The organism is Caballeronia sp. AZ7_KS35, from assembly GCF_023631045.1.
Taxonomy (GTDB): Bacteria; Pseudomonadota; Gammaproteobacteria; order Burkholderiales; family Burkholderiaceae; genus Caballeronia; species Caballeronia zhejiangensis.
The window spans coordinates 114758-228202 of record NZ_JALQDV010000001.1 but is presented as its reverse complement, the minus strand read 5'-3'; the positions used below and the strand labels follow the sequence as shown (position 1 = coordinate 228202).

The 113445-nt window shown below is 62.3% G+C and carries 108 protein-coding genes and 1 tRNA gene (2 of these 109 only partly in view); 57 read left to right on the top strand and 52 right to left on the bottom strand.

The window, feature by feature from the left end; translation table 11 throughout:
* From NCT05_RS01085 to NCT05_RS01065, 5 genes are all read right to left on the bottom strand, one after another.
* Positions 1-446: the 5' portion of a hypothetical protein gene (locus NCT05_RS01085; RefSeq protein ID WP_250501611.1), read on the bottom strand. The gene continues 292 nt to the left of window position 1, outside the view; only the first 446 of its 738 coding nucleotides appear in the window; the start codon lies at positions 444-446; the stop codon falls past the left edge of the window.
* A gap of 20 nt (positions 447-466) precedes the next feature.
* A complete protein-coding gene (locus tag NCT05_RS36935) occupies positions 467-1114 on the bottom strand; it encodes an HNH endonuclease (protein WP_250501610.1) in 648 nt (215 codons plus the stop codon).
* A 13-nt stretch (positions 1115-1127) separates the two neighbouring features.
* Entirely contained in the window at positions 1128-2123 is a 996-nt protein-coding gene (locus tag NCT05_RS01075; RefSeq protein WP_250501609.1) for a restriction endonuclease, read from the bottom strand.
* A 630-nt stretch (positions 2124-2753) separates the two neighbouring features.
* Positions 2754-3836: an ADP-ribosylglycohydrolase family protein gene (locus tag NCT05_RS01070; RefSeq protein ID WP_250501608.1), complete on the bottom strand. Its 1083-nt coding sequence runs from the start codon at positions 3834-3836 to the stop codon at positions 2754-2756.
* Between the two features lie 364 nt (positions 3837-4200).
* Entirely contained in the window at positions 4201-4803 is a 603-nt protein-coding gene (locus NCT05_RS01065; protein WP_250501607.1) for a recombinase family protein, read from the bottom strand.
* A 530-nt stretch (positions 4804-5333) separates the two neighbouring features.
* Between NCT05_RS01065 and NCT05_RS01060 the strand changes: the two genes are divergently transcribed.
* The 4 genes from NCT05_RS01060 (at position 5334) to NCT05_RS01045 (ending at position 8896) form a co-directional block, all read left to right on the top strand.
* Positions 5334-6230, top strand: a complete 897-nt coding sequence (locus NCT05_RS01060) for an endonuclease/exonuclease/phosphatase family protein (RefSeq protein WP_250501606.1) — start codon at positions 5334-5336, stop codon at positions 6228-6230.
* Position 6231: 1 nt separating this feature from the next.
* Complete coding sequence (locus NCT05_RS01055; RefSeq protein WP_250501605.1) at positions 6232-6684, top strand: hypothetical protein; 453 nt, start codon at positions 6232-6234, stop codon at positions 6682-6684.
* A gap of 6 nt (positions 6685-6690) precedes the next feature.
* Positions 6691-6882, top strand: coding sequence for a hypothetical protein (locus tag NCT05_RS01050; RefSeq protein WP_250501604.1), 192 nt, complete (start codon positions 6691-6693; stop codon positions 6880-6882).
* Between the two features lie 1639 nt (positions 6883-8521).
* Complete coding sequence (locus NCT05_RS01045; protein WP_250501603.1) at positions 8522-8896, top strand: hypothetical protein; 375 nt, start codon at positions 8522-8524, stop codon at positions 8894-8896.
* A 305-nt stretch (positions 8897-9201) separates the two neighbouring features.
* Here NCT05_RS01045 and NCT05_RS01040 read toward each other — a convergent pair whose 3' ends face one another.
* Positions 9202-9945, bottom strand: coding sequence for an HNH endonuclease (locus tag NCT05_RS01040; RefSeq protein ID WP_250501602.1), 744 nt, complete (start codon positions 9943-9945; stop codon positions 9202-9204).
* Between the two features lie 326 nt (positions 9946-10271).
* Here NCT05_RS01040 and NCT05_RS01035 point away from each other — a divergent pair, with 326 nt between their 5' ends.
* Both NCT05_RS01035 and NCT05_RS01030 read left to right on the top strand, forming a co-directional pair.
* Positions 10272-11972, top strand: a complete 1701-nt coding sequence (locus NCT05_RS01035; protein ID WP_250501601.1) for an N-6 DNA methylase — start codon at positions 10272-10274, stop codon at positions 11970-11972.
* A gap of 178 nt (positions 11973-12150) precedes the next feature.
* Positions 12151-13617, top strand: a complete 1467-nt coding sequence (locus NCT05_RS01030; RefSeq protein WP_250501600.1) for a restriction endonuclease subunit S domain-containing protein — start codon at positions 12151-12153, stop codon at positions 13615-13617.
* Positions 13618-14429: 812 nt separating this feature from the next.
* On the opposite strand, the gene NCT05_RS01025 is transcribed toward NCT05_RS01030, so the two are convergent.
* The 5 genes from NCT05_RS01025 to NCT05_RS01005 form a co-directional block, all read right to left on the bottom strand.
* Positions 14430-14505, bottom strand: a tRNA-Ala gene (locus NCT05_RS01025).
* Positions 14506-14572: 67 nt separating this feature from the next.
* Complete coding sequence (locus NCT05_RS01020; RefSeq protein ID WP_175979692.1) at positions 14573-14917, bottom strand: c-type cytochrome; 345 nt, start codon at positions 14915-14917, stop codon at positions 14573-14575.
* Positions 14914-15714 (bottom strand): BON domain-containing protein, encoded by an 801-nt coding sequence (locus NCT05_RS01015; protein WP_008352287.1) that lies wholly within the window; start codon positions 15712-15714, stop codon positions 14914-14916. Before NCT05_RS01015 ends, NCT05_RS01020 begins: the two co-directional genes overlap by 4 nt.
* Before the next feature lie 23 nt (positions 15715-15737).
* Positions 15738-16325, bottom strand: coding sequence for a phosphoheptose isomerase (locus NCT05_RS01010; protein ID WP_175979691.1), 588 nt, complete (start codon positions 16323-16325; stop codon positions 15738-15740).
* A gap of 102 nt (positions 16326-16427) precedes the next feature.
* A complete protein-coding gene (locus NCT05_RS01005; RefSeq protein ID WP_250501599.1) occupies positions 16428-16862 on the bottom strand; it encodes a YraN family protein in 435 nt (144 codons plus the stop codon).
* On the opposite strand from NCT05_RS01005, the gene rsmI reads away from it, so the two are divergent.
* Positions 16861-17742, top strand: coding sequence for a 16S rRNA (cytidine(1402)-2'-O)-methyltransferase (rsmI, locus tag NCT05_RS01000; RefSeq protein WP_175979689.1), 882 nt, complete (start codon positions 16861-16863; stop codon positions 17740-17742). The two genes, NCT05_RS01005 and rsmI, sit on opposite strands and share 2 nt — an antisense overlap.
* A gap of 53 nt (positions 17743-17795) precedes the next feature.
* On the opposite strand, the gene NCT05_RS00995 is transcribed toward rsmI, so the two are convergent.
* On the bottom strand, positions 17796-18404 hold the full coding sequence (locus NCT05_RS00995) for a septal ring lytic transglycosylase RlpA family protein (RefSeq protein WP_250501598.1): 609 nt from the start codon (positions 18402-18404) through the stop codon (positions 17796-17798).
* On the opposite strand from NCT05_RS00995, the gene NCT05_RS00990 reads away from it, so the two are divergent.
* From NCT05_RS00990 to NCT05_RS00975, 4 genes are all read left to right on the top strand, one after another.
* Entirely contained in the window at positions 18381-18650 is a 270-nt protein-coding gene (locus tag NCT05_RS00990) for a hypothetical protein (RefSeq protein WP_250478973.1), read from the top strand. The genes NCT05_RS00995 and NCT05_RS00990 overlap by 24 nt on opposite strands.
* A gap of 419 nt (positions 18651-19069) precedes the next feature.
* The gene (locus NCT05_RS00985) at positions 19070-19726 is read left to right on the top strand and encodes an MBL fold metallo-hydrolase (protein ID WP_008352295.1); all 657 of its coding nucleotides are present in this window, start codon (positions 19070-19072) and stop codon (positions 19724-19726) included.
* A complete protein-coding gene (locus NCT05_RS00980) occupies positions 19723-20349 on the top strand; it encodes a 3'-5' exonuclease family protein (protein WP_175979687.1) in 627 nt (208 codons plus the stop codon). Before NCT05_RS00985 ends, NCT05_RS00980 begins: the two co-directional genes overlap by 4 nt.
* Positions 20350-20454: 105 nt before the next feature.
* The gene (locus tag NCT05_RS00975; RefSeq protein WP_008352298.1) at positions 20455-20913 is read left to right on the top strand and encodes an Lrp/AsnC family transcriptional regulator; all 459 of its coding nucleotides are present in this window, start codon (positions 20455-20457) and stop codon (positions 20911-20913) included.
* A 503-nt stretch (positions 20914-21416) separates the two neighbouring features.
* Here the strand turns inward: NCT05_RS00975 and NCT05_RS00970 are convergent.
* Both NCT05_RS00970 and NCT05_RS00965 read right to left on the bottom strand, forming a co-directional pair.
* Positions 21417-21719, bottom strand: coding sequence for an H-NS histone family protein (locus tag NCT05_RS00970; RefSeq protein WP_008352299.1), 303 nt, complete (start codon positions 21717-21719; stop codon positions 21417-21419).
* A gap of 369 nt (positions 21720-22088) precedes the next feature.
* Positions 22089-22760 (bottom strand): HugZ family pyridoxamine 5'-phosphate oxidase, encoded by a 672-nt coding sequence (locus NCT05_RS00965; protein WP_250501597.1) that lies wholly within the window; start codon positions 22758-22760, stop codon positions 22089-22091.
* Positions 22761-22916: 156 nt separating this feature from the next.
* On the opposite strand from NCT05_RS00965, the gene NCT05_RS00960 reads away from it, so the two are divergent.
* Positions 22917-24140, top strand: a complete 1224-nt coding sequence (locus NCT05_RS00960) for an MFS transporter (RefSeq protein WP_250435383.1) — start codon at positions 22917-22919, stop codon at positions 24138-24140.
* 61 nt (positions 24141-24201) lie between these two features.
* On the opposite strand, the gene NCT05_RS00955 is transcribed toward NCT05_RS00960, so the two are convergent.
* Positions 24202-25347, bottom strand: a complete 1146-nt coding sequence (locus tag NCT05_RS00955) for a branched-chain amino acid ABC transporter substrate-binding protein (protein WP_008352302.1) — start codon at positions 25345-25347, stop codon at positions 24202-24204.
* A gap of 539 nt (positions 25348-25886) precedes the next feature.
* Here NCT05_RS00955 and NCT05_RS00950 point away from each other — a divergent pair.
* Positions 25887-26591 carry a dienelactone hydrolase family protein gene (locus NCT05_RS00950; protein WP_250501596.1) on the top strand — a complete coding sequence of 235 codons (705 nt, stop codon included), beginning with the start codon at positions 25887-25889 and terminating at the stop codon, positions 26589-26591.
* Between the two features lie 41 nt (positions 26592-26632).
* Here the strand turns inward: NCT05_RS00950 and NCT05_RS00945 are convergent, their stop codons facing one another.
* Positions 26633-26818: a hypothetical protein gene (locus NCT05_RS00945; RefSeq protein WP_008352305.1), complete on the bottom strand. Its 186-nt coding sequence runs from the start codon at positions 26816-26818 to the stop codon at positions 26633-26635.
* A 226-nt stretch (positions 26819-27044) separates the two neighbouring features.
* A complete protein-coding gene (locus NCT05_RS00940; RefSeq protein WP_250457070.1) occupies positions 27045-28271 on the bottom strand; it encodes an MFS transporter in 1227 nt (408 codons plus the stop codon).
* 324 nt (positions 28272-28595) lie between these two features.
* Between NCT05_RS00940 and NCT05_RS00935 the strand changes: the two genes are divergently transcribed.
* The 3 genes from NCT05_RS00935 (at position 28596) to NCT05_RS00925 (ending at position 30780) form a co-directional block, all read left to right on the top strand.
* Entirely contained in the window at positions 28596-28808 is a 213-nt protein-coding gene (locus NCT05_RS00935) for a hypothetical protein (RefSeq protein WP_008352308.1), read from the top strand.
* A gap of 34 nt (positions 28809-28842) precedes the next feature.
* A complete protein-coding gene (locus NCT05_RS00930; RefSeq protein WP_250501595.1) occupies positions 28843-29874 on the top strand; it encodes a serine/threonine protein kinase in 1032 nt (343 codons plus the stop codon).
* A gap of 177 nt (positions 29875-30051) precedes the next feature.
* Positions 30052-30780 (top strand): PepSY-associated TM helix domain-containing protein, encoded by a 729-nt coding sequence (locus NCT05_RS00925; protein ID WP_250501594.1) that lies wholly within the window; start codon positions 30052-30054, stop codon positions 30778-30780.
* Between the two features lie 17 nt (positions 30781-30797).
* Here NCT05_RS00925 and NCT05_RS00920 read toward each other — a convergent pair whose 3' ends face one another.
* The 13 genes from NCT05_RS00920 to mgrA form a co-directional block, all read right to left on the bottom strand.
* Positions 30798-32018 (bottom strand): PepSY-associated TM helix domain-containing protein, encoded by a 1221-nt coding sequence (locus NCT05_RS00920; protein WP_250501593.1) that lies wholly within the window; start codon positions 32016-32018, stop codon positions 30798-30800.
* 126 nt (positions 32019-32144) lie between these two features.
* On the bottom strand, positions 32145-33164 hold the full coding sequence (locus NCT05_RS00915) for an XdhC family protein (RefSeq protein ID WP_250501592.1): 1020 nt from the start codon (positions 33162-33164) through the stop codon (positions 32145-32147).
* On the bottom strand, positions 33137-33682 hold the full coding sequence (locus NCT05_RS00910; protein ID WP_008352328.1) for an SRPBCC family protein: 546 nt from the start codon (positions 33680-33682) through the stop codon (positions 33137-33139). Before NCT05_RS00910 ends, NCT05_RS00915 begins: the two co-directional genes overlap by 28 nt.
* Positions 33673-34866, bottom strand: a complete 1194-nt coding sequence (locus tag NCT05_RS00905) for a vWA domain-containing protein (protein WP_241814029.1) — start codon at positions 34864-34866, stop codon at positions 33673-33675. Before NCT05_RS00905 ends, NCT05_RS00910 begins: the two co-directional genes overlap by 10 nt.
* Positions 34863-35759: an AAA family ATPase gene (locus tag NCT05_RS00900; protein WP_008352332.1), complete on the bottom strand. Its 897-nt coding sequence runs from the start codon at positions 35757-35759 to the stop codon at positions 34863-34865. Before NCT05_RS00900 ends, NCT05_RS00905 begins: the two co-directional genes overlap by 4 nt.
* Before the next feature lie 6 nt (positions 35760-35765).
* Positions 35766-36566 carry an FAD binding domain-containing protein gene (locus NCT05_RS00895; protein ID WP_250501591.1) on the bottom strand — a complete coding sequence of 267 codons (801 nt, stop codon included), beginning with the start codon at positions 36564-36566 and terminating at the stop codon, positions 35766-35768.
* 12 nt (positions 36567-36578) lie between these two features.
* Positions 36579-38960, bottom strand: coding sequence for a xanthine dehydrogenase family protein molybdopterin-binding subunit (locus NCT05_RS00890; protein ID WP_250501590.1), 2382 nt, complete (start codon positions 38958-38960; stop codon positions 36579-36581).
* A 57-nt stretch (positions 38961-39017) separates the two neighbouring features.
* The gene (locus NCT05_RS00885; RefSeq protein WP_008352336.1) at positions 39018-39494 is read right to left on the bottom strand and encodes a (2Fe-2S)-binding protein; all 477 of its coding nucleotides are present in this window, start codon (positions 39492-39494) and stop codon (positions 39018-39020) included.
* Positions 39495-39720: 226 nt separating this feature from the next.
* Positions 39721-41142 carry a branched-chain amino acid transporter BcaP gene (gene bcaP, locus NCT05_RS00880; protein WP_008352338.1) on the bottom strand — a complete coding sequence of 474 codons (1422 nt, stop codon included), beginning with the start codon at positions 41140-41142 and terminating at the stop codon, positions 39721-39723.
* A 157-nt stretch (positions 41143-41299) separates the two neighbouring features.
* A complete protein-coding gene (rqpR, locus tag NCT05_RS00875) occupies positions 41300-41953 on the bottom strand; it encodes a response regulator transcription factor RqpR (RefSeq protein WP_008352341.1) in 654 nt (217 codons plus the stop codon).
* 10 nt (positions 41954-41963) lie between these two features.
* Entirely contained in the window at positions 41964-42827 is an 864-nt protein-coding gene (locus tag NCT05_RS00870) for a sensor histidine kinase (protein ID WP_008352343.1), read from the bottom strand.
* Positions 42828-43170: 343 nt separating this feature from the next.
* Positions 43171-43941 carry a ferredoxin--NADP reductase gene (locus tag NCT05_RS00865; protein WP_008352345.1) on the bottom strand — a complete coding sequence of 257 codons (771 nt, stop codon included), beginning with the start codon at positions 43939-43941 and terminating at the stop codon, positions 43171-43173.
* Between the two features lie 498 nt (positions 43942-44439).
* Entirely contained in the window at positions 44440-45483 is a 1044-nt protein-coding gene (gene mgrA, locus NCT05_RS00860) for an L-glyceraldehyde 3-phosphate reductase (protein ID WP_008352347.1), read from the bottom strand.
* A gap of 288 nt (positions 45484-45771) precedes the next feature.
* Between mgrA and NCT05_RS00855 the strand changes: the two genes are divergently transcribed.
* Positions 45772-46515 (top strand): mechanosensitive ion channel family protein, encoded by a 744-nt coding sequence (locus NCT05_RS00855; protein WP_250438587.1) that lies wholly within the window; start codon positions 45772-45774, stop codon positions 46513-46515.
* A gap of 60 nt (positions 46516-46575) precedes the next feature.
* On the top strand, positions 46576-46779 hold the full coding sequence (locus NCT05_RS00850) for a DUF3185 family protein (RefSeq protein WP_008352349.1): 204 nt from the start codon (positions 46576-46578) through the stop codon (positions 46777-46779).
* A gap of 28 nt (positions 46780-46807) precedes the next feature.
* Here NCT05_RS00850 and NCT05_RS00845 read toward each other — a convergent pair whose 3' ends face one another.
* Positions 46808-47584 (bottom strand): phytanoyl-CoA dioxygenase family protein, encoded by a 777-nt coding sequence (locus NCT05_RS00845; protein ID WP_250497129.1) that lies wholly within the window; start codon positions 47582-47584, stop codon positions 46808-46810.
* Between the two features lie 317 nt (positions 47585-47901).
* Here NCT05_RS00845 and NCT05_RS00840 point away from each other — a divergent pair, with 317 nt between their 5' ends.
* A complete protein-coding gene (locus NCT05_RS00840; protein WP_250501589.1) occupies positions 47902-48255 on the top strand; it encodes a hypothetical protein in 354 nt (117 codons plus the stop codon).
* A 21-nt stretch (positions 48256-48276) separates the two neighbouring features.
* On the opposite strand, the gene NCT05_RS00835 is transcribed toward NCT05_RS00840, so the two are convergent.
* Entirely contained in the window at positions 48277-49392 is a 1116-nt protein-coding gene (locus tag NCT05_RS00835; protein WP_250501588.1) for an alkene reductase, read from the bottom strand.
* A gap of 124 nt (positions 49393-49516) precedes the next feature.
* A complete protein-coding gene (gene metK, locus NCT05_RS00830; protein WP_008352353.1) occupies positions 49517-50704 on the bottom strand; it encodes a methionine adenosyltransferase in 1188 nt (395 codons plus the stop codon).
* A 254-nt stretch (positions 50705-50958) separates the two neighbouring features.
* Between metK and NCT05_RS00825 the strand changes: the two genes are divergently transcribed.
* The 12 genes from NCT05_RS00825 to NCT05_RS00770 all read left to right on the top strand — a co-directional run bounded on the left by NCT05_RS00825 (position 50959) and on the right by NCT05_RS00770 (position 64063).
* A complete protein-coding gene (locus tag NCT05_RS00825; RefSeq protein WP_250501587.1) occupies positions 50959-51843 on the top strand; it encodes a lipid A biosynthesis lauroyl acyltransferase in 885 nt (294 codons plus the stop codon).
* A 50-nt stretch (positions 51844-51893) separates the two neighbouring features.
* On the top strand, positions 51894-52775 hold the full coding sequence (dapF, locus tag NCT05_RS00820; protein WP_008352356.1) for a diaminopimelate epimerase: 882 nt from the start codon (positions 51894-51896) through the stop codon (positions 52773-52775).
* Between the two features lie 15 nt (positions 52776-52790).
* Complete coding sequence (locus NCT05_RS00815; protein ID WP_008352358.1) at positions 52791-53510, top strand: DUF484 family protein; 720 nt, start codon at positions 52791-52793, stop codon at positions 53508-53510.
* Positions 53511-53512: 2 nt separating this feature from the next.
* A complete protein-coding gene (gene xerC / locus NCT05_RS00810) occupies positions 53513-54439 on the top strand; it encodes a tyrosine recombinase XerC (RefSeq protein ID WP_239294365.1) in 927 nt (308 codons plus the stop codon).
* A 35-nt stretch (positions 54440-54474) separates the two neighbouring features.
* The gene (locus NCT05_RS00805; RefSeq protein ID WP_239294366.1) at positions 54475-55674 is read left to right on the top strand and encodes a class I SAM-dependent rRNA methyltransferase; all 1200 of its coding nucleotides are present in this window, start codon (positions 54475-54477) and stop codon (positions 55672-55674) included.
* Positions 55675-55784: 110 nt separating this feature from the next.
* Positions 55785-56858: a CobW family GTP-binding protein gene (locus NCT05_RS00800; protein WP_008352364.1), complete on the top strand. Its 1074-nt coding sequence runs from the start codon at positions 55785-55787 to the stop codon at positions 56856-56858.
* A gap of 568 nt (positions 56859-57426) precedes the next feature.
* A complete protein-coding gene (gene dksA / locus NCT05_RS00795) occupies positions 57427-57843 on the top strand; it encodes an RNA polymerase-binding protein DksA (RefSeq protein WP_008352366.1) in 417 nt (138 codons plus the stop codon).
* 357 nt (positions 57844-58200) lie between these two features.
* Positions 58201-58737 (top strand): ATP-dependent protease subunit HslV, encoded by a 537-nt coding sequence (hslV, locus tag NCT05_RS00790; protein ID WP_008352368.1) that lies wholly within the window; start codon positions 58201-58203, stop codon positions 58735-58737.
* Between the two features lie 12 nt (positions 58738-58749).
* Positions 58750-60102, top strand: a complete 1353-nt coding sequence (hslU, locus tag NCT05_RS00785; RefSeq protein WP_008352370.1) for an ATP-dependent protease ATPase subunit HslU — start codon at positions 58750-58752, stop codon at positions 60100-60102.
* Between the two features lie 334 nt (positions 60103-60436).
* Positions 60437-61519 (top strand): bifunctional DNA-binding transcriptional regulator/O6-methylguanine-DNA methyltransferase Ada, encoded by a 1083-nt coding sequence (gene ada, locus NCT05_RS00780; protein ID WP_008352371.1) that lies wholly within the window; start codon positions 60437-60439, stop codon positions 61517-61519.
* A 239-nt stretch (positions 61520-61758) separates the two neighbouring features.
* Positions 61759-63378: a glutamate--cysteine ligase gene (gene gshA, locus NCT05_RS00775; protein WP_250501586.1), complete on the top strand. Its 1620-nt coding sequence runs from the start codon at positions 61759-61761 to the stop codon at positions 63376-63378.
* Between the two features lie 133 nt (positions 63379-63511).
* Positions 63512-64063: a hypothetical protein gene (locus NCT05_RS00770; protein WP_008352375.1), complete on the top strand. Its 552-nt coding sequence runs from the start codon at positions 63512-63514 to the stop codon at positions 64061-64063.
* Position 64064: 1 nt separating this feature from the next.
* On the opposite strand, the gene NCT05_RS00765 is transcribed toward NCT05_RS00770, so the two are convergent.
* Both NCT05_RS00765 and NCT05_RS00760 read right to left on the bottom strand, forming a co-directional pair.
* Positions 64065-65627: a DHA2 family efflux MFS transporter permease subunit gene (locus tag NCT05_RS00765; protein ID WP_033536461.1), complete on the bottom strand. Its 1563-nt coding sequence runs from the start codon at positions 65625-65627 to the stop codon at positions 64065-64067.
* Positions 65628-65746: 119 nt separating this feature from the next.
* Positions 65747-66241 carry a MarR family winged helix-turn-helix transcriptional regulator gene (locus tag NCT05_RS00760; RefSeq protein WP_008352379.1) on the bottom strand — a complete coding sequence of 165 codons (495 nt, stop codon included), beginning with the start codon at positions 66239-66241 and terminating at the stop codon, positions 65747-65749.
* A gap of 206 nt (positions 66242-66447) precedes the next feature.
* Between NCT05_RS00760 and NCT05_RS00755 the strand changes: the two genes are divergently transcribed.
* Both NCT05_RS00755 and NCT05_RS00750 read left to right on the top strand, forming a co-directional pair.
* Positions 66448-66723, top strand: coding sequence for a hypothetical protein (locus NCT05_RS00755; protein WP_008352380.1), 276 nt, complete (start codon positions 66448-66450; stop codon positions 66721-66723).
* Positions 66724-66909: 186 nt separating this feature from the next.
* A complete protein-coding gene (locus NCT05_RS00750; RefSeq protein ID WP_034472334.1) occupies positions 66910-68442 on the top strand; it encodes an efflux transporter outer membrane subunit in 1533 nt (510 codons plus the stop codon).
* On the opposite strand, the gene NCT05_RS00745 is transcribed toward NCT05_RS00750, so the two are convergent.
* The 12 genes from NCT05_RS00745 to gspD all read right to left on the bottom strand — a co-directional run bounded on the left by NCT05_RS00745 (position 68443) and on the right by gspD (position 79877).
* The gene (locus NCT05_RS00745) at positions 68443-69222 is read right to left on the bottom strand and encodes a type II secretion system protein N (protein WP_008352383.1); all 780 of its coding nucleotides are present in this window, start codon (positions 69220-69222) and stop codon (positions 68443-68445) included.
* Positions 69219-69722 (bottom strand): type II secretion system protein M, encoded by a 504-nt coding sequence (locus tag NCT05_RS00740; RefSeq protein WP_008352384.1) that lies wholly within the window; start codon positions 69720-69722, stop codon positions 69219-69221. Before NCT05_RS00740 ends, NCT05_RS00745 begins: the two co-directional genes overlap by 4 nt.
* Positions 69719-71065: a type II secretion system protein GspL gene (gene gspL, locus NCT05_RS00735; protein ID WP_008352385.1), complete on the bottom strand. Its 1347-nt coding sequence runs from the start codon at positions 71063-71065 to the stop codon at positions 69719-69721. The genes NCT05_RS00740 and gspL overlap by 4 nt, the downstream gene beginning before the upstream one ends.
* 36 nt (positions 71066-71101) lie before the next feature.
* Positions 71102-72223 (bottom strand): type II secretion system minor pseudopilin GspK, encoded by a 1122-nt coding sequence (gspK, locus tag NCT05_RS00730; RefSeq protein WP_250435367.1) that lies wholly within the window; start codon positions 72221-72223, stop codon positions 71102-71104.
* On the bottom strand, positions 72220-72894 hold the full coding sequence (locus NCT05_RS00725) for a PulJ/GspJ family protein (RefSeq protein WP_239294371.1): 675 nt from the start codon (positions 72892-72894) through the stop codon (positions 72220-72222). The genes gspK and NCT05_RS00725 overlap by 4 nt, the downstream gene beginning before the upstream one ends.
* On the bottom strand, positions 72872-73258 hold the full coding sequence (gene gspI / locus NCT05_RS00720; RefSeq protein WP_008352388.1) for a type II secretion system minor pseudopilin GspI: 387 nt from the start codon (positions 73256-73258) through the stop codon (positions 72872-72874). The genes NCT05_RS00725 and gspI overlap by 23 nt, the downstream gene beginning before the upstream one ends.
* Positions 73258-73731 carry a GspH/FimT family pseudopilin gene (locus tag NCT05_RS00715; RefSeq protein WP_008352389.1) on the bottom strand — a complete coding sequence of 158 codons (474 nt, stop codon included), beginning with the start codon at positions 73729-73731 and terminating at the stop codon, positions 73258-73260. Before NCT05_RS00715 ends, gspI begins: the two co-directional genes overlap by 1 nt.
* 16 nt (positions 73732-73747) lie before the next feature.
* Positions 73748-74218, bottom strand: a complete 471-nt coding sequence (gene gspG / locus NCT05_RS00710; protein ID WP_061132519.1) for a type II secretion system major pseudopilin GspG — start codon at positions 74216-74218, stop codon at positions 73748-73750.
* A 152-nt stretch (positions 74219-74370) separates the two neighbouring features.
* Positions 74371-74784, bottom strand: a complete 414-nt coding sequence (locus NCT05_RS00705; RefSeq protein ID WP_175979674.1) for a general secretion pathway protein GspC — start codon at positions 74782-74784, stop codon at positions 74371-74373.
* Positions 74784-76001, bottom strand: a complete 1218-nt coding sequence (gene gspF, locus NCT05_RS00700; RefSeq protein ID WP_008352392.1) for a type II secretion system inner membrane protein GspF — start codon at positions 75999-76001, stop codon at positions 74784-74786. The genes NCT05_RS00705 and gspF overlap by 1 nt, the downstream gene beginning before the upstream one ends.
* 4 nt (positions 76002-76005) lie before the next feature.
* Entirely contained in the window at positions 76006-77493 is a 1488-nt protein-coding gene (gene gspE, locus NCT05_RS00695; RefSeq protein ID WP_008352395.1) for a type II secretion system ATPase GspE, read from the bottom strand.
* A complete protein-coding gene (gene gspD / locus NCT05_RS00690) occupies positions 77490-79877 on the bottom strand; it encodes a type II secretion system secretin GspD (protein WP_008352397.1) in 2388 nt (795 codons plus the stop codon). The genes gspE and gspD overlap by 4 nt, the downstream gene beginning before the upstream one ends.
* 603 nt (positions 79878-80480) lie before the next feature.
* Here gspD and NCT05_RS00685 point away from each other — a divergent pair.
* Together NCT05_RS00685 and NCT05_RS00680 are read left to right on the top strand one after the other, a co-directional pair.
* Complete coding sequence (locus tag NCT05_RS00685) at positions 80481-80924, top strand: lytic transglycosylase domain-containing protein (RefSeq protein WP_033536472.1); 444 nt, start codon at positions 80481-80483, stop codon at positions 80922-80924.
* Positions 80925-81063: 139 nt separating this feature from the next.
* Positions 81064-82320 (top strand): GTP-binding protein, encoded by a 1257-nt coding sequence (locus NCT05_RS00680; RefSeq protein ID WP_250501585.1) that lies wholly within the window; start codon positions 81064-81066, stop codon positions 82318-82320.
* An 80-nt stretch (positions 82321-82400) separates the two neighbouring features.
* On the opposite strand, the gene NCT05_RS00675 is transcribed toward NCT05_RS00680, so the two are convergent.
* Positions 82401-82679: an HU family DNA-binding protein gene (locus tag NCT05_RS00675; RefSeq protein ID WP_008352404.1), complete on the bottom strand. Its 279-nt coding sequence runs from the start codon at positions 82677-82679 to the stop codon at positions 82401-82403.
* A 298-nt stretch (positions 82680-82977) separates the two neighbouring features.
* On the opposite strand from NCT05_RS00675, the gene NCT05_RS00670 reads away from it, so the two are divergent.
* From NCT05_RS00670 to NCT05_RS00635, 8 genes are all read left to right on the top strand, one after another.
* Entirely contained in the window at positions 82978-84012 is a 1035-nt protein-coding gene (locus NCT05_RS00670; RefSeq protein WP_250501584.1) for a VTT domain-containing protein, read from the top strand.
* Positions 84013-84030: 18 nt separating this feature from the next.
* Positions 84031-85842: a bifunctional tRNA (5-methylaminomethyl-2-thiouridine)(34)-methyltransferase MnmC2/FAD-dependent 5-carboxymethylaminomethyl-2-thiouridine(34) oxidoreductase MnmC1 gene (gene mnmC / locus NCT05_RS00665; RefSeq protein ID WP_250501583.1), complete on the top strand. Its 1812-nt coding sequence runs from the start codon at positions 84031-84033 to the stop codon at positions 85840-85842.
* Between the two features lie 803 nt (positions 85843-86645).
* On the top strand, positions 86646-87848 hold the full coding sequence (locus NCT05_RS00660; RefSeq protein WP_008352411.1) for a cation:proton antiporter: 1203 nt from the start codon (positions 86646-86648) through the stop codon (positions 87846-87848).
* 40 nt (positions 87849-87888) lie between these two features.
* Positions 87889-89001 carry a YbdK family carboxylate-amine ligase gene (locus NCT05_RS00655; protein WP_008352412.1) on the top strand — a complete coding sequence of 371 codons (1113 nt, stop codon included), beginning with the start codon at positions 87889-87891 and terminating at the stop codon, positions 88999-89001.
* 734 nt (positions 89002-89735) lie between these two features.
* The gene (locus NCT05_RS00650; RefSeq protein WP_008352413.1) at positions 89736-90380 is read left to right on the top strand and encodes a MarR family winged helix-turn-helix transcriptional regulator; all 645 of its coding nucleotides are present in this window, start codon (positions 89736-89738) and stop codon (positions 90378-90380) included.
* Positions 90381-90533: 153 nt separating this feature from the next.
* Entirely contained in the window at positions 90534-91256 is a 723-nt protein-coding gene (locus NCT05_RS00645; RefSeq protein WP_239294375.1) for a glutamine amidotransferase, read from the top strand.
* Positions 91257-91347: 91 nt separating this feature from the next.
* Positions 91348-92460: an NADH:flavin oxidoreductase/NADH oxidase gene (locus NCT05_RS00640; RefSeq protein WP_008352415.1), complete on the top strand. Its 1113-nt coding sequence runs from the start codon at positions 91348-91350 to the stop codon at positions 92458-92460.
* Between the two features lie 128 nt (positions 92461-92588).
* Positions 92589-93110 carry an SET domain-containing protein gene (locus NCT05_RS00635; RefSeq protein WP_075583516.1) on the top strand — a complete coding sequence of 174 codons (522 nt, stop codon included), beginning with the start codon at positions 92589-92591 and terminating at the stop codon, positions 93108-93110.
* A gap of 50 nt (positions 93111-93160) precedes the next feature.
* Here the strand turns inward: NCT05_RS00635 and NCT05_RS00630 are convergent, their stop codons facing one another.
* Entirely contained in the window at positions 93161-94615 is a 1455-nt protein-coding gene (locus NCT05_RS00630; protein ID WP_175979872.1) for a sensor histidine kinase, read from the bottom strand.
* Positions 94616-94695: 80 nt separating this feature from the next.
* A complete protein-coding gene (locus tag NCT05_RS00625; RefSeq protein WP_008352418.1) occupies positions 94696-95382 on the bottom strand; it encodes a response regulator transcription factor in 687 nt (228 codons plus the stop codon).
* A 178-nt stretch (positions 95383-95560) separates the two neighbouring features.
* On the opposite strand from NCT05_RS00625, the gene NCT05_RS00620 reads away from it, so the two are divergent.
* Complete coding sequence (locus NCT05_RS00620; protein WP_008352420.1) at positions 95561-95791, top strand: DUF3717 domain-containing protein; 231 nt, start codon at positions 95561-95563, stop codon at positions 95789-95791.
* A 249-nt stretch (positions 95792-96040) separates the two neighbouring features.
* Complete coding sequence (locus NCT05_RS00615) at positions 96041-96547, top strand: Lrp/AsnC family transcriptional regulator (RefSeq protein WP_008352422.1); 507 nt, start codon at positions 96041-96043, stop codon at positions 96545-96547.
* On the opposite strand, the gene NCT05_RS00610 is transcribed toward NCT05_RS00615, so the two are convergent.
* Entirely contained in the window at positions 96502-97035 is a 534-nt protein-coding gene (locus tag NCT05_RS00610; protein WP_008352423.1) for a class IV adenylate cyclase, read from the bottom strand. The genes NCT05_RS00615 and NCT05_RS00610 overlap by 46 nt on opposite strands.
* 106 nt (positions 97036-97141) lie before the next feature.
* Entirely contained in the window at positions 97142-98044 is a 903-nt protein-coding gene (locus tag NCT05_RS00605; RefSeq protein WP_008352425.1) for a LysR family transcriptional regulator, read from the bottom strand.
* A 131-nt stretch (positions 98045-98175) separates the two neighbouring features.
* Here NCT05_RS00605 and NCT05_RS00600 point away from each other — a divergent pair, with 131 nt between their 5' ends.
* The 12 genes from NCT05_RS00600 to mnmG form a co-directional block, all read left to right on the top strand.
* Positions 98176-99852, top strand: a complete 1677-nt coding sequence (locus tag NCT05_RS00600; RefSeq protein WP_250435356.1) for a GMC family oxidoreductase — start codon at positions 98176-98178, stop codon at positions 99850-99852.
* Between the two features lie 348 nt (positions 99853-100200).
* Entirely contained in the window at positions 100201-100980 is a 780-nt protein-coding gene (locus tag NCT05_RS00595) for an ABC transporter ATP-binding protein (protein ID WP_250501582.1), read from the top strand.
* Positions 100977-101738, top strand: coding sequence for an ABC transporter ATP-binding protein (locus tag NCT05_RS00590; RefSeq protein ID WP_008352430.1), 762 nt, complete (start codon positions 100977-100979; stop codon positions 101736-101738). The genes NCT05_RS00595 and NCT05_RS00590 overlap by 4 nt, the downstream gene beginning before the upstream one ends.
* 78 nt (positions 101739-101816) lie before the next feature.
* A complete protein-coding gene (locus tag NCT05_RS00585) occupies positions 101817-103037 on the top strand; it encodes an ABC transporter substrate-binding protein (protein ID WP_008352431.1) in 1221 nt (406 codons plus the stop codon).
* Positions 103038-103133: 96 nt separating this feature from the next.
* Positions 103134-104018, top strand: coding sequence for a branched-chain amino acid ABC transporter permease (locus NCT05_RS00580; RefSeq protein ID WP_008352432.1), 885 nt, complete (start codon positions 103134-103136; stop codon positions 104016-104018).
* Entirely contained in the window at positions 104018-104989 is a 972-nt protein-coding gene (locus NCT05_RS00575) for a branched-chain amino acid ABC transporter permease (protein ID WP_008352433.1), read from the top strand. Before NCT05_RS00580 ends, NCT05_RS00575 begins: the two co-directional genes overlap by 1 nt.
* 521 nt (positions 104990-105510) lie before the next feature.
* Positions 105511-106677, top strand: a complete 1167-nt coding sequence (locus NCT05_RS00570; protein ID WP_250501581.1) for an ABC transporter substrate-binding protein — start codon at positions 105511-105513, stop codon at positions 106675-106677.
* 237 nt (positions 106678-106914) lie between these two features.
* Entirely contained in the window at positions 106915-108087 is a 1173-nt protein-coding gene (locus tag NCT05_RS00565; protein ID WP_250480763.1) for an ABC transporter substrate-binding protein, read from the top strand.
* Between the two features lie 127 nt (positions 108088-108214).
* Positions 108215-109270: a branched-chain amino acid ABC transporter permease gene (locus NCT05_RS00560; protein WP_008352437.1), complete on the top strand. Its 1056-nt coding sequence runs from the start codon at positions 108215-108217 to the stop codon at positions 109268-109270.
* A gap of 4 nt (positions 109271-109274) precedes the next feature.
* A complete protein-coding gene (locus NCT05_RS00555; RefSeq protein ID WP_502800877.1) occupies positions 109275-111047 on the top strand; it encodes a branched-chain amino acid ABC transporter ATP-binding protein/permease in 1773 nt (590 codons plus the stop codon).
* Entirely contained in the window at positions 111044-111793 is a 750-nt protein-coding gene (locus NCT05_RS00550) for an ABC transporter ATP-binding protein (protein ID WP_250440315.1), read from the top strand. The genes NCT05_RS00555 and NCT05_RS00550 overlap by 4 nt, the downstream gene beginning before the upstream one ends.
* 156 nt (positions 111794-111949) lie before the next feature.
* Positions 111950-113445, top strand: the 5' portion of a protein-coding gene (gene mnmG / locus NCT05_RS00545; protein ID WP_250501863.1) for a tRNA uridine-5-carboxymethylaminomethyl(34) synthesis enzyme MnmG. The gene runs 469 nt beyond the window's last position; only the first 1496 of its 1965 coding nucleotides appear in the window; the start codon lies at positions 111950-111952; its stop codon lies beyond the right edge, outside the window.

Below are 113445 nucleotides of genomic sequence, written 5' to 3'. Positions count from 1 at the left end.
TGGTGCAGCCAGACGGAAACAAACAAGTCCGATTCGAAATCCTTGACCTCTTCCAACCTAACCGACAGCACACCCGAGGGTATCGACACGATCCGGCAACCGACTATTGCAGCAAGCTTGGTTGCCGCCGAATCTTGATCCTTCTGACTGAGCGCGAGATGCTCCCGGAAGATTACTTTCACATCGAGGCAGTCGGCCTCAATGGCGCGCAGGAAACGGGTCCGGGCTTTCTCGCAGATCAGTCTGCGCGTTTCTTCGACCGCACGAACCTCCCCACGCAGCATCTCGGTCACTTCAACGCCATACCGTCCTCCTGGTCGGTCCACAACGATGTCAGGTTCCTCTCCGGTTGCATCGACAGTCCCGGTCGGCCAGAAAGTTACCAACCCTTGCGCGCGTTCGAAGAAGAAAGATTCCGCACGTTTTTTGCACTCCGCTTTCAACATGTTCCCGGGACTCGGATTCACTAAATGCGGTTCCCCTTCGTCAGGTTGCATCGCTCGCACAACAACTGGATGTTTCTAACGGTGTTGCTCCCGCCGCGCGAGAACGGCACGATATGGTCGAAGCACAACTTTTCGCGTGTACTGCATTCCACACAACGCCCACCATCTCGCTGCCAGACCTCTCGCTGGACGACGCGAGGAATTGCTTCTCGACGTGGTCGCGGCTCAGGCGTCTTCGGCATGTTCGAAGCGTCGATTTTGACCGGGCTTTCAAAATCTTCGACCTCACGCGTCACTTCGGGCAACGGCAGCGAGTCTCGAAGCGCCTTGGTAAACGCGATGAAGCCGTCCGCTTCGCTTTCAGTTCTAACGTGTAGTTTCAATGCCGGCTGCCCCCGTTTGAGACCGGGCGAAGCATATGTGTTGCTATGGCGTCCAGATTCTGCTGGATATTCCAAGGCGATCTCTGGAATCGTCTGTCCGTCATCTGGGTACGGAAGCCAAATATAAGCTCCTTGTCCACTCGCAGGCTGATCGATTTGCAAGACAGCGCCAAGGTCAGGGCGAACGTTCCATGCCATAACCTTAACCGTCTGTCGCACGCATTCGCCAAACTCGTCAGCCAGTCGGTCGGCCATCCTTTGAATCATCTTGTTATGGTGTTCCACGCTATCGCTGACCTCAGGCAGGAAGGTACGTCCGCTTCAACGGTACAAGGCGCTTCGTCTCGGCGTCGGTGTCTTCGTAATGGTCGATCAACGCACGCACAACGTGGTCTGATGTCCACAGCGTCAGGGGCACTGATGCACGGTCAGCCTCGTAGTACGCCTCCTTACTGAACCCGCCAGTGCTTACGAACAGGCCACGATCATCGGGGTGACGTCCGCCAAGGAAGCTTCGGATTTGGCTGGTACCCATCTGGCCTTTTCGATGCTTCACCTCCACAATGATTCGTGGGTGCTCGAATCCGAAGCCGTCAGGGGATGCGATGATGTCCTTTCCCCGGTCACTGCCAGCCGGAGAAACCTGCGTCTTGTATCCCATCGCCCGAAGGATTCCAGCGACTAGTTCCTGCATCTCGGCCCAATCCAGTTTGCTAATGATGTCCTTGATCTGTTCGAGCGCGAGTGCTTCCATACCTGACAGCGGATCGGCTTCTACCTGTTCTTCCAAAACCTCCGGCGCTGGCTGCATAGGCGCGCCCGTTGCCTCTCCAAGAAGCTCCTGCATCGCAAAATCGGCAACGACAAATACGGTCAGCGTCGAACCAAGGCTGTTCTTTGTGGCGTCGGTCAAGCTGTCGCGTTCGACTTCTTTCTCTTTCCAAGCAACGTTCCGTACTAACGCCATCCCGGCGTCCGCCAGATCAGCGCGATATTCGCAGTCACCCGTGACTTTGCCGATGAGGTACGTTCGGTTCGCAGGAGAATAAGTGACAACAAGATCGCCGGTCTTTATCTCGTTCATAAACCGCCAAACCTGCGAGGCACCGGAGATGGCTGTCTTTTCTTTAGTCGCAGGTTCCAGCGACTTGTAAAGATCGGTCAACTCCTTTCTAGTCGTGCCGACTTTGGCGTGAGCAGCAAGCTGCGTCCAGCCTATAGCCGCGACACCTCGTTCGCGAAACTCCTCGTAAAGGCTTCCTCCGTCCGCCCGGATCATCCACATCGTTCCCATCGAATACCCCGTCTAACTCGCTTGTCGTTTTTCTGGCCGCGTCGATCTCATCCGGTCCGCGCACCGACTGCTGCGGAGATCGGTCTTCTCCGGTTCGGTGATTAGGTAGCAGCCTTCGAATCACGCGCCGTCAAACACCGGAACTGTACTTCGGCGGACGCGTATGTCCCGAAGCCCGAATCTCTTCCAGTGCTGCCAACAGGCGACATAACACGCCCTTGATCTGCGCAATACTTCGATGCATCTTGGAACATGCGGGCCTTGACGGCGCTCGCCGAGAAATCGGTGAACTTCCCTAGACCACCAATCATGTACAAATCAGGGCCGATCTGTACTACCCCGTCCGTCCCGGTGGTAGCGCAGCCCGACAAAACGGCAAGCATCAGTCCGGCACCCATGAATCGACGCATCATTCCAGTCCCCTCGACTTTGCGCAAAGCCGGTATAACGGCCTCATCGCTCTAGTCTTTAACGCTGAACGATCATCAAGACATGCCGCCGCTTCGAAACGCCAACCGAGACTTGCGCAGAGGTGGAGCGTCTGTCGTCTGGACGAAACAACGCTTACTTCATGGGTGCCTCCGTGAGGGGCCTCGTTTGAAGATTTCGGGCGGGTAACCACTGACCGTACTACCTCGCGCGACGCCGACGCTCGCGTGCTTCACTCCAATCAATAAGCACACTCGGCATCCCATCTACGCCGCCCCCTCCCCATTCATCGTCCTCGAACGGTTCCGGGGTCGGCCTTTTTGCCAACATGTCGAGCAACGATTCGATCAGGTCGAAGCCGCGCAATTGGTCCAACCATCGCGTCGGAATACCATCAATCCCGAAGCTGAGACCTGCAAGCCCGCACGCAACAGCAGCGGTTGAATCTGTATCGTTCCCGAACTGGATCGCCGCCCGCGCGACACCTTGGAATGTTCCCTCTTCAAGCGCCGTTTTTGCGGTCAGTAGCGTATCAAGCACATAGCCAGTTCCGCGCGGCGTCTCTGTCTTCAAAAATTGCCGCAGTACATCTAGTTCCGCAAGGAATGTGCGGGCAGACGCTTCATCCGCCCATTGCTCATAGACCGCTTGCAGACGCGCGTCCGCCCATGTCCAAGGGTCATCGAGCTTCCATAGGTATGCGCGTGCCACAAGCGAATAAATCGCACATGCCACCTGCGACCGTGGATGTGCGTGTGTGGGAAGCGATTGAACGTGCGCTGCGCCGACGACGGCCCGGTCTGAACCTGGATGCCACAATGCCAACGGCAAAACGCGCATCAAACTGCCATTTCCGTTGTCCCTTTCGCCGCTACCGCCGGATTCACGCGGCGACTTGCCTTCTCGAAGTCGTTGCAATGCCCGCGATGTCTGAATGCCGATGTCGAACACGTCGCCATCCACGGCCATGTAACCTTCGTCCGCCCATTGCAGCAACCTCTGCGCAAAGTCCGAGAGCGAGAATCGCCCGCACTGCAACAGACTTGCTAGAAGGCAAATGGCCTGCGATCCGTCGTCACTCCACGTTCCCGGCGAGACACCGGAGTGTGCGGTTTGGAATCCGGGCGGCGGCGTCATTTCGATAAGTTCTCGCGCTGGAATGCTGGCGGCGTTGTGGAATTCGAAGCTCACGCCCAACGCGTCGCCTACGAGAAGTCCCACGATTCCGCCCACACGTTCGTCGTCGCAGCCTGCCAGTGAAAGAAAGCCATTGTCATTCCCCATAGACATCTCTCCCGTAGTTATTTGACAGTTTCGCGAACGCGCGAAAGGCATTGCCTGTGACCACTGGCGGCGACAATCACCTGCAATCGTTGAGGCAACAATCGCCCCTCGCCATTGGCGACGACTGTCACCGTCACGATTGACGACGACAATGACCCATCCCATTGGGGCGACAATCACCTGCAATCATTGGCGGCGACAATCATCGGATACGATTGGTCTACAGTCGGCGGCCCCGCTGGTCCATTGTGGGCGGTTCCTTCTGGTACACAGTCGGCAACATCATTGGCGGCTACAGTCGGCAAAACCGTTGCGGTCCGCAGTCAAACAGGTTTGATAACCGCCGCGACCACCGCTGTCACCGCTATACCATCTCGGTCACTGTTGACCTTACCATCGTGTCCCGCACACGCATGATGGTTTGTCGGCTGGTACCCATCTCCCTCGCGATTTGCGCGACCGAGATTCCCCCTCGAAGACGTTCGGTCACGACAGTACGTTGTGCATCCGACAAAGCCGACGGTCGTCCGAATACTTTGCCCTCTGCCTTTGCTCGCCGAAGTCCGGCTTGGGTTCGTTCGATGAGAAGGTCCCGCTCAAATTCGGCGACCGCGCTGATGACACCCATCGTCATCTTTCCTGCTGGACTAGTGAGGTCCACGCCACCAAGGGCGAGACAGTGAACCCGAACTCCGATGGACGCCAGTCGCTCGACTGTGGACCGTACATCTATGGCGTTGCGTCCCAGCCTATCAAGTTTCGTGACGATCAGCACGTCACCTTCCTCTAGCCGGTCCATCAGTTTGGCAAACCCTTTGCGCTCGAAAGCAGGAACCGACCCGCTGACGGTCTCGGCAATGACGCGCTGCTTCGTTACTGCAAACCCGGCTGCTGCGATTTCTTGTACTTGATTGTCCGTCGTCTGATCGGCAGTCGATACCCGGCAGTAAGCGAATATACGTGTCATAAGCACCTTGAAGTGTCCTAAATGGGGGTACGAATGTTACTCTATGTACGAAACGTATACAAGCTATTTTTTCGACATGTCCAAAATGGGGAGTCGTGATCTGCTGGATTTCGGACAGGGGTAGGACGTCCTTTCTCGTTCGCATCTTCTGTTTGGCATCCGAAGGCTATCGGCTACGCTATTCTGAGCGTTCCTTACGTACCTAAAGGGAACCACACATGAGCTCGGGTTCCAAGGAAGTCATCGACGCAGGCGAGGAAATGCCTGCCACTACCGTTCTGCAAGCCCAAACACAAGCGGAATCCATAAGCAACGTCGCTGCAATGCGCTACTATGTCATCGCGTACCGACCACGATTCCGCCACTCACACCGAGCGCGAAGAACCGCGAGGCGGCGACCGGCGTCGCGATCCGTTTCGCGCATCGTGGAGGTCAGTGCAGCACGGATGATGTCGCGAACGATGGAGGTCTGCGCCCTACACTCCAATAAAGCGTTTCCTAACCGATAGGGTTGATGCAGCAACGGCACGATGAAACTGTCCTTCGCTTGGTGGAATACTAGTCTTTCGCCCTTGGCACGACCGAACCGTGCAACGCCCGAAGAAAGAAAGCTGGCGTCAGAGTTGATCCAGTTGTTGGCGGAACAACTGCAAGTTGATGCGATTGCATTGGGAGAGGTTTCGCAGGAAGACATAGAGTACCTGAGTCCGGGTTTGCAATCCCTCGGCTACGAACTGAAAAGCGGAATCGCTAAAATCGGCCGAACCGCGTTCGATACATGCGTACTATACAGGCCCGAGAAGCTGGTCTTAATCGGCTATCAGGACCTTGTCTCGCGGAAGTCGGCCAGCACGCTAAAGGTCGCTCAACGGATTGATTTTCTGATCGGACAAGATGAACCGACACTCCATCTTTTCGTATCGCATTGGCCGAGTAGGCTCTGGTGTCACGAAAACGATGCCGATCGACATCTTCTTGGTGTCCGATTAAGAGACGAACTGGAACGGACTGGCTTCCAGGACGGCAATGCGCATGCCGTGATTCTCGGCGACTTTAACGACGAACCATTTGATCCAGCTATTTCAAAGCAGTTGCGGGCAACGCGCGACAGGCAACTTGCCTCCAAAAAACCTGACCTACTTTATAACCCCTTCTGGCGACGCATGGGCGCTACCAGACCCTACTCGGCTGGTAGTTTAGAAAAAGGGCTGAGCGGCAGTTACTTCTATCACTCTCACGCCTACGATAAATGGCGAACTTTCGATCAGATAATCTTTTCTTCGTCGTTCCTCGGCAGGACAAATTGGCACCTACGAGAAGACCTCATTGACATTGTCGATGTGGCGAGTTATACGGAGATCGTACAGAATGGGACGATGAACTTCGATCACCTTCCTGTTATCGGCGTAGTCGAAAAGGCAATATAAAATGGCAAATTTTCTCGAATCATTCAACAAAGGAATTGCTGCCGCGAGAGACGCGGAGAGAAACAAGGCCGAGATTCAAGAGGTTTTTGATGATCTAAACCAGCAGCTTGCGGTGGCAACGGCCGGTAAAGTCGCAATTCGCCGCAGACAGTTCAATGCGGCGATTGACATTCTGGGGCAGAAGAACGCGCTCTTGTCGCTACTGCGGCCCGAGAAATACTGGGGGCTCGCAGCGATCTTCTTACCGAGCGGCACCGTCGAAGCAACAGAGCTTGCCAAATGGGAAGAGGAGAACAGCGGCTATCCATGCACAGTAACTATCGGAAGTCAACGATACGTGTGTGAAGATAGAGCGGCCCTGGAAGGGGTGCTAGAAACGGTTCTCGCCGATCCTTCGGTCGGGGAGGTTTTGCACGCGCTGATGCAGATGCCAATCCCCGTCAGCAAGGCGTAGGTCACGGTGGATGCGCGCTATATTCTGGACAAGAAGTCGAACGTGTATCTTTTCACCGGGCAAAGTGGCTTCAACACCGAACAAATCGCATTCGGGTCAACCACTCCCGGATCGTTCGCACCAAGTGCAGACGGCACTGTGACGACCTGTGTCGCAATTGGCGAACTGGAACAAGCAGTGTTGCAGCAACTCCACTGAGCAACACGCGACGGTTTGGAACGAAGCCGGAACAGCGGTGAACTGTTCGGGCTTTTGTTTTCCTTGTCCCGAAACACGGAACCGAACAGGGTTTGAAGGTCAAGTCAGGTAACGCGTAACCGCACATTCCCGCGAAGTTCAGGACCGATGCAGCCATGATCCGGTGAAGGTCCGCGTGACGGTTCGTGCAGTGGCGATTCAACGTCAGTGCAAGGGCATAGGCCGGTTCCTGACTTGTTGGTGACGGAAAGGACCAGCGATGAACAAACCAATCGCTATGCGGCTGTAGCGAAGCGGAAGCCAGCATCTTGTGAGGAAGCGAAGCGCAGCGCAGCGGACGAGCAATTCACTTGTTGCCAGTGAAGTCAGATCGGTTCTGCTTTTGTCTTGTGAAGTAAAAAGGCCCCACCAGTCGTGGATTACGTGACCGATTGGGTTTTCCTGTTTGTGCGTCTCAGATAGGCAACTTCGTATTCAGTTCTGGCGAGGCCCGCACCAGGCGCTGATCTTGACCGATGAAGTTTCACTTGTACCTGTCGTTTCCTCAGTTTTCGATTTCTTAGCCGTCGCTTCGCGCCGTCTAGGTGTACCGCTTGGCCCCGCTGTTATTGAATTGACTGCACTAGTCCGAACCTCGCTTCGCTCGGTTGGTCGCTTCGCTCCTATCACTTGTTTTGTAGTTACTTGTGACTGACCGGTGACGAACTGATGCTTTAACTGTCTGGTAACAGTGAACAGCCCGCTTCGCGGGAAGGTTAAGAAAAACCCCTCAAAAACTAACATAGATGAAATCTATAGACGTGCCGAATCCTTCCTAGGGGATGGGGTTGAAACGGGATTCTGCCCCGCCGACAGATTTACACTGTCTCCATGTTTTTCTGCTCACCGCCGAAGCGGGTGGCTAATCGATCGTCACATGATCTTTCGCTTTAGACTCGACTGCTACTAGGTGGAAATCCTACGTACACGCATTCAGATACTGTCATGTTGCTTCTGAATCCGCCCGTGACCGGCCACCGTTTGGTCTTCGAGTTCACCGGGAGCGATAGGTATCCCGGATTTGATTTGTTTTCGCACCCTTGATGGGCTAACGCAGGAACTGTTTTCTGTCCCTGTCATCGACTGGTCTGTTTCCCACTCGGTCCTACTGTCCCACCTACTATTTATACAAACGAAGATTTTGAGATTCGGTCGCCCCGTGTCACAACACAACATCGTTGAAGGCAATGGAGAAAAACACGCTTACACACGACTGACGCACGGTCGAACGAAGTACATCGGGTCACTCACCGGAGCGACCCTGCACTTGGTTACTGCTAGAGGGAAGTCATATAGCGCCGGACAAGAACAGTCCAGGCGTTGCGACAGAAGTCGCTGCGAGCACCCACCACGGCTGGGCGAAGCTATAAAACAACGACCGTTATACCGGAATGCCGCTGCGCTGTCAACGAGACACTTGCAATTCGAGGCAAACTGTTGTAGCGCGGCGACTCTTGCTACCTAGCGATCGCCCTCCCGATCGGAGACATAGGACACGGGGCAACGGGATTCATTTTCTCTGCGTCATAGTTCCCGCTTCGCTACCAAACCCCAGCTAGAATCCGATTTCCGATCTATGCCGATCCGGGGACACGCTTATATGCTTTTTTCCATTGACAGCGAGAAGTACATCACCGACATCCCGTATGAAAAGGACTTTCGCCGCTGGAAAAGCCGGCTCTCTCAGTCAGAATACGACGCTATCGTGGCCGAACTGAACAACCGAATCGACGGCGGCGAAATTCACACGTCAAGCTGGATACCGGGCAACGACTGGTCCGATACAGTCTACGATCCGATCTACCGGAAGGCGTGCGAATACGATGAAGTCGAATCCGGCAAATGCTTTGGACTGTTCGTCTGGGTCGTCCTACAACAGCACCAAGATGTCTGGTCGTTTGGGCGCTATGAGAAAGACGGCGTGCCGATCCGTGGACTGACCTACTTCAAGCTCGACAATCCGCCGCCGCGTTAAACGCGGACGGAACCGGCATCGTCGCGATCTCAATGGTCGCAGATAAAGATCAAGCAACGCACAGCGTCACAACTGCGCGGTCCACGTCATGACGAAGCACAGCCCTTACGAAGACGCCAAAGACAACTACGACGATCCGGTCGATTACTACGACGACATCATCGAAGACGCGTCCGAACCGGAACCCGATGACGATGACGATGACTAATTGAAGGTCAGGTCGAGCCGTTACCCGAACCACTGCCGCATGAACAACCGCGTTTGCTTCCAGTTCATTGTCTTCCCCGCACCAGCCAATCACGCGGTCAGTCGGTTTGCCGCGCCGCCAGCATCGACTTCAATTCGTGAATATCGATAGCTGGTCGCTGCGTGTGAAGCATGGCGTGACAGTTCGGGCATACCGGTCGAAGGTCGGCGCGTGGATCAACTTCATACTTCGCGCCGATGCTGGCAATGTCGGTCAGGTGATGCACGTGGATAAATCCGAACCCCATCTCGCCGTAGGTTCTGTGAAAGTCAAAGCCGCAGACGTAGCAGGCAGTGCCCCAATGTCGGATGCATTCTATTCGGGCGCGCCGGTCCCGCTCGTATTGATTGACAAGGACTTGCCGTGTCGCCCCCTCAACGAAATTTCGATCATCGGATCGAGACGCGGACACCTCGTCGGGGTAGATTGGCTCGGCAGCAACCGATAACAAGGCGGAATATTGCTCATAAAGCCGTCGTTCTCGACGACAGGCGGACTTGCGGATCGGTTCTAGATATTCAATGTGTGCCAACAACGACGACAGTGCCAGTCTTAGCCCTTCTGGCCCGAGTTCGCGGAAGATTCGGTCCAGCATGAATGTGGCTGTTGGCCCTGTTAATGTTCGTCGATAGCGTTCACCGCGCCGCATGTGCTGGTAATTCCGAATGCAGGCGGCGGCTACTGCCCTCGACACCCCCGCAGCTTCCAGTCCGTCGATCGCGCGTGCTGCCCTTTGGTTGCCAGCGTAGACACGCTTGGCCGCTTCGTACATTGCTGAGATCTGACCTTCCGTCAATGCCATCTGCCTTCCCCCAGCTATCAATCATTACGCCAATGCGATCTCCGTGGACCATCACAACGCTGATCAATCGGTCAACGCAGGTGCATCAGTCGCTTCCATCAATTGTCCCATAGCCCGCCCGGCCGGCTGAGCATCCAGGCGCGACAATTGTGCCCGCGGTCCTTCGGCTCGGTGATACAGCACTGCAAGCAGCGTGCTTATTGGTTTTCGCGTCTTCCACCCCAGCAAGCCTGTACTTGGAGACATGAGCATGACCTAGCTTTTCGTAGCGTCAGCCCTCAAAATGACGGGTTATCGCTTTCGCAGCAAGGATCAAGGTCAACTCGATGAAAAAAAGTCAGGACGCTCAAAATACCGCGCCGGTGAGTGACGAGGAACTCGCGGCAAGCGAGAGCAATGCAGAAACAGCAGAGGTCATTGACGCCCCCGTTGGGCCCAAAGATGGATACATAGTTGACTTCATCAGCGGGCGACACGTCAAGGACTCCCCAGAGGCGCGCGAAGCCGTTCAGATATTCTCGCGCATGCTGGTGGAGGATTATGGTTATCCGGTCGCGAATATCCAAACGAGGCCTCAATATCGCGTCAAGGTCCGTCCGAGCGATACAAAAAAAGAATATCCGATTGATATAGCCGTTTTCGGAAATGACGACAAGGTAGAGGACAATCTCTATGTTGTCGTCGAATGCAAAAAGCGCAACCGCAAGGACGGCTTGACCCAGCTTCAAGATTACCTCCGATTTTGCAATGCAACTCTTGGAGTCTGGTTCAACGGCGCGGAAAGCCTCTTTCTAAAGAAAATCGAAAAGTCCGGAAAGGTTCTTTTCGAAGAGATTCCCAACATTCCCTTGTTCGGTCAACGTATTGAAGACGTCGGACTGTTCAAGCGTCAAGATCTTCGACCGGCAACCAATCTTAAAAGCATTTTCAAAGTCATTCGCAACTATCTCGCCGCAAACGCCGTCGGCATTACGCGGGACGAAATTTTTGCGCAGCAGCTAATTAACCTGATCTTCTGCAAGATCTATGACGAGAAGTTCACGAAGCCGGATCAAATCGTCGCATTCCGCGCTGGGGTGGGAGAGCATAACGACGATGTGAAAGCACGGATTGAAAATCTCTTCGAACATGTCAAAAAGCGCTATAAAGACGTCATCGAAGTGACGGATACCATCCAGTTGGATGCTGCGTCTTTGACCTATATCGTGGGCGCTTTGCAGCTTTATGCACTATCCGAATGCGAACGAGACGCAGTTGGCGAAGCCTTCGAGACTTTTATTGGGCCTTCATTGAAGGGGCCGCAAGGGCAGTTCTTCACACCTCGCAATGTCGTAAAGATGGTCATCGATATGGTCGACCCAGGCCCTGACGATAAAATCATTGACCCAGCTTGTGGATCGGGGGGGTTTCTGGTGGAGGCACTTCGACACGTCTGGCGAAAGGTCGAAGCGCAAGGGGACGAATATAAATGGCCCGAGTCCGCTATCGAAACCGAAAAACAAAAGGTTGCCATCGATAAATTTCGTGGTATCGACAAAGATGCTTTCCTCTCCAAAGTCGCCAAGGCCTACATGGCTATCCTCGGGGACGGTCGAGGTGGCGTTTTTTGCGAAAACAGTCTTGAACAGCCAAGGAACTGGCACAGAAAAACAAAAGATGGCGTTCAGCTTGGTTCATTTGATGTCGTCGTAACCAATCCTCCCTTCGGGAAAAAACTTGCTATCGAAGGCGAAGAATTGCTCACTACTTTTGATCTCGGTCATTCGTGGAAAGCCGATGATGACGGCATCTTTGCAAAAGGGGGGATTCAAGACAAACAAGCCCCGCAAATCCTGTTCATCGAGCGCTGCCTAGATCTCCTGAAAGACGGTGGCAAACTCGGTATTGTGCTTCTAGAAAGCATCTTCGGAATGCCGAAGTATCGCTACGTTGTCGATTTCATCACTCGACAGGCGAATTCCTTGCCATCGTCACTTTGCCGGAAGACCTATTTCAGCCTTACACACATGCGAAGACGTGTGTTGTAGTGATGCAAAAGACTTCCAAACCCGCGCCACATCCCATCTTCATGTGTGACGTCAAGTGGTGCGGACATGATAGTCGCGGAAATCCGACATGGACGCTAGACAGGGACGGACAGCGGGTCCTTCTCGACGAGGTGCCTCAGGTCGCTGACCTCTATAAGCGCGGCCCCGGAGGTCCGGCATGATTCATTATTGGCAGAACTCGTCCGCAATAAAGGACGCGGTTTATATTCCAAAATACTACGACCCAGAACTTGTTGCGTCCGTGCAGCGTTTGACCGTGACGCACGATTGCGTCACCGTTAAGCAACTTATGGAACATGGACAGTTGAGCGTTTCAACCGGCGATGAGATTGGTAAAGCCGCCTACGGGACCGGCGACATTCCATTCGTCCGCACGAGCGACATTGCCAATTGGGAGATCAAGAGTGCGCCCAAACAAGGGGTTTCACAGGAGATTTACGAAGATTACTGTGACGCTCAGGACATTCGGGTCGGCGATATCCTTTTCGTCCGGGATGGGACCTACCTAATTGGGAACAATTGCTTCATAACAGCAATTGATAAGGACATTCTATATCAGTCGCACGTGTTGAAGCTACGACTGGTTGATGACGGAAAGCTTCATCCGCATCTATTGTTTCTAGCGCTGAACAATCCGTTTGTGCAGAAGCAGGTACGCTCGTTTCAGTTCACCGCGGACACTATCGACACGATCGGTCGACGATTCTTCGATCTGGTGATTCCGATTCCGAAAGATCAGGCGACTCGCGATTCTCTAACGTTCGCCACGGAGACGGCTCTTGCGACCAGGATGGCCGGGAAAGCATTTGTGAAGCACTGTCCTAGAATGATTGAGACTGCGCTTCGCACCGGGAGTCCGTCATCGATCCGGGATTTCGAAGCGCTCAGTCCGGAACAAAAGGTCGGCGAGATTGCAAATGAAACGATCTCGGCGGAATTTGGTGCTTTCAGCGCATTTTGGCACCCGTCTTCTGAGATAAACAATCAGATTTACCTGCCAACTTACTATAACGTCGAAATACCTCGTGAATTGGAGGCGCTAAGAGGCACTTGCGACCTGCGTTCGATTTCCGAATTGCGAGCATCCGGGATACTCGAATTCTACACCGGCGATGAGATCGGAAAAATGGCCTACGGAACGGGGGAGATACCTTTCCTCCGAACGAGCGATTTTTCAAATTGGGAGATCAATCATAATCCGAAGCAAGGCATTTCCGAGGAGATTTACGCGCAATATGCTAAGAAACAGGATACTCGCGAACATGACATCTTGCTCGTTCGCGACGGCACCTACTTGGTTGGGTCGTCCTGCATGATTACCTCAGAAGACGAGAAAAGCCTGTTCTGCGGTGGCTTGTTCAAATTTCGTATTCTAAAGGAACCGCTTGACCCGTTCTTGTTTCTGGGTCTTCTGAATTCCTATATCGTAAAACGACAGATTCGGACAAAGCAGTTCACACGCGACGTCATTGATACGGTGGGAAATAGAATCGAGGAGGTGGTTATACCGATTCCGAAGTCTGAAATTCTCAGAAGAACCATATCTGATGCGGTGCGCAAAGCGATTGAAAGTAGAATCTTTGCACGGCGCGACATAAGTAAGCTATCTCTCTCGATTGCCTAACGCGAAAAATTTCTTCTGTCAGTGGCAGGTGGTTCACCTGCCGCTTCATTTTACTCGCGGCCCAACGAGCGTGAATGATCATAGCTTCCGGCAGCGCAGACGAAGTGCGTCAACGCATTGACTGGAATGATTGACGACGTATGGATTGCCCTGAATCGTCCAAGTGGAACATCGATCTGTAATATCACCGAACGTTGCACGTAGTTTTTCAAAAAGCTATTGAACTCCCGGCTCAGCATCGCCGTCACTTTGGAGTAGTTCACAGATTAAACGTGAGCTCGCCGCTGGACGTTCGATAAGGTGCATTACTGGCGCTCGCTACATCCGTTGATGGTCAGTCGAAATTCGAGTCAAGATTCCGCGAAGCTGTTCTGATAAAGGGAAAGAGATCATCGAACGCAAGATCGCATTAGACGCTCGTTGAATCGATCCAAGTCCGGCGTGTGTCGTCCGCGCGAGCGCTGTAGCGCTCTGCGGGACCCAGATTCGTTGCCCCCCGATTGGCGCTAGCACCGACGTTGATAGGCCTCGCTGCACGCTTGCCCGCGTCAGTTCAGTGTTCCGCGAAAGTCAGCCACAAACGGTGCGGCGCAAGGCCGAACCGACGAACGGATTGGAAGGCTAACGCTCGTCCGACGCCCATATGGAGTTTGGCAGGGTTGACCCTGCGACAGGCCCTATGTCATTCTTGGCACTGGACAAACAAACTGTCTGTCACCCTGATGTCACCCGGCGGGGTGCCAAACCGAACGATGACGAACGCAGCGCCAATAAAAAAACCGGCCTAAGTGGCCGGTTTTAAAGGAAATTCGTGGTGGAGAGGAGGAGGATCGAACTCCCGACCTTCGCATTGCGAACGCGACGCTCTCCCAGCTGAGCTACCCCCCCAACGAATCAAAATTGTACCACAGCAAAATCGCCGTCAGGCAAGCCTTCAGACGACTTCAATCAACGCTCACTTCTGCGGCGCCCCCGCCAGAATCCAAGACACGACCGTCTTGATATCCGCGTCGTTCATCTTCGGGTGCGAAGGCATCGGAATCGAGCCCCACACCCCCGCGCCGCCGTTCTTCACCTTCTTTTCAAGCATCGTGCTCGCCTGCGGATCGCCCTTGTACTTCTCGGCGACCTGTTGAAACGACGGCCCCACAAGCTTGCGATCGATCGCATGACAACCCATGCACGCGTTGCTGCGCGCGATCGCCATCGCATTCGCGGATGAACCCGTCTGCTCCGCAGCAGACACACCAAAAGACGCGGCAACGATCACCGCGCCGACAATCAAACGCATCATGTTCATTTCACCGTCGAAGCCGGATTGGCATTCCCCGGACGCACATCCGAGTTCTTCACGGGCGCGGGCGATTGCGTATCGAGCGGACGCGACGTCACGCCCGAATCAGGCACCGTGCCAACCGTCGCCTCAGCCGGCGCGCTTGCCGCCGGCGCCACGCTCGTGCCCGACGCGGCCGCCGCTTCCAGCGCTTGCGCCTCTTCAGGCTTGATGTACTGGAACACCTTCACGACCTGCTCGACGCCCGGCACGCGCGCGGCGACATCCGCGCCATGCGCGCCTTCGTCCGGCGTGACGAGCCCCATCAGATAAACGACACTGCGCTCGCACACCACCTTGTAGTCGTTCGCGTGCAAGTCCTTCTCGCCGACCATCGCAGTCTTCACGCGTCCTTCAAGGTAGGAATCGTTCGCGCGCGATGAGTACGAACTCGCGCCCTGCACCGACAGCTCGTTGACGATGCTGCCGACGTTATTGATGTCGCGCACCACCGCCTCGGCCTTCGCCTTCGATGCGTCGTCCGGCACTTCGCCCGTCAGCAACACGCGCCGGTTGAACACGGTCACGTTGACATGCGACGTATCGGGCACGTTCTCGTTGATCCGCGAAAGCGCCTTCACCTGAATCTCGCGATCTTCGGTCTGCGCGCCGAGCGTGCGGCGATCCGTGGCGATCAACGTGCCGCCGGCCGCCGCGCCGACGACCGCGAGCGCGCAGCCCTGCAACGTCAATGCAACTCCCGACAACATGCCCACCATCAGCGTGGCCTGGGCCAGCGTCGCCTTGACGCGTGTCTTGTTCATCAACTCCGTTCCCCCTTTCAGTTTCAGTCGTCGCCGAGCAGCATCGCATCGATGCCGTCGCACAGACAATGAATGGTCAGCAGATGGACTTCCTGGATGCGCGCCGTTCGTTCGGCCGGCACGCAGATATGAATATCGGTTTCGGCGAGCACGTCGGACATCGCGCCGCCGCCCTTGCCCGACAACGCGATCACGATCATCTCGCGCTCGTGCGCTTCCTGAATCGCAGCGAGCACGTTCACCGAGTTGCCCGACGTGCTGATCGCAAGCAACACGTCGCCCGACTGGCCGAGCGCGCGGACCTGGTTCGAGAAGATCTGCTCGAACGCATAGTCGTTGCCGATGGCCGTGAGTATCGAGGTGTCCGTGGTCAGCGCAATCGCCGGCAAGCCCGGACGCTCGCGTTCGAAGCGGCCGATGAGTTGCGCGGCGAAGCGCTGCGCATCGGCAGCCGAGCCGCCATTGCCGCAAACGAGAATCTTGTTTCCGTTCGCGAGCGCGCCAAAAAGCGTATCGACGGCGGCCGCGATCGGAACCGCCAGCGCGTCGAGTGCTTCGAGTTGAAGTGCCGCGCTGTCGCGGAATTGCTGTTGAATGCGTTCGACTGACATCGACTCTCGATCATCGGCCGCGACATGCGCGGTGTGTGGCTTGAACGCTCAAGGCGTCGGTTGTTGCGCAGTTTACCGCATGCATCATGCGATGAACCGCAGTCACGCCTCGTCGGCGCGAAACGCATCGGGCAGCCAAAGGATGCGGCCCGCATCGAATGCGACGACGTCGAAACGGCACGCAGGCAACGCGCCGCGCCATGTCGTCAGGAAATGCTGCGCGGCATGTACGAGGCGCGCGCGCTTCTTCGCATCGACGCTTGCGACGGCATTCGCGTAACGCCTGCTTCTTCTCGCGCGGACTTCGACGAACACGAGCGCGCCGCGTTCATCGAGCATCACGAGATCGATCTCGCCGCCGCGACACGTCACGTTGCGCGCGACAAGACGCATGCGCTGCCGCTGCAGGAACGCGAGCGCGTGCGACTCGAAAGCGTCGCCGAGCGTTTTGGACACGGCTCCTCCGTAAAAGTTGTCGGCGGGCCACCGAATCGCGCATGGCAAAATGACGACCTTTCCTTCGACGCCCGCGCTCATGCTTCAGATCTCCGAACTCGCCGCTGGGCAGCACTATCCGACAGGCGCGCTGTATATCGTCGCAACGCCGATCGGCAACGCGGCGGACATCACCGTGCGCGCGCTCCACGTGCTCGGACTCGCGGATCGCATCGCCGCCGAAGACACGCGCAACACGGCGCAACTGCTCGCGCGCTATGGCATTTCGAAGCCGTCGATCGCCGTGCACGAACACAACGAGCGCAGCGCCGCCGAACGCGTGATCGAGCATCTCAGGAACGGCGAGCGCATCGCGTGCGTATCCGACGCGGGCACGCCCGGTATCTCCGATCCCGGCGCGCGTCTCGTCGATGCCGTGCGCGAGGCCGGCCTGCCGGTCATCCCGCTGCCGGGCGCGAGCGCGCTCACGACCGCATTGAGCGCGGCGGGCGCGTTCGTCGGCGGCTTCTCGTTCATCGGCTTCCTGCCGACGAAGGCGAAGCAACGTGCGTCGGAGCTGAAGAAACTCGCAAGTCTTCCGATGGCGCTGGTGTTCTACGAGGCGCCGCATCGCATCGTCGAAACCGTGCGCGCGCTCGGCGACGCGTTCGGCGGCGAACGGCAACTGCTGATCGCCCGTGAGCTGACGAAGTTACATGAGAGCCTGCATCGCTGCACCCTGGCCGAAGGGCCAACGTGGCTCGAAGCCGATGCGAATCGTCAACGCGGGGAATTCGTCCTGGTCGTCGAAGGCGCGCCCGAAGCGCACGACGCCGACGACGCCCACGACGCGCTGCTGTCGACGCTGCTGGAAGAGTTGTCGGTGAAAAGCGCGGCGCGCATCGCGGCGACGTTGACGGGCGCGTCGCGCAATGCGCTGTATGAACGCGCGCTGAAGCTCGCCAAACGCGACGAGAAATAAAAACGGGCCGTTGCGATAACGGCCCGTCGGGTTCTGCGAAGCTGTCGGCGAGATCAGTTCACGCTGTCGTCGGCCAGCGCCTGAGCCTGCTCTTCGCGCGCCGCACGCGCTTCCTGCTGCGTGAGACCTTCGATCTTCACCTTCTGCGTGCCGGCGCCGCGCATGCCGAGCACCGCCGCCGCTGCATACGACAGATCGATCACGCGTCCGTGCACATAAGGGCCGCGATCGTTGATCTTCACGACGACGGTCTTGTGATTCGCTTCGTTCGTCACGCGCACCCACGACGCGAGCGGCAGCGTGCGATGCGCTGCGGTCATCGCGTTCATGTTGAACTTCTCGCCGCTCGCGGTCTTGCGACCGTGGAACATGCGTCCGTACCACGACGCCTTGCCCTTCTGCTCGAAGTTGCTGGCGTCGGGACCGGTCGTGATCGGCTCGGCGTCGGAAAGCGACTGCGCCGGTTGCGCCGGCCTCTCGGCGGGCAGCGCGGAAAGGTGCGAATCGAAGGCGAGCGGCGCCGTCGAGCGGGCACTGCTCGTGCTGAAGGAGTTTGTGTTCTGAGGATTGGATGCGACATCGCCCGAACCCGGCGCGGCGCAACCCGCCAGCACGCCAACTGCTAGCAGGCTCCCGACATGTCGAATAAATCGAGCATTCATAGACGTGTTTTCAACGATAAAGGAGCGGCCGCGCTGCGCTGGTCGGCGCGCGCAAGGCTGCTCGAGGCTTTGCCGTGCAAAGCAGAACGCCGCTCGCTGAAGCGAACGGTGGACTGTGCTCGGATGCGGCGCACTCGTGCCGCAAACGCCCGGTTATTGTTCACGTCTGGCGCAACCTGTCCCCGGCAGCCTGACCAGACCCCACAAGCCGCCATCGAACGTGGCATCACGTTCGTGCGCTGGTGAAGCCAAGTGAGCGCAGGAACGGCGGCGTAGGCCCCATCCGGCGTGACGGCGGCAAAGGCCATCTGACAGACGCGCGGCGTCTGGCCGGACAAGACGTGTGCACCTACTGGAGGTGCGTGAGTTGCAATTGCGAGGCTTTTGGCCCCCAACAGCGTACTGACAGCGATTGTAAAAACGCACTAGCGTTTTGGCATTCGCCCAATGACGGCATGGTTTGATCCATGCACAAGTAGTGCCATTATACAAAAAAACCGTGGTCCGGCTCATCGGACCCATCGGATTGTCATTGATTTTCGCTATGAGCGTAAGAATTGCCGCTTTTTAGAGCAACGCCGTCGCGGCGCGCGCTGCCGTCGGACCCGTGGTCGCACCGGTACAATGAACGTTTTTACAGGCCCGCGCGCATCGACGTCAGTCATATGAAAGTCATTCTCGTTCCCGTAACGCCCTTTCAGCAGAACTGCTCGATCGTGATCTGCGAAGCGACCCAGCGCGCCGCCATCGTCGATCCGGGTGGCGACATCGAACGCATCATCGCGGAAGTCGAACGCCAAGGCGTGACCGTCGACAAGATTCTTCTCACGCACGGCCATCTCGATCATTGCGGCGGCGCCAAGGCGCTCGCGGACCATTACGGTATACAAATAGAGGGACCGCATCGCGAAGATGCGTTCTGGATCGATCAGTTGCCCGCGCAGACTCAGCGCTTCGGTTTTTCGAACGCCGAAGCCTTTACGCCGGAACGCTGGCTCGACGACGGCGACGCCGTGCAGTTCGGCAACGAGTCGATGGAAGTCTATTTCTGCCCGGGCCACACGCCGGGTCACGTCGTATTTTTCAGTCGGGAGCACAATCTGGCGTTCGTCGGCGACGTCCTGTTCGCCGGTTCGATCGGCCGGACCGATTTCCCGCGCGGCAATCAGGCGGAACTCATCCGCTCGATCCGCGAAAAGCTCTGGCCGCTCGGCGACGATGTCACCTTCGTTCCCGGACACGGCCCGGCATCGACGTTCGGCGAGGAACGGCGCAGCAATCCTTTCGTGCGCGACGGCGCGGCAACGGGTGCGACAGCGTGAACGCAATTCCCGAAATCTACGTCAGCACCGATGTCGAGGCCGATGGCCCGATTCCCGGACCGCATTCGATGCTGAGCTTCGCGTCCGCGGCCTACACCGCGGACAAGCAGCTCATCGGCACCTTCTCCGCGAATCTCGAAACGCTCGAAGGCGCGACGCCGCATCCGGTTCAGGCGGCATGGTGGAAGACGCAGCCCGACGCGTGGGCCGCATGCCGCAAGGACCTGCAGAAGCCGGAAATCGCCTTGCCGGCCTATGTCGAATGGGTGGAAGCGCTGCCCGGCAAGCCCGTGTTCGTCGCGTATCCGGCGGGCTTCGACTTCACGCATATGTTCTGGTACATGATGCGCTTTGCCGAGCGCTGCCCGTTTTCGTGGTCGGCGCTCGACATCAAGACGCTCGCCTTTGCGATGACCGGCCTGCCGTATCGCAAGGCCATCAAGCCGCGTCTGCCGAAACACTGGTTCGACGAGCTGCCGCATACGCACGTCGCGCTGGACGACGCAATCGAGCAAGGCGCACTCTTTTGCAACATGCTGGCCGACCTGCGGATCTCGCAGGAGAAGCTGGCCAGGCTTGCGAAGGAATCCGGCGACGACACTGAAGGTAAAACCGCGCCCTGAGGCGGGGGAGTTAGGGAAACTCCCTCAGTGCGGGCGCGTTTGCATTGCGTTTCTTTTTCGACGCCTCTACTATGAGAGTCAAATCGCGACCGAACGGAGGCGCAGTTGACTCTCGATACATTCTCACAAAAAATCTTGCGTCTCCTGCAGCTGGACGCACGCCGCTCCGTTCAGGAAATCTCCGACCAGGTCGGCTTGTCGAGCACGCCGTGCTGGCGTCGCATCAAGGACATGGAGCAATCGGGCGTCATTCAGCGCTATACCGCGCTGCTCGATCGCGAAAAGCTCGGTCTGCATGTCTGCGCGCTCGCGCATATTCATTTGACACGGCATACGGAAGGCGGCGTCGAGCAATTCGAACGCGAAATCGCCACTTGCCCGGAAGTCACCGAGTGCTATAGCACGACCGGCGAATCCGATTACATCCTCAAGATCGTCGCGCCCGATATCAAGGCTTACGACGCGTTTCTCCACGATCGCATCTTCAAGATTCCTGCCGTCGCTCAGGTGCGAACGAGCGTTGTGCTCCGAGAGATCAAGTTTGACACGCAATTGCCGCTCTGACGGATTGCGTTTAGCGCCGCGTTTCTAATGCGCGCTTGGACCGTTGGTTCCAGCGCGCGGAATCGGTGCGTCCGTTGGAAGAGCCTTGTAATGCAATGGGCGAACGCGCATCCAATTCCCTTTCAGCCAATCGATAAAAATCAAACTACCCAGCACGCCCGGCCTGATACGGGCGAAATATCCTGATGGCTGGCGATCCAGGTTCGCTCGCGAGCCAGCATTGCGGCGCGAACCGTGAACAGCATCCGCCGAGGAAATTAATGCCGAAATTCGACGGCAGAACCACGATGATCCGAGTTGCCGCAAGTCCGCTATCTGGCGCAATATTCCTTCAGGAGACGTCCCGGTTTTTCGGCCTGCGCGCTGTTGACGCAAGCGCGGTGTAATGTGTCTCCGGTCTTCGAACTTCGGCAAATGACGAAACACCGTTCATCTGATCGCACAAATGAAAAAGCCGCGTCACGTAACGCGGCTCTTCGAATGCATCGTTTGATGCTTTGCAATTACTTGCCGATCAGAAAATTATCCCGATCCTGCCCGGCGATCCACTTCGGCGGCTTGCCGCGACCCGACCACGTGCTGCCACTTTCGGGATCGCGATATTTCGGCGCCACGCCCGAGCGGCTGCGCGCGGCCTTCGCGCCTTTTGCGCCACGGCCGCCAGCCAGTTCCTGAAGCGTGATGCCATAATCCGACATTTTCTGCTTGATCTCATTAAGCACTTCCGCGTATTCGCGCGACTTCGCTTCTTCAATCTGACGTTCGAGAGACTCGCGTTGTGCGAGGAGTTCCTTGTATGAAGGCATGGCAATTCCCTAAGTGGTTTGCTGACTTGCGAATCGGCGCGCTCGCTTTCAGTTATCAGTATAGCCTCGGACTGGCACGCAGATTAACACAGTTCCCAATAACGCGGCATGTGCGAATCGCCACTTATTAAAAGTTTAGCAATTTTCTTCGTAACAATTGCCGAAAGCTCAGAAGGTTCGCTTGTTCGCTCTTCGGACTTAAAAAGCTCTGCCAGTCGCGACGACGACTCGACGATGGCATCGGATGAAAACAAAGACAAACGAGTCAGTCGCAAAGTTTCATGAGATGGCAACTTGCCACGAAAAAGCCGCTCTGCAGGGCGTTCCATGCGGTTGAAATCGGGTCGCAACGTCTCGGATTTATCTCGTTCAAATATTACGTTGACGCTCAAAACAATCGATAACCGCGGCCTTCAAATCCTCGTTCGTCAGTTTCGGGTAATCGAATGTAAAACGATTGCGGATGTCGGCGAGCAGCAAATCGCAGCCGTACCGGTCTATCCCCAATAATCGGAGATTCTCCGGACGGCCGCTGTAAGCATCGAAATATTTGCATAACGACGATTCGTCGTCCGCCGAAAGCGGCGGCAGCGAATCCAGTTCTTCTCCGCCGAGCCATCCCATCGCGCCGAATCCGCCTATATAACGCATGCGCTCGAGCGACATCACCCAGAAGGAAAAATCGCCGAGTTCCAGATAGCGTGCCGCATCCGGGTGATACCGCAGATAGCGCCGCGCGAGCTCTTCGCGATCTTCGGGCGCGGCGGGCGCGAAACTGCCGAGCATCGTCAGGCGCTGGCCTTCCAGCACGCCGCCATCCGCCGCGTGGGAAACCAGAAACCCCGCGCGCGCATCGGCCTGAAGATTGCGCGTGTGCTCGGCGAGATGGCTGATGAGCACCATCGGCACATGGCGCTCGGTCGGCGCAAACGGCAGCGCCGTCGGATAGGGAAAGCCGCGCGGCTCGCGGGTAAGCGTGGCGAGCGTGCCTTCGGAGACGCGATGCAGCAGATTCAGCGGCGCTTGCGACGGGATGTTCATCCGGGCCTCGTGCGTGGGTGAATGGTCGGACGATGGTAATGCAGCAGGTCCGAGCGTGTCGCCTGGCCGTTCGATAGAATCGAAAGCCTTCGCGTTCGATGGCAACATGTCCGGTTGTCATCGCATCCCGCGCAACTTCAAAGAACGATTTCATTCGTGTCCGATTCGACCACTGCCTCCGCCGCCTGCGAATCCAATCCGACGCTCGCGCTACATCGCACTCTTCCGCATGCCACACGCGTACGCGCGCGCTACGCGACGATGGCCGTCTTCTTCATCGCGGGCATGATGTACGCCTCCTGGGGCGTGCACGTTCCCACCGTGCGCGACAAGTTCGCACTCAGTCCCGGCATGCTCTCGTTCGCGTTGCTGGCGGTCGCGGGCGGCTCGATCTTCGCGATGCTCACCGCCGGATCGTGGATCGCGCGCGCCGGCACGCGCACCGCGTGCATGGCGGGCGGCATCACGATGATGATCTGCGGCTCGCTGATCCTCGTGACGCCTTCTTACTGGATGCTGCTCGTCGTGCTCGCGATTTTCGGCTTCGGCATGGCGACGCTCGATGTCGCGATGAACGCCGAGGCCAGCGCGGTCGAGCAGGCTCTGGCGCAGCCGATCATGTCGTCGCTGCATGGCATGTTCAGCATCGGCGGGATGGCGGGCGCGGCCGCGGGCGGCGCACTGCTCGCGCACGGACTCGCGCCGGCGGCGCATCTCGCGCTCGCTTCCGGTGTGAGCCTGCTCGTACTGCTCGTATCGATGCCCGCCGTGCTGCCGCACGTTCCGCATCACGACGAGCACGCGAAGGCGTCGTCATCGAATCGCTGGCGCTCGGGCGCGCTGTGGGCGCTCGGCGGCCTCGCGCTCGTCGCGCTGATCGCGGAAGGCGCGATGTACGACTGGGCCACTGTATATATGCGCGATGTCGTCGAAGCCACGCCGTCGGTGTCGAGCGCCGCTTACGCCGCGTTCTCGGGCGGCATGGCGGCAGGCCGCTTCGGCGGCGACGCGGTGCGCGCGCGTTTCGGCGCGCCGCAACTGATCTTCGGCAGCGCGGGGCTTGCGTTCATCGGCATGGTGATGGCGCTCTTGCTGCCGAACACCATCGTCACGATGACCGGCTTCACGCTGATGGGCTTGGGCCTCGCGAACATGATGCCGGTGCTGTTCGCAGCAGCGGCGCGCGTCGAGGGCGTGACGCCCGCGGAAGGGCTCGCGCAGGTCGCGGGCCTCGCGTATTTCGGGCTGCTGCTCGGGCCGGTGTTGATCGGCGGCGTTGCACAGGTCAGCAATCTGCCGATCGGGCTGTGCGTCGTCGCGGCGTGCTGCTTCGTCATCACGCTCATCGGACCGCGCATTCTCAGGCGCTGGAAGATATGAAAAAGCGCGCGGTCCTTTCGGAACCGCGCGCTTCTCTGGACTTCGAGAAGTCCGAAGGAAATTACATCTTCACGACGTCGAGCAGCGTCTTCTTGCCGCCCTTGTAGTTGTACAGCGAGATCACGCCGTGCTTCAGATCGCCCTTCGAATCGAAGGTCGTCTCGCCGATCACGCCCTTGTAGTCCGTGTTCGGCATCGCGGCGACGATCTTCGCCGGATCGGTCGAGTTGGCGCGCTTCATCGCGTCGACGATGATGTACACCGCGTCATACGTGAACGGCGCGTAGATCTGGATCGGCTGGCCGAAGCGCTTCTGGAACTTCTCCGCGAACTGCTTGCCGCCGTCCATCTTCTCGAGCGCCATGCCCGCTTCCGAGCACACGACGTTGTCGGTCGCATCGCCTGCGAGATCCGACAGCTTCTCCGTACAGACGCCGTCGCCCGCGAGAACCTTGGCGCGCAGGCCGAGCTGCTTGGCTTGCTTGGCGAACGGGCCGCCGGTTGCGTCCATGCCGCCGTACATCACGGCGTCGGGGTTCTCACCCTTGATCTTCGTCAGAATCGCGCGGAAGTCGACGGCCTTGTCGTTGGTCGCGTCGTGCGAGATCACCTTCAGGCCGAGCGACTTGGCGGTCTTTTCGAACTCGTTCGCGAGACCCTGGCCGTATGCCGTCGAGTCGTCCACCACGGCGACGCTCTTCACCTTCAGGTTCTTCGCGGCGTAGTTGGCGAGCGCCGGACCTTGCTGCGCATCGGTCGCGACGACGCGGTACGTCGTCTTGAAGCCTTGCTGCGTGTAGGTCGGGTTCGTCGCCGACGGGGAAATCTGCACGATGCCCGCGTCGCTATAAATCTTCGACGCCGGGATCGACGTGCCGGAGTTCAGGTGACCGACGACGCCCACGACCTTGTCGTCGACCAGCTTCTGCGCGACTTGCGTCGCCGTGCGCGGGTCGGCCGCGTCGTCTTGCGCGTCGAGTTCGAGCGTGACCTTCTGGCCGTTGATCGTCAGGCCCTTGGCGTTGATCTCTTCGACTGCGAGCCGCGCGCCGTTTTCGTTATCCTTGCCCAGGTGAGCAATGCCGCCGGTCAGCGGAGCGACGTGACCGATCTTGACGACCTGGTCGGCTGCTGCGGACGTTGCCAACGTCGCGAAGAGCACGGCTGCGGCGCTGATCGGCAACAGTTTGTGAAGCTTGGTGTTCATGTAAGTCTCCAGTTTCGGTCCCAAAAACAACGTAATCGCCCTGTGCCCCGTCTTTCATCACGATCGCTCAGTCCCGTGGACGACCACGCCGGATGCATCGTCATGCACTTGGCAAGTCCTTCCGGCAGGCCGTTCGTGGCAGCCGCCATCCGCACTGCGCGCAAGTGTAGGGTTGTCAAATTAATTTAGGGAAGTTTTTTAAGATAGTGGTGTCACTACCAATTAACGGCCAGTTGTGATGCGCCGCCGTTTGTGGTGGCGTTCGCGTGAAGAAGCCCTGTGCATGCGGGTTTGCGCGACATCGGCGCGCAAAGGTTTGGCCGTCATTCGAGTCCGGCAGACGCGCGCCGATAATCCCTGCCCATCGGCACCATTAGCCTGTTTTTTAATGACTGTTTTTAGCTGGCGTTTAGATCGGCGCCTCTAAAAACCGGCTGCGCGTCAAAGCGCGTGCCAGAGGGCGCGCGGACGTTCAGGGCGACTGAAAGGGAAAGCTGGCAAACTCACACGCCTGCATTCCCACACACAAGGAGTTTGACGTGACCGTTTCCACGACTTCACGCTGGATCGACATTCCGGCCGATGGCGGCAGCTTCCAAGGCTATCTCGCGCTGCCGAAGACGGGCACCGGACCCGCCGTGATCATCCTGCAGGAGATCTTCGGCGTGAACGGCCACATTCGCAGCGTCGCGGATCAATACGCCGCCGATGGCTACGTCGCCCTCGCACCCGATGTTTTCTGGCGCACGCAGCCGCGCGTCGAGCTGGGTTACGAAGGCGCGGATCGCGAAAAGGCGATGGAACTGCTGCAAAAGACCAAGCTCGATGCCGCTGTCGCGGACGTCGGCGCGGCTGCGAAAGCGCTGCGCGCGCTGCCGGAAGTGACGGGCAAGATCGCGGCGATCGGCTATTGCTTCGGCGGCCGGCTCGCGTATCTCGCGGCGGCCGAGGGTTCGGTGGATACGGCGGTGGCCTATTACGGCGGCGGCATTCAGAACGCGCTCGACAAGGCCGATCAGGTCAAGGTGCCGATGCAGTTCCATTACGGCGAACTCGACGCGCACATTCCCGCCGATGCCGTCGATGCCGTCCGTCAGAAGTTCGCGGGCCGCGAGGATTCGGAACTGTATGTCTACGCGCAAGCCGACCACGGCTTCAACTGCGGCGATCGCGCGTCGTATAACGGGAACGCGTCGGCGCTCGCGCACGGACGCACGCTGACCTTCCTCGGCGCTCATCTGTAATAGAAGCACCTTTCGCAAGCGCGCCCTGAACGGCGCGCTTGCTATATCAGCGCGGGCAATCCTTCGACGAGCAGAAAGGCGGCGAGCACACCGAGCAATGCGCCGAACACGCGCAGTACGTTGTTTCTCAGATGCGTCGCGCAGGGAATGGCCCCGAGGAACAGCGCGCCAGCGAGCGCCATCGGGATGATCAGAATGAAGTCGCCGATCGTGAAATACGTCGTCATGGTGCGTCTCCCATCGTCCTGCTTCTGGCTTTATCGTCGCGTGTGAAAAGCTGCATCGACGATTCGAGTATAGGCCGCGCCAACGAAGGCGTTAGCCCAACTTCGTGCGACGGCAAACCACGAAAACGTACGAAAGCCTTGCGCGACAAGGACTTGCAGGCACCTATTTTTAAGCGGACGCGGAAAAACCCTTAGCTTCGGCTTATTTCAATCGGCTTTCGATTGTTCAGACGACAGCGTGCTCGCGCCGGTTCAGATGCACCGCGCCCGCAATCCCGACGAGCAGCAGCGCGCCGATCAGCCCGGCGACGCCCTTCCATCCGAATGCGGTCCAGAAGTGCCCTCCGTACGATCCGATCAGACTCGACCCTATGTAATACGCGAGCAGATAGAGCGCGGCCGCCTGGCCTTTCGCTTGCATCGCGAGCCGTCCGACCCAGCCGCTCGCGACCGAGTGCCCTGCGAAGAAGCCGAACGTCAGGCACGCGATACCCGCAATGATCACCGGCAGCGCGTTCGACAAGGTCAACGCGATGCCGAGCATCATCAGCACCAGGCTTGCGATCAGCACGCGGCCGCGCCCGAAGACATCGGCCATCTTGCCGGACCACGGCGACGCGACCACGCCCGTCAAATACACGGTGAAGATCGCGCCGATCTGCGTCTGATTCAGTTCGAACGGCGCGCCCAGCAACCGATATCCGACGTAGTTGTAAAGCGTGACGAAACTGCCCATCAGCACGAAGCCGATGAGAAACAGAAACGGCAAACCGCGATGCCGCAGATGCCCGCCGAGCGAGCGCCGATGATGCGCGAACCCGACGCCGCGCCGCGGCTTGAAGCGTCGCGACGGCGGCAGCAGCGAGCGGAACGCGAGCGTGGCGAGCAGACCCAGCAGCCCGATTCCGCCGATAGCGACGCGCCAGCCGAAAAGATCCGCGAGGATGCCGCTGATCACGCGCCCGGCCATGCCGCCGATGGCCGTCCCGCCGACGTAGAGTCCCATCGCGAGACCGAGGCCTTCGGGATGCACTTCCTCCGCGAGATACGCCATCGCGACCGCGGGCACGCCGCCGAGCGCGAAGCCTTCGAGCGCGCGCACGACGAGCAGCGCGTGCCAGTCCGGCAGCACGGCGGCGATCACCGTCAGCACCGACGACGCGAGCAGCGAAAGCGTCATCAGCCGATGACGGCTCCAGCTTTCCGAGACGAATCCCGCGATGAAGATGGCGATCGCCAACGCCGCCGTGCTCACCGACACCGCGAGCGCGCTGACCGCCGGACTGACGCCGAACGCCTTCGTGAACTCGGGAAGCAACGGCTGCACGCAGTAGAGCAGCGAAAAAGTCGCATAACCGGCGAACAGCAACGCGAGCGAAGCACGCCAATAGGCGCGCGAGCCGCGTTCGAGATACGGAGCGGCATCGGCGGCCCGGTTTGCGTTAGCATCCACGAATGAAGTCTCTGCTGAAAAAACTCTCGACGATACGCCGATCCTCAGGGTTTTGCCTGATAAGCAAGCCGCGATCCGGCCACGTAGCCCATTAATTGCTGCTATTCGTCTGCGATCGGCAACATAACGAAGCGAATGGCGTCGCGCCGACGCGCCGCCATGCGCTAAAGTTAGAGCACAATCGTTCATGAAAGCCGCGCGTGTCGCGCTTCCCGCAACAGCGACGCGGCGATTGTCTGGTGCACGAGCCGTGAAAAGCCTGTGCTTGGTGAAAACATATGACCGGCGCTTCAATCCCAGCCGGCGTTGAAACGGGGATTCATCATGCAAATCGGTTCGATTGTCCGCTCCGTGCATATTGCCGTGCCTCAGGGCGCGCGCGGCATCGTGATGCGCATTCTCGGCGACATGGCCATGGTCGCCTGGTACGCGGGCGAGCCTGGCGTAACCAAACTGCTCAATACCGAGCCGTTCTTTCTCGAAGACCTGATCGATACGGGCGATGTCGTGCGCCCGTCGAACACGGTCGTGCACTGAGAAGCGACGCGCCGCATTGCGGCACAATGCCGGGATGAACTCGATCCATCCCGACTCCCAGGGCGCGCCCGCCGACGACGCGCCGCCCTTCTCCGGCCTCACGCCCGATTGCGTACTCGATGCAGTCGACCGCGTGCTGATGCCCGCAGGCGCGCGTACCGATGGCCGCCTGCTGCCGCTCAACAGCTACGAAAACCGCGTCTATCAGGTGGGCGTCGAGGACGGCGCACCGATCGTCGCGAAGTTCTATCGGCCGAAACGATGGTCGAATGCGGCGATTCTCGAAGAGCACGCGTTCGTCGCGAGTCTCGTCGCGCGTGAGATTCCGGCCGTGCCCGCGCGCGCGCTCGATGGCACGACGCTGCACGAATTCGACGGCTTTCGCTTCTCCATCTTCGAGCGGCGCGGCGGACGCGCGCCCGACCTCGATCGCAGCGACACGCTCGAATGGCTCGGGCGCTTCATCGGGCGGATTCACGCGGTGGGCGCGGTCGAGCCGTATCGCGAGCGGCCGACGCTCGATATCGACACTTTCGGCTATGAACCGCGCGAGTTCCTGCTGACGCACGGCTTCGTTCCCGCCGATGTGCGCGAAGCGTGGGAATCCGTCGTGTCGATGGCGCTCGAAGGCGTCGCGCGATGTTTCGAGCGCGCGGGCGATGTGCGGCACGTGCGTCTGCACGGCGACTGTCATCCGAGCAACGTGCTGTGGACCGACGCGGGCCCGCATTTCGTCGATTTCGACGACAGCCGCATGGGCCCGGCCATTCAGGACTTGTGGCTGCTCTTGCCCGCCGGACGCGCGGATGCATCGCGCGCGCTCACCGATCTGCTCGCCGGTTACGAAGATTTTTGCGAGTTCGATCCGCGCGAACTGCATCTGATCGAAGCGCTGCGCACGCTGCGGCTGATTCATTATTCGGCGTGGCTCGCGCGCCGCTGGAACGATCCGGCGTTTCCCGCCGCCTTCCCGTGGTTCAACACGCAACGTTACTGGGAAGACCGAATCCTCGAATTGCGCGAGCAAGTCGGCGCGATGCAGGAAGGCCCGCTTTGGCCCGTTTGAAATTTTTTGTGACATTCGCGGACTGTCAGGCGATCGCAAAGCGTTGAAAAGCGCTTTTCGGCATGTAATGATAACAATTCTCATTTGCCCGCCTGACATCGATCGCCGCGCGCGCGTGCGCGTTTAGCCGATCGGGGCGCGGCTTTGCCTGCCAACGCCCGAATTCTGGAGAGACGCGTGAACGCGCCTGAAACCCTCAATACGCCGCCGTCCGCGACGGGCGGCTCGACGCATTACCGTCCGCATGGGCGTCTCATCGACGATGCCGAGCAGATCGTCCGCAAGCATCGCTCGCGCCGCTCGACCTTCCTGAAGTGGCTGCGCAAGGTGCATGGCTGGGTCGGCTTGTGGGGCGCGCTGCTGGGCCTGCTGTTCGGCGCGACGGGTTTTCTGCTGAATCACCGCGCGCCGCCGCTGCGCATTTCGACCGGCGAGCCGCAGGTTTCGCAGATGCAGATGCCGCTGCCCGCCGAAGGCTTCAAGTCGCCGCGCGACATGGGCGCGTGGCTGAAGAAGGAACTGAAGATCGACGGCAATCTCGGACGCGCGCGCAAGGAACCGGCGCATCCGGTCGGCTGGGGCGACAAGAGCACGATGCAGCCGGAACAATGGTCGGTGATGGTGGCATCGCCGGGCGGCAGCGTGATGGCGGAGTACTGGGTCGGCAACAATTTCGTGTCGGTGAAGCGCACCGAAAACACCTTCCTCGCGATGATGACCAACCTGCACAAGGGCGTTGGCCTAAGCGTGGGCTGGGTGCTGCTCATCGATACGTTCGCGGGCAGCATCATCCTGCTGTCGCTTACCGGCGTGCTGCTGTGGACCGAGCTGAACAAGAAGCGCACGGCGGGCGTGGTGATCGTGGCCGCGTCGCTGATTGCGGCGATTCTTTGCGGGTTGATTTGAGGGATTCGGGACGTCGATCACGCGGCCGACGTCCCCTTCCCCTTCCGCGGGTTATGCCGCGTCAGCCACAAATAAAGCCCGCTCCCGAGCACGACGATCGTCAGCACATCGAACGCGGCCCAGAAAATCTTCAGCGGCATGCCGCCGAAATCGCCGAAATGCAGCGGCTGCGAGCCGAGCAGCACCTTCAGATACCACGGCAACTCGCGTGAATCGGTGAGCGCGCCCGTCGATGCATCGACGAGCACAGGTCGCATGATCCGCGTCGTCAGAATGCCGTCGCCGCGCATCCACACGGCATAGTGATGCGGGCTCGCGAAGCGCGTCCCCGGAAACGCGACGAACGACGGAATCATCTCGGGCGCGACGCGTTGCGCTGTCTTCACGGCATCGTCGATGGAAGCGCGCACGACGAGCGGCGGCTTGTCACGATACGGCGCGACCATCTGCGCGAGCTGATCGTTGCGCCATGCTTCGAGCATGAGATCGGCGAGCGTGTTGATCGAACCCGTCGCGCCGACGAGCAACGCCCACGCGAGCGTCAACATGCCGATGGCGTTATGCCAGTCGAGCCACACGATCCGCCGCTTCTTCTTCAGGCGCACGCGCCCGAGCCCGACCTTTCGCCAGAACGGCAGATACACGACGATGCCCGACACGATCGCCGCGAGAAACACGACGCCCATCGCGCCGAGAAAGAGCTTGCCGAAGAGCCCGGCGAACATGTCGACGTGCAACTTCAGCAGCACGAACTTGAGCGAGCCTTTGCCGGGCGGCATGCCGAGCGGCTGGGCGGTGCGCGCATCGACGGTCGTACTGAGCGTATCGTCGGGCGGCGTGTCGGCTTTCGGCGCGGTGACGACGACCGGCAAAAGCGGATCGTCCGGCTCCCAGATCATGTATTGCGGCACATGGCCCGGATGCTCGGTCAGCGCCGCGCGCAACACCGCGTCGTAGCTCGCGCGCGCATTCGCCTGCGATGCAGGCAGCGCTGGCGCTTCGATCGCATCGCCGGTGAGGATGTCGAGTTCGTGGCCGAACACGAGCGGCAAGCCGGTCAGACACAGCAGCAACATGAACGCCGTGCAGACGAGACTCGTCCACCGATGCACGATCGACCATACGCGCAGCGCGCGCTGGCTGATGTGGCGCTTGTTCGCGGACGAGCGCGAGTCGGGCGATGCATCGGCGCGGGCGGCTGCGCGCTGGTCATCGCCGGTCAAAAACTTGCCGGGCATTCGATTGAATCGTTGAACTGAAGCGAAACGGCTGCGCGTCAGCCGAAGCTGGCCACGCAAATGAGAATGATTATTATATAGCCGTCGCGCCCGTCCGGGTCGCCTTTCGTCAGGATTTTGTAATAATCAGACGCCGCAGACTTCGCCTTTTCCGGCAACCTCGCGCGCCGCTTTCGCGCCTTCCACCTGCAACAGTTCGGGCAACGACACGCCGTTCTTCGCCGCCGTGACTTCCGCGAGAATCGACACCGCGATTTCCGGCGGCGTCCGGCTGCCGATATAAATGCCTACCGGCCCATGCAACCGCGCCAGTTCGTCCTCGCTGAGATCGAACTCCTTCAGACGCTCGCGCCGCGCCGCGTTGTTGCGCCGCGAACCGAGCGCGCCGACGTAGAACGCGGGCGTCTTCAGCGCTTCCATCAGCGCGAGATCGTCGAGCTTCGGATCGTGCGTGAGGGCGATGACCGCGCAGCGTTCGTCGAGCTTCATCTCCATGACCGTGTCGTCGGGCATGGTTCGCACGATCGTCGTGCCGGGCACATTCCACTCTTCCGTGTATTCCTCGCGCGGATCGCACACGGTCACCTGATAATCCAGCCCGACCGCGATACTGCACAGATAGCGCGACAACTGCCCCGCGCCGATCACGAGCATCCGGTAACGCGGGCCGTGAATCGTCAGCAGATGCGCGTCGTCGAAGAGCACGCCGTCGGTGGCCTGCGCCGGTTCGAGGCGCGCCGCGCCCGTGGCCATGTCGAGCGTGCGCGCGACGAGCTTGCCGCTTTCCACCGCCGCGCACAATTCCGAGACGCCGCTTTCCATCGTCAGCGGCTCCAGCACGAGCTGGATCGTGCCGCCGCACGGCAAGCCGAAGCGATGCGCCTCTTCCGCGCTGATGCCGTACTTCACCGCTTCCGGCTTCGTCTGCTCGATGCCCCGCTGCCGCACGCGATCGATGAGATCGTCCTCGATGCATCCTCCCGACACCGAACCGACGACGTGGCCATCGTCACGCACGGCGAGCATCGCGCCTTCGGGTCTCGGCGACGAGCCCCATGTCTTCACGACCGTCACGAGCAGCACGCGATGTCCCTCTTCGAGCCATCGCGCGCTGTTCTTCAGGACTTCGAGATCCACGCTGTCCATGATTTCTTCCCCTTTTCCTTCTCTTCTGCGCCGCTTTCGTCTTGGTCGGCGGCTGCATCTTGCGATTCCTGGCCGCCTTGCAGCTGCGCGCTGAATCGCTTGAAGAATTCTCCCGCGATCTTGCGCGCCGCGCCGTCGACGAGCCGCGAGCCGATCTGCGCAAGCTTGCCGCCGACCTGCGCGTTTGCACTGTAACTGAGCTTCGTCGTGTCGGCTTCGTCGCCGGGTTCGAGGTTCACGGTCGCGCTGCCCTTGCTGAAGCCGGCCGCGCCGCCCTGCCCTTCGAAGACGATCGTGTAAGTATGCGGGGCGTCGATATTCGTCAGCTCCATTCTTCCCTTGAAGCGCGCTTTCACCGGACCGACCGCCGCCGTCATCGCGACGTTGTAGGCGTTCTCGCCATCGGCGTCGATGCTGTCGCAGCCCGGAATGCAGACCTTCAGGATCGACGTGTCGTTCAGCGCTTCCCACGCGCGCGCCTGCGGCACCGGCAACGTGTGTGTTTCGGTCAGTTCCATCTCGTGTCTCCAGTGTGCCGTGACAGCGCGGCCAGTTCGGCTCCGACCGCGCCGAGGCTGTCGAGGTTATGTGCCGCGAGCATTGCATCGACGTGTGGCAGGATCGCGCGCACGCCTCGCGCGCGCGGCGTGAAATCGGCGAAACGCAGCAGCGGATTGAGCCACACCAGCCGATGCGCGAAACGCCTGAGTCTTTGCATCTCGGCATCGAGCACGTCGATGGCTTCGTGATCGAGGCCATCGGTGACGAGCAGCACCGTCGCCCGACCGGCCAGCACACGCCGCGCCCAGCGCCGATTGAACTCCGCGAGCGTCGCGCCGATGCGCGTGCCGCCGGACCAGTCCGCGACGTTCTGTCCGAGCGCGGCAATGGCGACATCGGGATCGCGTTCGCGCAAGGCGCGCGTCGCGTTCGTGAGCCGCGTGCCGAACAGGAACACTTGCAGACGCTCGCGCGATTGCAATAGCGCGTGACAGAAGTAGAGCACGGCGCGCGAATACGCGCTCATCGAGCCGGAAATGTCGAGCAGCAATACGAGCGGCGGTCTGCGCTCGACCGCCGCGCGATATTTCCACACGGTCCAGTCGCCGCCCGAGCGCACGGCGTGTCGCGCGCTCGCTTTGAGATCGGCATGCGTGCCGCGCGAGCCCGCCTTCAGCCTGCGCGTCGGTTCCGTCGCGAGCGGCATCCGATGCGCGCGAATCTGATGCCGCAGCGTGCGCCATTCGTCGGCGCTGAGCGTGTCGAAATCGCGATGGCTCAAGCGTTCCTGCGCGCTGAACGTGATGCGCGCGTGCGCCTCTTCCGGCTTCGATTCCCGCGGCGGCGTTGTCGACGATGCCGCCGCGCGCGTCGCCAACGCATCGGCGAGACGGTTGTTGCGCTTCGGCGGCGGCATGCCGCTCTTCACCTTCGGCAGCAACAGCGCGCGCAGCTTGCCTTCCCAGTCGGGATCGCGCCAGAAAAGATCGAACGCCGCATCGAAGATGTCGCGTTCGTCGCTCGCGTGGACGAGCAAACACGCGAGCGTCGCGCGCACATCGTCGCGGCGATTCAGATCGACGAAGCGCAACGCGTCGAGCGCATCGACCGCGTGCGCCGGCGACATGCCGAGCCCCGCGCCGCGCAGAAGCCTCACGAAATGCACGACGTTGCGCGCGAACGGTTCCATCGTGGTCGTCATGGCGTGGCCGCGAGGCATTGCGCGAGCGTATCGGCGTCCATGCGCGCGAGATCGTCCTGATACTTCAACAGCACGCCGAGCGTGTTCTGCACCGATTGCGGATCCAGTTCCGTCACCGACAACGCCGCGAGCGCGCGGCACCAGTCGATTGTTTCCGCGACGCCCGGCGCCTTGAAGAGATCGAGCGTGCGCAGCTCGTGCACGAACGCGACGGCGCGCTGCTGCAACGCCTGCCCCGCTTCGGGCGCGCGCGCCGCGACGATCGCCAGTTCGACATCGCGCTGCGGATAGCCGATCCACTGATAGAGGCATCGCCGCTTCAACGCATCGTGGACTTCGCGCGTGCGGTTCGACGTCATCACGACGAGCGGCGGTTGCGCCGCGCGCACCGTGCCGTACTCCGGAATCGACACCTGAAAGTCCGACAGCAATTCGAGCAGAAACGCTTCGAACGGCTCGTCGGCGCGGTCGATTTCATCGATGAGCAGAACGCGGCGCGCGTCGGGATTCGACGCATCGGGCAGCAAGGCCTGAAGCAGCGGACGCTTCAGCAGAAACTCGCTGCGATACAGCGAATCGTTCGACGGCGTTTCGCCCGACGCCTCCGCGAGCCGCAGCGCCATGATCTGCCGCGGATAGTCCCACTCGTATAGCGCGCTCGCGGTATCGAGCCCTTCGTAGCATTGCAGGCGCAGCAGCGTCGTGCCGCACAAGCCCGCCGCCGCCTTCGCGAGTTCGGTCTTGCCGACGCCCGGCTCGCCTTCGAGAAAGAGCGGCCGCTGCATCTTCAGCGCGAGAAAAAGCGCCGTCGCGAGCTCGCGGTTCGCGAAGTAGCGATGCTCGCGCAAGCGCGCGAGCGTCTCGTCGATGGATTGCGGCGCCTGTTCCGTCATCGCGGACTAGAACGACATCGCGCGCTCGATCGCGCGGCCCGCGAGCACCGGAATCAGATGCGCGCGATATTCGGCGCTCGCGTGCATGTCCGCGTTCAGCTCGTTGGGCGAGATCGTCACGCCGCGCGCCGATGCCACCGAAAAGTCCTTCGACAACGCCGCTTCCAGCTCCGCCGGACGAAACACCGAAGACGCCGCGCCCGTCACGCCGACGCGCACGCCGTCCTTGAACTTCGCGACGAACACGCCGACGAGCGCGAAGTGCGACGCGGGATTGCGAAACTTCTCGTAGCCCGCGCGCTCGGCCAGCGGAAACTCGACGGCCGTGATGAGCTCGTCGGGTTCGAGCGCGGTCGTGTACATGTCGATGAAGAAATCGTCCGCGGCGATGCTCCTTCTGTCGGTCACGACCGTCGCGTTCAGCGCGAGCACGGCTGACGGATAGCACGCCGCCGGATCGTCGTTGGCGAGCGAGCCGCCGATCGTGCCGCGCTCGCGAACCTGTCGATCACCGATGCGTCCCGCGAGATCCGCGAGCCCCGGCAGCGCGCGCTGCACATCCGCGTTCGATGCGACCGCCGCATGAGACACCGCGCCGCCGATCGTGAGCTTGTCGCCGTCGAGCGTGACGTTTTTCATCGACGCGATGCGCGTCACGTCGACGAGCGCCGAGGGCTGTGCGAGCCGCAGGCGCATCGTCGGCAAGAGGCTTTGGCCGCCCGCGAGGAACTTGGCGTCGCCGTTGGCGGAAAGCACCGCGACCGCCGCCTTCGCTTCGTCCGCTTTCTGATAGTCGAATGAGTACATTTGCCGGTCTCCTCAGGCGCGTTGAGCGTTATGCATCGCGGTCCACACGCGATGCGGCGTCGCGGGCATCTGCAAGTCCTTCACGCCGAGCGGCGCGAGCGCATCGAGAATCGCGTTGATGACCGCCGGCGGCGAACCGATTGCGCCCGCTTCGCCGCAGCCCTTCACGCCGAGCGGATTGTGCGTGCACGGCGTGCCCTTCGCGGTCTCGACGGTGAAGTTCGGCAGATCGCTAGCGTGCGGCATCGCGTAATCCATGAACGAGCCGGAGAGCAACTGGCCGGTGCTGTCATCGTAGACGCAGCGTTCGAGCATCGCCTGGCCGATGCCCTGCCCCAGCCCGCCATGCACTTGCCCTTCGACGATCATCGGATTGATGACGTTGCCGAAGTCATCGACGGCCGTGAACTTGTCGATGCGCGTTTCGCCGGTGTCCTGATCGACCTCGACTTCGCACACATACGCGCCCGACGGATACGTGAAGTTGGTCGGATCGTAGAACGCGTTTTCGTTGAGGCCCGGCTCCATGGTTTCGAGCGGGAAGTTGTGCGGCACGTACGCGGCGAGCGAGACGTCGACGAACGATTTCGTGCGATCGGTGCCCTTCACGCGGAACACGCCGTTGGTGAACTCGATATCTTCCGCCGACGCTTCCAGCAGATGCGCCGCGATCTTCTTCGCCTTCGCTTCGACTTTATCGAGCGCTTTCATGATCGCGGAGCCGCCCACCGAAATCGAACGCGAGCCGTACGTGCCCATGCCGAACGGGATGCGCCCCGTATCGCCGTGAATGATCTCGACGTTCTCGATCGCGATGCCGAGCCGGTCCGCGACCACTTGCGCGAACGTCGTTTCGTGGCCCTGTCCGTGACTGTGCGAACCGGTGAAGACGGTGACGGAGCCGGTCGGATGCACGCGCACTTCGCCCGCTTCGAAGAGACCCGCACGCGCACCGAGCGCGCCCGCCACGTTCGACGGCGCGAGCCCGCACGCTTCGATGTAGCACGAATAGCCGATGCCGCGCAGCTTGCCCTTCTGCTTCGATTCGTCGCGCCGTTTTGCGAAACCCGCGACATCCGCGAGTTCCAGCGCGCGATTCAGGCACGCGTCGTAATCGCCGATGTCGTACGTGAGACCGACCGGCGTCGCGTACGGAAACTCGCGGATGAAATTGCGCCGCCTCAATTCGACGGGATCGATATTCAGCTCGCGCGCCGCCGTCTCGACGAGCCGCTCGACGACATACGTCGCTTCCGGCCGGCCCGCGCCGCGATAGGCATCGACGGGCACCGTGTTCGTGAAGACCGCTTTCACTTCGGCGTAGATCGCGGGCGTCGTGTACTGGCCCGCGAGCAGCGTCGCGTAAAGCACGGTCGGAATCGACGATGCGAACGTCGACAGATACGCGCCCATGTTCGCCGTCGTATGCACGCGCATGCCGATGAACTTGTTGTCCTTGTCGAGCGCGAGTTCGGCCTTGGTCACATGATCGCGGCCGTGCGCGTCGGAGAGGAAGGCTTCGGAGCGCTCGGCCACCCACTTGATCGGACGCCCGACTTTCTTCGATGCCCACGTCAGCGCGACATCTTCCGGATACAGGAAAATCTTCGAGCCGAAGCCGCCGCCGACATCCGGCGCGATCACGCGCAGCTTCGATTCCGGCAGCGACAGCACGAACGCCGCCATCAGCAAGCGCTCGACGTGCGGGTTCTGATTCGCGACGTAGACCGTGTAGCTGTCGTCGTGCTTCGAATAGCTCGCGTTGACCGCGCGCGGCTCGATCGCGTTCGGCACGAGCCGCTGATTCACGATATCGAGCGTCGTGACGTGCGCGGCTTTCGCGAACGCGGCGTCGGTCGCGGCCTTGTCGCCGTGGCCCCAGTTGTAGCAGACGTTGTTCGGCACGCTGTCGTGCACGAGCGGCTGGCCCGCGTCCGATGCGCTCGCCGTATCGACCGTCGCGGGCAGTTCGTCGTAATCGACCTCGATGAGTTCGAGCGCGTCCTTCGCCTCCTTCACCGATTCGGCGACGACGAGCGCTACCTGATCGCCGACGTGCAACACCTTGTCGTGCGCGATGACGGGATGCGGCGGCTCGTGCATCGGCGAGCCGTCGGTGCTGTGGATGAGCCAGCCGCACGGCAGTCCGCCGACGTTTTCGCCCGCCATGTCCTTGCCGGTGAAGATGCCGATCACGCCCGGCGACTTCAGCGCCGCTTCCATATCGATGCGCGCGATCTTCGCGTGCGCGTGCGGCGAACGCAGGAACACGCCGTAGCTTTGCTGCGGCATGACGACGTCGTCGGTGTACTGGCCCGCGCCCGTCAGGAATCGATAGTCTTCCTTGCGCTTCACGCCAGCGCCGATCAGTTTCTGTTGCTCAGGGGCATTCATCGCGATCTCCTTGGTCAAAGGCGCGATACATCGTGTGGAATGTGGATTGACGCGGAATCAGGCGCCCGCTTTCATGTTTTGCGCGCCCTGCAAGACCGCCTTGACGATGTTGTGATAGCCCGTGCAGCGACACAGATTGCCGTCGAGCTGCTCGCGCACTTCTTCTTCGGAGAGATTCGGCGATTGCGCAGCCAGCGCGCTCGCGCTCATCACCATGCCCGGCGTGCAGAAGCCGCACTGAAGGCCGTGACATTCCCTGAACGCCGCCTGCATCGGATGAAGCTGGCCGTCTTTCGCCATGCCTTCGATGGTCGTGACTTCCATGCCGTCCGCCTGCGCGGCGAGGATGTTGCACGACTTGATCGCGCGGCCATCGAGATGGACGGTGCACGCGCCGCACTGCGCCGTGTCGCAGCCGATATGCGTGCCGGTGAGCCTGAGTTGATCGCGGAGAAACTGGACGAGCAGAACGTGCGGTTCGACGGTGGCGGTCACCGGTTTCCCATTGACCGTCAGGCTGATGCTGAGCGCCATTTTCACTGTCTCCTAAGTGAGGACGATCCAGCTTCACGCCACGCACCTGCCATCTGCCGCCGTGAGCGTTCAGCCGGAATTGGTGTTATGTGTTTGTGACAATGAGTAAAACACAAATCGGCGGGCGTCGCTATCGGCGCGAACGTCCGTCCCAAACTCAAGGTTTTGCAGCTGCAAATGCAAAGCGCCGCCTCGAGGGCGGCGCTCTTGTGTCGAGCAAGGACGCTCAGTGCGTCACGGTCTCTCGCTGCTCGTGCGTTCGACGTCCGAGCACCGAATGGCGTCGCGAGTACAGGAAATAGATCGCGAGGCCGATCACGAGCCACAGCACGAACGCGATCCACGTCATCGCCTGAAGATTGACCATCAAGAACAGACACGACGCCACCGCCAGAATCGGCACGACCGGCACGCCGGGGCAGCGGAACGCGCGCGGCAAGTCAGGATGCGTGCGGCGCAGGATCAGCACGGCGATGGAGACCATCGAGAACGCGGCGAGCGTGCCGATGTTGATGAGCTCGGCGAGCACGTTGAGCGGCACGAGCGCGCCGATCAGACCGAAGAAAATGCCGACGATCCACGTCGTGAGGAACGGCGTCGCGTAGCGCGGATGCACCTTCGAAAGCCGCGCGGGCAAGAGGCCGTCGCGCGACATCGCGTAGATGATGCGCGTCTGGCCGTAGCTCATCACGAGAATCACGGTGAGCATGCCGAGCACCGCGCCGAGATCGATGAAGCCCGCGACCCAGTTCTGACCCGCGACTTGCAGCGCGAACGACACCGGATGCGGATTGTTCGCGAACTGCGGCGCGGGCACGATGCCGGTCACGACGGCCGCGACCGCCACGTACAGCACGGCGCACACCGCGAGCGACGAGATGATGCCGATCGGCAGATCGCGCTTCGGGTTCTTCACTTCCTCGGCCGCCGACGACACCGAATCGAAGCCGATGAACGCGAAGAACATGACGGCCGCCGCGCCGAACACGCCGGACCAGCCGTTCGGCATGAACGGCTGCCAGTTTGCCGGCTTCACATGGAACACGCCGACCGCGATCACGAGCAGCACGATGGTCACTTTGATCGCGACCATGATGTTGTTCAGGCGCGTCGATTCCTTCACGCCGACCGAAAGCAGCCAGGTGATCGCCATCATCACGAGGAACGCGGGCAGGTTGAAGAACGTGACCTCGCCGGGCAACGCGCCGGGCGCGGCGGTGAGGGCGGTCGGCAGCGAGATACCGAAGCCGGCGAGCAGCGACTGCAAGTAGCCCGACCAGCCGACCGAAACGGCGGACGTCGCGAGCCCGTATTCGAGCATCAGATCCCAGCCGATGATCCACGCGGCGAGTTCGCCGAGCGTCGCATACGAATACGTGTAGATGGAACCGGCGACCGGAATCGTCGACGAAAATTCCGCGTAGGCGAGGGCGGCGAAGCAGCACGCGATCGCCGCGATGATGAACGAAATCATGAGCGCCGGGCCGGCCTGGACGGCGCCGGTGCCGGTCAGCACGAAAATGCCCGTGCCGATGATCGCGCCGATTCCGAGGAACGTCAGATCCAGGGCGCCGAGCGTCTTTTTGAGCGATGTGCTGTGCGCGCCGGCCAGCATGTGCTCGATGTTTTTCTTGCGGAACAACGACATTGCGATGAGTCTCCTTCTGGCGCGCGCGAGCGGCCGTTACCTCGGGAAAACCCGATATTTTATCGGAGACTCAGAGATTGCCTATCCATTGAGCATGCAACGCAGAATTGCGGCAATTTGTTACGATCCACCCGTTTTATCTAGCACGAGATAAAACCTACCCGGCGATGGCGGGATTCATGTCGACGAGACGGTTGCTCATCACATAGAACGTAAGCTCTGCGTTGTTGGCGAGCTTCATTTTCTCCAGCAACCGCGCGCGATAAACACTTACGGTCTTAACCGAAAGCGATAAGGCGTTCGCGATATCAGTGAGCCGTTTTCCCGAAGCAAGCATGCACAGCGTCTGATATTCGCGGTCCGATAGCTTCTCGTGCGGCAACCGGTCCGTATCGAGCGAAACGTAGGTTGCGAGCGCTTCGGCCATTTCAGGGCTCACGTATTTTCGGCCTGCGGCGACTTGCTGAATCGCGCCGATCATCAGCGCGGGGTCCGCCGTCTTCGACAGATAGCCCGCCGCGCCCGCCTTCAACGCGCGCACCGCATATTGATCTTCGCGATACATCGAAAACATCAGCACCGGCAGACGCGGGCTTTCGCGCTTGAGACGCTTCAACACGTCGATGCCGTTGATGTCCGGCAGCGAGATGTCGAGCATCGCGACATCGAGCGGGCGACGCGCGGCGAGCGCGAGCGCCTGCATGCCGGTCTCGGCCTCCAGCACTTCGGATGCGACGCCGCGTTCCAGCAGCAATTGCGCGACGCCGCGGCGCACGATGCCGTGATCGTCGGCGAGCAGGATTCTGAGCATCGCGGCGGCCTCAGGCGTTGACCACGCTGAGCGTGAACAGGCCCGGACCCGCCGCAGCCCACGGGAAACGCGCGCGCACGCATGTGCCGGCGGGCTTCGCCGCCGCGACGCGCAGATTGCCGCCGAGCGCCTCGCAGCGCGCGCGCATCCCGGAAAGGCCGAAGCGTCCGCTCTTGCGACGCGCCGCCGCGCTGATGCCGACGCCATCGTCTTCGACGAGCAGGATCACGCCTTGTCCGTCGAGCGCGACGGACACGCGCGCATGCCCGGCGTGCGCGTGACGCGCGACGTTGCCGAGCGCTTCCTGCATCACGCGAAAGAGCGCGAGCGACATGTCGTGCGACATGCGATCGAGGCGCGCATCGTCGGGGCAGGAGAAATCGACGGCGATCGCCGTGCGCGCGCCGAAATCCGCGATCCAGCCGGCCAGCGTGGCGGCGAAGTTGGCATCGAAAGTCGGCGTCTGCAATCCCTCGACGATGCGATGACTCGTCTCGCAGACATCCGCGAGCGCCGCGCGCGCCTGATGCAGCGCGTCGTCGAGCGCGGCGGGCGCATCGGCGGGCAGCCAGTGCTCGGCGCGAGCGAGCGCGATATTCGCGACGGTGAGCGCGGCGCCGCTCGCGTCGTGCAGGTCTTGCGCGAGCGCCTGACGCGCGCGCTCTTCCGTGGCGGCGAGCAGCGCGGCGAGTTCCTGGACGCGGGCGGTGAGACGCTGAATCTGACGGTCGCCCTTGAGCTTGGCGTCGATCAGCGCGGAATAGGGTGAGGCAAACGACGCGCCGGAGCATTCCGGCGACGGTGATGGAACCGCGCGCAGCGGAGCGCGGCGAATCGGGCTCTCATCGAGCGTGATCGTGGCCGACGGGTTCATTCACTATCCTCGCTTCGAGCGCAACTGGAGCTACGTCCTCGGGTAACTCACGAGCGGCGTAACCGAATTTACACTCAGTAACATCGTTGACGGACTACGGGATGGCCTGCGCCGTCAAAAAGTAAACGCATCATATCTCAAAAAAATGATAAATCCATGTCGTGCAAGGCTTCGTCGGTCGAACTTCATGTCGTTTGCCAAGTCCGCTGCGCATAATGCGTAGGAAAAAGACCTACCGACCGTGGTCAATTTGTAACAGCGACGCGCGTATGATGATTTGGTCGAGGCGAAAAAAAACCGGAGCGCGAGGCTCCGGTTTGTGCAATCGCGACGTCGAGACAGCTTATCCGACGAACGCCTTTTCCACGACGTAGTGGCCAGGATGGTTGTTGCTGCCTTCCTGGAAGCCCATCGCGTCGAGCAGTTCGCGCGTGTCGCGCAGCATGTGCGGGCTGCCGCAGAGCATCACGCGGTCGTTTTCGACCGAGAACGGCTCGACCGAGAGATCGGCGAACAGCTTCTTGGTCTCGATCAGATCGGTGATGCGACCACGGTTCGCGAACTCCTCCCGCGTGACCGTCGGGTAATAGACGAGCTTTTCGGACACGATTTCGCCGATATGCTCATGCGCCGGCAAGTGCTCGGTGATGAAATCCTTGTACGCGAGTTCGTCGACGAAACGGCACGTGTGCGTCAGCACGATCTTCTCGTAGCGGTCGTAGACGTCCGGGTCCTTGATGATCGACATGAACGGCGCGAGGCCCGTGCCGGTCGACAGCAGCCACAGCGTCTTGCCGGGCAGCAGATTGTCGGCGACGAGCGTGCCCGTCGGCTTCTTGCCGATCAGCACGGAATCGCCCACTTTCAGATGTTGCAGGCGCGAGGTCAGGGGGCCGTCCGGAACCTTGATGCTCAGAAATTCGAGATGCTCTTCGTAGTTCGCGCTCGCGAGGCTGTACGCGCGCAGAAGCGGCTTGCCGTCGACTTCGAGACCCACCATCGTGAACTGGCCGTTCTCGAAGCGGAACGAGCTGTCGCGGGTGCAGGTGAAACTGAAAAGCGTGTCGGTCCAGTGATGGACGCTCAGAACGGTTTGAGAATTAAGGTTGCTCATGGCTTCTTGAACTGTGCTCTAACTGTGCGAAAGCGGTGACGCTCTGACGCTCGCGCCTGGCTGGCGGCGGATGCCACGCCGGGCCGATGTCGAAAACAAAGCGCGCTACGAGGGCGCAACGAGGGGCGCTGCGCTGTCCGAACGGGACGATCGAATGGTGAAGGTCGCCGATTGATCCGAAACCCGCGGTGCGAGGACAGCGATTCACGCCGCGCCACGCGTGAACTTCGCGCAAAAAAACTGACAGCCCGGCGCAATCGGCTATTTTAACCCGATAGTCGTTTCGCGGTCCGAACGTCGATACGGCGGCGGAGGCGCGCACGCGCGCCTCGTGGGCGAACGTGCGTGCAGAAGAAATGCACTTTCGGCTGACTGCGCGGCCGGTGGCCGGCCTCGGCGGCAACTCTTATCGCTGCGCAAAAGCCGCCGAGTCCGCATGATAGCAACGGATGCCGCGCGTATCTCGAAATACCCTTCTGGCGAAAGGCCGCACGCGTGTCAGATGCGCTGATCCGTCGACGGTTTTTCCCACAGGTTGATGCCGCCTTCCTTCGCGTGCTGATCGATTTCCGCGAGTTCTTCCTTCGAGAAATCGAGATTCTTCAGTGCGCCGACGTTCTCGACGACTTGCTCCGCGCGGCTCGCGCCGATCAGCACCGAGGTCACGCGCCCGCCTCGCAGCGCCCACGCGAGCGCCATCTGCGCGAGGCTCTGGCCGCGCTTCTGCGCGAGATCGTTGAGCTTGCGGACGTGCGCGAGGTTCGCATCGCTCAGATGTTCCTGCTTGAGCGAGCCGCCGCCCGGTTTGTTGACGCGCGCGTCCTGCGGCACGCCATTCAGATACTTGCTGGTCAGCAGACCTTGCGCGAGCGGCGTAAACGCGATGCTTCCCGCGCCGATGTCGTCGAGCGTGTCGAGCAGGTCTTCTTCGATCCAGCGGTTCAGCATGTTGTACGACGGCTGATGGATCAGCAGCGGCACCTTGTGCTCGGCGAGCAGCTTGGCCATCTCGCGTGTTTTGGACGCCGAGTACGACGAGATGCCAACGTAAAGCGCCTTGCCCGAATGCACGGCCGTCGCCAGCGCGCCAGCGGTTTCTTCGAGCGGCGTATCGGCGTCGAAACGGTGCGAATAGAAGATGTCGACGTAATCGAGGCCCATGCGCTTCAGGCTCTGGTCGAGGCTCGCCAGCACGTATTTGCGCGAGCCGCCGCCCTGGCCGTACGGACCGGGCCACATGTCCCAGCCGGCTTTCGAGGAGATCAACAGTTCGTCACGATAAGGGCGGAAGTCGTCCTTGAAGATGCGCCCGAAGTTCGTTTCGGCGCTGCCGTACGGCGGGCCGTAATTGTTCGCGAGATCGAAATGCGTGACGCCGAGATCGAACGCCGTGCGCAGAATTTCACGTTGCGTGGAGATCGGCGTCGTATCGCCGAAGTTGTGCCACAAACCGAGCGACAGCGCAGGAAGTTTCAACCCGCTCCTGCCACAAGTGCGGTATTGCATCTGCGTGTAACGCTCGGAGGCTGCTTCGTAGGCCATGACGGATTTCCTCTGCGGATGGCGAATTGAACGGACTGGAACGGACAACGTGCCTTTCACGCGGCACGCGCGGACACGCACGCTGTCGAGGGCGTCAATGGTAAGCCAATCGGGGCTGGGCGCGCACGGCACGCGATGCCGTCCCGCTATTCGGTATAGGCCGGATGGCCAGCAAGGGGAACGATCCAACGCGATCGCGGACAAAAGCAGATTCGTTTTGAAGGACCGCTACCCATGGATTCGATCGACAGACTTCGCCCCGCTTACGATTCGTTTAGTGCAATTGCCGTGACTTACGGCATTGACATTCTGCTGGCGCTGCTGATTCTCGCGGTCGGCTGGTGGATTTCGAACGCCGTCGCGAACACCCTGCGCCGCACGCTCGCTCGCACCAATGTCGATGCCACGCTCACCCCGGTGCTCGCCAGCCTCGCGTTGTGGGCGATCCGCGTCGTCGCGATCGTCGCCGCGCTCGGCAAGCTCGGCATTGCCGCTGCCAGCATCCTGACCGTGCTCGGCGCCGCCGGCCTCGCCATCGGCCTCGCGCTGCAGGGCACGCTGCAAAACATCGCGGCCGGCCTGATGCTCCTGCTGCTGCGCCCGTTTCGCGTCGGCGATTACATCGAAGGCGTCGGGACGACGGCGGGCACGGTCAACGAGATCGGACTTTTCACGACGCGCCTCACGAAAGCCGACGGCATCATCATGTTCGTGCCGAACAGCCTCATTTGGGCGAACGCCATCACGAACTACAGCGCGAACGATCGGCGTCGCGTCGTCATCAACTTTCAGGCACAGCATGGGCTGAAGGTCGAGCGTGTGCTCGAGGAACTGCGCAAGCTGATGAGCGACGATCCGCGCATCGTGCAGGACGGGCCGTCGGCGCCGTGGGTCGCCGTGACCGATTACACGGACACCGGCGTCAAATACAACCTCGGCGCGTGGACGAGCAGAAGCGATCATCAGTACGTGATGGCCGACCTCCTGCGCAAGATTCAGCCGTACACGCGCGAGCAGGCGCAGGCGGCGTGAGTGGACGCGCGAGCGCCGACCCGCTAACCTGACGCGCTTTTCCAGCCAAGAGACCACGCCATGACCCGAGCGATTTCCGTTGCGCTGCTAGTCGGCGGCGTCGTGCTGCTGTATTTCGGCGGCCAGTCGTTTCATTCGCTCTCCAGCGACGTCGCGCGCTTCTTCACCGGCTCGCCCACGAACAAGACCATCTGGCTGATCGCGGGCGGCATCGTCGCGTCGCTCGCCGGGCTGATCGGCCTCACGATTCCGTCGAAACGCTGAAACGCTCAAACGCTCAAACGCTCAGACGTCAGACGAGCGGCACTTCCGGCTTCGACGCCGAGCGCGTGCCGGGCAGCGCCGCGTTGCTCGCGCCGCGATACGTGAACACGAGCGAGAACTTCACCTGATCGGTGAGGTTCTTGCCCGCCGAATGCAGCGTGTTGCAGTGGAAGAACACGACGTCGCCCGGTTCCAGCGCGGGCGACACCGCCGTGCGGATCAGCGCGGCATTCTCGGGCAAGTCGGAGCGGAAGAATTTCGCGTCGTCGAAGCGATCCGATGTGAACGGCAGCTTGTGCGACATCGGCACGAACCACAGCGCGCCGTTTTCCACCGTTTCGTTGCCGAGCGCGACCCACGCGGAAACGAGATCGTCGCGCTCGAACGCCCAGTAGCGCACGTCGCGATGCCAGCCGGTCAGGCTGCCGTACGCCGGGTGCTTCGTCATCATGCAGTTGTGATGCGCGCGCGACAAATACGGCGTCTCGCCGAAATACAACTCCATCCATCCGCGCACTTCCGGCGATGTCGCGAACTCCGCGTAAAGCGGATGCCGCGCGTAGGCGTCGAGCAGGCGGCGCACGGTGTGTCCGCCGGGCGCGTCCTTCGAATCCGGCGCGCCGGGATATTTCAGATCGGCCTCGAACTCGACCGGCGCGGCGGCCTCGGCGAGTTGCCGGCGCGCGACTTCGCGCATCGCGTCGCGGCGTTCCTGCGAAACCAGCCCTTTCACGATCACGTAGCCGTTTCGACGCAGCTCGTGCACCTGTTCCTTCTTCGATTTCAGCAGGTTTTGATCAGACATTTCAGTTCTTGGCTCCGGCGGCTTTCGAATTTCTTCATGCCGTCGACGCTATATCCGGAATTGGGGCGAATACGGGGATTGTAAATCCGGCAGCGCAGGAAGGCCCATGCGAGAACGCTTCCGCCGATTTTTATAAGCAGCCGCTTCATGAAACGGCAGGGAAAACGCGGACTTACCCGGGTAATACGGGTCCTGTACATTGATCCGCATCAATTCGGTGCAACTTCGCAATTGCTGTTGAATCGAAGCGTTGAACTTCATTTTTGAGACGACTATCGTCGAGTCTGCTTCCACGCAAACCGACCTTTCCCGCCGACATGAACCACCGAATCGCTATCGGACTTACTCGCGTCGCATCGCGAGCCGCGCGTCCTGCGCGCCGCGGCATGATCCGCGCGCTGCGCCATCACTCCACCCGCACGCAATTGCTCGCCGAGCAACTGAAGAACGTGCATCCGGTCGACGGCATCCGGTCGTGGTTCCGCGGTTTCTTCTTCAATTTGCGCGTGCGCGCGGCGGCCTCGCGCCGGGTGTCGTTGCGCGCGCTGTTGCGCCGTCCGGTGCAGTTGCGCGCGCCCGCGCCGAAGCCGAAAGCGGCTGCGCTGACGAGCCGTCGTCCGCGTCGCGTGTCGGCGACGAGCGCCGGCTGGTACGCGTTCGCGGCGCGCTGAATCGCGCAATCGCGCAATCCCTCACTTGCGCTCGGCCTCGTCGAGCGTCGGATAGTCCGTGTAGCCTTTCTCTCCGCCGCCGTAGAACGTCGCCTCGTCGGGCGCGTTGAGCGGCGCGTTCATCCTGAAGCGCTCGACCAAATCCGGATTCGCGAGAAACGCGCGACCGAAAGCCACGGCGTCGGCTTCGCCTCGTTCGATGCGCGTATTGGCTTCTTCCGCGGTGTATTCGCCGCAGACGATGATCGCGCCGTCGTAAGCCTCGCGCAGCGCGTCTCGATAGCCGTCCGAAAGCGGCGCGCCGCCGGCCCAATCGCCTTCCGCCAGATGCAGATACGCGATGCCGATGCGCTTCAGCTCGCGCGCCAGATACAGCGATGACGCTTCGCCTTCATCGTCGTGCAGATCGAATCCCGTGAAGTTCGGCGATATCCGGATGCCGACGCGATTCGCGCCCATCACGCCCGCGACCGCCTCCAGCACATCGACGACCAGCCGCACGCGATTTTCGATGCCGCCGCCGTACTCGTCGGTGCGATGGTTGGTGCCCGTCGCCATGAACTGATGCAGCAGATAGCCGTTGGCCGCGTGGACTTCGATCATGTCGAAATCGGCGCGCTTGGCGCGATGCGCGGCATCGACGAACTGCAGCACGATGCCCGGCAACTCGCCGATCTCAAGCGCGCGCGGTTCGTCGGCGTCGGTCATGCCGTAGGTGCCGTCATCGTGTCTCACGAACACTTGCGTGTCGCGAGCGCGGATCGCGGACGGCGCGACGGGCGGCGCATCGCCCTCCTGCAGCGATCGATGCGACACGCGCCCCACATGCCACAACTGCGACGCGATGCGCCCGTGCCGCGCGTGAACCGCGCCCACGACGGCTCTCCATCCGGCTTCCTGCGCGTCGGAATAGATGCCGGGCGTCGCGACATAACCCTGACCTTGCCGCGAAACCTGCGTCGCCTCGGTCACGATGAGTCCCGCGCCCGCGCGCTGCGCGTAATAGTGCGCGTTCATTTCGCTGGGCACGTCGCCGGGCTGCGACGCGCGATTGCGCGTGAGCGGCGCCATCACCACGCGATTCGGCAGTTCGATATTGCCGATTGTGACGGGAGAAAGAAGCGTTTCGAACGGCATGACGGCTCCGTGGATGATCGGTTTTGCCGTCCGGTTCGGTCGCAAGAAACGCGCCGCGCAGGCGAAAAAAAACCGGCAAGCGCGATGCTTGCCGGTTCTTGTCCCGCGCGTTCGGCGAATGGCGTTACGCCACGCTTGCGACCGGCTCCGTGCCCGCCGCTTCGGCCAGCATGAGCGCCTTGTCGGTGGCTTCCCACGAGAATTCAGGCTCTTCGCGGCCGAAGTGACCGTATGCCGCCGTCTTTTCGTAGATCGGGCGCAGCAGATCGAGCATCTGGATGATGCCCTTCGGACGCAGATCGAAATGCTCCAGAACGAGCTTCGTGATTTCGGCATCCGACACGCGGCCCGTGCCGAACGTGTTCACCATCACTGAAGTCGGACGTGCCACGCCGATTGCGTACGAAACCTGGATCAGCGCGCGCGATGCGAGACCGGCCGCGACGATGTTCTTCGCGACATAACGTCCCGCGTACGCCGCCGAGCGGTCGACCTTCGACGGATCCTTGCCCGAGAACGCGCCGCCGCCGTGCGGAGCCGCGCCGCCGTACGTGTCGACGATGATCTTGCGGCCCGTCAGACCGCAGTCGCCCTGCGGACCACCGATGACGAAGCGGCCCGTCGGGTTCACCAGAAACTTGATGTCGCCCTTGATGAGTTCCTTCGGCAGCGTCGGCTTGATGACTTCTTCAATCACCGCTTCGCGCAGTTGCGGCAGGTCGATGTCCGGCGAATGTTGCGTCGACAGCACGACCGTATCGATGGAATGCGCGCGGCCATCGACATAACGCACGGTGACTTGCGACTTCGCGTCCGGACGCAGCCAGGGCAAACGGCCATCGCGACGAAGGTTTGCCTGACGCTCGACGAGGCGATGCGAAAGGTGGATCGGCAGCGGCATCAGTTCGGGCGTTTCGTCGCAGGCGTAGCCGAACATGAGGCCCTGGTCGCCCGCGCCCTGATCGAGATTGTCGTCGTGCGCCTTGTTCACGCCTTGCGCGATATCCGGCGATTGCTTGTCATACGCGACGAGAACCGCGCAGCCGCGATAGTCGATGCCGAAGTCGGTGTTGTCGTAACCGATGCGCTTGATGGTGTCGCGCGCGACCTGGATGTAATCGACGTTGGCGGTGGTCGTGATTTCGCCCGCGAGGACGACGAGACCGGTGTTGCACAGCGTTTCCGCGGCGACGCGCGAATATTTGTCCTGCGACAGAATGGCGTCGAGGATGGCGTCGGAGACTTGGTCGGCAACCTTGTCCGGGTGGCCTTCGGAAACGGATTCGGAAGTAAAGAGGTAGTCGTTCGACACGCTTCAGACTCCAATAAAAGTACGGTTGATATTCACGTAGCCGTCTTCTTTTGGAGTCTGAAGCGGCGACGCTTTAGCGGATGTGCTTCCAGGCCGGCGCTTCTCGAAAGTAAGAAGACTCCGACCCGCTTCGCCCCGCAAGTTGTCCATTAACTCGGCGAAGGTTTTATTATACCGGTTTCCTTAGTTTTCACAGAATTGACCCTTTTGACTTCCTCGGTCCCGCTCCACTCGTCCGCCCGCCGGAGCGAGTCATGCTAGGTCGTATCGGCGTGGCGCTCGCCATCGGTTTTCTCAAATTCCTCGCGGTGATTCCATACGGCATCACCGCGCGTTTCGGCGACGGCCTCGGCTGGCTGCTCTATCAGATTCCGAGCCGTCGCAAGCGCATCGTCCATACGAATCTGAAGCTGTGCTTCCCCGAGTGGTCCGACGAAAAACGCGAGGACATCGCGCAGAAGCACTTTCGGCACGCGATCCGCAGTTACGTCGAGCGCAGCGTGCAATGGTTCGGCTCCGCGAAGAAGCTAGAAAAGCTGATCGAAGTCGATAGCGCCATCGATCTCACCGATCCCGATCTTCCGCCCACGCTCTTTCTCGGACTGCATTTCGTCGGCATCGAGGCGGGCTCGATCTTCCTCAACTACTCGCTGCATCGGCGCTGCGGTTCGCTGTATCAGCCGTTTTCGAATCCGCAGATCGAGGAACTGGCGAAGAGACAGCGCGCCCGTTTCGGCGCCGACATGGCGAGCCGCGCCGACAGCGCGCGCATCGTGCTGCGCTGGCTGCGCGATCGCAAGCCCGTGATGCTCGGCGCGGACATGGACTACGGCATGCGCAACTCCACGTTCGTCCCGTTCTTCGGCATCCCGACGTGCACGCTGACCGCCGTCGGCCGGCTCGCGAAGACGGGCAAGGCGCAGGTCGTGCCCTTCATCGGAGAAGTTTTGCCGAACTACAAGGGTTATCGGCTGAAAGTCTTCAAACCTTGGGAAAATTATCCGAGCGGCGACGACGAGGCCGACGCGCGCCGCATGAACGCGTTTCTGGAAAAGCAGATTCCGCGCATGCCCGAGCAATATTATTGGGTGCACAAGCGCTTCAAGACGCGCCCGCCGGGCGACCCGAGCTTTTATTGACGCCTGAATCGCGCGAAACGCGGCATCGCGGCTCACATACAATAGCGGCCATGAAACTGAAATTCACAAAAATGCAGGGCGCGGGCAATGACTTCGTCGTGCTCGACGGCTACACGCAGGCGCTCGATCTGTCCGCCGAACAGGTGCGCGCGCTCGCGAACCGTCATTTCGGCGTCGGCGCGGATCAGTTGCTGCTCGTGGAAAAGCCGACGATCGAAGGCGTCGACTTCAAGTACCGCATCTTCAATTGCGATGGCGGTGAAGTCGAGCATTGCGGCAACGGCGCGCGCTGCTTCGTGAAGTTCGTCCGCGACCGGCGTCTGACGGATGCATCGACGGTGCGCGTGCAGGTGCAAAACGGCGTCATCACGCTGACGATGCAGGAGAACGGCGAAGTCGTCGTCGATATGAGCACGCCGGTGTTCGATCCGCCGAAAGTGCCGTTCGACGCGCAAGGTCTCGAAGGCCGGAAGGAAGGCAACGACACGCTCTGGCCGCTCGACGTGAACGGCTCGATCAACGACCGGCGCTGGATTTCCGTCGTGTCGATGGGCAATCCGCACGCGGTCCAGATCGTCGATGACGTCGAGGCGTATCCCGTTCTGACCGAAGGTCCGCTCGTCGAACGTCACGCGCGCTTTCCAAAGCGCGTCAATGCGGGCTTCATGGAGATCGTCGATCGGCATTCGGTGAAACTGCGCGTCTACGAGCGCGGCGCGGGCGAAACGCTCGCGTGCGGCACGGGCGCATGTGCGGCGGTGGCGGCCGGCATTCGCCGCGGCCGGCTCGATTCGCCCGTTCGCGTCGAGACGCACGGCGGCACGCTCACGATCAGCTGGGACGGCGCGAAGAACGAAACCGCCGCGCTCTTCATGGCCGGGCCCGCCGCAACGGTCTTCGAAGGCGAGATCGAGCTCGATCGCATCGTTTAACGCATACACGTCACCATGAATCCACGCGAAGTCGCCGACTATCTGCTCGACAACCCTGATTTCTTCGTCGAGCACGCGGAACTGCTCGGCACCATCCGGCTTTCGAATCCGCACGGCAAAGCGGCCGTGTCGCTGCAGGAACGCCAGATGGAAATGCTGCGCGACAAGAACAAGCAGCTCGAACGGCGTCTCGCCGAATTGCTGCGCTACGGCCACGAAAACGACAGCATCTCGACCAAGTTCAATCGCTGGACCGTGCGCGTAATCTCGCAGCGCGATCCGTACGCGCTGCCCGCGACCATCAGCAAGGGGCTGTGCGAAATCTTCGACGTGCCGCACGCCGCGCTGCGCGTGTGGGATATCGACGAAGCTTATCGCCAAGCCGATTTCGCCCGTCAGGTCGGCGAGGAAGTACGCCTTTTCACGACCGGTCTCGCCGCGCCGTACTGCGGCGTGAATACCGGCTTCGCCGCCGCGCAGTGGCTGGGCGCGGCGAACTCGGCATCGGCGACGGTCGCGCCGAGCGACGGCCCGTCCGACATCGACCGCAAGATCGAATCCGTGTCGCTCATCGCGCTGCGCGATCCGCAAGCCGGCCCGGATGCGCCGAGCTTCGGCCTGCTCGTCATGGGCTCGCCTGATCCGCGCCGCTTCCACGACGGCATGGCGACGGATTTCCTCACGCAGATCGGCGCGCTCGCGAGCGCCGCGCTGTCCCGCCTGCTGCCGCATTGACGATGAACGCCGCCGCCGACGTGATCGCCGACTATCTCGCGATGCTCGAGCATCAGCGGCATCTTTCCGAGCACACGCTGCGCGGCTATACGCACGAGTTGAGCGAGCTGCGCGCGCTCGCCAAGGATCGTCCACTGGAATCGCTCACATCCGCCGATATTCGCGGCGCGGTCGTGCGCGCGCACGCGAGCGGATTATCGTCGCGTTCGATCGCGCATCGGCTGTCGGCATGGCGCGCGTTCTATCGATGGCTCGCCGAGCGCGTCGAGATGCCCGCGAATCCGGTCGCGACGGTGCGCGCGCCCAAGCGCGAAAAGACGCTGCCGAAGGCGCTTTCCGTCGATGACGCCGCGAGGCTGATGGACGCGCCGCAAGCCGATACGACCGAAGCGCTGCGCGATCACGCGATACTCGAACTGTTCTACTCGTCGGGTCTGCGGCTCGCGGAACTGGTCGGGCTGGACGTTCGCCACGTCGACACTGCCGAACACCGGTCCGAAGGCTGGATCGATCTGGAAGGCGCCGAAGTCACGGTGCTCGGCAAAGGTAAGCGGATGCGCAAAGTGCCGGTCGGCAGCAAGGCGGTCGAAGCGCTGCGCGCCTGGCTCGCCGTGCGCGACGAGTTCGTCAAGCTCGAACCGCACGCGCTCTTTCTCTCGGTGCGCGGCAACCGCATGTCGCCCGGCGTGGTGCGCGAACGCGTGAAGCGGCTCGCGCTGCTCGCGGGCATTCCGTCGAATGTGCATCCGCACGTGCTGCGGCATTCGTTCGCCACGCACGTCCTGCAATCGAGCGGCGACCTGCGCGCGGTGCAGGAACTGCTCGGCCATGCAAGCATCACGGCCACGCAGATTTATACATCGCTCGATTTTCAGCATCTCGCCCGCGTCTACGATGCGGCGCACCCGCGCGCGAAGAAGCGCGATTAACTCCGCGAGCGCCCTGCGCGCCGCCTCGGCTTGCAATGGACACCATCACGCTCAAACCGGCGAAGGACAAGTCGCTCGTCCGCCGCCATCCGTGGATTTATGCGAACGCCATCGCGCGCATCGACGGCAATCCCGCGCCGGGCGCGACGGTCGTCATTCGCGCGGCCGACGGACGCTTTCTCGCGCGCGCGTCGTACAGCCCGCAATCGCAGATTCGCGCGCGCGTCTGGACGTTCGATGAAAGCGAGCCCATCGACCACGCGTTCTTCAAGCGCCGCGTGCAGCGCGCGGTCGCGCATCGGCGCACCATGGTCAAGGACACCGGCGCGACGCGCCTCATATTCGGCGAAGCGGACGGCTTGCCGGGCCTGATCGTCGATTACTACGTCGCGGATACCGGCGATCACGCACAGCTCGTCTGCCAGTTCATGGCGACGGGCGTCGAGTCATGGAAAGCCGCGATCGTGCAGGCGCTCGTCGATGCGACCGGTTGCGCGAACGTCTACGAGCGCTCGGACGTGTCGATCCGCCAGAAGGAAGGTCTCGAACAGACGACCGGCGTGCTCGCCGGCGACGCGCCTCCGGCGACGCTCATCGCGAACGAATGCGGCGTGCGCTATCACGTCGACGTGCGCAATGGCCACAAGACGGGCTTTTACGTCGATCAGCGCGACAACCGCGTGCTCGTTGCGCAGAACGCGCAAGGCCGCGAAGTGCTCAACTGCTTCTGCTACACGGGCGGATTCTCGCTGGCCGCGCTGAAAGGCGGGGCGACGCGCGTGGTCTCCGTCGATTCATCGGGCGAAGCGCTCGCGCTCGCGCGGGAGAACGTGAAGGCCAACGGCTTCGACGCGGAGAAAGCCGAATGGCTCGACGCCGATGCGTTCAAGACGCTGCGCCGTCTCTACGACGAAGGCCGGCGCTTCGACCTGATCGTGCTCGATCCGCCGAAGTTCGCGCCGTCGAAGGAAACCGTCGATCGCGCCGCGCGCGCGTACAAGGACATCAATCTGAGCGGCTTCAAGTTGCTGCGTCCAGGCGGCCTGCTTTTCACGTACTCATGTTCCGGCGCGATCGATGCCGACTTGTTCCAGAAGATCGTCGCGAGCGCGGCGGCCGACGCGCGCGTCGATGCGCGCATCCTCAAGCGGCTCGGCGCGGGCGTGGATCATCCGTTGCTGACGGCGTTTCCGGAAGGCGAGTATCTGAAAGGGCTGCTGTTGCAAATCGCGTGATCGGCCTCAGTTAAGGGCGATTCGCGAGCGAAGGGCGCACGAAGCGTCGGCTCCGCAAATATGTTCCAATATTCGATTCCGCGCGTTTCCCGAACTTAAAAGGCGACACCATGATTCCCGTAACCATCCTGACCGGCTTTTTGGGCAGCGGCAAAACCACGCTGCTCAAGCGCATCCTGAACGAGAAGCACGGCATGAAGATCGCCGTGATCGAGAACGAGTTCGGCGAAGAGAACATCGACAACGAGATCCTCGTGCAGGAGACGAACGAGCAGATCATCCAGATGAGCAACGGCTGCATCTGCTGCACGATCCGCGGCGACCTCGCGCGCGCGCTCGAAGACCTCGCGAACCGCAAGAAGGCGGGCACGCTCGATTTCGACCGCGTCGTGATCGAAACCACCGGCCTCGCGAATCCGGGTCCGGTCGCGCAGACGTTCTTCATGGACAACACCGTCGCCGACGAATTCCTGCTCGACGCGATCATCACGCTCGTCGACGCGAAGCACGCGAATGCGCAGCTCGACCAGCACGAAGTGGTGCAGCGTCAGGTCGGCTTCGCGGATCGCCTGTTCATCACGAAATCCGATCTCGTTTCCGCCGACGAACTCGAAGCGCTGAAGCATCGCCTGCTGCACATGAACCCGCGCGCGGCGATCAAGGTCGTGAATTTCGGCGACGCAGACATCAAGGAAATTTTCGATCTGCGCGGTTTCAATCTGAACTCGAAGCTTGAGATCGATCCGGATTTCCTCGCGGAAGACGATCACGATCATGACCACGCGCATGATCACGATCACGATCACGATCATTCGACCTGCGGTCACGACCACAGCCACGATCACGAGCACGGGCATCACCATCATCATCACGCGCATCACGACGACAAGATCAAGTCGTTCGTGTATCGCAGCGACAAGCCGTTCGATCCGAACCGCCTCGAAGACTTCCTCGGCGGCATTCTGCAGATTTATGGCGAGCGCCTGTTGCGCTACAAGGGCGTGCTCTATATGAAGGGCGTCGATCGCAAGGTCGTGTTCCAGGGCGTGCATCAGATGATGGGCAGCGATCTCGCCGGCAAGTGGATGCCGATCGAGAAGAAGAACAGCAAGATGGTGTTCATCGGCATCGAACTGCCGAAGGATCTGATCACCGACGGCCTCGACGCCTGCCTGGTGAAGTAATCCGGCATGCATCTCGCTTGGATTGCCGCGAATCACGCGGGGCGACAAAACGGGCACTGACACAGAACGCCGCCGCGAAGGGCTCGCGCGCGGCGTTTTTCATGTCCGACTTTCGGTGCGCGTATGTAGTCGCGCCCACCAAGCGTCATCGCTTTTTGCGCGTTCAGGCGTTATATTTTTGAAATTCCGGCGCAAATCGACAGGGTTTTCCGTAGGTTTAGTTGGAATTTGCGGTTCAGTTACAATACAGCCCCACTGGAGAAGGGCAGTTCCGCTGAATGCGCGTCTTCGAGGCGCTCGGCCAGCGGATCTTGGGAGAAGGGATGTCCCGTCGGGACGATGCCTCGATTTGCCGGGGGAAGGCAAATCAAGTCAAAGCACCGGGGCCGGAAATCCGGGGCCATGCGAATGCGCCCGGTCTTCCGGAGCATCATCCAATATCGGTTTCCAGAGGAGTTCGGCCCCGCATCGACGTGTCGCGTAGCCCCTAGCGTACGGATGCGCTGAATGCGGGTAACGCAAGTGCGGGCGTTGCGAAGACATCGCCCTACATTGAAGAAGCAAGCTGATGACAACGAAACTCTTGACCGAAGCCGAAATCCTGAAGATGAGCGAGAAGGACTACATGAACGAGGATCAACTCGCCTTCTTCAAGAACCGGCTCGAACAGTTGCAAGCGGACATTCTGAAGAATGCCGGCCAGACGACCGAGAACCTGCGGGAAACGGTGATCGTGCCGGACCCGGCGGACCGCGCGACCATCGAGGAAGAACACGCACTGGAACTGCGCACGCGCGATCGCGAACGCAAGCTTCTGAAGAAGGTGCAGCAGTCGCTCGCGCGCATCGAGTCCGGCGATTACGGCTGGTGCGAAGAGACCGGCGAGCCGATCGGCATTCCGCGCCTGCTCGCGCGTCCGACCGCCACGCTGTCGCTCGAAGCGCAGGAACGCCGCGAACTGCGTCAGAAGCTGTTCGGCGACTGAAATCGCTGTCGGCAGGCGAGCGTCGCGGGACCGCCCGCAACGGGGAAGACGCCGCCGCAAAAAAGTTGTGCAGAAGCAGTCGCATCGGCAAAAAGGCATCCAACGAAGGGATGCCTTTTTTGCTTTGTGCCCGGTAAAAACGGCGAGCGCCGATACCGTACGCCTTGATAAATCCGGCGTCGCCCTAAAATGAATCCGACGCGCGCCGCAAAAGCTTCATCGCGGCAAGCGCGAGCGCGGCGCCGTCCGCCTCGGGCCTCACGCCCGACGGAACCCCGCGCCGTGCACTCCATCGAATTCTCGACTGCGCGGCGGACTTTCATCGCCACGCATCGTCTGTTTATCCAAGGAACGCACATGGAACAATTTCACGGCACGACCATCGTCTCCGTGCGCCGCGACGGCAAGGTCGCGCTGGGCGGCGATGGTCAGGTGACGCTCGGCAATATCGTCATGAAAGGGGGCGCGAAGAAAGTGCGCCGCATCTATGGCGGCAAGGTGCTGGTCGGCTTCGCCGGCGGCACGGCCGACGCGTTCTCGCTGCTCGACCGCTTCGAAGCCAAACTCGAGAAGCATCAGGGCAATCTGACGCGCGCCGCCGTCGAACTGGCGAAAGACTGGCGCACCGATCGCATGCTGCGACGCCTCGAAGCCATGCTCATCACCGCCGACAAGGACAACACGCTCGTCATCACCGGCAACGGCGACGTGCTCGATCCGGAGCACGGCATCGCGGCGATCGGCTCGGGCGGCGCCTATGCGCAGGCTGCGGCGCAGGCGCTCATTGAGAACACCGATCTCTCGCCGCGCGACATCGTCGAGAAGGCGCTGACCATCGCCGGCGACATGTGCATCTACACCAACCACAATCGCGTCATCGAGACGATCGAATAAAGGACTTTTGCGATGACCACCATGACTCCCTCCGAAATCGTCTCCGAACTCGACAAGCACATCATCGGCCAGGGGCGCGCGAAGAAGGCGGTTGCCGTCGCGCTGCGCAACCGCTGGCGCCGTCAGCAGGTCGCCGAGCCGCTGCGTCAGGAGATCACGCCGAAGAACATTCTGATGATCGGGCCGACGGGCGTCGGCAAAACCGAAATCGCGCGGCGTCTCGCCAAGCTCGCGGACGCGCCGTTCATCAAGATCGAAGCGACCAAGTTCACCGAAGTGGGCTACGTGGGCCGCGACGTGGACAGCATCGTGCGCGATCTGATCGAGATTTCCGTGAAGCAGACGCGCGAATCCGAGATGAAGAAAGTCCGCACGAAGGCCGAAGATCGCGCGGAAGACCGCATCCTCGACATTCTTCTGCCGACGGCGCGGCCGGTCGGATTCGGCGCCACGAACGCGATCGAGTCTTCGGGCAGCGAAGGCGGCGACAACGCCACGCGTCAAACCTTCCGCAAGCGGCTGCGCGAAGGCGCGCTCGACGACAAGGAAATCGAGCTCGATGTGGAAATGCCGCAAGTCGGCATGGACATCATGGGGCCGCCGGGCATGGAAGACATGACCGAACAGATTCGCTCGATGTTCGCGAACATCGGCGGCGGCAAGAAGACGCGCCGCAAGGTGAAGGTCAAGGAAGCGCTCAAGCTGCTGACCGACGAAGAAGCCAGCAAGATGCTCAACGACGAAGAGGTCAAGAGCAAGGCGGTGCAGAACGTCGAGCAGAACGGCATCGTGTTTCTCGATGAGATCGACAAGATCGCGTCGCGCAGCGAGACGGGCGGCGCCGAAGTCTCGCGCGCGGGCGTGCAGCGCGACCTACTGCCGCTCGTCGAAGGCACGACCATCAACACGAAGTACGGGATGATCAAGACCGATCACATCCTGTTCATCGCGAGCGGCGCGTTTCATCTCGCCAAACCGAGCGATCTGATTCCGGAACTGCAGGGGCGCTTTCCGATTCGCGTCGAGCTGGATTCGCTGTCCGTCGGCGATTTCGAATCGATCCTGAATTCGACCGATGCGAGTCTCGTCAAGCAGTACAAGGCGCTGCTGGCGACCGAAGGCGTCGAGCTCGACTTTGCGGAAGACGGCATCCGGCGTCTCGCGGAAATCGCGTTTTCGGTGAATGAGAAGACCGAGAATATCGGCGCGCGGCGGCTTTATACGGTGATCGAGAAGCTGCTCGAAGAAGTGTCGTTCGCGGCGGGCAATCATGCCGGCAAGCCTGTGCGAATCGACGCGCCGTATGTGGAACGCGCGCTCGGCGATGTGGCGCAAGACGAGGATTTGTCGCGCTACGTGCTGTAACGGCGGCGGAATCGTCTACTAGAAACCGGGCCACGCGCCCGGTTTTTTTGCGCTGACGTTTCGAACAAGCAAAAACCACGGACGAAAAAAAGCCCGCCTTAGTGGGCGGGCTGAATCCATATCAGGAGGAGACATGGAGGAGACAGTTCCAATCATACACAGCCACTTGATGCGACGCAATAGAAATTTCGGTAAAAACCCCTATGGCGTCCCTTTGTGGTATCTGAGCGTCACTTTTCGGATTTCGCAGACCGATGACAGAGCAAGAACCGGCGCGTAACCTCAGTTGGGCGGCTCTACAGTGGTCACGTACCCAAGAGCCATCGAGGTCGTCATGAAAACCGTCACGAACCCTGTTTTTTCCTCCGATGAAAGCCGCTGGCAAGCCGTCGTCGATCGCGACGAGCGCGCCGACGGTGCCTTCTTCTTCGCCGTTCGCACGACCGGCGTGTTTTGCCGACCGTCGTGCGCGTCGCGTGCGCCGCGTCGCGAGAACGTCGAATTCTTTCCGACGACCGACTCCGCCGAACAAGCCGGATACCGCGCGTGCAAGCGCTGCCAGCCGACGAGCCTGCCGCGCGAACTCGCGATCGTCGAGCGCGCATGCAAGGTGCTCGACGCCGATCCGCAGCAACGCATGACGCTCGCGCAATTGAGCGACGCCGTACATGTCAGCCCGTTTCACCTGCAGCGCCTGTTTTCGCGAATCGTCGGCATTTCGCCGCGTCAGTATCAGGCGGCGCAGCGTGCCGGCGTGCTGCGCGATGCGTTGCAGCGCGGCCGCGACGTCACACGCGCGACGCACGACGCCGGTTTCGGCTCGCCGTCGCGCATGTACGAGGCCGTGCCCGCGGAACTCGGCATGACGCCGTCCGCGTATAAGCGTCAGGGCGCTGGGCTGACCGTGCGTTACGCGACCGCCGCGACGCCGCTGGGTGCCGTGCTCATCGCCGCGACCGACAAGGGCGTCTGCAAGATCGCATTCGGCGACGACGCGCCCACGCTCGTCGATCAGCTCGCCGCCGATTTCGCGCAGGCCGAACGCGTCGAGGATGCCGCGAAACTGGAGCCGTTCATCGCGCAGATTCGCGCGTATCTGCAAGGCACGCGCGAGCGCTTCGATTTGCCGCTCGACATCGGCGCGACCGCATTTCAACGGCGCGTATGGGACGCGTTGCGGCGCATCCCGTATGGGCAGACGCGCAGTTACACCGAGATCGCCGAATCGCTCGGCGCGCCGCGCGCGGTGCGGGCGGTGGCGAATGCGTGCGCGTCGAATCCGGTGGCGCTCGCGATTCCGTGTCATCGCGTCATCGGCAAGGATGGCGCGATCGCCGGCTATCGCTGGGGCACGCCGCGCAAGGAAACGCTGCTCGAAACCGAACGCGCGCGCAACGAAACCAACAAGGTTGCATGAAGCAGGCGCGCTCGCCGTCGACATGACGCGCGCGCGCTTCGATGTCCTCGCGAGCCGCTCCGAGCGGCTCCAAAGCGCACGCCGCGTATTCCGCGCATCTCCCGCGAATCTCCCGAAAAACCCGCAATCCCTTGCCTGGTCTGGGCCCAAGCACGCCTTACACCGAGATGTTAAAGTGCCCGCTACCCTAAAAATACGACCGCGCGCACACGCGCTCGCGCTCCTCGCAGAACGCTTCAATGGCAAACAAGAATCCCGCTCACACCAAGGCCGGCGCTTTCGAGCGCAGGCTTGCCGCGCTCGCGTCCGGTCCGCATGCCGACGCGTTGCGCCAAGGCTTGCGCGGCATCGAAAAAGAAAGCTTGCGCGTGACGCCGCAGGGCAAGCTGGCGATGACGCCGCATCCGCGCTCGTTCGGCTCCGCGCTGACGCATCCGCTCATCACGACCGATTACTCCGAGGCGCTCGTCGAGCTCATCACGCCCGCCGAATCGGATGTGGCGATCACGCTCGATCGCCTCGACGCGCTGCATCGCTTCGCGTACGCGCACATGGGCGACGAGTTGCTGTGGAACAATTCGATGCCCAACTCGCTGCCGCCCGAGGACGAGATTCCGTTCGGCTATTACGGCACGTCGAACATCGGCATGTTGAAGACGGTGTACCGGCGCGGCCTCGCGCTGCGCTACGGCCGCACGATGCAATGCATCGCGGGCATCCACTACAACTATTCGCTCGATGAAAACGTATGGCGCGCCTGGCAGGCGCTCGATGCGACGAGCACGCTGTCCGCGAAAGACTTTCAGTCCGAGCGCTACTTCGCGCTGATCCGCAATTTCCGCCGCACGAGCTGGCTCCTGATGTATCTGTTCGGCGCGTCGCCGGCGCTGAACAAGCGCTTCGTCGCCGGCAAGAAGCATCATCTGGAAACGTTCGATGCCGACACGTTCTATCTGCCGCACGCGACCAGCCTTCGCATGAGCGATCTCGGATACACCAACAATCCGGCGCAGGCCGATCTGCTGCCGAGCTACGACAATCTCGACGCGTATCTCGACGTGCTCGCCAAAGCCGTGAGCCAGCCGTATGCGCCGTATGAAGCCATCGGCACGCAGCGCGACGGCGAATGGGTGCAGATCAACACGAACGTGCTGCAGATCGAAAACGAGTTCTACTCGACGATCCGCCCGAAGCGCGTCACGCATTCGGGCGAACGTCCGCTGCATGCGCTGGCCGAGCGCGGCGTGCAGTACATCGAAGTGCGCTGCCTCGACATCGATCCGTTCGTGCCGACGGGCATCTCGCTCGAAACCGCGCGCTTTCTCGATGCGTATCTGCTCTATTGCGCACTGGAAGACAGCCCGCTGTTGCCGCCCGGCGCGAGCATCGAAGCCAACGCGAATTTCATGACGGTGTCGAAGGAAGGGCGCAAGCCGGGTCTCGCGCTGCAACGCGACGGCGCAAGCGTGCCGATGCAGCAATGGGCCGAAGAACTCTTCGATGCAATCGAACCGGTCGCGAAGACGCTCGACACGCTAAACGGCAACGGCGATCACACGCGCGCGCTGGAAGCGCTGCGGCCGCGCATCGCCGACGCGTCGCTCACGCCGTCCGCGCGCGTGCTGCAAACGATGCGCGACAAGCAGCAAACCTTCGACGAGTTCGCGCTCGATCTCAGCGCGCGTCACGCGGAAGATTTTCGTGCGCGTCCGCTTTCCGTCGCAGAAGAGCGCGCGATGGACGAGCTTGCGGCAAAATCGCTTGTGGAACAGGCGGTCGTCGAAAGCAGCGACGCCGAAACGTTCGACGCCTTCGTTGCGGCGTATCAGGTCTACAAGCTGAATCCCGCGAACGCGTGAGGTGATTTTTCCGCTGCGGTGTCAGCACGCGGCGGCAATTGTTTCCGGCTTATGCAACAGAGGGAAACGCGTCATCACATCATCCGATTTGAGGGGTCAAAATATGGCCGACTTTTCGACGATCGGGGGAGTAATGAAGAAGAAGTACTTCGCCGCCGCCGCGCTTGGGGCTGCCTGGCTCGCCCTTTTTAGCGGCTGCGCCGTGCAGGACCAGGTCAGCAGCACGACGATGGAGCAGGCCACGCAACCGCTCACCTGCATGAGCAAGCCGGAATGCGACGCGTGGTGGGCGCGCGCCCAGGTCTGGGTGACGAACCATTCCGAATACAAGCTGCAGACCGTCACCGATTCGATCATCCAGACGGCGGGGCCGTCGAGCGGCAAGCGCGCGCTCGCGTATCAGATCACCAAGACGCCGACCAACGAAGGCACCGCGACGATCGGTTTCGCCGCGCATTGCGATAATCCGCTCGGCTGCCAGCCGAATCCGTGGCAGGCAGGCGCGGATTTCAAGCAGTTCATCAAGAACGGCCCCGGACTGCGCAAGACCGAAACGCCGCAAGCCACGCAGACGCCGCCTGCACCCGCGCCGAGCGGCGTGCAGGTCAGCCCGCTGGATCAGCCGGTCCCGCTCAATCTGGAAAACCAGCCGGGGCAGTCGGTCACGCCGCTCACGCCTCAGTAGTTCAGTGTCCCATCGAGGCTGACGCGCCCTTCTTCGGCCGCGTCAGCCAGACCATCGCGGCCAGCACGAGAAACGCATAGAACGAAATGCGGAAGAAGTCGTTGGTCGACATCATGTACGCCTGCGCCGACACCACGCGATCCAGTTGCGCGGTCAGCGCCTGTCCCGACAAGCCGAGTCCCGACAGCAGGTCCGAATACGCGTTCGTGCCCGCCGAATAAGGCGTGACCGATTCGGTCAGACGCGCGTGATGGCGGATCATGTCGTTTTCCCAGAACGTCGTGCTGACCGCCGTGCCGATCGCGCCCGACAGCGTGCGCAGGAAGTTCGACAGGCCCGCGGCGCCCGCGAGCCGTTCGTCGGAGACGCTGGAGAGCGTGATCGTCGTCATCGGCACGAAGAAGCACGCGACGCCGATGCCCTGAATCAAGCGCGGATAGATGATCTGGTCGAACGGCGTATCGAGCGTGAAGGTCGAGTTCCAGTGCGACACGAACGCGAACGTGAGGAACGCAAAGCTCGCGACCACGCGCAAATTCAGCCGATGCATGTTCTGCCCGATGATCGGCGACAGCACCAGCGCGAGAATCCCGACCGGCGCGGTGGCGAGACCCGCGAGCCACGGCGTGTAGCCGAGCACGGTCTGCAACCACAACGGCAACACGACGACCGAGCCGAAGAACGCGAGAAAGCCGAGCGACGTGATGAGCACGCCCATCGCAAAGTTGCGGTCGCGAAAGAGCGAAAGGTCGATCACCGGTTCCTTCTCGGTCAACTCCCACGCGAACATGAACGCGAGCGAGACCGCCGACACGATCGCCAGCGTCACGATGAAGTTCGAGTTGAACCAGTCGTGGTCCTTGCCGAGGTCGAGCATCATCTGCAGGCTCGCGACGCCGATCACGAGCAGCGCCAATCCGACACCGTCGATGCGCTGCTGCGTCGTCTTCGTCTCGTGGCCGCGCAGCAGGAAGTACGCGATCGCCGCCGAGAACACGCCGATCGGCACGTTGATATAGAAGATCCACGGCCAGGTGTAGTTGTCGGTGATATAGCCGCCCATCACCGGGCCGAAGATCGGCGCGACGATCACGGTCATCGCCCAGAGACCGAGCGCGAGGCCGCGCTTTTCGGGCGGATAGCTGCGCATGAGGATGGTTTGCGACAGCGGGACCATCGGGCCGGAGACGAGGCCTTGCAGCAGCCGGAACGCGATCAGCGATTCGAAGTTGTGAGCCAGCCCGCACAGCGCCGACGCGATCGAAAACAGCAGCACGGAAATCGTGAAGAGCTTCACCTCGCCGACGCGCCGCGCGAGCCAGCCGGTCAACGGCACTGCAATCGCCGAAGCGACCGAGTACGACGAAATGACCCACGTGCCTTCGCTCGTCGCGACGCCGAGGCTGCCCGAAATGGTCGGCACGGCGACGTTCGCAATCGACGTGTCGAGCACTTCCATGAAGGTGCCGAGCGCGAGGCCCATCGTCAAAAGGGCGAGGATGCCGCCCGTGAGCGGCACGGGCGTGGGCGGCGTGGCGGGCGTGCCCGCAGTGGATGTGGACATCGAAGGTTTCTCCGGCGCGCGGCGCTCGAAATGCGCATCGCACGCAAACTTTTTCTTGTCGCGGCATTCTCTGCTCAGACAGTGAAATCGGCGCAGAAATGCAGATTAATTCCGATGAATCAGGGCAAGTCGTCGTCAAGCATGCATGGCGCGCAGTCGCCCATCGGCGTATTGCCGACGATGCGCGCGAGCATCGCGATCAGCAGATCCAGCTCGGCGCGGGTAAAGCCGTGCAACTGCTCGTTGAGCACGGCCGCGCCGATCACCGGCAAACGCGCCGCCGCGTCACGTCCGCGCTCCGTCAGACTGAGTTCGACGATTCGCCGGTCCACTTCGCTACGCGCGCGGCTGACGAAACCCTTCTTCTCGAGCCGGTCGAGCATGCGCGTCATCGAGCCGCTGTCGTACGACAGCTCGCGCGACAGTTCCAGCGGCGTGCGCGCCCGCCCCGACGCGAGCAGCAGAATCACGCCGATCTGCGGCGACGTGAGTTCGAGCGGCTTCAACGCCTGATCCGTTCGCATGACGAGCACGTTGCGCGCCTTCGCGAGGTAGTAGCCGAGGCTCGTTTCGAGCTGGATCGTCGCGGGATCGTAAAGCGGTTCGCCGTTCATGCGACATCGGTCAAACCGCGGATGCAAAAGTGTGACACTGCGCCGCGTCTCCTAAAGGCAACAATTGCGAAAAGCAATCAGCAGTATCTTGAAAAGTAGTTGCACAGTCAATATTATTCTATGCAACGAGTTACGCGCTTCATGCGCCGCCCGAGACCATGTTCTGACCGCCCGCCGTCGCTCGCCGACGCCCGAAGGACCTTTCGATGACCCGCTTTGTCCGTACCGCCCGCCGACGCTTCGGCCCCATCAGCAGCAAGATCGCCGACGCCTCCCGTCACTTCGTCCCGCCGAAGCTGAGTTCGTGGAAACTCGCGTTGTATCTGATCGTGTTCCTGCTGCCGGGCGGATCGTTCGTCGTCTTGGGCATGGGATGGTTCGAGAACCGGCAGCGTCGCAAGGCGGCGGCCGCGCCCGCGAAAGCGCCGGCGCGACCGTTGCTCTCGGCGCCCTGCTCGCCGTGTCCCGGTAGCGGACGATAATCGTCACCGTAACGCGTCGTAACCGATTCCACCCGCTGCGTAACACCCGCCTTACGGCGAACCCGTTACGCTAACGTCTGCCTGACGCGCGCGCCGCACGAGCGCCCGTTGCGTTCCGTTACCATTTCGGCTTGCCGCGTCCGTCATATCGAACGGCGCGGCGCCGACAGGAATTCCGACAAGCAGATGCCGTATCGCCCCGCCTTTCCCGCTTCCGCCGCCGCGCGCCTGACCACGACGGCGCTCGCCGCCATGCTCGCGATGTTCATCGCCGGCTGTGCTGTCGGGCCCGATTATCAGCGCCCGACGACGGCGGTCCCGGCCAGCTACAAGGAAGCGCCCGAAGGCTGGAAAGTCGCCCAGCCCGCCGACCAGGCCGATCGCGGCGCATGGTGGAGCATCTATCGCGACGAGCGCCTCGACGATCTCGAAGCGCGCCTGAATCAATCGAACCAGACCATCGCGCAATACGCGGCCGCGTATCGTCAGGCACGCGCGCTCGTCGGCGAGGCGCGCGCGGCGTATTTCCCGACGATCGGCGCATCGGCTTCGGCGGCGCGTTCGGGAACGGGGGCGGGCAACCGGTCGACCAGCAGCTCCAGCCTCGGGCAGACGGGTGCCGTCACCAACCAGTTCAGCCTTGCGCTCGACGCATCGTGGGAACCGGATCTGTGGGGCAGCGTGTCGCGCACGGTCTCCGCGCAAAAGGCCGGCCAGGAAGGCGCCGCCGCCGATCTCGCCAACGCGCGGCTGTCCGCGCAGGCCACGCTCGCGCAAACCTATTTCCAGTTGCGCTCGCTCGACGCGCAGCAAAGGCTCCTCGACGACACCGTCGCGGCCTACGAGCAATCGCTCAAGCTCACGCAGAATCAGTACGCGCAGGGCATCGTCGCGCGTTCGGACGTGATTCAGGCGCAGACGCAGTTGCAGTCGGCGCAGGCATCGGCCATCGATAACGGCGTCGCGCGCGCGCAGTACGAACATGCGATCGCGGTGCTCGTCGGCGAGGCCGCTTCCACGTTTTCGATTCCGCCGATTCCGCTCGACGCCACGCCGCCGACCGTTCCCGTGCAGATGCCATCCGCGATTCTCGAGCGACGGCCCGACATCGCGTCGGCGGAACGCAAGGCCGCGGCGGCGAACGAGCAGATCGGCATCGAAATGGCCGCGTACTTCCCGACGCTCACGCTCTCCGCGCAAGGCGGCTTCGAAAGCTCGGTGCTGTCGCAATTGCTGCGCGCGCCGTCGCGCTTCTGGACGCTCGGGCCGGACATCGCCGCGACCATTTTCGACGGCGGCCTGCGCTCCGCGCGCACCGAAGCCGCGCGCGCGACTTACGACCAGAACGTCGCGACGTATCGGCAGACGGTGCTGACCGCGTTCCAGGACGTCGAAGACAATCTCGCGTCGCTGCGCATTCTGGAGAAGGAAATCGTCGTGCAGCAGCAGGCCGTGGAATCGGCGCAGCAGGCGCTCGCGATCATCAACAATCAGTACAAGGCGGGAACGGTCGCGTTCATCAGCGTGCTGACCGCGCAGACGACTGCATTCACCGCGCAGCAGAAGCTCGCGAACATCGCGGGACAGCGGATGGTGTCGTCGGTCGGACTGGTGAAGGCGCTCGGCGGCGGCTGGGATGTCGGGCAGATGGATCGCGAAACGGGCGCGGTTCAAGCGCCCGCGCCCGCGTCGAGTCCGGCGCAAACCGCCAGCCGCTGATCAACGCATGAAGGTCAGGGCGACCGTGTCCGGATCGGTGTGACGGCCGAGCAGGTTGAGCAGACCCGCGAGGTTTTCCCGCTGATCCGGCGCGGCCGTCGCCGTGCCTTGGAACGACGTCGATTCCGGTGAGATCGCGCCGTTGCCGGTGAGCATCAGCGGACCTTTGCTCGTCGAAAGATCGATGGTCGCGGACGCGCCCTGCGCCTGCAACGCGACGCGATACGAACCGAGCGGCTTCACGCGCGAGACGCGCGAAGCCATGTCATCGAGCGTGACGACCACTTGCCCGTACGCATTGCGGTTCAGCAGGCGGAACTCCGTCCACGAGAGCCGCACGCTGCCGTCGAAATCGAGCGTATTGAAGGGCGCGCCGAGGCCCGAGAGCAACGTCGCGGGCACGGCGATCTGGCCGGCGGTGATGACCGCGCCGCGCGTGGTGGCGTCGACGATCACGGCATCGGGCATCGCTTCGGTCTGACGCATGGTCATGTGAACGCGGCCGGTGAAGAGCGGCAGAAACGCCGTCGTCCATTCGATGCGCCCCGGCAAGAGCGTCGCGCCCGCGCCGTCGCTGCCCGCGGCGAGCATCAGCGTGGCCGAGCCGCTCCACAGCGAGCCCGCCGGATCGACCAGATTCACATGGCCGCCCGTTGCCTTCGAGAACTGCGGCACGATCCACGCGGCGGGCATCATCGCGAGCAGCGTGCCGGCGACCGAAATCACGATCACGAAAAGCGCCGGCAACGCGAGCCGGATTCGTCGCGTCCAGTAACTCATTTCGTGCCGGCCGGTTGCAGCGATGCCGTCAGATCGACCTGGCCATCCGGCTTCAGCGCCGTGACGTGCGCCTCCGAGACCTGCACCTTGAACTGCTTGCGGGCGTCGTCGAGCCACGCCGTCCAGTTCGGAAACGACGCGTTCTTCAACTGAATCTGCACCGCCGCGCCGATCACCTGAACCTGCGTCGGCTGCATGCCGTTGTCGGCGAGCGACTTCGCGAGCGCATCGCGCAACGCGGCGCCGGTCGGCATCACGCCTTCGGCGGCGGGCGCGAGCGAGCGCGCGTCGTTGGCCTGCGCGGTCATCGTCGCGAGCTGGCGCTGCATCGTCGGCAGCGATTCGCGCAGCCGCGCGCGGCCTTCATAGGCGGGCGCCCACAGCACGAGATAGACGAGCGCGAGCCCGACCGCGATGCCGCCCCACATGAGAATGGTCTTCTCGCGCGGCGTGCGCGCTTCCCAGAATTCCGACAGGGAACGTCCGATTTCCGCTTTCATTGGCCGCTCCTGATCGTCCATTTGCCTGTGTTCGTATCGATCGATCCGTTCAGGCCGTTCGCGGCAAGGCGCTTCGAAAGATCGGGATCGACCTTCGTCTCCGGCTTGAAGGTCACTTCCAGCCGACGCTCGCGATAATCGAGCCCCGCGACGCCGTTCACCGGCACCGGACCGAGCGAGCGCGCGAGGCCGTCGGCGAGCGACAGGAAATCCGACGGCGACAGCTCGCCCGATGCCACGCGCAGACGATCGAGATTGCGCGTCATCTGGTCGGGCGCATCGAGCACGGTCGTCGTCTTCGGGAAGGCGTTGAGCAGGAGCTCGGTTTCCTGCGCGCTGATCGCGTCGCGCTGACGCGCAAGCTGCAGCCATTGCACGTTGATGCCGATGATCGACACGACCACCGACGCCGCCACGAGCGCGATCGGCACGCGCAGACGCCGCATCGTCGCGCGGTCGAGCCGCCACGGTTGCGCGGCGAATTCGAACTGGCACAGGTCGAAGCGGCACGCGAGCGCGTTGCGCGCGAGCGCCTCGAACGTGATCGGATGCGCGCCGGCGATGGCCGCCGCAGCATTGCGCGAACCGGACAGGCGCGGTTCGTCGCCGGGCAGATCGGCGAGCGAATAAAGCGTCACGGGTTGATCGCCGGCGAGCGCGGCGAGCGTTGCCTCGATCGAATCGGCGGGCAGCGCGAGTCCTTCGCCGAGCGCCGCGCGTTCGCCGCGCGCAATCGCCACCTCGATGCGCGGTGCGCCCAGCGCGGCGGGCGAGGGCGCGGCCATTTCGCCGATCAGCGCGGGCGCGGTCGACACGACATGACCGAGCAGCCCCGCGATAAACGGCTGCGGCGGCGCTTCGATCTCTTCGGCTTCGCCGGTTTCATCGAATGGCACGGCGGCCGGAACCGGCAGGCAGCGCATCGCGGGCACGGCCTTCAGATTGCGATGCCCCGCGCCCGAAAACGCGCCGACCACGAAGCGGAACCAGCCGCGATCGATCACGCCGACGACGCGCTTGCCATCGGCGAGGGCGACCGGATCGACGGCGATGTGGCACGTCTGCGGATCCTGGATCAGCTGATCCTCGACGACGTTCGGCAGCGCCTGCCGCAAGCGCGGCCCCTTGAGTGGCGGCACGGCAGCGGCGAGCAGAAGCGTGTCGCGCGCAGCGACGATCAGCACGGTCGCACTCGCGCGCGGCAACAGCCCGATCGCCGCGCGGCCGATGCGTTGCGGCTCGCCGCGCTTGTCGAGCAGCAGAAACGGCAGATCCGGCAGATGCCACTCTTCCGAGCGCACCGCGGGATCGCGCGGCGGTAACAAAACGATCAGTGTGCTCAAAGGCCACTTCCTCTCATCAATAACAGCGCATCGGTTCTACAGCGAATCACGCGTGTAGACGATGCGCGTCGTATGCGTCGTCGGATCGCGATACACGAGCGTCGTGCGCTCCAGTTGCGCGCGCTCGTGTTCGACGCGCCCGTGGATCACGAAATACTTCGTCGTGACGTCCATCTCGTTCGAATCGATCGAGACCGTCTTGACGCCCGCGCCGGTCAGCGCGAGCTGCACGTTGCCGATGTCGTGAAAGAACACCGTCTCGCGGCGCGCGACGAACGCTTGTCCCTGCGACAGATTCATGCCCGGGATCAGCGCGGCGATCACTTCGGCGGGCGCGGTGTTCATGTTCACGGCGGTCGTCGTCGGCAGCACGGTGACGAACGGCCTCAGCTTCGCGACCGCTTCCGCGGAAAAACCCGGCACGTCGAGCAGCGAATCGACGGTGATCATCTGCAAGGGCGCGACCGGCGCGTTGCTGTCCGCGTCCTTCAGGCCGGGATCGTCGGTGAAATTGCCGCCGCCGGCCGCGCCGCCGCCCTGCGCGATCGCCGCGAGCGTCGTCGATTCGTTGTTCTGGCCGCTCGCCGTGGTCGCGCTGTTGCCCGTTTGCGTCTGGAAGCGCGTTGCGGAGCGCGCGAGGCCGGCGCGCATCTGCAGCGCGACCGTCTTCGCGAGCGAACCGTTGATGCCGAGCATCGTCAGCAGCCGCTGAAACGCCTGAATCTGCGCGACGTTGATCGTCAGCACGCCGGGCGTCGGCGTCGACACCAGATTGCGCAGGTTGAATTTCGCCTGCGCGTCCTCGATCGAGCCGGACAGATACGTCGACGCGCCTTGCTGCGCGCGCACTTCGCCGATCTGCCCGAGAAAATCCGACAGCTTCGTCCGCGCGATCGGCACGCCCCACACGCCGCCGAGATACGTGACCGTCGGCGAAGTATCGGCTTCCGAGCGCAGGATGAGACGCGTCCAGTCGAGCGCGCTGCGCGAAATCCATTGCGCCTGCGCGAGCAGCCGCTGATTCTCGATGCGCCGAATCTGCACCTGCTGACGCCACAGCATGCCCGAGACGAGAATCGCCGTGAGCGATACGACGAGGAGCGCGCTGATGATCGCGACGCCGCGCTGCTTCTTCCGGTTCGGAGCGCGCATGTTCATTCTCCGACCAGAAAGACGCGCGTGATCGGCGTCGCCAGCGTGCGCGCGCCGACCGCGACCTGAACGCCCGACACGGCGCGCGCCAGCGGCGCGTTGCCCAGTTGCGGCACTTTCAGGTTGTTGTCGTTCTGGTTGATCTGCGCGAACACGTCGCCCATGCGCGTCGTCCAGCCTTTTTCCGGAATGTAGACGCGCGTCGCGAGCGACGCCACGCCGCCCATCAGCGGAATCGATGTCCAGCCGTCGCCCGAATCGCCCGACTGCAACGCGCGCCGCACTTCGCCGACATTCGACAGCGGCGGCGATGCATAGCGCACGATCCGCCCGTTCGACAGCCTGTAGCGCACCACTTGCAGACGCGGCGCCGTACCGGGCGCGAAGACGCCGCGCACGATCTGCAGCGAGCCATTGCCGATCTGCACGGCGGGCTGGCCGGCTTCGTCGTCGGTTGCGGCCTGGCGCGCGTCGATACGCATCTGGTCGAACAATTGCGCGACGATGCGCTCGTCCTGCATCGCGTTCTCGATGGTCGCACGGCCGCGAATCACCGAATCGAGCCCGCGCCACGACAGCACCGCGAGCACCGCGAGAATCGCGATGGCGATCAGCATTTCCAGCAGCGTGAAACCGCGCTGACTGGTGCGGCGGTCAGAGCGAGCGGTTCGTTTCATTCGCCACCACCGTGACCATTTGCGCCAGATAGCCGGAGCGGCCCGGCGTCGTGACCAGCATCTCGACGCGCCGGAAAATCGGATTGGGCGTCTGGCTCACGCGCTGCGTGCACGAGAGTTTCAGATTGCCCTGCGAGCAGTCGAACGTGCGCGAGCCGATCGCCGGAAACTGATGCGAGAGCCTGAGCTGCGCGAGTTCGTTGTCCGCGCTCCAGCCCGCGAGCAGCCGCCGATGCAGCTCCGCTTCGCCCGTCGCGAGCGAGCCGACCGCGCGCACCGAGGCGGCGAGCGCCACCGCGATGATCGCCAGCGCGACGAGCACTTCGATCATCGTGAAGCCGCGTTGATGACGACGCTGGCGCATCACTGCACCTGATAGCGGCCGTTGCCGCTGCCGACGATCGTCACGCGGCCTACCGCCGAGAACAAGGTGATTTCCATGGGCGAGTCGATGGCCTCCGTGCCGAACACGAGCCGGCCCGCCGTTTTGTCCGAATCGAGGAACTGGATGGATACGCCGGTCACGCCGCCTTCCCAGCGCCGCTGACGCAGGAGTTCGTCGCGCAACGGACGCCAGCCGTCCTCGGTGCGGATGTCGAAGCGATACCCGCCGTCGATGGGCTGCCACGCGATCGGCCGCGCGCGCACCTGCGCTTCGTCGCCCGCCGATTCGAACAGCAGCGCGAGACGCTGCGCTTCTTCCTTCAGATCGGTGCGCGGGTTGCGCGTGAGTTGCAGCGACGCGAGCGACACGAGCAGGCCCGCGATCACCAGCACGACGAGCATTTCGAGCAGCGTGAAGCCTGCCTGACGCCGCGCCGCCGAATGCCCGTTCACGATTCAAGCCGCCGATTTACTGCCAGGAGCCGACGTCGGCATCGTTGCCTTCGCCGCCGGCCTTGTTGTCCGCGCCGTAGCTGAACACGTCGACTTCGCCGTGCACGCCCGGATTCAGATATTGATACTGGCCGCCCCACGGATCGGCCGGCAGGCGCTCGAGATAGCCGCCGTCTTTCCAGTTGTTCGGCACCGGCTCGGTCGTCGGCTTTTCGATCAGCGCGCGCAGGCCTTGCTCTTGCGTCGGATAACGGCCGTTATCGAGGCGATACAGCTTCATCGCCTGCATGATGGTGCCGATGTCCTGCTTCGCGGCGACGCGGCGCGCCTCGTCCGGGCGGCTCATGATCTTCGGCACGATCAGCGCGGCGAGAATGCCGAGAATCGCGATCACGACCATGATTTCGATCAGCGTGAAGCCGCGCTGGCGGCGTCCTTGCGCCTGAGCTTGTTGAATTTGCATGCGGCGTTGGGTCCACAATTGCATGACTGCTACCTCTTGAATTGAAAATATTGTTTCCGGGTCTTGCCCGGTGATTACAAAAATCGCGCGGCTTTCCGCCTTGCCGAAGCCGCCGGTCATTCTATCGATCCGCTTTCGTCGCGTGATTCGGCCGCAAGCGAGGCATCGCGTCGCGTTCAGCGCACCCAGATCGTCGGGCCGGGCGGATTCTGCGGCAGGAAAATCTCCGACTTGACGCCGTTGCGCTCGATGATGATCGAGCGCGCGCGCACTTCCGAAAGCTTCACGCCTTGCGTGAGCGGACCGCCCAGCGACACGGCTTTCGCCGCCTCGCCGCCGTAGCTCACGATGGCCGCCGCGCCGCCCTGCAGCGCGAGAATGCCGAACAGATGCACGTCCGAATTGGCCTGACGCTCCAGCCGTCCGCCGAAAATGGTCGCAGCCTGCTCGACCGACGGCTGGCGCGTCGCCGCCGCGGCGGGCAGCGGCGCGGTTTGCCGCGAAGTCAGCGTGACGACCCAATACGTCACCGTCACGCAAAAGAGCGCGAGCGCGGCGAGCGTCAGTAAGCGAGTTTGAAGGGCGTTCATCACTGCACCAGATTATTCAGTTCGATGATCGGCAGCATCACCGCGAGCACGATCACGAGCACGACGCCGCCCATCGCAAGGATAAGCAGCGGTTCGAGCAGGCTCGTGAGGAACATCGTGCGGCGTTCGAGTTCGCGCGCTTCGCCTTCGGAAGCGCGGTCGAGCATCGTGGTGACGTCGCCGGTCGCTTCGCCCGAGCGGATCAGGTGAACCAGCACCGGCGGAAACGTCTTCGTGTTGCCGAGCGCGCGCGACAGCGACGAGCCTTCGCGCACGCGCACGATGGCGTCGTCGACGTTCTCGCGCATCGCCGTGTTGCTGAGCGTTTCGCCCGCGGCCTGCAGCGCGCGCAGGATCGGCACGCCGGCGGCGGTGAGGATCGCGAGCGTGCTGGCGAAGCGCACGGTGTTGTAGCCGCGCACCAGCTTGCCGATGAGCGGCGCGCCCAGCAGCCAGCGGTCGAACGACATGCGCGGCCCGGGCCGCGCGAGAATCGTCTTCACGAGCCACGCGAAAATCACGACGCCGATCAGCACGGCCCACCAGTAACTTCGGACGAAGGCGGAGAGCGCCATCATCATGACGGTCAGGAAGGGCAGCGCCTGCTTCGTGCTCGCGAACACGTTCACGACCTGCGGCACGACGTAACTCAGCAGGAACGTGACGATGCCGAACGCAATGATCGTCACGATGCCCGGATACGTGAACGCCAGAATGATCTTCTGCTTCAGCGCATTACGCTGTTCGATGTAGTCCGCGAGACGCGACAGCACGAGGCCGAGCTTGCCGGTATGCTCGCCCGCCGCGACGAGCGCGCGGTAAATCTCCGGAAAGTCCTTCGGATGCTGCGCGAGCGCGTTGGCGAACGAATGGCCGCCGAGCACTTCGGCGCGGATCGCGGCCATCAGTTCGCGGATGTAATCGCGCTCGGATTGCTCGGTCAGCACCGCGAGCGTCTCGCCGAGCGGCAAGCCCGCGATCAGAAGACTCGCGAGCTGACGCGTGAGAATCGCCTGTTCGCGCTGCGACAGCCGCCGCCCGAGCGACAGGCGCTGCTGGCGCTCGCCGCGCGTGCGCGAGCCCGCCGCCTCGACGACGAGCGGTGTCAGCCCTTGCGTGCGCAACTGGCTGCGCGCGGCGCGGGCGCTGTCGGCGTCGAGCACGCCTTTTTGCGTCTTGCCCGCGTGATCGATCGCCTCGAAACGGAATGCCGGCATCTGCTTATTCTCCGCCCGTCACGCGCAACACTTCTTCCAGCGACGTCACGCCGGCCGCGAGCCAGCGATCGCCGTCCTCGCGCAGCGTGCGCATGCCTTGCTTGCGGCCCGCTTCGAGAATCTCGGCATCGGCCGCATTGCGATGGATCAGCGGGCGGATCGCGTCGTCGATCAGCAGCAGCTCATAGACACCGCGACGGCCGACGTAACCCGACTGGCCGCATCGGTCGCAGCCGACCGGATGGTAATGCTTCGTGCCGTCTTCCTCGACGCGCTCTTCCTTGCACACCGGACAGAGCTGGCGCACGAGCCGCTGCGCCAGAACGCCGAGCAGCGACGACGCGAGCAGATACGGCTCCACGCCCATGTCGGTGAGACGCGTGACGGCGGAAGCGGCATCGTTCGTGTGCAAAGTGGCGAGCACGAGGTGGCCGGTGAGCGAAGCCTGCACCGCGATCTGCGCGGTCTCGAGATCGCGGATTTCACCGATCATGATGATGTCCGGATCCTGACGCAAAATCGACCGCAACGCGCGCGCGAACGTCATGCCGATGCGTTCGTTCACCTGCGTCTGGCCGATGCCCGACAGGTCGTATTCGATCGGATCTTCCACCGTCATGATGTTGGTGGTCGTCGTCTCGAGGCGCGACATCGACGCGTACAGCGTGGTCGTCTTGCCGGAGCCGGTCGGGCCGGTCACGAGCACGATGCCGTGCGGGCGGCCGATCAGCTTGTCGAACTGGACGAGCGTGTCGCGCGCCATGCCGAGCGTTTCGAGATTCAGGCGCTGCGCGTCCTTTTCCAGGAGACGCAGCACCGCGCGCTCGCCGTGGCCGGTCGGCAGCGTGGACACGCGCACATCGACCGGACGGCCGCCGACACGCAACGTGATGCGCCCGTCCTGCGGCAAACGTTTTTCGGCGATATCGAGTTGCGCCATGATCTTGATACGCGAGATCAGCGCGCCGTGCAGCGCCTTCTTCGGCCGCACGACGTCGCGCAGCGTGCCGTCGACGCGAAAGCGCACGACCGACGCGTTCTCGAACGGCTCGATGTGAATATCCGATGCCTGTTCGCGCGCCGCCTGCGTGAGCAGCGCGTTGATCATGCGGATGATCGGCGCGTCGTCTTCCGATTCCAGCAAGTCTTCGACTTCCGGAATGTCCTGCATCAGGCGCGACAGATCGACTTCGCCTTCCACTTCGCCGACGACCTGCGCGGCGCTGCCGTCGTTGCGCGCGTAGGCCGAGTTGATTGCCGCGGCGAGCTCGTCGGCGGGCTTGCGGATGATCGACAGCGCGCCGAAATTACGCGCGACTTCCGCGAGCGCCGCGTCGGTCGTGCGCTCGCTTATCCAGACTTCGATGCTGTCCGCGTGCTGATGCGCGAGCAGAATCTGCCCGCTGCGCGCGAAGCCGTAAGGCACGAGCCGGGCCGCCAGCGGCGACGCCGCGGTGCTCGCGCTCTCGACTGCATCGTTGACCGTGCTCACGGATGGACTCCCGTTGCGGCATTGCCCGGCATGGCGTTGGTCGCGCCATTGGCCGGAATCGCGTTCGTCGCGCCGTTCGACGGCGCCGGATACGTGCTTTGCGGCGGCAGCGTCGATTGCGGCGCGGTCTGCGTCGGTTGCGGCGCGGGGCCGGCATCCGGATTCTGTGGCAGCGTCGTGCTCGGGCCGGGACCGCGCGTCGTATCGCTCCAGTCCAGCAGATTTTGGGCCGGCGGTCCACCGCCTTCGGAAGGACCGAGCGGTTTCGGCGGCATGACCGGCACGTTCTGATCCTTGATGATGCGGTTATCCGTCGTCGAGCCGTATTGCTGCTGACGCAGATAGTCGTAACGCGTGTTGGCGATCTGCGTGGCCGTCGCCTGGTCCCGCACGATCACCGGACGCAGGAACACCATCAGGTTGGTCTTCGTGCGCGTCTTGCCTTCGCTGCGGAACAGGCTGCCGATGAACGGAATGTCGCCGAGCAGCGGAATCTTGCTGTTGTTGTTGTTGTACTGATCCTGCATCAAACCGCCGAGCACGACGATTTCGCCGTCGTCCGCGAGAATCGTCGACTGCACCGAGCGCGTGTTGATCGTCACGCCGCCCGGATCGTTCTTCGTCGTGGAATCGACGCTCGAATCTTCCTGATAGATCTGCATCTTGAGCACGCCGCCGTCGGTGATCTGCGGCTTGACGTGCAGGGTCACGCCGACGTCGCGGCGGTCGAACGTGTTGAACGCCGTGACCGACGTGGCGGCGTTGGCGGTCGGCGTCGCGTACGAACCCGTCACGACCGGCACGTTCTGGCCGACGACGATCTTCGCTTCCTCGTTGTCGAGCGTGATGAGGTTAGGCGTCGAGAGGATGTTCGCATCCGCCGATGTCGACAGCGCCTGCAAGAGTCCGCCGAGACCGAAGAGATTGCCGAAGCGGTGCAAAAGGCCGATGTTCAAGCCTTGCGCGAGCAGGCCGGACGTCGACGTGAGGGACGACGGATTCTGCGCGATCGCGTTGCCCTGCAAGGTCAGATCGACGATGTTCGTATTGCCGGCGCCGAAGCTCGAGCTGCCGTAGAGCGCGTTGTTGCCGCTGTTGGAAAGCAGCGCGCCCTGCCACTGAATGCCGAGATTCGAACCGCTCGTCGCGGAAAGTTCGACAATCAGCGCTTCGATGTACACCTGCGCGCGGCGCGCGTCGAGCTGGTCGATCACGGTGCGCAGGTTCCGATAAACCGGATCCGCCGCGGTGATGATCAGCGAATTCGTCGCGGCATCGGCCTGGATCATGCCGCCGCCCTGGTCGTTGCCGGAATCGTTGTCCTTGTTCGACGAGAAACTCGAGTCCTTGTTGCCGGTGCCGCCCGACATCGGATTGCTGCCGCTGCCCGAACTGCCGCTGAGTCCGCCCGGCAGCGGCGGCGTGCCGGACGTTCCGGTGGACATCGACGAATTGCCGAGACCGCCGCCGCTCTGACCGAACGTGTTCGAGCTGGTGTTCGACGTGTTGTCCGAGCTGTTGTTGCCCTTGCCGAGCATGCCTCGCAGCGTCTTGGCGAGACGCGTCGCGTCGGCGTTGCGCAGCGCCACGACGTGCATGTTGCCGGGCTGGGTCGTGGGCGCGTCGAGCTTCTGCGCCAGTTGCTTCGCCGCGGCGAGGCGCGAGCTGCTCGATGCGCGGAACATCAGCGAGTTGGTGCGGGCATCGGGCGTGACGGTGACTTTCAGCGTCGCGTCCGTGCTGCCGATCGCGCCGGGATCGAGCAGCTTGTTCATCTGCTCGGCGACGTCGATCGCATTCGCGTTCTTCAGCGTGACGATGTCGACGGAGCGGCCCGCCGCCGTATCGACGCCCGCGATGATGCCCGCGATGCGGCGCACGTTGTCCGCGTAATCGGTGACGACGAGCGTGTTGTTCGCCGGATACGCCGCGATCGTGTTGTTCGGCGAGATCAGCGGACGCAGCACCGGCAGAAGGTTGTTCGCCGATTCGTTGTGCAACTGAAAGACCTGCGTGATCACCTGATCGCCGCGCGCCGCCGGCGCATTGCCGACATACGTGGGCACGCCCTGCAGCTTGGCGTCGGCTTCGGGCACGACCTTCAGGACGCCGTGATCCTGCACGAGCGCGAAGCCCTGCATGCGCAGCGACGACTGGAGCGTCTTCAGCGCTTGGTCCTCGGGAACCGAATTCTCCGAAACCAGATTGAGTTGCCCCTTGACGCGGGGATCGACGATGATCGTTTTGCCGGTAGCGGCGCCGATCGCTTTCGCGACCTGGTCGATATCCGCGTTGACGAAATTCAACGTCACCTGCGCGTGCGCGGCTTGGGCGACGATAAGTCCCGCCGCCAGCATTGCCGTCGCCAGACGACGCAGTGCCATAGGTTGTCTTCTCATGGGTTTGATGTCAGAGCCGGGTCTTCGGAGCCGGCTGAGGCAGCCCCGCTCGTCAGCCGAGAGCGCCGCCAACCGCGGTGTGGAACGGGCGGGCCCGACCCCTCGCGGTTATTTTAAAAAATATGACGATAGCAGCTTTGTGTAACGGAATTGTGCCAATTCGTTCCGGATCACGTTGCCCTAGGCTGCCACGTGCGATACAAAATCCAGCGCTCTCAAGCTTTCGAATAACTTGCCGATAGACCGTATCTGAACGATTCCGAGACTCGGCCGATGTACGCGGGAGCCGAATTGTACAACGTCCAGAAGTCTTATTATTCAGACATTTAGAACAAGTCCGATCAATAGGCCGGTGCGCCTCGCGCGCATGCGGGTTTCGGAGCGCGAAACGGGCGTATGTCTGATAGCCAACTTTTGGGCGGATTCGTCAGCCGGTATGATACGGTCGGTTCCGCATTCCGGGCGGTTACAGAAAGGGTGGGTTTTCCCCATGCACGCCCGGCCGCGGACGTTGATTTGTTGGCGTTGGCGCCAAGGCGCCGCAACGGCGGCATGACGTTCCGCGTGTGCGGATGGAGCAGAAGGAAAATGAAGAGAATATTGCGATCACTGGCGATATGCGGGCCGCTCATGGCGGCCGCGGCCGCGCACGCAGACTGCTTCGACGAAGCGGCGAAGTATCAGAAGGTCAATCCGCTCATCCTGCGCGCGATCGCGTGGCAGGAATCGCACAACAAGCCCGACGCCATCAACAAGAACGCCAATGGTTCGACCGATTACGGGCTGATGCAGATCAACTCGATCCATCTCAACACGCTCGCCCAGTACGGCATCTCGAGCGGCACGCTGATGGAGCCGTGCAAGAGCGTCTATGTGGCCGCGTGGCATCTGCGTCAAAAGATGAACAAGTATGGCAATTCGTGGCAGGCGGTCGGTGCTTACCATTCCGAAACACCTGCGCTGCGCGACAAGTACTCGGCGCAGATCATCGAGATCCTGCGTCGCTGGAAGCTGCTTCAGGCTACGCGCTGACCTTCGCCCGCGCTTTTCCGCATGTGCGCCGCGCACGGCGTGCATTTGATGCAAAATCCCCTATTCGATCGCCCGCGCCGCCCGACCGGCAGCGCGGGTTCGCGCTCGTGCGCTCCGTTCCCTGTCACGCTCCATTGCGATGAATCAGATGCCATTGCCCATTACCGTGCTATCGGGATTCACCGGCGCGGGTAAGACCACGCTCGTCGATGCCTTGCTCGCGAACGCCGCAGGCGCGCGCATCGGCGGCGTGACGTGCAGCAAAGCCGCTTCCGGCGCCGATCGCGAAACCACCGAACTGCCCAACGGCTGCCTGCTTCTGACACTCGGCAGCCGGTCGATGCAAGCGCTCGAAAGCGCGATCAGCTGGATCGCGGAGCAGCAGCGCTTCGATGCGATCGTCGTCGAAACGTCGGGCATCGCCGAACCGATGACCATCGCCGAGCATCTCGCGTTCGGCGACGACGACGATGCAACGCTCGCGGGCCACGCGCATCTCGACACATTCGTCACCGTGATCGATGCCGCTAGTTTCCTGCGCGATTACGCGTCCGCGGATTCGCTCGTCGAGCGCGGTCTGTCGCCGGAAGGCCATGACGACGAAGACGATCGGACGGTCGTCGAGACGCTCATCGAACAGATCGAATTCTGCGATGTCATCGTCATCAACAAGATCGATCTCGCCAGCGCGGATGAAATCGAAAAGGTCGCGCGCATCCTGCATGGTCTCAATCCGCGCGCGCTCCAGGTCCGGGCGCAATCGGGCGACGTTCCCATCGGCGACGTGCTGAACACCGGCCGTTTCGATTTCGATGCGACCGCGAGCGCGCCCGGCTGGCTCGCGATCCTGAACGGCGAACATCCGTCGGCCGACGAACCCGATGCGTTCGGCGTGGGCCATTTCGTGTATCGCGCGCGCCGGCCGTTTCATCCCGAGCGTCTGTGGAATCTGTTGCATCAGGAATGGCCCGACGTGCTGCGCGCGAAGGGCTTCTTCTGGCTCGCGACGCGAAGCGATGTAGGCGGCTCGCTGTCGCAAGCGGGCGGAACGGTCCGGCATGGACCGGCGGGACTATGGTGGGCCGCGCAGGATCGCAGCGAATGGCCGACTGACGATCCCGAGCTCGAAGCCGAAATCGTCGCGGAATGGTATGGCGATCCGGATGACAACAGCATCGGCGATCGCCGGCAGGAGCTGGTGCTGATCGGATTGAATCTCGATCCTGCCGTCTGGCAAGACCGCTTCGACGCATGTCTGCTCACCGACGACGAATGGGCGCGCGGTCCCGACGCCTGGCGAAGCTTCGCCGATCCGTTCCCCGCGTGGGAAGTCGAGGACCACGATCATGAGCACGACCACGGTCCCGACTGCGATTGCGACGATCATCGGCATTGATGCCGGACGAAAAAAAACCCGCCGAAGGGCGGGTCATGTACATCTGGCTACTTCGAGTAGCCGCACAATCGGCAAGATGCTTACCGCTTGTTCACTGCGTCCTTGAATGCCTTGCCAGCCGTAAACTTGACCGTCTTCGCGGCCGGAATCTTGATGGACTCGCCGGTCTTCGGATTGCGGCCGGTGCGCGCTGCGCGCTTTCCCGAGCCGAAGCTGCCGAAGCCGATCAACTGCACTGCGTCACCTTTCGAGACAGCCTTCTTGATCACTTCGAGCAACGTGTCCAGCGTTTCGCCGGTTTGAGCCTTGCTGGCGCCGGTCTGCGCGGCTACGGCGTCGATCAGTTCCTGTTTGTTCATTAAGGTTCCTTTATCAGTTTAGGTTGACACGAACAGCGCGAACGCGCCGATTATACGTGCGCAAACCGTGCAGTCGAGTAGGGACGGCCTTCTGGCGTGCCTCCCCGACGATTCGGCGTTCTTGCGCGGCATCTCACCGGCATTGCTTCACTTCGTCGCCTTCGCGCCGCCTCTATACGCGGCGCTTGGTATGATAGCGCAGCGCAAACCCAATCAGGATAAGGGTTTCAAAGATTTACCCTTATATTTTTGAGGCTCCCGGCCGCTTTTTTGGGCGTAGAACACCAGGGCGCGAACCATGCTACGCGAGCTGATCATCGAATACGGCCTGCCGTTGGTTTTTGCCAACGTTCTGCTCGAGTGCCTCGGCTTGCCGCTCCCAGCCTTGCCCACATTGGTTTTGACGGGAGCGATCGCGGTCTCCGCGAGCTTCGCTTCGGCGTCGGGTTCGGGGCTTGCAACGAGCTTTCCATCGGCGGTGTGGGAGGCGCTCGCGGCCATCGTGGCCACGGCCAGCATCGCGGCGCTCATCGGCGATGCGCTCTGGTTCTGGCTCGGGCGCCGCTACGGCAGCCGCGTGCTCGCCTTCATGTGCAAGCTTTCGATCTCGCGCGATACCTGCGTGAACCGCAGCCTCGACTTCTTCGGCCGCTTCGGCGTACGCATTCTCGCGGTCTCGAAGTTCATCCCCGGCTTGTCGACGTTGGCTATTCCCGTCGCGGGCGCGACCGGTATCGGCATCGGCAGCTTCCTTCTCTATGACGCGCTCGGCGCGCTCTTGTGGTCCGGCATCGGCGTCGCGTTCGGCGCGATATTCGCCGATCTCGTCGATAGCGTGCTCGCCTGGCTCGACCTGTTCGGACGCGGCGTGATCGCGATCGCGGTCATCGCGCTCGCGCTTTATCTCGCCGTGCGCTGGTGGCAGCGCGTGTCGCTGTTGCGCAGGCTGCGCATGGCGCGCATCGATATAGCAATGCTCCGCACGCTGCTAGAAGGCGAGCCGCCGCCGCTCGTCATCGACGTGCGCCGACGCGAACGTCGCGCGATGGATCCGTTCGCGATTCCCGGCGCGCTGCTCTTGCACGACGACGCCGCATCGCAACTCGCCGGCATATCGCGCGATCGCAAGCTCGTGACCTACTGCGATTGCCCGAGCGAAGTATCGGCCGCGCTCGCCGCCAAAGAGCTGACGGCGCACGGCTTCACCGATGTCGCGCCGCTGCTCGGCGGCCTCGAAGCATGGCGCGCGGCGGGCTACGCGCTCGAACCGCTGATGATCGAAGACGCCGCGAACGGCATGGCGCCGGCCATCGCCAAGTCATCTTCGGCTTGATGTTTCCCAATCTTTCGCATGACCGAATCCCTGCTTTTCGCGCCGCACGATCTGCCCGTGCGCTGGCGGCATGAACGCATCTTCACTTTCGTCGATACGACGTTCAGCGCCTTCCTTCCGCTCTGGCAACGCTGGCGCGACGACGAAGCGCGTTGCGAGCGGCTGCATGTCGTCGCTATCGCGCAGCCGAATGCGCTGAACGAACCGCCTTCGGCCGACGATCCATCGCCGCTCGCCGCCGAACTCGCGCGCGCCTGGCCGGTGCGCGTGCCGGGCGTGCATCGCCTCGAGTTCGATGATGGGCGCGTCGTGCTGACGCTCGCCATCGGCGATGACGTCCACGAGATGCTCGCGAAACTCTGGCTGCGCGCCGACGCGTTTCATCTCGATGCGCTGGACGATCCGCGCAAGCTGTGCAAGACGCTCGCGCGCTTTGCCGGCGACGGCGCGACGGTTTGCGCGAACGCCTCTCCGGCGCATCGTCCGACGTTGCGGCGCGCGCTGGCATCGTCGGGTTTCGACTGCTCGCCCGACGCAACGGATGCGCCGCTCGTTGCGTGTTTCGCACCGCGCTGGCGTGTGCGTCGTCATGAACCGCCGCTGCGTTGCGACGCGAGCTCGCGCGAAGCCATCGTCATCGGCGCGGGGCTCGCGGGCTGCGCGGTGAGTTCGCGGCTCGCCGCGCGCGGCTGGCACATCACGCTGATCGATCGTCATGCGGTCTCCGCGCGCGATGCATCGGGCAATCCGGCGGGCGTGTTTCATCCGATCGTCTGGCGCGACGACAGCGTCGCCGCACGCCTCACGCGCGCGGCATTTCTCTACGCGTTACGCCGATGGCGCGCGCTGGAAGACGCGAATCACGAGTTGCATCGCAGCGGCGCGGGTCTGCTTCAGATCGCCGATACGGCCGACGACGCCGATGCGCTCGCCGCCACCATCGCGCGATTCGCGTATCCATCCGACTACGTGCAGGCTATGACGCGCGCGGATGCATCGCGCATCGCGGGCGTCGATGTCGCGCGCGGCGGCTGGTACTTTCCACGCGGCGGTGCGATCTCGCCCGCGGCCGTGTGCGCGGCGCAAATCGATGACGCTTCGGCGCGGATCACGGCGCGCATGAATACCGAAGTGACGCGCATCGAACACGATGGCCGCATCTGGCGCGCGTTCGACGCGAGCGGCGGTGAGATCGCGAGCGCGCCGGTCATCGTGCTTGCGAACGCGCACGATGCGGCGCGGCTCGCTGGCCTGTACGGCGAACCGACGCGCAGCGTGCGCGGCCAACTCACCGTGCTCGATAGCTGCGCGCTCGATCCTCTGCGCATGCCGGTGATCGGCGAAGGCTACGCGGTGCCGCTCGGCGCGGGCGGCACGCTCGTCGGCGCGACGTATGACATCGACGATCCCGATCGCGCGATCCGCGAGGCCGGACATCGGGAGAACATCGGGCGCGTGGCGGGCATGTTGCCGGACCTCGCGCTGATGCCGGGCACAGTACGCGCGGGTCGCGTCGCGTTTCGCTGCGTGACGAGCGACCGCATGCCGATGATCGGCCAGCTCGCCGACGAACACGCCGCGCGCCGCGATGCGCGTGAACTGTCGGTCGCGTGGCCGCTCGATCTGCCGCGCATCCCGGGTCTCTATGGCGCGTTTGCGTTCGGCTCGCGCGGACTCGTCTGGGCGACGCTCGCGGCCGAGCTGATCGCTTCGCTCGTCGAAGGTGAACCCTGGCCCATCGAGCGCGAACTGGCCGAAGCCATCGATCCAGCCCGCTTTTTGCTAAAGGCGTTGAGGCACGGCGAGATATCCCCGGCAAGTTGTGGATAAGCCGTCGAATTGCGTGTGAAAGTCGTGTGAACGCGTTGTGCACGTAAACGGGACAACTGAGGCGTCCGGTTTACGCGGCCAAAAGTTGTTCCGCGTTCACCGCGCGGCGCCAACATGTTTACGGCCCGCTTCTGCTTTCTCCAAATGATTGAATGAAAAGACAAAACCCATGTTATCCACAGAAAAGGCGTTGCTTTGTTAACCACTACTACGTTTATATACAGTAAACCTGTAAACACCTGACGGCGAGTTCATCGGCCGGCCGTAAACGTGGAAGTCCGGTCGCCGGGCAAGCCGGTAGCCGGTCAGGTTTGCCATTCGCGTTCGAGCCTGGCAGTCGCTTTTACTTCATAAGAATCATGAGCTTGGACTTTCTGCCGGGCGACGCGAGGTATGGCACAATCGCGCTTCTTCCTGCGTTGCGCCCTCTCCAAGATGGCGTCCGCTTCAATGGAACGATGGTTGCGAGCCAAGAATCTGATCAACGAAGCCGCAACCGTCGTTTGCTGCGTTCGGCCCGGCATCCGAGCGGGCGCCGCATGCGCCACTCATGTCACACGGATCGGAGATGTCCGGTGCGACATTGAGGGCATGCAAGGCGTCTCGTCGTCAGCCGGACGCGTCGTCTAATTCGTGCACGGTTCCGCCGTGACGCCGTGTTCGTTCGCATTTCGATTCGCCTGAATGAACCAACGCTCGCGTAGCCGGGCGGATGCGCCTCGTCCGCGAGCGCGCGCCGCCGATGCGAGTCACGCAACGGAACGTGCACGCTCTGCTGCAGCACCGAAGGAGAATCCCATACGATGAATTCGGCATTTTCATTTTTGCCCGCCTGGCCGCTCGAACCCGACGCGATTCTCTGGGCCGGCCTCGCGCTCGTCACGGCGGGCCTCGCCGGCGAGTTGCTGTGGCGCGCGTGGCGCTTGCCGCGCATCACCGGTTTCGCGGTGATCGGGCTGATTGCCGGCAACGCGGGCCTCGGCGTCATCGACGCGAGCGCGGGCGGACTGTCGCGGCCGCTGCTCGATGTCGCGCTCGGGCTCTTGCTCTTCGAACTGGGCGGACGGCTCGACTTGCGCTGGATTCGCCGCAATCCGTATCTGATTCTGTCGAGCATCGCCGAATCGACGCTCACGTTTGGCCTCGTGCTGATCGCGCTGACGCTCCTCAACGTGCCGACAATGCCTTCGGTCGTGATCGCATCCATCGCGATGGCCACGTCGCCCGCGATGGTCATCCAGTTGAAGACCGAATTGCGCGCGGAAGGCCAGGTCACGCAGCGCCTCCTGACGCTGACGGCGTTGAACAGCATGTACGCGGTGGTCGTCGAGAAGCTCGCGGCCGGCGTGCTGCATCAGGAAATCTACGGCAATGCGTTTGCGACGATCCTGCAGCCGCTTTATCTGCTGATCGGTTCGCTCGTGCTCGCGTTCCTGCTCGCGCGCGCGTGCAACATGCTCGTGCGACGCCTGCCCGCGAACGACGAGCATTCGTTCGTCGCGCTCTTCGGGCTCGTGCTGCTGGCGATCGCGATCGCGCACATCTTCAAGCTGTCGACGATTCTCGCGCTGCTCGCCGCGGGCATCATCGTGAAGAACGCCGATGAACGCCCGCAACTGTGGCCGTCGCATTTCGGTTCCGCCGGATGGCTGCTCACCGTGATCCTGTTCGCGCTGACGCTGACATCGTTTCACTGGCGCGACATCGCGCTCGGCGGCGTTGCGGCGGTCGGGCTGATCGTTGCGCGTTTCGTCGGCAAGCTGGTCGGCGTGCTGATTTTCGCGAAACCGAGCGGCCTCAACTGGAAGCAGGGCGCGGCGCTCGGCGTCGCGCTCACGCCGATGTCCGCGCTCGCGTATCTGCTCGTCGACGACATGTACGTGCTCTATCCGGACTACGACCCGACGTTGCGCGCGATCGTCATGTGCTCGATCGTCGTGTTGCAGATCGTCTCGCCTTTCGTCGTGTACCGTAGCCTGTCGGCGGTGGGCGAGCGGCGCGAGTAAGCGCCCGTACTCTTCAAGCATTGTTCATTCAAGAGGCGCCATGGCACTCGAACCTTTCATCAACTCCGAACCGTTCACGTTCGGCGTCGAGCTGGAGATCCAGGTCGTCAACACGCATGACTACGATCTGACGCGCGCCGCGTCGGACCTCATGCGTCTCATCAAGGACGAAAAGATTCCGGGCAACATCACGCCCGAAATCACCGAAAGCATGATCGAGCTGTCGACCGGCATCTGCACGACGCACGAGCAGGCCGTGACCGATCTGCGCAAGATCCGCGACGTGCTCGTCGCCGCGGCGGACCAGCTGAACGTCGGGCTTGCGGGCGGCGGCACGCATGCGTTCCAGCAATGGAGCGATCGCCAGATCTATGACGCGCCGCGCTTTCAGTACATTTCCGAGCTGTACGGATACCTTGCCAAACAGTTCACGGTGTTCGGGCAGCACGTACATATCGGCTGTCCCGATCCGAACAGCGCGCTCTTCCTGCTGCATGCAATGTCGCGCTACATCCCGCATTTCATCGCGCTTTCGGCGTCGTCGCCTTACATTCAGGGCGTCGATACGGGCTTTCACTCGGCGCGTCTGAACTCGGTATTCGCTTTTCCGCTGTCGGGACGCGCGCCCTTCGTGCTGACCTGGGACGGCTTCGAGGAATATTTCTCGAAGATGGTCAACACGGGCGTCGTCAACAGCATGAAGGACTTCTACTGGGACATCCGGCCGAAGCCCGGCTTCGGCACGATCGAAGTGCGCGTGATGGACACGCCGCTGTCCGTCGACCGTGCCGCGGCGATCGCCTGCTACATCCAGACGCTCTCGCGCTATCTGCTGCTGGACAAGCCGCTGACGCCGCGGGAGGACGACTATCTGGTCTACACGTTCAACCGTTTCGAGGCGTGCCGCTTCGGGCTGGAAGGCACCTGCATCCATCCGCAGACGGGCGAGCGGCAGACCATCGGCGAGGACATTCTGGCAACGCTCGACGTGCTCGCGCCGCACGCCGAAGCGCTCGGCTCGCAGGCCGCGCTCGCGGAAGTCGCGGACATCGCGCGCGGCGTGAACGACGCGACGTGGCTGCGCGGCGTGGTCGACAAGGAGAAGTCGCTGCACGAGGCAGTCAGACAGCAATGTCTGCAATGGCGTCGATAACGCAGCGCTTACGCTTACGCTGATGCAATTCAGCGAATCATGACGAAAGGCCGCTTCGAACTATTCCGAAGCGGCCTTTGTTTTTGAGCCGAATGAAACATGTGCTTGACGAGCAACGGGAATAACGCGCTCACGGCAACGTTTGAAAAAGAACCGATTCGACGTCGCTAAGGTTTACTTCGAAGAATCCGTATACATCCGTAATAGTAGTTAACAAGGCCGGTGCGTCGCTGTGGAAAACGTCAAAAAGAGGTTCAGAGTCAACGTGCTAGCGCGATGATAACCATGTGGATCATGCGCTCGTCGCGATACGAAATTCTGGACAACCGAAGGGCGTGCGACGCGCCGGCAGTGTTATCAAGAATACGTCCACAAACAAAGAAGACGTTTTTCCACGGGTTATCCACAGTTCTGCATGGATAATTAAGGTGTACGTTTGTTCTAGGTCGCTTAGAATGGCGACTTTGCTGGCGTAGCGTTATAGTCGGCAGGAAAACAGCGCCACGAGCAGGACCATAAGAAGGCGCAAAACGAAGAGGGTTGCAATGTCCCCAATCAGGCACCGCTAATTGGCTTGGCACGCCTGAATTTTGAGACGGCGGGGACCGAGAACGAAGTGCAGCTCGCAAGGGGTTCGGAGTACTCTTCTGCGGACGGCGTTTCGGACGAGGTGTTCGCGGCGGTCGGCGCGAACGTGCCGTCAAACACATAAGCGGAACAACAAGCGAAAGACTATGAGTGAAGGCGTTTACGGAGAGCAGGCGACGGGGCGGGTGACCCACGGCCTGCTGAGGCTGAGCACCGCGATGCGCAGCCAGGCATGGGAATGGGCGGAAGGCGCGGGGCTGACGCCGACCCAGGGTGAAATTCTCGTTCTGCTGATGCAGCGCAAGGGGCCGATGCGCCTCGGCGAGATCGCGCGTGAAACGGCGTTGACCGCCGCCACGACGAGCGATGCGGTGAGCACGCTCGAAGGCAAGGGTCTCGTCGAAAAGCGCCGCGCGCTCGACGATGGCCGCGCGCTCGCGGTTCGTCTGACCGCGCGTGGCCGCACGGCCGCGAAGAAGGCGCTGCAATGGCCGGACTTCCTCGCGAAGGCGGTCGGCACGCTGCGCGAGGACGAGCAGGTTGCGTTCTACCGCACGCTGCTCAAGACCATCCGTCAGCTCGAATCGCAACAGCAGATTCCGGCGCACCGCATGTGTCTGTCCTGCTCGCACTTCGAAGCGAGCAAGAATCCGAAGAAGACGCCGCATCACTGCTCGCTTCTTCAGATCGACATGGCGGACACCGATCTGCGTCTCGACTGTTCGGTATACGAAGAAGCCGACGTCGCCACGCAGAAGAAAAGCTGGAAGGTCTTCGCCCAGGTCGCCTGATCCGGGCGGACGGCGTACAAGCCATTCGGCGTCATCCGGCGCTGTGGGGCCGCGGCGAGTCGGTTAGACTGTGCCCGTCGCGCCTCACCGCGAGGCGCGGCTCGTCACAACTTCGTTCCGGGCCACACGCGCTCGACCTACGGAAAGCCGCCGATGAAACATGAAGTCCTGGCGATTCGCCACGTCTATTTCGAAGATCTGGGCAGCCTCGAACTCGTGCTCGGCGACCGCGGCCTGCCGGTGCGCTATCTGGACGTCGGGCGCGGGCGCATCGATGCGCCCAATCCGCTCGATCCTTCCTTGCTCGTCGTCCTCGGCGGTCCGATCGGGGCTTTTGAAGACGCGCACTATCCGCATCTCGCGCCGCTGCTTTCGATGCTCGAAAAGCGCATCGCGGCGGGCTTGCCGACCATCGGCATCTGTCTCGGCTCGCAACTGATCGCGCGTGCGCTCGGCGCGCGGGTGTATCCGTCGGGGAAGCTGGAGCTCGGCTGGTCGCCGCTCACGCTGACCGACGCGGGACGCGCGTCCGCGCTGCGGCATCTCGAAGCCGAAGGCGCGTCCGTGCCCGTCTTTCACTGGCACGGCGATACCTTCGATCTCCCCAAAGACGCGACGCTGCTCGCATCGACAGATATGTGTGCGCATCAGGCGTTCACCTGGGGCGAGCACGTGCTCGCGCTGCAGTGTCATCCGGAAGTGCTCGTCGAGCGCTTCGAGAGCTGGCTCGTTGCCTATCCGGGCGATGTCGCGAAAAGTGGCACGACGGTCGCCGCGTTGCGCGAGGAAACCGCGCGTCACGGCGCGAAGCTCGAACGCGCCGCCCGCGCGATGTTCGGCGAGTGGCTCGATCGCTTCACCGTGGATGCGCGCTGAACGTGTGATGGTATGAGCCATCGGCGTTTCTGCGTGTCGTGAAGGGCGGTGCTATTCTCGATCGCTTCATTTCCATCGACGAGTCACCGCCATGAGCGCGTTGTTCACACCCACGACCCTACGCGGTCTCGAACTTCCGAACCGCATCTTCGTATCGCCGATGTGCCAGTACTCCGCCGAGCGCGGCGAGGCCACGGCATGGCACATGATCCATCTCGGCCAGCTCGCGTTGTCGGGCGCGGGCATGCTGTTCATCGAGGCGACGGCCGTCGAGCCGGACGGACGCATCACGGCGGGCGATCTCGGTCTCTGGGACGATGTCACCGAAGCCGCGCTGCGTCCCGTGCTCGCCGCCATCCGCCAGTATTCGAAGATCGCGGTGACGATGCAGTTGTCTCACGCGGGCCGCAAGGCATCGAGCCGCAAGCCGTGGGAAGGGGGAGCGCTGGTTTCCGTCGCCGATGGCGGGTGGATGACTTACGCGCCGTCGTCCGTTCCGCATAAGCCCGAAGAAACGCCGCCGCTCGCGCTCGACGCCGCCGGTCTCCTCCGCGTGAAGGAAGCGTTCGTCGCGTCGGCGAAGCGGGCTGCGCGGCTCGGCATCGACGGCATCGAAGTGCATTGCGCGCATGGTTATCTGCTGCATCAGTTTCTGTCACCGATCGCCAATCAGCGCACCGACGAATACGGCGGCTCGCTCGAAAACCGCATGCGCTATCCGCTCGAAATCTTCGATGCCGTGCGCGCCGCGTTCCCGGCCGACAAACCCGTCGGCGTGCGCGTTTCGGCGACCGACTGGGTCGAAGGCGGTTGGAGCATCGAAGACACGATCGCGTTCGCAGCGGAGTTGAAGAAGCGCGGCGTCGACTGGGTCGATGTATCGTCGGGCGGCGTTTCGCCGTTGCAGAAGATTCCGTTGTCGTCGGGCTATCAGGTGCCGTTTGCGCAGGCCGTGAAGGAAGCGACGGGCGTGAACACTGTCGCCGTCGGACTGATTACGGAGGCGAAGGAAGCAGAAGAAATCGTGGCGAGCGGCAAGGCGGACTACGTCGCGATGGCGCGCGCGATGCTCTACGATCCGCGCTGGCCGTGGCACGCCGCCGCCGAGCTCGGCGCGACCGTCACGGCGCCGCCGCAGTACTGGCGCTCGCAGCCGCGCGACCAGAAGAACCTCTTTGGCGAGATCACAATCGGCCAGCGCTGAAACGTTGCGCGCATCGCCCGGACGGTTGAGCAGACGCGCGCCGGGAGTGTAGGATACCGGTGTGTTGGACGCGAGCGTTCAACGAGCGAACGCGGCGGCATCGAAGCCACCGCGTTTTTTTTGTCCCGATGTTCATCCCCGATCGCGCGGGAGCGAAGCGTTATTTAAGGATTCGTTCGATGAGTTCACGCAGGGTCACCGTTCGCCGCTCCGGCGTGCACGGTAAAGGCGTGTTTGCCGTGAAGCCGATCGCCGCCGGCGAGAAGGTGATGGAGTACAAGGGCGAGCGCATTTCGTGGAAGGAAGCGCTGCGCCGCCATCCGCACAATCCCGACGAGCCGAATCACACGTTCTACTTCGCACTCGACGATGGCCGCGTGATCGACGGCAAGATCGAAGGCAACAGCGCGAAGTACATCAATCATTCGTGCGCGCCGAATTGCGAGGCCGAGGAAGTCGAAGGGCGCGTGTTCATCCACGCGCTGCGCGACATCGAGGCGGATGAAGAGCTGAATTACGACTACGGTCTCGTCATCGACGGCCGCATCACCAAGAAGCTCAAGAAAGAATACGAATGCCGATGCGGCGCGAAGAAATGCCGCGGCACGATGCTCGCGCTGAAAGAAGAGAAGGCGAAAAAGAAGAAGTAAGCCGCGCTTAAGACCGGACAGAGCCACGGACCGAAACCCGTGGCTCTTTTTTATTCCGCCGCCGGTTTGTCTTCCTTCAGCGGCATGCGCACGATGAAGCGCGCGCCGCCTTCGGGCGCATCTTCGTAATGCACCGTGCCGCCGTGCAGCACCATGATGTCGTGAACGATCGCGAGTCCGAGGCCCGCGCCGCCTTCGACGTTTTGCCCGTCGCCGCGGAAAAAGCGCTTGAAAAGATCGCCTTGCTGATCCGGCGGCACGCCTGGTCCGTTGTCTTCCACGACGACTTCGCCGAAGCGCCGGCCGTTCGCGTCGCTCCATTCCGTGACCGACATCGTGATGCGCGCGCCTTCGATGCGAAACGGCGGAATGTACTTGAGCGCGTTGTCGATCAGATTCGCGAGCACCTCACGCGCGAGCACGACATTGCCGCGCACGATCAGCGGATGTTCGTTCTCGGGATCGTCGAGGCGCTGAAAACCGAGATCGACGTGTGCGGCGAGGGCGCGCGGCACCCATTCCGCGCCGGTTTCGAACGCGAGCGCGGCCAGATCGAAATCGGAAAAGCGCGCCGCCTGTTCGCCCGGCTCGGCGCGCGCGAGCGAAAGCAATTGATTCGACAGCCGCACCGCCCGGTCCGCCGATGCGCGCAACTCCTTCACCGCTTCGACGGCCTTCGCGGGATCGCGCGAACTGAGCGCCTGCTCGGCGTGCAGCTTGACCGCCGTCAGCGGCGTGCGCAGTTGATGCGCGGCATCGGCGATGAACTTGCGTTGCGCATCGAGCGCGCTTTGCAGGCGCACGAGCAGGCCGTTCATCGCGCTCGTGAGCGGGCGGATTTCGCTCGGCACGTAAGTCTCGTCGACAGGTTCGAGCGAGATGTGCGTCTGCTGATTGAGCGCGTCGGCGAGATCGGTGAGCGGGTTCAACTGCTGATTCACGACGCGCCACACGATCACCCATCCGGCGAGCAGCAGCAACAGCAGCGGCATCATGATCGCGATGAGAAATTCGACCGCGATCCGATATCGCGAACCCACGCGTTGCGCCACTTCGACGACGATCGGATTGCCCGTCGGCTGCGGCACGCGCACTTGCGCCGCGCGCACGGAGACGCCCTCGAAGTGCGTCTCGAAGACGTACGCGTAGTGAATGCGCCGCACGTTGGTGCCGGTGAGCGGCAGATCGGGTTCCCCGGCGATTTCCTCATCGCCCGTGCTGATGCGGTAGATGAGTTGCTCGACGGGATCCGAGAACATCGCCTGCGCGAGCGGCGGCACGGTGACGGGCGCATCGACGCCGGCGAGCTGGATCTGCTTGGAGATGGCCGTCGCGAGATCCGCGAGCGAGCGGTCGACGACGTGCTGCGTGTATTGCCACGCGAGCCAGTAGGCCATGAGGCCGGACATCAGCGCGAGCAGGGACAGCGGCGCGGCGAGGCGGCGCAGGAGCGTGCGCCGCAGACTCGGCGGCGCCGGCGTCTCGGCGGCTTTCGACCGCGCCAGATCGAGCCAGTCTTCGCGGGCGAAACGCTGGTCGCCCGCGCGGCGAGTGGGAAATCGCAAGGCGTTTTACGGCAGAAGCGTTACGCCGCTTGCCGGATCTCCTGAAGCAGATAGCCGAAGCCGCGCACCGTCACGATTTCCACGCGCGTGTTCTCGAGTTTCTTGCGCACGCGATGCACATACACTTCGATGGCCGTATCGCCGAGATCGCCGCCGAAGTGCGTCAGATGATCCTGCAACTGCGCCTTGCTCACGACGCGGCCGTGACGCAGCAACAGCATTTCGAGCACGGCGAATTCGCGCGGCGAGAGTTCGAGCGGACGCTCGTCGTTGAAGATGCGGCGATCGACGCCCGACAGGCGCAAGCCGCCGAGCGACACTTCGGGGCGTGGCACGTCGCCGTGCGGGCCGCTGCGTCGCATCACCGCGCGGATACGCGCTTCGAGTTCCTGCGGCTCGAACGGCTTCAGCATGTAGTCGTCGGCGCCGCTGTTCAGGCCTTGCACGCGGTCGTGCAGTTCATCGCGCGCGGTGAGGATGATCACCGGCGTGTGACGATTGCCCTGGCGGAAACGCGAAAGCAGCGTCATGCCGTCGATGCCGGGCAGGCCGAGATCGAGAATGACGAGCTCGTGGCGGTTCTGCGCGAGCGCCTGTTCGGCGAAGATGCCGTCGTGCACCATGTCGACCGTGAAGCCGGATTGTTCGAGGCTGCTTTGAATGCCGCGCGCGATGGGGCGGTCGTCTTCGATCAGAAGGATTCGCATGGAGTCGCTCAAGTACAATGGGTTGAGCTCTAGCGGGCGGGGCGGTCGGCGGCATGGTCACATGCGCGGCGTGCGGCGCGGGCTCGAGCCGGTTCAAAACTCACATCTCATGCGGCGTGCGCGACCTGTTTTTCTGAAGCCGCGAGCGGCCGTACACCGAATGTATTTCTGCCCGGACATGGCTGTCATCCCGATCCACGAACTCGAAGCCGCGATCAACTACTGGCGCGGCCGCTCCCCGTCGAGCGGCGACGAACTCAGCCTCTGCAAGGAAGCGAGCGCGCTGTCCAGGCCCTATGCGCTGCTGATTGTACAGCGTCAATCCGGGCTGCCGCCCGAGCAACTGGACGACGAGGCTCGCGCCGCCTGGGAAGCTTACGAGCGCTTCAGGAATGGTAGTCGAGACTGAAAGGTAACTGACGATCGAGCTTTCTATTTGCTGTTTTAAGGCTTGCGTTTATCCCGAATTAGCGTCTTTCCGTATGAAATCCGGCCTTTCGCGGTGTCATGGTTGGTAACATGCGCGTTACCTTGTTTGCCGCTGCAAGGAATTCGTAAAACGCGCGCGAAACGGCCCCTTTGCGCAAAGGGTTTGTGAGGGCACCCGCTGCCATGCGATAAAGTCGCATTCATCACCGCTACCGCGCGTATCCGCCTCATGCTCGAACTCGATCATTTCGACCTCGCCCTGCTCGACGTGCTTCAACGCTTCGGGCGCGCGACGCATCAGCAACTGGGCGAGCAGGTGCCGCTTTCGCCGTCGCAGATCGGGCGGCGCCTGCAGCGCCTCGAAGCGACGGGCGTGATCGAAGGATATCGGGTGGTGTTGCGGCCCGAAAAGCTCGGCCTGGGCGTGACGGCGTTCACGAGTTTGAAGCTGAAGCATCACGGCGATTCGATCATCGAGCAGTTTCAGCAGCAGATCGAAATGCTGCCCGAAGTGCTCGAATGTCACGCGACCGTCGGCGATGCGGATTACCTGCTGCGCATCGTCGCGCCCGATTTGAACGCGCTTTCAGGCTTCGTCATGAAGAAGCTGATGCGCGTGCCGGGCGTCGACAGCGTGCGCTCGAACATCGTGCTGACGACGTTCAAGCGCAACGGTCCGCTGCCGCTTTCTCATCTCGCCGACGACGACGCCTCGGGACTGAGCAAATCGACGTAAGCGAGCGGCACGAGATCGGTCTGCGCCACGCCGAGACGCGCGAACATCGCGTGAGCTTCTTCTTCGCCGCCGGCTTCGTCGTCGTCCTGGCCGAGCACCACTTCCAGCTCGATGAAATCGCCGAGACCGTCCACGCGGTCCAGATGAATGCGCGTGCGCCCGACGAGAAACACATGCCGTTCCTTCGAGACAATGCCGCGCGTCGTCAGCGCCTGCGCGAGCAGCGCGTGCATCGCCTCGGGATTCGTCACCGGGCTGCGCGTGTAATACGAGACTTTCGGGCCGTCGCGGTCGTCGCGCTGATAAAAGATCAGCTCGGATGGCGTGCCGTCGTCGAACTGGCGCAGCTTGAGGCGTCCGGTCGGCACGTCGTAGAAGAAGTCTTGCTGGCGGAAAACCAGCGGCGCATCGGGGGCGAGCGCGGCCGCGCGTTCGCGCAGTGCGTCGAACTGATGCGCGCGCGCCTTGATTTCGATGTTGCGTGCCATGAAGACTCCTCGAACACGGTTGGATGTAAAAAAGCGAGCGCCCAGCCTAGCAGACGATCGATGAAGCGCGCTTGAAAGTCCTTGCCCGCGAAGTCGGGATTTGCCCTCAGACGGACCATTGCGCGTCGATCAACCGCAGCGCCGCCGCGATCGCCGGTTCATCGCGACGTTCCGCGAGCGCGACGAAGGACAACTGCGTCGGCACCGTGACGCCTTCGACGATCGTCAGCGCGTGTGCGTGCGCCTGCGCCAGCGCGATCGAATCGCGCGCGAGCGACAGACCGACGCCCGATTTCACGAGATCGAGCATCGACGGCTCCTGATCCACTTCCGCGACGACGAGCGGCATCGCGCCCGCCTCGCGGAAGAGGCGCGACAACAGCCGGTTATGCGCGGATTCCTGCGGCGTCCAGATCCACGGCAGCTTGGCGAGCGCGGCCCAGTTGCGCTTGCCTTTGTTGACGCGGTTGTGCCAGCCCGCCGGCGCAAGCACGCGATACAGAAATGGCGTCAGCCTGACGACGTGAAAGCGCTCGCCGTCGCGCGTGCCGTCGACGGCCGGATCGCCGATGTAATAGCCGACGTCGAGATCACGCGCCCTCACGCGCTCCAGCACCCAGCCCGACATGCCGTGCCGCAATGACGTCTCGATGCGCGGATGCGTCTCCACGAGCTGACGCAAAAATCCGCCGAGCCGCAGAAACTCGGGATCGAGAATCGTGCCGATGCGCAGCGTGCCGCTCACTTCGTGACGCAGCGCAGCAGCGGCGCGCTGCACGTCGGCGGCGGCTGCGAGCGCGCGTTCGGCGTGCGGCAGGAGCGCTTCGCCATCGCGCGTCAGCAAAAGTCCGTGCGACGTCCGCGAAAACAGGACGACGCCCAGCATCTCCTGCAGATTCTTGATCTGCAGGCTGACGGCCGGCTGCGTCAGATGCAGTTGCGCCGCCGCGCGCGTGAGGTTGCCTTCGCGTGCAACGGTGATGAAGGCGCGCAGAAGAATGTAGTCCATCGGCTGATATTAAAGCTTCTTATATCCCAGTTGAACATATCTGATTGGATTCGCAAGCGCATCCCGCAGTACGCTCGGTTGATCTGCAAGCCAAAGACGCCGCACAAGACGGCGCGCCACGGAGACAAGCGATGAAACAGAACGCGCGCAAGCTGGAAGGTGAATTCGACTACATCGTGGTCGGCGCGGGCACGGCGGGTTGCGTGCTCGCGAATCGCCTAACCGAAGATCCCGACGTGAACGTGCTGCTGCTCGAAGCGGGCGGCAAGGACGACTATCACTGGATTCATATTCCGGTCGGCTATCTGTATTGCATCGGCAATCCGCGCACGGACTGGCTTTACAAGACGCAGGCCGAACCGGGCCTGAACGGACGCGCGCTGTCGTATCCGCGCGGGCGCGTGCTCGGTGGATGCTCGTCGATCAACGGCATGATCTACATGCGCGGCCAGCGCGAGGACTACGACGACTGGGCGCATGTCAGCGGCGACCCGAACTGGTCGTGGGATTCCGTGCTGCCCATCTTCAAGCGCAGCGAGGATCATCACGGCGGCGGCAACCAATGGCACGGCGCGGGCGGCGAATGGCGCGTCGAGAAGCAGCGTCTGAAGTGGAAGATTCTCGAAACCTTCGCGCAGGCCGCGCAGCAGAGCGGCATTCCCGCGACCGATGACTTCAATCGCGGCGACAACACGGGCGTCGGTTATTTCGAAGTGAATCAGCGCGGCGGCATTCGCTGGAATGCGGCGAAGGCCTTTCTCCGTGAAGCGATGAAGCGTCCGAACCTCACGACGATCACCGGCGCGCACACGCAACGCCTCGTGTTCGAAGGCGCGCGCTGCGTCGGCGTGGAGTATCGCGGCGGCGATGTCGATTACATCGCGCGCGCGCGATGCGAAGTGATTCTCAGCGCGGGCGCGGTGAATTCGCCGCAGATTCTCGAACTCTCGGGCATCGGCAATGGCGCGCGTCTGCAGCGTCTCGGCATCGATGTCGTGAAGAGTCTGCGCGGCGTCGGCGAAAATCTGCAGGACCACTTGCAATTGCGCATGGCGTACAAGGTCAACGGCGTGCGCACGTTGAACACGTTGTCCGCGCATTGGTGGGGCAAGCTTTTCATCGGCATGCAATACGCGCTGTTGCGTAGCGGCCCGATGTCGATGGCGCCATCGCAGCTCGGCGCGTTCGCGAAGTCCAATCCCGACGATGCATCGATCAAGCGCCCCGACGTGCAGTATCACGTTCAGCCCTTGTCGCTCGAACGCTTCGGCGAACCGCTGCACGCGTTCAATGCGTTCACGGCATCCGTGTGCAATCTGCGGCCGACATCGCGCGGCAGCGTGCATATCGAATCGCCCGATGCCCATGCGGCGCCGCTGATCGCGCCGAATTATCTGTCGACGGACCGCGACCGCGAAGTCGCCGCGAATGCGTTGCGCCTCACGCGGCGCATCGCCGGCGCGCCCGCGCTCGCGCGTTATGCGCCGGAAGAGATCTTGCCCGGCATTCAGTTTCAGACGCAGGAAGAACTCGTCGAAGCGGCGGGCAAGGTCGGCACGACGATCTTTCATCCGGTCGGCACATGCCGCATGGGCACGGACAACGATCCGGGGGCGGTCGTCGACAGCCGCCTGCGCGTGATCGGCGTGCGCGGCCTGCGCGTCGTCGATGCATCGGTGATGCCGACGATCACATCGGGCAATACGAATTCGCCGACGCTGATGATCGCCGAGCGCGCGAGCGACATGATCCGCGAAGACCGGCGCAGCATCGAAGCGCAGGAAGTGATCGCGACGGCGCTCGCGTGACGTGATGAATGACGTATGCATGACGCGCGCATGACGCTCGATCAGTCATCGCTTATTTGCGCCCTGCGTAAGCATTCCCCATGCCCCCATAACGTGCATGCGGCGGGACTCCAAGCAAATCGTTAGTAAGTGCAAATCCCAATGATTGCGCTGCATCATTGGCGCGACAATGGCCCCGGAATTAGTGATGCTCGGCATGCCACGTGCACACTTTGTGCGGCCGCAACAGCGACGCGCGAAGCGAAGCAGTACCGGAATGGAGACAACGTTCGGGTGCGCGCGGAAAGAAAAAATAAGGCGCAGGCGAACAGAGTTTGCCCCAGCGTCTCACTTCGCATGGAAGGGGACATGATTCTCGGCGACACCATTCTTGAAACGCGAGGACTCACGAAGGAATTCAAAGGCTTCACGGCCGTGAATGGCGTGAACCTGCGCGTTCGCCGCGGTTCGATCCATGCGCTGATCGGACCGAACGGCGCAGGCAAGACAACCTGCTTCAACCTGCTCACCAAATTTCTCGAACCCACTGCGGGCCAGATCGTTTTCAACGGCACGGACATCACGCGCGAGCGGCCGGCGCATATCGCGCGGCGCGGCATCATCCGCTCGTTTCAGATTTCCGCCGTGTTTCCGCATCTGACCGTGCTGCAGAACGTGCGTATCGGCTTGCAGCGGCAACTGGGTACGTCGTTTCATTTCTGGCGCAGCGAGCGTTCTCTCGACGCGCTCAACGACCGCGCGATGGATCTGCTCACGCAAGTCGGCCTCACCGATTTCGCCGATACCAGAACTGTCGAGCTTTCGTACGGCCGCAAGCGCGCGCTGGAGATCGCGACCACGCTGTCGATGGAGCCCGAACTCATGCTCCTCGACGAACCGACGCAAGGCATGGGCCACGAAGACGTCGACCGCGTGACGGCGCTCATCAAGAAGGTATCGGCGGGCCGCACCATCCTAATGGTCGAGCACAACATGAACGTCATCGCGGGCATCTCCGACACCATCACCGTGCTTCAGCGCGGCGAAGTGCTGGCCGAAGGCAGCTACGCGGAAGTGTCGAAGAATCCGCTCGTGATGGAAGCCTACATGGGCAGCGCCGATGCGGCGCTCACCGGAGCGCATGCATGAGTACGATCGTGGAGGAGCGCCGCTCGCGCGAGGCGAACGGCGCGGCGGGCAATGTGCCCGCGCTGGAAATCTCGGGATTGCAGGCGTGGTACGGGGAATCGCACATTCTGCATGGCGTGGACCTCAAGGTGAATCGCGGCGAAGTGGTCACGCTGCTCGGCCGCAACGGCGCGGGCCGCACGACGACGCTGCGCGCCATCATGGGCCTGACCGGTCGCAGGACGGGCTCGATTCGCGTCGCGGGACACGAAACCATCGGGCTCGCCACACACAAGATCGCGCATTACGGGGTCGGCTATTGTCCGGAGGAGCGCGGCATTTTTTCGAGCTTGTCGTGCGAGGAAAACCTGCTGTTGCCGCCGCTCATCGGCAAGCAGAAGGACGCGATGTCGCTCGACGAGATCTATTCGATGTTCCCGAACCTGAAAGAGCGCCGCGCGAGCCAGGGCACGCGTCTTTCGGGCGGCGAGCAGCAGATGCTGGCCGTCGCGCGCATTCTGCGCACGGGCGCGAATCTGCTTCTGCTCGATGAAATCTCGGAAGGTCTCGCGCCGGTCATCGTGCAGACACTCGCGCGCATGATCCTCATGCTGAAGTCGCGCGGCTACACGATCGTCATGGTCGAACAGAATTTTCGTTTCGCGGCGCCGCTCGCGGACCGCTTTTACGTGATGGAGCACGGAAACATCGTCGAGCATTTCGGCGCGGGGGAACTCGAAGCGAAGATGCCGGTGCTGCACGAATTGCTCGGGGTGTAATCGATCCCGAACGCGGCACGCCGGAAAGAAGGGCAACACCAGTAACACCGCAACAAATCAAAACTCATGGAGACTGGAATGAAAAAGAAGACCCTCGCGCGCCTCTCTACTCTGTGCTTTGCGGCTGCGGCGGCGAGTGTGGCGGTGATGAGCACGAGCGCCAACGCCGCCGACGGCAACACCGTGAAGATCGGTTTCGTCACCGACATGTCGGGCCTCTACGCGGACATCGACGGCCAGGGCGGCCTCGAAGCCATTCGCATGGCGATCGCGGACTTCGGCGGCAAGGTGAACGGCAAGCCGATCGAACTCGTCTATGCGGATCACCAGAACAAGGCGGATATCGCGGCATCGCGCGCGCGTGAATGGATCGACCGCGACGGCGTGAACGCGATCATCGGCGGCACGAATTCGGCGACGGCGCTCTCGACCGCGCAAGTCGCGGCGGAGAAGAAGACGCCGTACATCAACATCGGCGCGGGCGCGGACAACCTGACCAACGAGCAATGCTCGCCGTACACGGTGCACTACGCGTACGACACGATGGCGCTCGCGAAAGGCACCGGTTCCGCGGTGACGAAGCAGGGCGGCAAGACGTGGTACTTCCTCACCGCCGACTATGCGTTCGGCAAGGCGCTCGAAAAGAATACGGCCGACGTCGTGAAGGCGAACGGCGGCCAGGTGCTCGGCGAAGTGCGTCATCCGCTGTCGGCGTCGGACTTCTCGTCGTTCCTGCTGCAGGCGCAGGGATCGAAGGCGCAGGTGCTCGGCCTCGCGAACGCGGGCGGCGACACGATCAACTCGATCAAGGCCGCGAAGGAATTCGGCATCACCAAGTCGATGAAGATCGCCGCGCTGCTCATCTTCATCAACGATATCCACAGCCTCGGGCTCGAAACGACGCAGGGTCTCGTCCTGACGGACAGCTGGTACTGGAACAAGGATGAGAACACGCGCAAATGGGCGCAGCGCTACTTCGGCAAGATGAAGAAGATGCCGTCGAGCCTGCAGGCAGCGGACTATTCCGCCGTGATGGCCTACCTGAACGCGGTGAAGGCGGCGGGCACGACCGACGGCGACAAGATCATGGCGCAGCTCAAGAAGACGAAGATCGACGACTTCTACGCGAAGGGCTACATCCGCGAAGACGGTTCGATGATCCACGACATGTATCTGATGGAAGTGAAGAAGCCGTCGGAATCGAAGGAGCCGTGGGACTACTACAAGATCACCGCGACGATTCCGGGCGATCAGGCGTTCGGCACGAAGGCGGAGTCGCGCTGCAAGCTCTGGAAGTAAGCGTTCGGCGGTGCTTCAGCGCGTTCGCGAGGCGGGCGGCCAAGAGGGCCGCTCGGCCGCCGCAACCGCGTCAACACGTTTCTGACGGCAGGTTCAATGGAAATTTTCGGCATTCCACTCGCCGCGATGATGAGCCAGCTGCTGCTCGGGCTGGTGAACGGCTCGTTCTACGCGATCCTGAGCCTCGGGCTCGCGGTGATCTTCGGCTTGCTCAACGTCATCAACTTCGCGCACGGCGCGCTCTTCATGCTGGGCGCGATGCTCGCATGGATGGGCGCTTCCTACTTCAACGTCCCGTACTGGGCGATGCTCGTGCTCGCGCCCGTCATCGTCGGGCTGTTCGGCGTTTTCGTCGAGCGATCGATGCTGCGCTGGCTCTACAAGCTCGATCATCTCTACGGGCTGCTGCTCACGTTCGGCCTCACGCTCGTGATCGAAGGCGTGTTTCGCTCGATCTACGGTTCGTCGGGGCAGCCTTACGACGTGCCGTCGCTGCTGCAAGGCGCGACCAATCTCGGCTTCATGTTCCTGCCGAACTATCGCGCGTGGGTGGTCGTGGCGTCGCTCGTCGTGTGTTTCGCGACGTGGTTCGTGATCGAGAAGACGCGCGTCGGCGCTTATTTGCGCGCGGGCACGGAGAATCCGAAGCTCGTCGAGGCGTTCGGCGTCAACGTGCCGATGATGATCACGCTCACCTACGGCTTCGGCGTCGCGCTCGCGGCGTTCGCGGGCGTGCTTGCGGCGCCGGTGATTCAGGTGTCGCCGCTGATGGGCCAGTCGATGATCATCACGGTGTTCGCGGTGGTCGTGATCGGCGGCATGGGTTCGATCATGGGCTCGATCCTCACGGGTCTCTTGCTCGGCGTGATCGAAGGCTTGACGCGCGTGTTCTATCCGGAAGCGTCCGCGACGGTCGTCTTCGTCATCATGGCGATCGTGTTGATGATTCGCCCGGCAGGATTCTTCGGCAAGGAAAAATGATGCAGAGAAAAGCGCTCTACGGCCTGTTGCTGATCGGCCTGATCGTGGCGCCGTTCGTCGGCGTGTATCCGCTGTTCATGATGAAAGTGCTGTGCTTCGCGCTCTTCGCAGCCGCGTTCAATTTGCTGATCGGCTATACGGGGCTGCTGTCGTTCGGGCACGCGATGTTCCTCTCTTCCGCGGGCTACGTGGCCGGCTACGCGATCCAGACGCTCAACTTCACGCCGGAGCTCGGCGTGCTCGCGGGCACGGCGGCGGCGACGCTGCTCGGTCTCGTCGCCGGCCTGATCGCGATTCGGCGCCAGGGCATCTACTTCGCGATGGTCACGCTCGCGCTCGCGCAGATGGTGTACTTCGTCTTCCTCCAGGCGCCGTTCACGCATGGCGAAGACGGTCTGCAAGGCGTGCCGCGCGGCAAGCTGTTCAACGCGATCGATCTCGGCAACGACATCACGCTGTATTACGTCGTGCTCGTGGTGATGCTGCTCGCGTTCGCGCTGATCGTGCGCATCGTGCATTCGCCGTTCGGGCAAGTGCTGATCGCGATCAAGGAGAACGAGCCGCGCGCTATTTCGCTCGGCTACGACACGTCGCGCTACAAGCTGCTCGCGTTCGTGCTGTCGGCGGGGCTCGCGGGTTTCGCGGGCGCGACGAAGACGCTCGTGCTCGGCTTCGAAACCCTGGGCGACGCGCACTGGACGATGTCCGGCCTCGTCGTGCTGATGACCCTCGTCGGCGGCATGAGCACGATGTTCGGCCCGCTGCTCGGCGCGGCGATCATCGTCGCGCTGGAAGACCGGCTCGGCGATATCGGCAGCGGCATCGCGCGGCTCACGGGCGTAACATGGTTCAACTCGCTGGGCGAATCGGTGACGATCGTGACGGGCGTCATCTTCATCGCGTGCGTGCTGGCGTTCCGTCGCGGAATTGTCGGGGAGATCGTTGCGCGGGTTCGGCCGCTGCAAGGCTGAAGCGATTTACTTTGAATTGCGAATTAATTGGGGCTTCGCGAGAAGCGCGCTGTATTGCAAGAAATACGCCCCGTTGAGGTGCTTTTGTGCACCACTAGGGTAAATGCTAGGTTGCCGGGCACTGTTGCGTTCTTTAACATGCGTCCTAGTTCTGTTGCACCCAGATTTTTGAGGTGGAGAACGAGGAGACATGAGGCACGAAGTGCCCGACCGAAAAGCGCTGTTGGATGAGTCCAACAGCGCTTTTTTATTTGCCCGTCGATAATACGAATTAATCCCTCGACGGATTTAAGGCGGGGTTTTTCCCGAGGGTTTAGGGATGCGTGCGGCGTCGTCGGAAAAGCGCTGAAAAAACAACGTTCGAAGCCCGGGAAGACCCTTCAAAACGCTTGCTGCCCGGCGCTTTCGTCCGCTAAACTGCATTTCCCGACCCGTCGGTCGGCGATTCGAAGCGGCGCGAATCACGGACATATTCGCAGGCGATTCTTTACGCATAAGCACGATTTACGGGGCGCAAATCAATGAAGTTGGCATTACGCGGAAAGGCGGTCGCAATGGCCGTCGCGGCATTATCGGCGGTAATCAGCGATCAGGTTTTGGCGGACGTGAAAATCGGCGTGACGGTTTCGGCAACGGGCCCGGCGGCGTCGCTTGGCATTCCCGAGAAGAACACCGTTTCGTTGCTTCCGAAGGAGGTCGCCGGGCAGAAGGTGGAATACATCGTTCTCGACGACGCCACCGATTCCACGCAGGCCGTGAAAAACGCGCGCAAGCTGACGAGCGAAGATCATGTCGATGCGCTCGTCGGCTCGACCGTCGTTCCGAACTCGCTCGCGATGACCGACATCGCCGCTGAAACGCACACGCCGATGATCTCGATGGCCGCAGCCGCGAGCATCGTCGAACCGATGGATGCGAAAAAGGCGTGGGTCTTCAAGACGCCGCAGAACGACATTCTGATGGCCACCGCGATCGCGCAGCACATGTCGAATCATGGCGTGAAGACGGTCGCGTTCATCGGCTTCTCCGATGCCTACGGCGAGAGCTGGTTCAAGGAATTCTCGAAAGCGGCCGATCTCGCGAAGCTGAAGATCGTCGCGAACGAGCGCTTCGCGCGCAACGACGCATCGGTGACGGGCCAGGTGCTCAAGACGATGTCGCAGAACGCGGACGCGGTGCTGATCGCGGGCGCGGGCACGCCGGCCGCGCTGCCGCAGAAGACGCTCAAGGAGCGCGGCTACAAGGGCACGATCTATCAGACGCACGGCGTCGCCAATAACGACTTCCTGCGCGTGTGCGGCAAGGATTGCGAAGGCACGTTCCTGCCCGCCGGACCGCTGCTCGTCGCGGAGCAGTTGCCCGACAGCAATCCCGTGAAGCAGGCCGCGCTCACGTACAAGAAAGCGTATGAAGGCGCCTACGGCGCGGGTTCGGTGTCGACCTTCGGCGGTCACGCGTGGGACGCGGGCCTCATTCTGCAGCGCGCGATTCCCATTGCGCTGAAGAAGGGCCAGCCCGGCACGCCGGCGTTCCGCGAAGCGCTGCGCGCGGCCATCGAAGAGACGAAGAATCTGCCGGCATCGCACGGCATCTTCAACATGAGCCCCAACGATCACTCCGGACTGGACCAGCGCGCGCGCGTGATGGTGGAGATCGTAGGCGGCAAGTGGAAGCTCTCGGGCAACTGACGCAATCGCATGTGAACTGATTCGAGAAAAAAAGGCGCGTCGTTTCGAACGCGCCTTTTTTCTGCGTTGTGCAACGAAAGCCCCGACGAAGAAGAGGGCGCAACGGTCAGGGAAAACGAGCCTTGGCACGCAGTATCGCGGTAAATAGATTGGGGCGGCTCTTTGATTGGCCTCGAAAGTCGCATCGATAACAACTCGCAGCAACGCACCGCCAGTGTGCGCGTTTGGAGACAAGCAATGAAAACGAAGAAGGCATGGATCAAGACCGGCATCGCGCTCGCCATCGCGGGCAGCGTGTTCGCGGGCGCGGGCGCGGCGCTCGCGCAAGTGAAGATCGGCGTGACGCTCTCGGCGACGGGACCGGCGGCATCGCTCGGGATTCCCGAGAAAAATACCGTCGCGCTGTTGCCCAAGGAAATCGCCGGGAAGTCGGTCGAATGGATCGTGCTCGACGACGGTTCCGACACGAGCCGAGCCGTGCAGAACACGCGCAAGCTGATCGACGAAGATCACGTCGATGCGATCGTCGGCTCGACCGTGACGCCAAACTCGCTCGCGATGATCGACCCGGCCGCCGCGGGCAAGACGCCGATGATCTCGATGGCCGCCTCGGCCGCGATCATCTCGCCGATGGACGCGAAGAAAGCGTGGGTCTTCAAGACGCCGCAGAACGACGCGCTCATGGCCGATGCAATCGCGAGCTACATGGAGAAGCACGGCGTGAAGACCGTGGGCTTCATCGGCTTCGCCGATGCCTACGGCGACGGCTGGTACAACGTGTTCAACACAGCGGCCACGGCGCACAAGCTGAAGATCGTCACGAACGAGCGCTTCAACCGCACGGACACGTCCGTGACCGGCCAGGTGCTGAAGACGATGGGCGCGAACCCCGACGCGGTGCTGATCGCGGGTGCGGGCACGCCGTCCGCGCTGCCGGCGAAGGCGCTGAAGGAGCGCGGCTACAAGGGCAAGGTCTATCAGACGCACGGCGTCGCCAACAACGACTTCCTGCGCGTGTGCGGCAAGGATTGCGAGGGCGAGATCCTGCCCGCCGGTCCGGTGCTCGTCACCGAGCAATTGCCGGAGAGCAATCCGGTTAAGAAGTCGTCGGCGGCGTACAAGGACGCGTACGAGAAGGCCTACGGCGCGGGTTCGCTGTCGACGTTCGGCGGCCACGCTTGGGACGCCGGGCAGATGCTTCAGCGCGCGATTCCCGAAGCGCTGAAGAAGGGCCAGCCGGGCACGCCGGAGTTCCGCGAAGCGCTGCGCGCGGCGCTCGAAAACCTCAAGGATCTGCCGGTGTCGCACGGCATCATGAACATGACGCCGACCGATCACAACGGCTTCGACAATCGCGCGCGCGTGATGGTGCAGATCGTCGACGGCAAGTGGAAGCTGCTGAACGACTGATGTCGTGGAACGCGCCTTACCCGCGCGTTCCTGTTTCTTAATTTCGAGATGATCTCGTAGAACAAGCGGCGCACCGGCAACGGCGCGCCGCTTGACCATGTTTCACAAGAAGCTCCAAAGAGGAAGTATGGACTTATCGATTGCGGCGATCCTCGCGCAGGACGGGATCACCACGGGCGCGATCTACGCGTTGCTCGCGCTCGCGCTGGTGCTCGTGTTCTCCGTGACACGCGTCATTTTCATTCCGCAGGGCGAGTTCGTCGCGTATGGCGCGCTTACGCTGGCCGCGCTGCAGACGCAGAAGCTGCCCGCCACCTGCTATTTGCTCATCGCGATGGGCGTCGGCTGCTTTATCGCCGAACTCGCTGGCATCGTTCGGCATCCTTCGCGATATCACCAGATCGGACGCTTGCTCACCGTCCTGGCCGGCAAGTATCTGCTGTTTCCCGTTGCGGTTTGGGGCATTACGCAAGCCGCTTTTGCGCAGCCTTTGCCGATGTTGGCCCAGATCGCGCTGACGCTTCTCATCGTCGTGCCGATGGGGCCGTTCGTCTATCGCCTCGCCTATGAGCCGATCGCGGAGGCGAGCACGCTGTTGCTGCTGATCGTCGCGGTCGCCGTGCACTTCGCGATGGTCGGCCTCGGGCTCGTGATGTTCGGCGCCGAAGGATCGCGCACGACGGCATTCTCCGACGCCAACTTCAATCTCGGCAGCGTATCGATCTCCGGGCAAAGCCTGTGGGTCGTGGGGACGGCTGTCGTGTTGATCGTCGCGCTGTACTTCTACTTCGATCGCTCGATTTCCGGCAAGGCGTTGCGCGCGACGTCGGTGAATCGTCTGGGCGCGCGGCTCGTGGGCATCGGCACGACACAGGCGGGGCGCCTCGCGTTCACGCTCGCGGCCGGGCTCGGCGCGCTCTGCGGCGTGCTCGTCGCGCCCATCACGACGATCTACTACGACTCGGGCTTTCTGATCGGCCTGAAGGGTTTCGTGGGCGCGATCGTCGGCGGTCTGGTGAGCTATCCGCTCGCGGCGGCGGGGTCGCTGCTCGTGGGTCTGCTCGAATCGTATTCGTCGTTCTGGGCGAGCGCGTACAAGGAGGTGATCGTCTTCACGCTGATTATTCCGGTGCTGCTGTGGCGAAGCCTGGCGAGCCCGCATTCGGATGAGGACGAGGAGTGAGCCGATGAAATTCCGTTCTTTCTGGATCTTTCTGCTGATCGTTTTCGCGTTGCCGATTCTGCCCGGGCCGGTCGCCGTGCCCGAGTACTGGATCACGCTGCTGAACTACATCGGCCTCTATTCGATCGTCGCGATCGGCCTCGTTCTGCTGACGGGCATCGGCGGGATGACGAGCTTCGGCCAGGCTGCGTTTGTCGGCGTGGGCGCATACGCGACGGCCTTCCTGACGACGCGCTATGGCGTCTCGCCGTGGCTCGCGCTCATCGCAGGCGTCGTGCTGACGGCATTTATCGCGCTGCTGCTCGGTCTTATCACCATGCGTCTTTCCGGGCACTTTCTGCCGCTCGGGACGATCGCGTGGGGCCTCTCGCTGTTCTATCTGTTCGGCAACATGGAACTGCTCGGCAAGTACGACGGCATCAATGGGATTCCGGTGCTCAACGTGTTCGGCTGGCAGCTCGAATCGGGGCGCAGCATCTACTACCTGATCTGGGTCGTCGTGCTGCTCGCGGTGATATCTGTTCAGAATCTGCTTAATAGTCGGCCAGGCCGCGCGATTCGCGCATTGCGCGGAGGCGGCACGATGGCCGAGGCGATGGGGGTCAATACGGCGTGGATGCGCGTGGTCATCTTCATTTATGCAGCAGTTCTGGCGGCCATTTCCGGCTTCCTGTACGCGCACTTGCAGCGCGCGGTGAATCCGACGCCGTTCGGGCTGAATCACGGCATCGAGTTCCTGTTCATGGCGGTGGTCGGCGGCGTGTCGCACGTCTGGGGTGCGATTCTCGGTGCGACGATCCTCACCGTTCTGCAGGATTATCTGCAGACGCTTCTGCCCAAGCTGATCGGCGCCAACGGCAATTTTGAGATCATCGTTTTCGGCGTCGTGATGGTTCTGCTGTTGCAATACGCGAGACAGGGCGTATGGCCGTTCGTCGCGCGCATCTTTCCTCGTGGTCCTCGCGCTCACGTTCCAGATCACGGCGACGCCCTACCGCAGCGCAGCAAACCGACGGCGGGCGAGCGCTTGCTGGTTGTCGACAAGGCGCGCAAGCAGTTCGGTGGGCTCGTCGCGGTGAATGATGTCAGTTTCGAGGTGAAGGCCGGCGAGATCATCGGTTTGATCGGACCAAACGGCGCAGGCAAATCCACGACGTTCAATCTCGTCACAGGCGTGCTTCAAGCGACGAGCGGCGCGATCAGTTTTCACGGCGAACGCATCGAGAAGCTGACTTCGCGCGAGATCGTCAAACGTGGCATCGGGCGGACGTTTCAACACGTCAAGATGCTGCCGGGGATGACGGTTCTGGAGAACGTCGCGATCGGAGCGCATCTGCGTGGCAATACGGGCGTCTGGCGCAGCGTCGTTCGTCTGAACGCGGCGGAGGAAGCGCGGCTGATGGCGGAGGCCGCGAAGCAGATCAAGCGCGTCGGGCTGGAGAAGCACATTTATAGCGAAGCGGGGAGTCTCGCGCTGGGTCAGCAGCGGATTCTGGAAATCGCTCGCGCGCTGTGCTGCGATCCGACTCTGTTGCTGTTGGACGAACCTGCCGCCGGCTTGCGGTATCAGGAAAAGCTACAACTGGCTGACTTGCTGCGAAAACTTCGCGCCGAAGGGATGAGCATTCTTCTGGTCGAACACGACATGGACTTCGTGATGAATCTGACGGATCGGCTTGTGGTGATGGAGTTCGGCACCAAGATCGCCGAAGGATTGCCGACAGAAGTCCAGAAGGATCCTGCGGTGCTCGAAGCATATTTGGGTGGGGTGGAATGATGGCAGATCCGATTCTTCAAGTGGACGGCTTGTCGGTACGCTACGGCAAGGTCGAGGCGTTGCACGACGGCAAGCTCACCGTCGGCGCGGGGCAGATCGTTTCCGTCATCGGGCCGAACGGCGCAGGAAAGTCGACGCTGCTTAACGCGATCATGGGTGCGCTGCCGCAGACGGGGCATTCGAAGGGCGTTGTGCGATATCTTGGAGAAGATATCTCTGCGTTACCGATTGAGCGTCGTGTCGCACGTGGAATGTGCCTGGTGCCGGAAAAACGCGAGCTATTCGCGACGATGGCGGTAGAGGACAACCTCGTGCTCGGCGCTTATCGGCGTAAGAAGGCAGGCGAACGGAATTATCTCGATCAGCTCGATCATGTGTTTCAGCTTTTCCCGCGACTGAAGGAACGGCGGAAGCAAGCGGCCGGAACCTTGTCGGGTGGAGAGAGACAGATGCTGGCGGTGGGCCGCGCGCTGATGGGTAAGCCGCAAATTCTCATGCTCGACGAGCCGAGCCTCGGGCTGGCGCCGCTGATCGTCAAGGAGATTTTCCATATCATCAGCGCTCTGCGTCAGACGGGCGTTGCCACGCTGCTGATTGAACAAAATGCACGCGCGGCGCTGCAAATCTCCGACTACGGCTATGTTCTCGAGACGGGTGAGTTTGCCCTCGAAGGGAACGCAGATGCGCTTCAACACAATCCCCAAGTTATCGAGACTTATCTTGGCCTGACGAAAAAAGTGGCTTAGACGCCACAACGGCGGTGCCCACCGATGGCGTGTTTCACGTGAAACACGCCATTTTTTCGTCTCTGCCCGTTTGACCGAATTCGAGGGCGGGAAGAAACCGTTATAATTCAAAGCTATTCTCTCTTCAGGTTCGTGTCGTTCGCACACGATATCCCAATGCTTTATCCCACAGAATTTGATGTGATCGTCGTCGGAGGCGGTCACGCGGGCACTGAGGCGGCGCTCGCCTCCGCGCGTATGGGCTGCAAAACGCTGCTTTTGACCCATAACATCGAGACGCTCGGTCAGATGAGCTGTAATCCGTCCATTGGCGGGATTGGCAAAGGCCATCTCGTCAAGGAGGTCGACGCGCTCGGCGGCGCCATGGCTGCGGCGACGGACGAGTCCGGCATTCAGTTCCGCATTCTCAATTCGTCGAAGGGGCCGGCGGTGCGGGCGACGCGCGCCCAAGCTGATCGCCTTCTGTACAAGCAGGCGATCCGCCATCGGCTGGAAAATCAACCGAATCTCTGGCTGTTCCAGCAAGCGGTCGATGATTTGATGGTCGAGGGCGAACGCGTCGTCGGTGCTGTGACCCAGGTGGGTCTGCGTTTCCGCTCGCGCGCCGTCGTGCTGACCGCAGGGACGTTCCTCGATGGGAAGATCCACGTTGGTCTGAATAACTATGTCGGCGGTCGCGCGGGCGATCCCGCTGCGGTGTCGCTTTCCGCGCGTCTGAAGGAATTGAAGCTGCCTCAGGGCCGTCTCAAAACGGGCACGCCGCCGCGCATCGATGGCCGCACGATAGATTTCTCTCAGCTCGAAGAGCAACCGGGCGACCTCGATCCGATCCCGGTGTTCTCGTTTCTGGGTCGAGTAGAGCAGCATCCGCGTCAAATGCCGTGCTGGGTCACGCACACGAATGCGCGGACGCATGACATCATCCGCTCCGGACTCGATCGATCGCCGATGTATACGGGCGTTATTGAAGGCGTCGGACCGCGCTATTGCCCGTCGATCGAGGACAAGATCCACCGCTTCGCTTCGAAAGACGCGCACCAGATCTTCTTGGAGCCGGAAGGACTGACCACGAACGAGTTCTATCCCAACGGCATCTCCACGAGTCTGCCGTTCGACGTGCAACTCGAGCTCGTGCGCTCGATGCGGGGCCTGGAGCATGCGCACATCCTTCGTCCTGGCTATGCGATCGAATACGACTACTTCGATCCGCGGGCGCTGAAGGCGTCGTTGGAAACGAAGGCGATCAACGGCTTGTTCTTCGCCGGACAGATCAACGGTACGACCGGCTACGAAGAGGCAGCTGCGCAAGGCTTGCTTGCGGGAATCAACGCCGGACTCCAAGTCCAAGGTAAAGAGGCGTGGTCGCCGCGTCGAGATCAGGCGTATCTGGGCGTGCTCGTAGACGATCTCGTGACGCGGGGCGTATCTGAGCCGTACCGCATGTTCACGAGCCGCGCGGAGTACCGTCTGTCGCTCCGCGAGGACAACGCGGATATGCGTCTCACGGAAATTGGCCGCGAGCTTGGTGTCATCGACGATATTTGCTGGGACGCGTTCAGCCGCAAGCGCGACGCTGTTTCACGTGAAACACAGCGTCTTCGCTCGACATGGGTCAACCCGAAGACGCTGCCGGCCGAAGAGGCGACCGCGTT

What these genes read in the sequence shown, in the direction of transcription:
- NCT05_RS00990 (WP_250478973.1), top strand. Translation starts at nt 18,381, where the DNA reads ATGTCGAATAAATCGAGCATTCATAGACGTGTTTTCAACGATAAAGGA.
- NCT05_RS00915 (WP_250501592.1), bottom strand. Translation starts at nt 33,164, where the DNA reads ATGGACAGCGTGGATCTCGAAGTCCTGAAGAACAGCGCGCGATGGCTC.
- NCT05_RS00550 (WP_250440315.1), top strand. Translation starts at nt 111,044, where the DNA reads ATGATGGCAGATCCGATTCTTCAAGTGGACGGCTTGTCGGTACGCTAC.
- NCT05_RS00885 (WP_008352336.1), bottom strand. Translation starts at nt 39,494, where the DNA reads ATGGCGCTCAGCATCAGCCTGACGGTCAATGGGAAACCGGTGACCGCC.
- rqpR (WP_008352341.1), bottom strand. Translation starts at nt 41,953, where the DNA reads ATGCTCAGAATCCTGCTCGCCGACGATCACGGCATCGTGCGCCGCGGC.
- NCT05_RS00755 (WP_008352380.1), top strand. Translation starts at nt 66,448, where the DNA reads ATGACCCGCTTTGTCCGTACCGCCCGCCGACGCTTCGGCCCCATCAGC.
- NCT05_RS00985 (WP_008352295.1), top strand. Translation starts at nt 19,070, where the DNA reads ATGAAAGTCATTCTCGTTCCCGTAACGCCCTTTCAGCAGAACTGCTCG.
- NCT05_RS01070 (WP_250501608.1), bottom strand. Translation starts at nt 3,836, where the DNA reads ATGGGGAATGACAATGGCTTTCTTTCACTGGCAGGCTGCGACGACGAA.
- bcaP (WP_008352338.1), bottom strand. Translation starts at nt 41,142, where the DNA reads ATGTCGTTGTTCCGCAAGAAAAACATCGAGCACATGCTGGCCGGCGCG.
- NCT05_RS00620 (WP_008352420.1), top strand. Translation starts at nt 95,561, where the DNA reads ATGGCTGTCATCCCGATCCACGAACTCGAAGCCGCGATCAACTACTGG.
- NCT05_RS00970 (WP_008352299.1), bottom strand. Translation starts at nt 21,719, where the DNA reads ATGCCTTCATACAAGGAACTCCTCGCACAACGCGAGTCTCTCGAACGT.
- NCT05_RS00900 (WP_008352332.1), bottom strand. Translation starts at nt 35,759, where the DNA reads ATGACGGAACAGGCGCCGCAATCCATCGACGAGACGCTCGCGCGCTTG.
- NCT05_RS00635 (WP_075583516.1), top strand. Translation starts at nt 92,589, where the DNA reads ATGTTCATCCCCGATCGCGCGGGAGCGAAGCGTTATTTAAGGATTCGT.
- hslU (WP_008352370.1), top strand. Translation starts at nt 58,750, where the DNA reads ATGACCACCATGACTCCCTCCGAAATCGTCTCCGAACTCGACAAGCAC.
- NCT05_RS00725 (WP_239294371.1), bottom strand. Translation starts at nt 72,894, where the DNA reads ATGAAACGAACCGCTCGCTCTGACCGCCGCACCAGTCAGCGCGGTTTC.
- NCT05_RS01020 (WP_175979692.1), bottom strand. Translation starts at nt 14,917, where the DNA reads ATGAACATGATGCGTTTGATTGTCGGCGCGGTGATCGTTGCCGCGTCT.
- NCT05_RS01075 (WP_250501609.1), bottom strand. Translation starts at nt 2,123, where the DNA reads ATGGGAACGATGTGGATGATCCGGGCGGACGGAGGAAGCCTTTACGAG.
- NCT05_RS00935 (WP_008352308.1), top strand. Translation starts at nt 28,596, where the DNA reads ATGCAAATCGGTTCGATTGTCCGCTCCGTGCATATTGCCGTGCCTCAG.
- NCT05_RS00770 (WP_008352375.1), top strand. Translation starts at nt 63,512, where the DNA reads ATGAAGAAGAAGTACTTCGCCGCCGCCGCGCTTGGGGCTGCCTGGCTC.
- NCT05_RS01060 (WP_250501606.1), top strand. Translation starts at nt 5,334, where the DNA reads ATGAAACTGTCCTTCGCTTGGTGGAATACTAGTCTTTCGCCCTTGGCA.
- NCT05_RS00910 (WP_008352328.1), bottom strand. Translation starts at nt 33,682, where the DNA reads ATGGAACTGACCGAAACACACACGTTGCCGGTGCCGCAGGCGCGCGCG.
- NCT05_RS00800 (WP_008352364.1), top strand. Translation starts at nt 55,785, where the DNA reads ATGATTCCCGTAACCATCCTGACCGGCTTTTTGGGCAGCGGCAAAACC.
- gspI (WP_008352388.1), bottom strand. Translation starts at nt 73,258, where the DNA reads ATGCGCCAGCGTCGTCATCAACGCGGCTTCACGATGATCGAAGTGCTC.
- NCT05_RS00685 (WP_033536472.1), top strand. Translation starts at nt 80,481, where the DNA reads ATGAAGAGAATATTGCGATCACTGGCGATATGCGGGCCGCTCATGGCG.
- NCT05_RS00575 (WP_008352433.1), top strand. Translation starts at nt 104,018, where the DNA reads ATGCAGAGAAAAGCGCTCTACGGCCTGTTGCTGATCGGCCTGATCGTG.
- NCT05_RS00570 (WP_250501581.1), top strand. Translation starts at nt 105,511, where the DNA reads ATGAAGTTGGCATTACGCGGAAAGGCGGTCGCAATGGCCGTCGCGGCA.
- gspD (WP_008352397.1), bottom strand. Translation starts at nt 79,877, where the DNA reads ATGGCACTGCGTCGTCTGGCGACGGCAATGCTGGCGGCGGGACTTATC.
- NCT05_RS00995 (WP_250501598.1), bottom strand. Translation starts at nt 18,404, where the DNA reads ATGAATGCTCGATTTATTCGACATGTCGGGAGCCTGCTAGCAGTTGGC.
- NCT05_RS00580 (WP_008352432.1), top strand. Translation starts at nt 103,134, where the DNA reads ATGGAAATTTTCGGCATTCCACTCGCCGCGATGATGAGCCAGCTGCTG.
- NCT05_RS00740 (WP_008352384.1), bottom strand. Translation starts at nt 69,722, where the DNA reads ATGAAAGCGGAAATCGGACGTTCCCTGTCGGAATTCTGGGAAGCGCGC.
- NCT05_RS00945 (WP_008352305.1), bottom strand. Translation starts at nt 26,818, where the DNA reads ATGACGACGTATTTCACGATCGGCGACTTCATTCTGATCATCCCGATG.
- gspG (WP_061132519.1), bottom strand. Translation starts at nt 74,218, where the DNA reads ATGCAATTGTGGACCCAACGCCGCATGCAAATTCAACAAGCTCAGGCG.
- dksA (WP_008352366.1), top strand. Translation starts at nt 57,427, where the DNA reads ATGACAACGAAACTCTTGACCGAAGCCGAAATCCTGAAGATGAGCGAG.
- NCT05_RS00930 (WP_250501595.1), top strand. Translation starts at nt 28,843, where the DNA reads ATGAACTCGATCCATCCCGACTCCCAGGGCGCGCCCGCCGACGACGCG.
- NCT05_RS00750 (WP_034472334.1), top strand. Translation starts at nt 66,910, where the DNA reads ATGCCGTATCGCCCCGCCTTTCCCGCTTCCGCCGCCGCGCGCCTGACC.
- NCT05_RS01010 (WP_175979691.1), bottom strand. Translation starts at nt 16,325, where the DNA reads ATGTCAGTCGAACGCATTCAACAGCAATTCCGCGACAGCGCGGCACTT.
- NCT05_RS00845 (WP_250497129.1), bottom strand. Translation starts at nt 47,584, where the DNA reads ATGTCTGATCAAAACCTGCTGAAATCGAAGAAGGAACAGGTGCACGAG.
- NCT05_RS00655 (WP_008352412.1), top strand. Translation starts at nt 87,889, where the DNA reads ATGGCACTCGAACCTTTCATCAACTCCGAACCGTTCACGTTCGGCGTC.
- NCT05_RS00825 (WP_250501587.1), top strand. Translation starts at nt 50,959, where the DNA reads ATGCTAGGTCGTATCGGCGTGGCGCTCGCCATCGGTTTTCTCAAATTC.
- NCT05_RS00765 (WP_033536461.1), bottom strand. Translation starts at nt 65,627, where the DNA reads ATGTCCACATCCACTGCGGGCACGCCCGCCACGCCGCCCACGCCCGTG.
- NCT05_RS00840 (WP_250501589.1), top strand. Translation starts at nt 47,902, where the DNA reads ATGAACCACCGAATCGCTATCGGACTTACTCGCGTCGCATCGCGAGCC.
- NCT05_RS00895 (WP_250501591.1), bottom strand. Translation starts at nt 36,566, where the DNA reads ATGTACTCATTCGACTATCAGAAAGCGGACGAAGCGAAGGCGGCGGTC.
- NCT05_RS01030 (WP_250501600.1), top strand. Translation starts at nt 12,151, where the DNA reads ATGATTCATTATTGGCAGAACTCGTCCGCAATAAAGGACGCGGTTTAT.
- NCT05_RS01035 (WP_250501601.1), top strand. Translation starts at nt 10,272, where the DNA reads ATGAAAAAAAGTCAGGACGCTCAAAATACCGCGCCGGTGAGTGACGAG.
- NCT05_RS00805 (WP_239294366.1), top strand. Translation starts at nt 54,475, where the DNA reads ATGGACACCATCACGCTCAAACCGGCGAAGGACAAGTCGCTCGTCCGC.
- NCT05_RS00565 (WP_250480763.1), top strand. Translation starts at nt 106,915, where the DNA reads ATGAAAACGAAGAAGGCATGGATCAAGACCGGCATCGCGCTCGCCATC.
- NCT05_RS01040 (WP_250501602.1), bottom strand. Translation starts at nt 9,945, where the DNA reads ATGGCATTGACGGAAGGTCAGATCTCAGCAATGTACGAAGCGGCCAAG.
- gshA (WP_250501586.1), top strand. Translation starts at nt 61,759, where the DNA reads ATGGCAAACAAGAATCCCGCTCACACCAAGGCCGGCGCTTTCGAGCGC.
- NCT05_RS01055 (WP_250501605.1), top strand. Translation starts at nt 6,232, where the DNA reads ATGGCAAATTTTCTCGAATCATTCAACAAAGGAATTGCTGCCGCGAGA.
- NCT05_RS00955 (WP_008352302.1), bottom strand. Translation starts at nt 25,347, where the DNA reads ATGAACACCAAGCTTCACAAACTGTTGCCGATCAGCGCCGCAGCCGTG.
- NCT05_RS01065 (WP_250501607.1), bottom strand. Translation starts at nt 4,803, where the DNA reads ATGACACGTATATTCGCTTACTGCCGGGTATCGACTGCCGATCAGACG.
- NCT05_RS00870 (WP_008352343.1), bottom strand. Translation starts at nt 42,827, where the DNA reads ATGAACCCGTCGGCCACGATCACGCTCGATGAGAGCCCGATTCGCCGC.
- NCT05_RS01005 (WP_250501599.1), bottom strand. Translation starts at nt 16,862, where the DNA reads ATGAGCGCGGGCGTCGAAGGAAAGGTCGTCATTTTGCCATGCGCGATT.
- dapF (WP_008352356.1), top strand. Translation starts at nt 51,894, where the DNA reads ATGAAACTGAAATTCACAAAAATGCAGGGCGCGGGCAATGACTTCGTC.
- rsmI (WP_175979689.1), top strand. Translation starts at nt 16,861, where the DNA reads ATGCTTCAGATCTCCGAACTCGCCGCTGGGCAGCACTATCCGACAGGC.
- NCT05_RS00605 (WP_008352425.1), bottom strand. Translation starts at nt 98,044, where the DNA reads ATGGACTACATTCTTCTGCGCGCCTTCATCACCGTTGCACGCGAAGGC.
- NCT05_RS01015 (WP_008352287.1), bottom strand. Translation starts at nt 15,714, where the DNA reads ATGAACAAGACACGCGTCAAGGCGACGCTGGCCCAGGCCACGCTGATG.
- NCT05_RS00675 (WP_008352404.1), bottom strand. Translation starts at nt 82,679, where the DNA reads ATGAACAAACAGGAACTGATCGACGCCGTAGCCGCGCAGACCGGCGCC.
- NCT05_RS00865 (WP_008352345.1), bottom strand. Translation starts at nt 43,941, where the DNA reads ATGAGCAACCTTAATTCTCAAACCGTTCTGAGCGTCCATCACTGGACC.
- NCT05_RS00670 (WP_250501584.1), top strand. Translation starts at nt 82,978, where the DNA reads ATGCTACGCGAGCTGATCATCGAATACGGCCTGCCGTTGGTTTTTGCC.
- NCT05_RS00600 (WP_250435356.1), top strand. Translation starts at nt 98,176, where the DNA reads ATGAAACAGAACGCGCGCAAGCTGGAAGGTGAATTCGACTACATCGTG.
- ada (WP_008352371.1), top strand. Translation starts at nt 60,437, where the DNA reads ATGAAAACCGTCACGAACCCTGTTTTTTCCTCCGATGAAAGCCGCTGG.
- gspF (WP_008352392.1), bottom strand. Translation starts at nt 76,001, where the DNA reads ATGCCGGCATTCCGTTTCGAGGCGATCGATCACGCGGGCAAGACGCAA.
- NCT05_RS00645 (WP_239294375.1), top strand. Translation starts at nt 90,534, where the DNA reads ATGAAACATGAAGTCCTGGCGATTCGCCACGTCTATTTCGAAGATCTG.
- NCT05_RS00590 (WP_008352430.1), top strand. Translation starts at nt 100,977, where the DNA reads ATGAGTACGATCGTGGAGGAGCGCCGCTCGCGCGAGGCGAACGGCGCG.
- NCT05_RS00640 (WP_008352415.1), top strand. Translation starts at nt 91,348, where the DNA reads ATGAGCGCGTTGTTCACACCCACGACCCTACGCGGTCTCGAACTTCCG.
- NCT05_RS00890 (WP_250501590.1), bottom strand. Translation starts at nt 38,960, where the DNA reads ATGAATGCCCCTGAGCAACAGAAACTGATCGGCGCTGGCGTGAAGCGC.
- NCT05_RS00920 (WP_250501593.1), bottom strand. Translation starts at nt 32,018, where the DNA reads ATGCCCGGCAAGTTTTTGACCGGCGATGACCAGCGCGCAGCCGCCCGC.
- NCT05_RS00650 (WP_008352413.1), top strand. Translation starts at nt 89,736, where the DNA reads ATGAGTGAAGGCGTTTACGGAGAGCAGGCGACGGGGCGGGTGACCCAC.
- NCT05_RS00965 (WP_250501597.1), bottom strand. Translation starts at nt 22,760, where the DNA reads ATGAACATCCCGTCGCAAGCGCCGCTGAATCTGCTGCATCGCGTCTCC.
- NCT05_RS01045 (WP_250501603.1), top strand. Translation starts at nt 8,522, where the DNA reads ATGCTTTTTTCCATTGACAGCGAGAAGTACATCACCGACATCCCGTAT.
- NCT05_RS00680 (WP_250501585.1), top strand. Translation starts at nt 81,064, where the DNA reads ATGAATCAGATGCCATTGCCCATTACCGTGCTATCGGGATTCACCGGC.
- NCT05_RS00835 (WP_250501588.1), bottom strand. Translation starts at nt 49,392, where the DNA reads ATGCCGTTCGAAACGCTTCTTTCTCCCGTCACAATCGGCAATATCGAA.
- NCT05_RS00625 (WP_008352418.1), bottom strand. Translation starts at nt 95,382, where the DNA reads ATGCGAATCCTTCTGATCGAAGACGACCGCCCCATCGCGCGCGGCATT.
- NCT05_RS00615 (WP_008352422.1), top strand. Translation starts at nt 96,041, where the DNA reads ATGCTCGAACTCGATCATTTCGACCTCGCCCTGCTCGACGTGCTTCAA.
- mnmC (WP_250501583.1), top strand. Translation starts at nt 84,031, where the DNA reads ATGACCGAATCCCTGCTTTTCGCGCCGCACGATCTGCCCGTGCGCTGG.
- NCT05_RS00745 (WP_008352383.1), bottom strand. Translation starts at nt 69,222, where the DNA reads ATGAGTTACTGGACGCGACGAATCCGGCTCGCGTTGCCGGCGCTTTTC.
- NCT05_RS00815 (WP_008352358.1), top strand. Translation starts at nt 52,791, where the DNA reads ATGAATCCACGCGAAGTCGCCGACTATCTGCTCGACAACCCTGATTTC.
- NCT05_RS00905 (WP_241814029.1), bottom strand. Translation starts at nt 34,866, where the DNA reads ATGACGACCACGATGGAACCGTTCGCGCGCAACGTCGTGCATTTCGTG.
- NCT05_RS00595 (WP_250501582.1), top strand. Translation starts at nt 100,201, where the DNA reads ATGATTCTCGGCGACACCATTCTTGAAACGCGAGGACTCACGAAGGAA.
- NCT05_RS00555 (WP_502800877.1), top strand. Translation starts at nt 109,275, where the DNA reads ATGAAATTCCGTTCTTTCTGGATCTTTCTGCTGATCGTTTTCGCGTTG.
- hslV (WP_008352368.1), top strand. Translation starts at nt 58,201, where the DNA reads ATGGAACAATTTCACGGCACGACCATCGTCTCCGTGCGCCGCGACGGC.
- NCT05_RS00610 (WP_008352423.1), bottom strand. Translation starts at nt 97,035, where the DNA reads ATGGCACGCAACATCGAAATCAAGGCGCGCGCGCATCAGTTCGACGCA.
- NCT05_RS00560 (WP_008352437.1), top strand. Translation starts at nt 108,215, where the DNA reads ATGGACTTATCGATTGCGGCGATCCTCGCGCAGGACGGGATCACCACG.
- NCT05_RS00585 (WP_008352431.1), top strand. Translation starts at nt 101,817, where the DNA reads ATGAAAAAGAAGACCCTCGCGCGCCTCTCTACTCTGTGCTTTGCGGCT.
- xerC (WP_239294365.1), top strand. Translation starts at nt 53,513, where the DNA reads ATGAACGCCGCCGCCGACGTGATCGCCGACTATCTCGCGATGCTCGAG.
- NCT05_RS00760 (WP_008352379.1), bottom strand. Translation starts at nt 66,241, where the DNA reads ATGAACGGCGAACCGCTTTACGATCCCGCGACGATCCAGCTCGAAACG.
- NCT05_RS00850 (WP_008352349.1), top strand. Translation starts at nt 46,576, where the DNA reads ATGACCCGAGCGATTTCCGTTGCGCTGCTAGTCGGCGGCGTCGTGCTG.
- mgrA (WP_008352347.1), bottom strand. Translation starts at nt 45,483, where the DNA reads ATGGCCTACGAAGCAGCCTCCGAGCGTTACACGCAGATGCAATACCGC.
- NCT05_RS00705 (WP_175979674.1), bottom strand. Translation starts at nt 74,784, where the DNA reads ATGAACGCCCTTCAAACTCGCTTACTGACGCTCGCCGCGCTCGCGCTC.
- NCT05_RS00660 (WP_008352411.1), top strand. Translation starts at nt 86,646, where the DNA reads ATGAATTCGGCATTTTCATTTTTGCCCGCCTGGCCGCTCGAACCCGAC.
- gspK (WP_250435367.1), bottom strand. Translation starts at nt 72,223, where the DNA reads ATGAACATGCGCGCTCCGAACCGGAAGAAGCAGCGCGGCGTCGCGATC.